Here is a 114,910-nt window from a genome sequence, read left to right as displayed (position 1 = left end):
CCCGTCGTTCTGACCTGGAGCGGACCGACCTAAACAAGGACAAGACCGGGGTATTTACCGGTTCCTACGTCATTAACCCGGTCAACGGTGAAAAGCTGCCAATTTGGATTAGTGACTACGTTTTGGCATCATACGGCACCGGAGCAGTGATGGCCGTTCCTTCTGGTGACCAACGGGACTACGACTTTGCCAAGAAGTTTGACCTGCCAATCAAGCCCATTATCGAAGGTGCCGACCTCTCTGAGGGGGCCTTCGATGGTGACGGCAAGCACATTAACTCTGGCTTCCTGGACGGTCTGAACATCAAGAATGCCAAGGCCAAGATGATTGACTGGCTGGAAGAACACGACGCTGGTCACAAGAAGGTCAACTACCGGTTGCGTGACTGGATTTTCAGTCGGCAGCGCTACTGGGGTGAACCAATCCCGGTTATCCACTGGGACGACGGGCGGACAACCTTGGTACCAGAAGACGAATTGCCGTTGAAGCTGCCCGACACGGATAACATTGAACCATCAGGGACCGGTGAGAGCCCACTGGCCAACGTTAAGGACTGGGTCAACGTTTACGATGACCAGGGACGTCACGGCTTGCGGGAAACAAACACCATGCCACAATGGGCTGGTTCATCATGGTACTGGCTCCGTTACACCGATCCCCACAATAGCAAGGAATTTGCTTCTAAAGAAGCCCTTGACTACTGGTCACCAGTCGACCTCTACGTCGGTGGGGCTGAGCACGCGGTCCTGCACCTTCTCTACGCCCGTTTCTGGCACAAGGTTCTTTACGACCTTGGCTTAGTACCAACCAAGGAACCATTTATGAAGTTGGTTAACCAGGGGATGATCCTTGGTTCCAACCACGAAAAGATGTCCAAGTCCAAGGGGAACGTTGTTAACCCTGATGACATCGTTGACAAGTATGGTGCGGACACCCTCCGTCTATATGAAATGTTCATGGGCCCACTGACCGAATCTGTTCCGTGGGACGAAGAAGGATTGCACGGTTCCTACAAATGGATTCAACGGGTATGGCGCCTGCTGATGGATGATAATAATCACCTTCGTGACCGGGTCTCCAACTTTAACGATGGCAAGCTGACTAAGGTTTACAACCAAACCGTTAAGAAGGTTACGGAAGACTATGAGCGGATGCACTTTAACACCGCCATTTCGCAGCTGATGGTCTTCGTTAACGAAGCCTACAAGGCGGATGACCTGCCAGCAGAATACATGCAGGGCTTCGTCAAGATGATTTCCCCAATCATTCCGCATGTGGCTGAAGAATTATGGAGTCACTTTGGAATCAGTGATACGATTGCTTACCAACCATGGCCAAAGTATGATCCAAAAGCCTTAGTTGAAAATGAAGTTGAAATGATTTTGCAAGTCAATGGGAAAGTTCGGGCCAAGGTTAAGATGACTAAGGGTACCTCAAAGGAAGAGGCTGAAAAGGTTGCCCTAGCCAATGAGCATGTCAAAAAGTTTACTGATGGTAAGGACATCAAGAAGGTTATTGTCGTACCAAACAAGATTGTGAACATCGTTGCCAAGTAATAGGCACATGAAAGAAGGGACCAATATTCAGCGTCACGCTGAGTAGGTGGTTCCTTTTATCGTAGAAAGGAATAACAATGGAATTAGTTTCTTATCCGGCCCTTTTTACCGTAAAGAACGGGGAAATCCTGGTGGACTTTCCAGACCTCCCGGAGGCCTTTACCCAGGGGAAAACAATGGAAGAGGCGATGGACTTCGCCAAGCTGGGCCTGGCAATCACCATTAATGATAAACTGGGCCACTTTGAAAAGGCCCCCCAAGCAAGTGACCTAGCGGCAGTGAAGCGGGAACATCCGGAAAGCACCGTCAAGCTGGTAACGGTCGACTTGGACCAGTACTAGCCCTTAAGTAAAATTTAAAAAAGAGAAAAGAAATTGCGCCCCGCAAAGTTTCACGCTAAAATGGTGTGGATTGTTTATTTTTAAGAAGGCAGGAATTTAACGAATCATGACTAAAACACATAACGGTGGTTCGCAAGTGGTGAATCCGAATAAGGACGCCCAATCAAAGATGCTGAGCGGTTCTGCTTGGATGACGGTAGGAAGTATCACTTCGCGAATCTTAGGTGCCGTTTACGTTATCCCTTGGGTAACGTGGCTTGGTGCTTACAGTAACGAAGCTAACGCCCTCTTTGCACAGGGGTATAACATTTACAACATCTTCTTAATTATTGCCACGGCGGGATTGCCTTCCGCAATCTCTAAGATGGTTGCCCATTATAACGGGCTGAATGAATACGGGGTCAGTCGACGCCTTTATATTTCGAGCATGTACGTCGCTCTAGCGATGGGGGTCGTCTGTGCGACAGTGATGATGTTTGCCGCCCCGATGATGGATAATGGCGATCAAAACGTCATTCCGGTGGTGCGTTCACTGGCTTGGGCTGTGCTGATTATCCCTGCCCTAGCGATGAGTCGGGGATTCTTACAGGGGTATAACTGGATGGCACCATCCGCCATGTCTCAGTTTGTAGAACAGGTCTTTCGGGTTGTCTACATGCTAGCGGCCACCTACCTGATTATGAAGATTCAGAAGGGAAGCTGGGTAGCGGCCGTTACCCAGTCGACCTTTGCGGCTTTTATCGGGGCAATTGGGGCCATTGTGGTCCTGACCTGGGCCTGGATGAGCCACCGGCGAGAGATGAACAACCTGATTAGTCAAGGAGAGTCTAACCTCCAGGTATCAACGATGGGGCTGATTGCCCGGATGGTTTACCAGTCAATCCCGTTTGTTATCATTGAGTCGGGGGTGGCGGTTTACCAGCTAATTGACCAGTTTACCTTCCCCCACATGCTGTTCCAGGTTGGTCACTTTACCCATTACCAGGAAACGATTCTTTACGCCCTGTTTGCCTTCAATGCCAACAAGCTGTACACGATTATTATTTCCCTAGCGGCAGCCATGGCCGCGACGGTTATTCCGCTATTGGCGACGGCCCGGGCCCAAAACGACCTGCAAGGGATTAGAAAGCAGATTGAAAACGTCCTGCTGCTCTTCTACTTTGTAATGATTCCGGCTTCACTCGGTCTGGCAGCGGTTGCCCAACAGATTTACACGGTTTTCTACCGTTATGACCAGGCGGGGATCGTGGTCCTCCAATTTGCGGCCTTTGTGTCAATTCCGATGGGCCTTTATACCGTTGCCGCTGCTATGATGCAGGGAATTTCCGAAAACCGGCGAATGATGAAGCTTTTGGGAATCGGCATTATCATTAAGCTTCTTTTACAGTACCCGTGTATCATGCTTCTGCAAGGCCTGGGACCACTATTGGCAACCTGCCTGTCAATGTTTGTGATTGACTACCTGATTCTGCATTCTTTCAATATGGAATTTGGCCTTCACTTTTACAAGATGTCCAAGCCCACTAACCAGATTCTCTGTTACTCAATCATTATGTTCGTCGTTACCAAAGCATTCATGCTCTTGATTGGTCACTTCGTCAGTCCTTATGGTCGGTTTACGGCCTTTTTTGCCTTGATTTTAGGGGTGATGCTGGGTGTTGGTGTCTTTGCCTTTCTCGCCCTCAAGTTCCGTTTGACAGACCAGATCATTGGTCCCCGATCTGCAGCCATTCGGCAAAAACTGCATATTCGTTAGATTAAAAAGCCGCGGTTGGTGAGGAAATTTTTCATCAACCGCGGCTTTTGCATATACCGGAAATTGCTTCATATATAAAATTATTTCACGGATAAGACATATTCGCGAATGCCTTTCTGAATTCAACTTCCTCTGGCAATTAGTTTCCCGGGAAATTAATTCAAGAAGCCAATGTGGTGTTCACTTGGTGCTTGTTCCATCTTCTTCATAAAGGTCGGTAAAGCCCGACTGATCTGGTGGGGCAGAACAATGTATTGGTTTTCCGCAATCTTCTCGGCAATTGCACTGTGAGCATAAACGGCAGCCAGCACGGCCTTGGTAACGTCCTGGTGAAATTCAGCGGTGAAACCACCGACCATTCCGGCCAGGGTATCACCCATTCCGCCGACAGCCTGGGCGGGGGTCCCAATTGTTAACTGGTAAACCTCATTAGCGGTATAGATTTCTGTGTGGTGCTTCTTGAGAACAACAATTGCGTTGAGCTGATCACGGACGGCGCGGTTCTTCTCCTCAGTCTGTTCACCAATTTTAATGCCAGAGAGCCGCTGCCATTCCATTTCGTGGGGCGTGTAGATTACGTTGGCTACTGGCTGGGAAATATTTTCCCGAGCCATCAGAGTAATGGCGGAACCATCAATGACTAGGTTTTGCTCAGGTTTGACACTGGAAAAAACATTCTTGAGAATGTGCTCACTGGCTTTATCATCCCCAAGACCAGGACCGATAACCACCGTCGTTGCGGCGCTAACAAGGTCAGCAACTTGCTTGTCATTAGTGAAATCAGCAAACATTGCTTCCGGCAGTTGGGAGTGGAGGGCGCCGGAATTACTGGCGTCAGTCGCCGTTGTCACAAGGCCTGCCCCCGCACATACAGCAGCTGTCGAGGCCATAATAATGGCCCCACCAAAGTTACGATTGCCCCCTACCAGGGTGACCTTACCAAAGGTTCCCTTAAAACTGTTGGCAGGACGAGGTTTGATTACTTGGTGAAGAATTTGATCGGAAAGTTTTTTCATTTTAAAAGTCTCCTTTAGATTTTGTAACGCTTGCTTTAATGGTATCATTATTTTAGCGGTAATGATTACTTTGATGGAGGGATAAATTATGACAGATTGGCTCAAGGCAGCAGAAAGCCAAAAGAAGGACTACTTGATGGATCTGATTTCATTAATGAAGATTCCAAGTGTTAGAGATGATGATGCGGCAACGGATGAATACCCGCTTGGGCCCCACCCCGCCCAAGCACTGAATGCCTTTTTAGAAATGGCTGACCAAGATGGCTTTAAAACCAAGAATATCGATAACGTGGTCGGCTACGCTGAATGTGGTGAAGGTAACGACACCCTGGCTATCTTGGCCCATGTTGATGTCATGCCTGCTGGGGAGGGGTGGGATACAGACCCCTTTGATCCGGTAATTAAGGATGGTAACCTCTATGGTCGGGGGGCCTCCGATGATAAGGGTCCCGGGATGGCGGCATACTATGCCCTCAAATATTTGAAAGACCAGGGGACCAAGTTTAATAAGCGGGTCCGCTTTATTGTGGGAACAGATGAAGAAAGTAACTGGACGGGAATGCACCGCTACTTTGAAGTGGAACCGGCACCAACGTTGGGCTTTTCACCAGATGCTGAATTCCCGGTTATCAACGGTGAAAAAGGACAAGTTTCCTTGCTCTTGTCTGTGCCAGCTAGTAACGATGGGGCCTACCAACTGAAGAGTTTTAAATCGGGACTGCGTTTCAACATGGTCCCTCGTGAGGCGGTGGCGGTAATTACGGCTGCCGATAACCAGCAAATCCGGGATGACTTTGCCCGCTTTGTTGGTGAGAACCCAATTTCCGGTAATATTGCAGAAAATGGGGATGAACTGACCATCACAGTTATCGGTAAGGCTGCTCACGGGATGGAACCAGAAAAGGGGATTAACGCCGGAACATATCTGGCCAACTTCCTCGACCAGTACGAATTTGCAAAGGGTGCTAAGAACTTCATCCACTTCCTGGGTAAATATCTGCATCTTGACACCCGGATGGATGGCTTTAACGGGGCCTTTACCGATCTCGTAATGGGTGAGTTAACAATGAATGCCGGAATTTTGAAATTTGACCTTGAAAATGGTGGGACCATTAACATGAACTTCCGCTTTCCTAAGGGTATTTCACCGGACCAGTTACAAGCAACAGTTGAAAAGGTTGCCACGCCACTCGGGATTACCGTTAAGCAGGGCCCGGCTCAAGCTCCACACTACGTTGACCCTGATGATCCAATTGTTAAGACGCTGATGCGGGCATATATTAACCAAAGTGGCGATAAGAACGCCCAGCCAGAGGTTGTCGGCGGTGGAACCTATGGCCGGCTGATGAAGCGGGGCGTTGCCTTTGGGGCCCTGATGCCAAACACGCCAAATACGATGCACCAGGCAAACGAATATCAGCCAGTCGATGACCTAATTAAGTCGATGGCAATCTACATGGAAGCCATTAAGAATTTGGTAAGTGACTAAGTGAACTTGTGACTTTGTGATAAAATAAATGTATCAATTAAGTGGGGGTGTCAATATGACTTATCAAAAGATCTTAGTGGGAATTGACGGTTCCAAGCAGGCCGATATGGCTTTTGACAAGGCGGTCGAGACGGCAAAATTAAACAAGGCTCAATTGTTCTTGCTTAGTGTAATTAATGGTGAAAAGGTTCCATCTGGCGGCCCGAACGGTTACAGTCTCGTTGACCGAAGCATTTACCAACCAGCAATCGATACGATGGAAAAGCGATTGGATGAATATAAGAAGACGGCGGAATCAGCCGGTATCACCGACGTCGTTACTGAGGTTAAGGTTGGTAACGCTAAGTTAGAGTTGGCCGAAGACTACCCAAGAAAGAATGACATTGACCTAATCGTGATTGGGGCAACTGGCTTGAACATGATTGGTCGGCTAATTGTTGGTTCAACGGCCGCATATACTATTCGGGAAGCCCCTTGTGATGTCACCGTTGTTAAGACGGATAAGAACAATAAAAAGGTTGATGTGAAGAAGAATAGTTATTTAGAAATTTAATCGCCAATAAAGGAAAAAATAAAGCAGGGGATGGTACAAGGATGCCAAACCCTGTTTTTGCCTAATAATGTTAAGAAAAGGGCAATTAGTTTACGTAAATAAGACATTTGTTACAGAAAGATTGCAGAAATAAGAAATGAAGTGTGCTAAATGTCATAAATACTGGTACAATATGATCGTTATCTTTAGTTCGACTAAAGAAAATAAATTTTAGGGAGTTTGAAAATGCAATTGAAAGCAAGACGTTTAGTTATTGCAATTATTGCTGTTGTAATTGTTCTATTAGGTGTAATAATGACGTGGCACCAACACACGCATTTTAACCGTAACACAACGGTTAACGGGGTTGCAGTTGGTGGAATGATCACGGATGAGGCCTACCAAAAGGTTAAGGCCACCGACCGGACCAATGATGTTTACCTTGATGGTAAGTTGATTTACAACGGTCAAGCAAGTGGCTCTGGCATTACTAGTAGCGACAAGGATAAGTTTGTGGCGGCGCAAAAGAAGCAGCGGACGTTCTTCCCAAGTGGCAAGAAACAAAATGTCCTGGTTACACCAGAACATTCCAGCAGCCAAACTGCCGCAATGCGTGATGCCGTCGAAACGGCAGTTCAAGAGATGAACAAGGGACGTAAGGCACCGGTTGACGCTTATGCCAAGCTGGAAAACGGCAAGATTAGCACTATTGCTGCGAAGAAGGGGAACCAGTATGATACTAAGAACTTGCTGAAGCAGTTTGATAATAAGAAGAATAACGGGACAGTTCGTTTAACCGCCCACTATACCCAGCCGTTAACTGCTGACAGCAAGGCGGTTCAAAACGAAAAGACGAAGTTGAAGGACTTAGTTAACAAGAAGATTAGCTACAAGGTTGAAAACGAAATCTACAAGTTGAACTCTAACGACATTATCACAAGCGCAACCTACCAGAACGGCAAGTACAGCTTTAATACTCACGCTGTTAACGGCCAGATTGCCAAGATTAACGATAAGCAGGCAACACTGGGCAAGTCGTTCAAGTTTAGAACCCACTCTGGCAAGGAAATTACCACTTCTGATAAGGGCTCTTATGGTTGGAAGATCAGTGACCAACGTGCCGGTCAATCCTTGGCCCAAGCGCTTGCGGATGGCAAGAATATGGTTAATGCTAAGGCTGATATTTACGGTACCGGTTATAACCGGCGGGGGACTGGTTATGGTGTTACCGCTAATAACGGTATTGGCAATACCTATGTTGAACTGTCGCTGGCTGACCAGCACGTATGGTTCTACAAGAATGGCAAGTGTGTCTTTGATGCTGACGTGGTAACGGGGAGTAACACACCAGGTAACCGGACGCCAAAGGGTGTTTGGTACATCATGTACCAGCAATCACCAGCTACTCTGCGTGGCTCCAACGATGATGGATCACTGTACAGCAGTCCAGTTCAATACTGGTCACCATTTACCGATACCGGCTGTGGCTTCCACGATGCCAGCTGGCGGAACAACTGGTCCAAGACGGAATACCTGACGACGACTGGTGGCTCACACGGTTGTGCAAACATGCACCCGGCAGATGCCGGAACGGCATACCACGACATGGAAATCAACGAACCAGTGGTTATTTACTAAAATTTAAAGTGCAAAGAGGATTTCGGCGAAGCACCGAAATCCTCTTTTTTTAGTAAAAAAGTGCCTCCTCATCAATTGTCCGTATTTAATAAATAAGGATAACGATGAGGAGAGGATATTATGAAACGACAATTTATTATTGGACTAATGGCGGGACTAACCGTCTTCGGAAATGCTTCTGGCGTCTTGGCCGCAAGCGTCTCTGAGGATGCTTACCTGGATGCTAGACAAGCCGTTTTGAACCGCCAGTTGGTCGACGAAAACCAGGTTAAGCAACGCGACGATGAGTATGCCAGTGCCTTTTTGTCAGCCCTTGCGCAAGTGGGGCAGGTGTATGAGCAAGCCTTTCGCCAGGGGGTGAGTGATGGCCTCCAGGGGCATCCTGCACAACCAGGTGGGGACGATGTGGCTGCGGTTGCCTACCAGCGGGGCTTTGCACGGGGCCAAGACTTTCGCAGCGGGAACCAGCCGGCACCCAGCGATGGCGAAGTCACGACTAATGGGGGGATGGCTGATAACCAGCTGCCGGAAAGTGGTCCGGATTCTAGTGAATACCCCTTAAAGCACCCTTCACCGGACCAGGCCGCCTTTATTGCCCGAATTGCCAAGGATGCCCAGCGGATTGGGGCAGAGTTTGACCTCTATCCGTCAATCGTAATTGCCCAGGCCGCTTTGGAAAGCAACTGGGGAACGAGTGACCTGGCTCGGGAGCCCTACCATAACTTATTTGGGGTCAAGGGCGCGTTTCAAACACGGTCTGTTTTGCAACCAACCGTTGAATTTGATAAAGAAGGACACCGGCATGAGATTAAGGATTACTTCCGTTGGTATGATAATGATTACCAGTCCCTCCATGATTATGCTCAGACATTGGAAGACCCCTTGTACGATGGTGTTCACCGACGGGCTGCGAAAAGCTACCGGCTAGCGACCCATGCCCTCTTAGGAAGGTATGCAACCGATCCCCATTATGACCGGAAACTCAACGAAATTATCAGTAACTTCCAACTTACCAAGTATGACCATCAACCGCAGCGGACCGCTATGCATCGACCGGCGGTTTTTAAGGAACCGCCAATGGCCCCGGCTAGCAGTCATGAGGTAAAGGCGAGTCGGGCTCATCATCCCCACCGAATCACCTGGCTTTCAATTTTGGGTGGGGCCGGTTCTGCCGGCGCCATTACCCTCCTTCGTCGCTTTGCTTTGGTAAAATAAAAATGAAGCTGAAAAAAGCAGGAGAGCGCTCTGCTGCTTTTTCCAGCTCCTTTTATTTATTAACGGATTGTCTTAAGCCGGTCATCAATCATTTCTAAGACGGTTTTAACGTTGGCCGGATCTTCCAGATCGTACTTCTCCAGGTCAATCTTCATCTTGGGACTAGCATCGTAGTCCTTGTACCACTGCTTGTAGGCACTCCACATCTTGTAGTAGTAATCCTTTAGCTCGGGGTTATTGTCGATTTGTTCGTAGTCACGCCCCCGCTTCTTGATCCGGTAAAGAATCGTTTCAAAGTCGGTCTCGGAATATACCATTAGGTCCGGGGCTTTCTTTGGCAACTGTTGGAGGTCCTTCATCATGTTGTCCAGTAAGGTCAGGTAGACTTCAAGCTCGGTATCTGTAATGTTACCCTCCGCGTTGTTTTCGCGAGTGAATAGGGCATCTTCGTAGATTGACCGGTCTAAGACGTTGTTGTCGTCCGCCAAGGCCTGTTTAATCATTGAAAACCGCTTATTAAGGAAATAAATTTGTAGTAAGAAACCATATTGCTTTTGATCCTTATAATATAACGGTAAAACCGGGTTATTACCGACCGGTTCAAAAAATGCTTTAGTGTGAAGGTGTTCAGCAATTTTACCCGTTAAGGTTGTTTTTCCGACACCAATCATTCCTGCTGTAATTATCACCATAATGGCCCCTCTTTACTTTTTTTAGCACAAGAACCATCTTACTACAAAATATGGGGGATTCCCACCGTAAATTCACAATATTTGGTTGTGAAATTATCACTAACAAAAATATTTGAAAATTATGGGTAAAACCCGGAAAATAGAAAGGGATAACGACTATAAGGAAGATAATAATGGCAAAAATGAAACTAAATGAAATTCGTGCTCAGCTGGTTATCGCCCGTCAGCAGGGAACGCTGATTGAGGTCCATAATATTCCAAATGATGACTACTTTAACGTTGGCTTTGTTCTTGCAATTGATTCTTTGTTTTGCCTTTTGATCAGTATTGACTGGGATGGCAAGATCAACGGCCTGATTGCAATTCGTCTCAGCAGTATTGAGTACGTGGCTAAGGGGACGGACTACCTGATGACCATTTCGGAGAAGACCAAGGTTGCTCACCAGTACCATTACTTTGATATTTGGCAGGTGCAAAAGTTCATTGACAATCACCCGGACTATACCAAGGGTGACCTTTTGAACAACGTCTTGAACGATTCATTTACTAACCAGCTACCAGTAGTGATTGGCACCGCAAAGTATAAGGGGGCTGATGACTTTGAAGGAGTGATTGCTAGCCGGGACCGGGTCAAACTGACTCTCCACTACTTTAATGAGCACGACCTTTCTTCAATGTGGACATACGATATTTTACTTGCCCAACTTGACTATGTGCGGGTCCGGGGAACACAGGCGGCAACGACTCGCCAAGTTCTGTATGACATTTTTGATCAACAATAATTTGCATGACTTACAATTTTAGCTTAATATTTTTAATTAAAAAGAACGATGGAAGAGGAAAATAATGAGAAAGAAAGTTACAATTCGTGATATTGCACGAATGGCCGGTGTCTCAGTGACGACTGTCTCACAGGTATTAAACGGTAAGGGGAAGCGGTTTAGTAAAACTACCCGTGAAAAAATTATTAAGCTTCGTGACCAGTACCAATACGTGCCGGACTTTCACGCCCGGAGCTTAATTATGAAAGGAAATATTAACACAATTGGCGTCCTGGTGCCTAACGTCAGTGAGTCCTTTTTCGGGACTTTTGTTGAAGGGGTCCAGCGGGTTGCCCGTCAGGAAAAGCTAATTCCGCTGATCTTCAGTGCTAACCGGGAACCAAAGTTAGAGCAAGAGTACCTGGAGCAGATGGTTGAGCGCTCCATCGACGGCCTCATCATTGCTAGCGCCCGGATGACGACTGAAATGATTAACCAGGCCCTCAGCAACCGAGACATTCCGTATATCTTGTTTGACCGTAATTATGACCAGCAGGGGGCCCGGGTGCTGACGGATGACTACCACGGTGGCCAGTTAGCAGCCCAGCACCTCCTATCCCTTGGACACACTAAGATGTTGTTTTTGGGGGTTAAAAATATCACCGAAAACTTTAAACAACGGATGGCGGGATTCCAGGAGACTATCAATGCCCAGGGAATTGAATTTGATGAGGACCATAACTTGTTGAAGGCCGACCTGAGCAAGGACGGTGGCTACCAAATGGCCCGGCCAGTAATTGAGAGTGGCGCAACCGCTGTTTTTACGGCCAATGACGAAGTTGCCATTGGTCTGATGCGGGGATTGCGGGAACAAGGGGTCCGTGTTCCGGAAGATATTTCTGTCATCGGCTATGATGATATTATTCTGGACGAATATGTTTACCCGCAGTTAACGACGATTCACCAGCCGATTTTTAAGCTGGGAGTCGGGGCCACCAAGATTTTATTAAGCAAGATTAACCATCCGGACGCTGAACCAGAGCGGGTCGAACGTTTTCCAGTTCAACTGGTTATTCGTCAGAGTACCGGTAAGTGCCCGCGGTGATCGTTTAAGTACGAAGGGAGAAATGTTATGAAAGCTGAATACTTAATAAAGGTTATTTTGCCGCCGCTTATTATTTTTACCATCTTAGTTACTTTAACCATTGCCAAGTTAATCTCGGGCTGGCTAATGTATGGACTATGGATTGTTGGCTTCATTGTGGCGAACCTGATTGTTACGCGATTTACTGCTAAGCAAACTTACCAACGGCGCAAGGCAATTCGCTTAAAGGAGGAAAAAAAGCAAGAAGATGAAAATCAAGGAGACTAAACTAGGGAACTTCCTTTACCGGGTGGGCCTTTTTCTTCTCTTTTATGTTCTTATTCAAATACCTCCCATGGCAGTGGCAATTGCTAACCGGCGGCCTGATAACCAGGGGGTCGCAATCGTGATGTCTAGCCTGTTTGTGTTGATCTTTTTGTTCATTATCAACCGGGCTAGCTACGTTTTTCACCGGTACAACCAGCTGCCCCAGAGGACCGGGATCAAGGTTGGTACGATAATCGGTGGCTACCTTGTTGTGGTGGTCGGGATGATGTTTTTCTCCTGGCTCAACGAAGTAATCTTTCACCAGAGCGGGACGGCGAATAACGAGCTAATTCGGCAAATGCTGGACCATAACAGGTTAGTAACCGGTGTATTTGTAATTTCTTCCTTTACCCTGACCCCGGTTGCCGAAGAGTTGATTTTCCGGGGGCTCTTAACCAATCTTTTCTTCAAGCCAGCGCGCTTTTGGCCTAAAGTTATTTTATCCGGGATTGCTTTCTCATCAGCCCACGCCAGCACAACAATCGTGAGTTTTTTTCTCTACTGTTTTATGGGGATGGTGCTGGCGTACGTTTACCGGAAGACGGGAAATATCAAGAATAGTATGTTGATTCACGCCCTGAATAATGCGGTAGCTATCGCTGCTTTGATGCATTCAATTTAGTTTAAAATATGGTTGCAACCGCTTACAAGTAGTGGTATATTAAAAGTGTGGAAGGAAAGAAGAAAAGAGATCATGATTCGTCATGAAGATCTCCCACGATGTAAGGAGCCGAAGGACATAAGGAGTAGGCAGAAGCAACGTAAGAGTGACCCATAGTATTGGTAAAGTTTATGAAGTGAGTCAGGTCACCGGGGTGCGCTTTACTCATGGTATACAAAATGCGACTTTGCGGAAGTTAGAATCAAAATGTTAGGTAATTAATCAGTTCCAGAGCAAAGTGGCGAGATTCCTTCCGTATAGCCAGGGGATATATTCCCTGTGCACAAAGTCCCCAGGATTTGGATTAACCAAGTTCTGGGGGCTATTTGTTTGGTCAATAAAGAGAAAAATCTTGTTATACTTAACGACAGGAAGGGGGGATAGGGTCGAGTGTTTTTATCAACAGAGAATTATCCGCAAGCGCACCGCATCTTAGGCGTTGTCAACGCAACGGGTCACTTGATGTTGACCAGTGACGCAATTGATGCTTTTGAATCTATGGACCAGCTCTTTGATGAGGTCAAGGAGAAGATGAAGGAACGGGCCGAAGCAAAGGGAGCTGACGGAATCGTTAATATTCGTTTTAATACGAATATTGCTAACGTACAAGTGGCACCGCGCTTTTTAGTGTTGACCGGTTACGGGACAATGATTCAACGGGTTAAAGCATAAAATAATAGGCCTTTAGGAGGGTGATCAATCCCCTAAAGGCCTATTATTTTATTTATTGCGTTCTTCTTCCAAAAGTTTCCGGACTTCAGCTTGGAGCTCCCGGTTTGATTTTTCGAGGTCGCTTAGTTTGTTTAAGACGGTTGCCATCCGGTCGTTGGTGTGGTCCTGGATGAAGAAATTAGTCAGGGAGCTAGTAAGAACCCCGACAAAGCCGATTCCAATCACCATTAACAGGATTGCAGCAAGCTTGCCGAGAAAGGTGTGGGGTGAAATATCCCCGTAACCAATCGTGGTAGCAGTTGCGATGGCCCACCATAGTGATTCGCCGTAAGGAACACGCTCACTGATTGAGTACATCGAAGCACTGACAATCAAAATAGCGATACTGGTGTAGATGATGTATATCAAGCCGTTAATCTTTAGCAACCGGTTTAGCTTACCGGTAAGCCCGATTAGGCGGACAAGGCGGAAGACAACGACGAGTCGTCCAATGCGGTCAAACCGGAAGAGGTTGAAGGAGGCACTGACCGGGATGATAGATAGGAGGTCAAAAATGTTTTCCTTAAAGAATTTTTTCTTATCTTTGGCAAGGAAGAGACGGGTAAAGTAATCAATGGTAAAGATGATTAAGATGGCGTTGTTCAACAGTTCAGGGTAGCCATGGTTGATATCAATGACCGACCCGTAACTAAGGACGATTAGGATAATCGAAATGATGGCGAGCACCGCCATAAATACTTCATAAATTTTCTGATTAGTTTTCATTATTTCCCCCACGTACGAAAAAAGCCCGGCAGAATAATATCTACCGGACTTATCTGATGCCCCAAACAGGATTCGAACCTGTACATGGAAACCCATACAACGACCTGAACGTTGCGCGTCTGCCAATTCCGCCACTGGGGCATTGCTATTTGTCTCTATCAAACAACAATAATTATTATACTGGTTTTTTATCAGAATGCAAGCTTTTATTTAAAATAAAGCAATAATAATTATCAAAGTGATGACTAACGCCATCGTAACAATGAAAGCTTGAAGGGGGTTACCAAATGTTTCCCGCTTAAGCCGGAAGGCATTTTCCATCAGGATGTGAACTGCCACTAGGTATAGTAGCCAGATAATGTGCCAGACAATGTTAGCAGGGAAAACGATAATAAATTGGATAACGGCTAGGGTTAAGAGAATGAAGAAGGTAATCCGGGCAATCCCTAACCAGTCCGAGACATGTTTTTCCTTTTTAGAATGGTTACCAAAAATGTTGGTAAACAAAAGAATCAGGACGATAAATTCCCAAAACAGCTTGAGCATTTCGCTGTCCCCCCTTTCTGCTATGATTTTATCATAATTATGTACAATGACCAATTTGCTTTTGACTTGAAAAAAAGCCGAAAAAAGAGTAAAGTGTTTCCTGTTATCCTATTGGAAATAGTAGCGAGGTGAAAACGAGTGGCTGATTTTGAAATTGGTGATGTGGTTGGCTGCAAGAAGTTTGGGTCAATGGATCACGACTTCCAAGGTGTAGTTGAAAAGGTCTACAACAATTCAATCATGGTTTCCATCAACGACTTTGATCCAGCTGACAGGAGTGGTGTCAACGAGCTTAATGGCCGGGCAGTTATTCGCCAAAGTGAAGCAAAAATGATCAAGGCTGTTCCACGAGAAGAAAAAGACGATGATGATGCGGACGAAAAGAAGACGGCCAAGAAAAAGCCAGCAAAAAGTCGGAAAAAAGTGACAAAAAAGGCTGACAAAAAGAAATAAAAGGTATATACTAACTTAGTGTTATCAATTAAGTTAGTTATGCGGGTATAGTTTAGTGGTAAAACTTAACCTTCCCAAGGTTGCGTCGCGAGTTCGATTCTCGTTACCCGCTTATAGGAAAGAGACTAATGAGAGAATAAAGTTTTCTCATTAGTCTCTTTTATTTCTCCAAATATTACACAGTAATCACGGGAAAGCCACCGGCTAGTGTCTAGTGCCGCGAAACAAGCCCTTTGACCTAACAATCGCCCTATACTAACCAAAAACGCACGCTGATGCTTTTTCCCAACTTATTTCATTCCACTTAACTTGTAATTAAGGAGGATTTTGCTATAATATGTGATTGTGAAACTGCGTTGAGTAGTAGCTAACAGTCAGGAAAAGCGATTCTAAGTTGGTGGAAGTTAGGAGCTGGTGGTTAGTGAAGGCGTGCAAAGCAGGATTGATTTAATATAAGTAATAATGAGTGGAAACCAATTTCAATTAGAGTGGTACCGCGGGAATTCTCGTCTCTAGTATTTTTAGTAATACTGGAGACTTTTTATTAAGGAGGACGTACAGATGGATGAAAAGCAACAAGTAGCAACAGCGGTTGCGGCAGCGCTGCCAGACCTGTCACTTGACGAGATTGCGGATAAAATTGAACGACCAAAGGATGCCAACAACGGGGACTATGCCTTTCCCACCTTCTTTTTAGCCAAGGCCTTGCATAAGGCACCGCAGATGATTGCGGCTAACCTGGTTAAAAAGATTGACCAAACGGGCTTTGAAAAGGTCGTCGTTGCCGGTCCGTACATTAACTTCTTCCTGGATAAGGCCCAGGTAGGGGCCGAGATCATTAAGGCTATCCTTGCTGACCCGGAAGGTTACGGTAAGAAGGACTTGGGTCACCAAGCCAACGTGGTAATTGATTACTCCTCACCAAACATTGCCAAGCCAATGGGGATGGGGCACCTGCGCTCCACAATGATTGGGGAAGCCGTTGCCCGGATTTTGGAAAAGGAAAATTACACCCTGATTCGGGTTGACTACCTTGGTGACTGGGGCACCCAGTTCGGTAAGCTGATGGCCGCATACGAGATGTGGGGAAGTGAAGAAGAGGTCAAAAAGGACCCAATTAACACCTTACTGAAGTACTATGTCCGAATCAACACTGAAGCGGACGAGCACCCTGAATACACTGAACTCGGCCGGGAATGGTTTGCCAAGCTGGAACATGGTGATAAGGAAGCCTGGCGCTTATGGCACTGGTTCCGTGAAATCTCAATCGAACGGTTCCAAAAGGTTTACGACATGCTGGATGTTCACTTTGACTCCTTCCACGGGGAAGCCTTCAGTGCCCAAAAGATGGACGCCCCAATCCAACTGTTGAAAAATAAGCACCTCCTGAAGCCCAGCCGGGGTGCCCAAATTGTTGACCTGGATGCTTACAAATTGACCCCACCGCTGATTATTAAGAGTAACGGAACGACCACTTACATTACTCGTGACCTGGCAACCGCATTGTTTAGAAAGCGGATGTACGGCCATGCCAAGTCCCTTTACGTGGTTGGTGCCGAACAGGAAAACTACTACAAGCAGTTAAAGGCCGTCCTAAAGGAAATGGGCTTCACTTGGTGGAACCAGCTGGAGCACATCTCCTTCGGTCTGATGAATTTGAATGGTAAGAAGATGTCAACGCGGAAGGGGAACGTGGTTGACCTCGAAGACGTGCTGAACGATTCAATCAAACTCGCTCGTCAACAGATTGCTGAAAAGAACCCAACCCTGAAGAACGCGGACGAAGTTGCCAAGCAGGTTGGTGTCGGTGCGGTTATTTTCCACGACTTGAAGAATGACCGGCGGAACGCGGTTAATTTTAAACTGGAAGACGTCGTTAAGTTTGAAGGGGAAACTGGTCCGTACGTTCAGTATGCCCGTGCCCGGGCCGAGAGCATTCTACGCAAGGGTGGCATTCGGGACTTCAGTAACGTTGACCTGACCAAGATTGGTGACTCTGCTTGGGATATTCTCAGCTTCCTTAGTCAATACAGTAACGCTGTTGAACGGGCTGCCGTTAACTACGACCCGTCGGTGGTGGCCAAGTACGCCTTGGAACTTTCCAAAAAGTTCAACCAGTACTACGCCCACAACCGGATTTTACATGATGACGATGAACAACCTGCCCGGCTCGCCCTGGTACAAGCAGTTAGCCATATCTTAAAGGACGCCTTGGCAATGCTCGACATTAAGGCTCCCGATGAAATGTAAATCATAATCAAACAAAATATTAAAGGTTGGAAAATTCTCCAGCCTTTTTATTTTGTCGTAAAAATTAAAGCCTTGCTAAAGGATTACTTTGGCCCGGCCTTCTGACAAAAAAGTATGCTAAAATAACAGGCAGTCTAAAAACGAACAAATGGAGATCGGAAATGAAACGCGAACCACAACCTAATTCAACTAAGGAGCGCATCACTGCGTGGTTAAAAGAAGTTGGTAGGAAGATGCGCAAGGAGTTAAACGTTTTCTGGCAGCTAGTGAAGAAAAATGTCAGTCGTTTTTGGCACCGGTACCAGATTACCCGTTGGCTGATTATCGTCTTTTTGAGTATTTTTCTGATTGCAAGCATTCACCTGACTTTCATTGCTAAGACGGCGAATGTCAAAAATTTGCAGAATCGGCTATCACGCCCCACGATGATCTACGATAATAAGAAACAGTCGGCTGGTAGCCTTTATTCGCAAAAAGGGACCTATGTCAAGCTGGATAAAATTTCAGCAAACGTTCCGGCCGCGGTTTTGTCGACAGAAGACCGGAATTTTTACCATGAGCACGGTTTTTCCATTAGGGGCCTTGGCAGGGCTGCCTTTTTGCTGGTAAAGAATAAGCTCCTCCACCGGGACTACATTTCTGGTGGGGGTAGTACCTTGACCCAGCAGTTGGTCAAGAATGCCTTTTTGACCCAGCAACAGACTTTCTCACGGAAGGCACGGGAAATCTTCATTGCAGTGGAAGTGGAGAACCAGTATTCGAAGAACCAGATCCTGACGATGTACCTAAACAACGCCTACTTTGGTCACGGGGTCTGGGGAATCCAGGATGCCGCCCGGCGCTACTTCGACGTGAACGCCAGTCAACTGACCGTTCCCCAAGCGGCTATGTTGGCGGGAATGCTGACGTCGCCAGGGATCTATGACCCGATTGAACACCCAAAGGCAACGCTTCAACGGCGGAACCTGGTTCTCCAATTAATGGTCGAAAATAATAAGTTAAGTCAATCAGCGGCCAACAGTTACAAGAAGACCCCGCTGGGAATCAACAGTGGTTACGTTGCCAACGACAGCTATAAGTACCCTTACTTTTTTGATGCGGTGATCTTCGAGGCAGAGAGCCACTATAACTTGTCGGAAAAGTCAATCATGAATGACGGCTATAAGATCTACACCACCCTCGACCAGGGACAGCAGGAATCAATGCAGGACACTTATCAAGATGACGATAACTTCCCTACCAATTCAAGTGACGGGACAATGGTCCAATCTGCTTCGGTTGCAATGAACCCGAAGACAGGGGGCATAACGGCGGTTGTTGGGGGCCGGGGTAAGCACGTTTTCCGTGGCTTTAACCGGGCAACCCAGATGCGGCGGCAGCCTGGGTCGACGATCAAGCCAATCGTGGTTTACACGCCTGCTTTGGAGCACGGTTACTTCTATGATTCAACCTTGCAGGACAAGAAGCAGTCGTACGGGACAAACAACTACACGCCAAAGAACTATGACGATACTTATAGCGGTAGTGTGCCAATGTACAAGGCCCTGTACGAAAGTTTGAACGCCCCTGCTGTTTGGCTCCTCAACAAGATTGGGGTCAACCAGGGTTACAAGATGGCGCAAAAGTTTGGCCTGCCGGTTGAAAAGGGCGACCGGAACCTGGCTTTGGCCCTCGGTGGAATGACGAAGGGGGTCTCTCCCCAACAAATGGCCCGGGCGTACGCTACCTTTGATAACGACGGGCAGATGCCGACCCCATACTACATCACCAAGATTGAGGATGCCTCGGGGAAGGTGATTGCCCAGAACAAGGGCTCTAAGGTCAAACACGTCATTTCCAGCAAGACCGCTAAGGAAATGACCAGTATGATGATTGGCGTCTACGAGCACGGGACCGGTGAAACGGCCAAGCCGAGTGGCTACACCCTGGCCGGGAAGACCGGGACGACCAATTCCGGTGTCAAGGGCGATGAGTCCAACGACCGTGATAAGTGGATCGTTGGTTACACTCCCGACGTTGTGGTCGCCACCTGGGAAGGGTATGACGACACGAATTCCAGCCATGTCCTCCAGGATATTTCTGAGCACAACATCAACAGCCTCTTCAAGACCGAAATGACGGGGATTCTGCCGAATACGCCGGGGACTAAGTTTACGGTTGAGGATGCCCAGACGCGGGCCAACAAACGCTTGAAGAAGCCGTCCGGTTGGAAGTCGCTTTTTGACAACGGCAGTGACCTCACCGACCGCTTTAACCAGACGGTCAACGACTTCAGTGACCGGGCCAATAAGATCTGGGACAGTGTTAAGTCCCTCTTCTAGTCCCCTTTTAATCGGGAAGGCAAACATGATACAATTTGTAGTAAATAATCAAAAAGGAGTTTTTTTACAATGGTTGTAAATATTTACGATTCAGCAAACGAAATGAGTCGTCAACTTGTTGATACCCAGGAATACCAAGGTTTAAAGAAGGCCCTGGACGAATTAAAGGCCGACACGGAAGCATTTAATTCCTTCAAGAAGTTCCAACAAATGCAGGCGGGCGCCCAACAAAAGCAAATGAAGGGTGAGAAGCCTTCCGATGACGAAATCAAGGCAATCCAAACCCTGGCTAAGGAAATCAGCGGTAAAAAGGCCGTTCAAAACCTGATGAACCAAGAACGTCAAGTCGACCAAATGCTGCAACAACTGAACAAGACGATTACCAGTCCTATCCAAGACCTCTACAGTGACTTAATGCCTGACCAAAACAAGCAGTAAGCACTATTTCTTGGTAAATGATAAGTGGCCTCCACTATTCGGTTTGATCCGGATGCTGGGGGCCATTCCTGTAAGAAGGGGAGTTTATGAAATTTATCCACACTGCAGATTTACACTTGGCGAGTCCGTTCCAGGGGCTAACAGACATTCCGCACCAACTCTGGCAACGGGTTCACGCGGCAACTTTCGCGGCTTTTAAGAAGATCGTGACCGCCGCAATTGATGAGGACGTTGACTTTATGCTAATTGTCGGCGACGTCTTTGACCGCGAGCAAAAGAGCATCGCGGCGATTGACTTCTTCGTGGCCCAGCTGCAACGCCTAGCGGCGGCGGGCATTCCCGTTTTCCTGTCCTATGGGAACCACGACTTTAATACTGGGACGGACCAACAGATTGATTTGCCCGCCAACGTCCGCGTCTTCGGCCCCACCGTTAGCACTAAGCACCTGACCCTGAGCGACGGGACCAGCGTTGCCATCACCGGCTTTAGCTATGCTCAGCGGTGGGTTGATGAGGATTTTGCCGCCAGCTTTCCCGTCAAGAAAAGTACGGACTGGCAAATTGGGATGCTGCATGGTGCCCAGTACCAGGCCGGTGGCAGTAACCACTACGCCCCCTTCACGCTTGACGAACTCCGTGCTAAGCATTATGACTACTGGGCGTTGGGCCATATCCACAAGCACCAGCTTTTAAACGCCCAGCCGCCAATTGTTTACAGTGGCATCCCCCAGGGGCGGCACAAGAACGAGGGTGGCCAGCATGGCTACTACCTGGTGGAAAGTCGTGGTCACCAACTGGTACCGGCCTTTAAGCCCCTCGACGGAATCGCCTGGGCTAAGGCGGGGGTTGACCTTTCGTCGGTTACCAACCCGCAGGCACTCGCAGAGGCGGTTACCCAGGCGGGCACCAAGCTAACAGAAAATAGCTTGACCCTTGTGGCCTTTCAGCTCGAAAACACGGACCAGCTATCGCCGGAATGCCGGACAATGCTCCGTGATGGGACCCTCCTTAACCACCTCCAGGATCAACTTACCCGCCAGAACCAGATAAAGTGGTGGCCCTATGAGTTATCCATAGCGCCAACCACTGCTCTTCCGAAGTTAACGGACCTGGACCAGCGTTTCTGGACGGACGCGCAAAAGGCGGTCTTTACACCAGAGAACATTGCCCGCGTCGCCCAGCCCCTACTCCGCCAGGATGTTTTATTTGACCAGTTAGGGGCGGAACTTACCCCGGAGAAACTTTATCAACTCGCCAAGCAGGTGTTAGGGGGGATCAACAGTGAAAATTAAGAGTGCCCACATTGACGGCTTTGGAAAGTGGCACGACCAGGACTTTGATTTTTCTGCCAGTCCCCAGGTAATCTTTGGCAGTAACGAGGCTGGAAAAACTACTCTGGCGACCTTTATCCGGAGCATCCTGTTTGGCTTTGCGAACGCGAAGGGGAAGAACCGCTACCAGCAGTACAAGCCACGGGCGACTAGCACTTATGGAGGAAGCATTCTCGTGGAGGATCACGGGACCCTGTACCGCATTCGGCGGACGGCCGGCAAGGGTGGTGGCCTGGTGACGGTGACCGACATGGACGGTCACCGCTTTGGCGAAGACAAGCTGGCTAAAATGCTTGCCAACGTCGACCAGGACTTGTATCAAGCAGTTTTTAGCTTTAATCAGGAGAAACTGGCAAATATTAAGGACCTTAATCCCGACGAGGTTCACCACCAGCTTAAACAGGTCGGGGCAGTCGGCAGCCGGCAGTGGGACCAACTAATTGCCAGCCTGGTTAAGCGTGGGGATGAACTTTACAAGCCTCGGGGCCGCAAGCCACAGTTAAACCGCCACCTGGATGAGTACCGGCGACTTACCCAACAGGTAGCACAGGCAAATCGTAAGTATGACCAGTACGTGGCCGCTAATCGGGACCAGCAGCGACAAAAAGCAGCGGTCCAAAAGTGGCAACAAGAAGAGACGGATTTAACCGCCCAGGTCAACCGGCTAGACCAGCTAAGCCGTCTGTGGCCAATCTATGATGCCTGGAAGAAGGGGCAGCCACAGGCAGCAATGAATAATGGAGTTGCTCCAGACGATGTTGAGCAGGTTAACCAACTACGGGGTCAGTTTAATGGCTTAACGGCCCAACTGGGAACCCTGAGGGATGAAAGTGCCCGCCTGCAAAAAGATGTCACGCAATTTGACCAAGACGAGCTAGCGGACTACCATCAGCACCGCTACGACTACCAGCGACTCCAGACGGCCCTGCTCCAGCTCCAGTCACGCGATGACCAGTACCACCAGCAGCAGGGACGGATTGAACAGCTGTTTGCGGAGCGCAACCGTCTCCAAAGACGTTACGGTCACCAGTTACCAAAGCCGCTGTCCGAACAAGAAACCGTGACGCTTCAGAGCCTTTTAGGCGACTACCCGGTGTCCGCAACAAGAAACCGGCGGATGTCTGCATGGCTTTTGGGCCTCGGTGCCGCCTTGTTTATCCTGGGAATGTTCGGTCACCATGGGGTGGTCATGCTGATGGGGCTGATTGTCCTGGCGGCTACCGGGGCATGGCTTTATAAGGCAAATAATGAAGCCAGCCGGTCCACCAATCACCAACAAGCATCCTTACAACGCTTTGGCCGCCTCCACGGACTGACCAATTTTCCGGTCAGTGAATGGTTGCCAATGCAAGCTGACTTATACCGGGTTGCGGAACTGGACCAGCAGATTGCCAATTCACAGGCAACGGCCGACGAGATTAAGACGCGGTTGGCGGAACTGCAGCGGCGGTTGACGGGTAAGGCAAGTGGCCAGACGCCGGCAGAATTAAGCCAGCATTTTAATGACTGGCTAAGCGGCCGGGCCAGTGACTATCAGGAATGGCAACGGGTCACCCGGCAATTGGAAAACAGCCAGCAGCGGGAAGCCGCGGTGCGGGCCCAGCAGGACAAAATTACTGACCAGCTCAAGCAAATTTACCGCCGGGCCCAAACAAGTAGTGCGGATGACTTCGACCGCCTGGTCAGCCAGCAGGCCGGTCAGCAGGCCCGCCGTATTACGACCAGCGCATACGGTCAGCAATTAACGGCTGCGGATAAGGCGGCGCTGGCCCGCTTCGACAGTGAAGAAAGCCTGCGTGGCCGGCAGCAGCGGTTGGCCCATCACTTAACCGAAGTTCGTGCCCACCTGCACGGGGCAAGGGAACAGATCCAGCGGGACCAGTTCACCATCAAAAACTTGGCGGCCGATGGAACTCCCGATGAATTGGCCCAACGCCAGGCTAGTTTAAAGGCCAAGATTATCCAGGAGGCCCAGCAATGGATGAGCTACCAGCTGGCAATTCAATGGATTGACCGGGCCCTGTCTTTGGCCTCTGTCGACCGCTACCCGGCGGTTATTAAGGCGGCGGAAAAGAACTTTGCCATCTTAACGGGCGGCCATTACCAAAAAATTGCCTTAACAACCAAGGAAGTCCGGGTACTGGATGACCAGCAAGAATGGTATGCGGTTGGTGAACTGTCGACCGGGACGGCGGAACAGTTATTCGTTGCCCTCCGCCTGGGTTTCATCAGTGTAATGAGTGACCGGCTGCGGTTACCAATTATCATTGATGATGGCTTTGTTAACTTTGACCACCAGCGTCGCCAGCGGGTGATCGAACTTCTCAATGCTCTGGCGGTAAGGAACCAGGTCTTGTACTTTACCGCCAACGACCAGGCGCGAAAGCTTCCCGGCGTCTTGGACCTCGATCGTGAATAATTTATGAAGATCGGTTAAACTTTTTATTGCATACCGTCCGTTTGCCATCAATTGTGGTATATTTGATGGGTGAACTTTTCGAAATAAATAAATTAAGGGATGTGTTTTTTTGAAATCGAAGAAGTTAATTGCGATTATTGCGGGGGCGGCATTGATGCTGCCATTAGCTGCATGTGGTAACAAGGCGGTCGCAACCACTAGTGGTGGGAAGATCACCGAGAGTCAGTACTACAGCAGCATGAAGCAGACCAGCAATGGGAAGCAGGTCCTTCAACAAATGATTCTGGACAAGGTCCTGCAAAAGGAATACGGCAAGCAAGTTTCCGACAAGCAGGTCAATGCCGAATACAACACGTACAAGAACCAGTACGGGCAAAACTTCAGTGCCTACCTCCAACAAAACGGGATGACGGAAAAGTCCTTCAAGCAGCAGATTCGTTCTAACCTGTTGCTCCAAGCCGCAGTTAAGGACTACTCCCACATTACCAACAAGCAGATTAACAAGCAGTGGAAGAAGTACCAGCCAAAGGTACAAACTGCGGAAATCCTGGTCGGCAGCAAGGAAGAGGCCCAAAGCATCATCAGCCGGCTTGACAGCTCCAGCAATAAGTACAAGACCTTCAAGAAGCTTGCCAAGTCGCAATCGACCGACACCTCAAACAAGGATGCCGGTGGACGGGTGCCAGCCTTTGATAACACTGACAACCAGCTCGATTCGGCTTACAAGAAGGCGGCCTTTAAGCTGAAGACGGGTGAATACACGTCCACGCCAGTCAAGACTGATGACGGTTACCAAGTAATCTACATGATTGAACACCCGGCCAAGGGTAAGAAGAGTCAACACATCGCTGACTTGCGGAACCAGATTGTCCAAGAAAACATGAACAACCGGACCTTCTTACACAAGGTTGTCTCCAACGTCCTGAAGAAGGGGAACGTTTCAATCAAGGATAACGACGAGAAGAACATCCTGGATGACTACTTGAACACGAATAGCACAAACAGTGGTTCATTAGGGAACAACTCTAACAACGGTTCTTCGAGTTCTAATAACTAATTTTTGAGGTGGGAAAATGACTTTAGTTTTCTCGCTTTAGATGGGTGAACTACTCGGCCATTAATGACCGCGCTTCTGGGAACATGAAGTAGTATTTAGGATATTATACCTGTATTCAAGCTACCTAACTTACAGAACTCCACTCTTTTACCATGGCTAGTCCCTAGCCAATAGCTTTTAATCCTTGATGTAAGATATTAACTGCCGCATTAATATCGCGATCGTGATGAGTACCGCAGTTTGGGCACGTCCATTGACGAACCTCGAGTGGTTTAGGACCACTATGATAGTTACAGTGGCTACAAATTTGGCTGGTATAGTTCGGTTTAACAGTTACTAATTTCTTACCATACCAGGCACATTTATATGCCAACATGGTCCGGAACTGATACCAACTAGCATTCGTAATGGTCTTAGCTAGGCAGTGATTTTCCTGAAGGTTTTTGGCTTTCAAATCTTCAATGACAATTATGTCGTACTGTTTAACCAAGGTCGTTGTTAGTTTATGCAAATAGTCTTTGCGCTGGTTCGCTACCTTAGCTTGGTAACGGGCCTTTTGTTGTTGTGCTCGTTGCCAGTTTTGGTAATCACCCAGTTCCTTCTTGATGGTTTTGTGGTTATGGTTCCATTGACAGACGGTAACCGTCGCCTGATGTTTCCGCTTGGCATACTTACTTTGCCACTTAGCTGCTTGCTTTTCTGCCCATTTAGCATTAAAAGTTCCGTACTTAATCCCATCAGAACTAATGGCTAAATCGGCAATGCCAACATCTATCCCGACTGCTTTTCCCGTCTTCCTTAAGTGTTCGGGAGCCTTAACCGCCACTTGTAATGACAGATAGTAACGGCCGGTGGGCTCAAGGCAAACCGTATAGCACTTAATCTTGCCATTAGCTAACAATGTTGTTTTACTGGTCCGAATGCTGCCCAGCTTAGGCAACTTAACCCGCCGTTTAGCAAGGACCCGACAAACTGACCGCCCAGTATAAGCTTGGCGAATAGCGCGACGTGATTTAAAACGTGGGTAACCGCCTTGGCGTTTAAATAACATCTTAAAGGCTTGGGCGAGATTATGATTGACGACGAGGAAGCTAGTTGAGTCACTCGCCCTAAAGAATGGGTATTCCTGCTTAAGCCTCTTCAGTAGATAATTCATCCCGTATTCATTGACGAAGTAACTGCTGGGATTATTCTGATACCGCTCCTTGGCCATCGCCAACATTTGGTTCCAAACGAAGCGATTGTTACCAAACATTTGCCACAATTGTTCCCTTTGCTGGACATTAGGATATAGGCGAAGTTTGATCCCCCTTATAATTTGCGCCATTTTCACCACAATCTTTCATCATCGGCCAGTCAACAAAGCTAATTAATGCCTGAAACTCTTTGTTAAGAAGAATTTATATCATATCTCGAAACATGTGTTCGATTAAAAGGTTAAAAAATGGGCAAGGAAACACGTCCTTAAAAGAACGTGTTTCCTTGCCCGTTTTCAAAAATCCGCATTGCGTTTTTAAAAGGCGCAGTGCGGATTTTTTGTGTACTTGACATGAATATGGCGCTGGATAATGACATGGATACACAAAAGCCGGGCAATGAATTAATTAATGGTCCATTGCCCAGCTTTTGTAAGTGCGGAAATTCCGTTACCGTTTTATTTAAACCGCTTATTCAACTTTTCGACAATCTCTTGAATCCGGTCAAGACGGTGTTGGTCTTTGAACTTCCATTTGTCGATCAATGTCGTTACTTCCTGCTGGTATTCGGTCACTGCCGGTAGGGCTTTTTGGAGCTTTGCCAGGTTAGCCTGGAGCTGCTTACCCTCCTGGCCCAGCTTTTTCACATCACTAATAACGTTTTTAATTGCTTGCATTATTGGGCGTCCTTAAATTGGTCAGCGATGGCCTTTTGAATTTCCTGGTACTTTTCTTCGTTGTACTTGCCGGAGTTATCCTTGAAGATCATCTTAAAGTCGTCCTGGTCGGTGTAGCGGGGAATAAGGTGGATATGGGAGTGGAATACGGACTGGTAAGCAACCTCACCATTATTGTTAATGATGTTCATGCCCTTGATAGCGGGGTTAGATTGCTTAATGGCCCGGGCAATCTTTGGGATCCGGGAGAAGACCGCTGCCGCAAGGTCTTCGTCGTAGGCAAAGATGTCCTTGACGTGCTTCTTTGGGACGACCAAAGTGTGGCCCGGTGTCCCCTGTGAGATATCTAAGAAGGCCTTCACAACGTCGTCTTCGTAAACTGTGTAGCTAGGAATTTCACCATTAATTATTTTGCAGAAAATACAATCAGTCATAAGTACCACTCCTTTAATGTTATGTTAATCTTAGTATACCTAAATTTACTCCAAACTGCATGAATTTACGGTATGGTATAATGAATTTTTGAAAACGAAAGTTGGTAAGGAAGGCATATTAATGGCACTAGAAGTGAAGAACCTGGTTGGGGGATATTCCCAAATACCAGTGTTAAAGAAAGTGAACTTGGATGTCCAGCCCGGTGAATTGGTCGGCCTGATTGGCCTCAACGGTGCTGGTAAGTCGACGACGTTAAACCACATTATTGGGATTCTGCGGCCATTTTCCGGGGAGATCACCCTCAATGGTCTGAACCTTCAGGACAACCCCAACGAGTACAAGAAGCAGATTGCCTACGTTCCCGAAACGCCCATCCTTTACGATGAGTTAACTTTACGAGAGCACCTGGAATTGACGATGAACGCCTACCAGTTGGACCATGACCAGGCCTGGCAGCGGGCGAACAAGCTGCTGAAGACTTTCCGGCTTGAGAACAAGCTGGACTGGTTCCCGGCAAACTTCTCTAAGGGGATGAAGCAGAAGGTGATGATCTGCTGCGCGTTCATGACGGATGCCAAGCTGCTGATCGTGGATGAACCATTTTACGGCCTGGATCCGCTGGCCGTTCATGACCTGTTAAATCTGATTGCCGAAAAGAGGGCGGCGGGGGTTGCGGTTTTGATGTCGACCCACGTTTTGGACACGGCACAGCGGTACTGTGACCGCTTCGTCCTGCTTGCTAACGGCCAGGTCAAGGCCCACGGAACCCTGGCCGAGCTGCGGGCACAGGCTGACCGGCCGGACGAGTCACTTGATGAGATCTATCTTGGCTTAGCAAGGGATGAGCAAAATGAATAACTTATTTGCAACGCGGCGCCAGCGCCACTTTATGATGCTGTTAAAGTATTGGCGGCTAGTATTTAATGACCACTTCGTAATCGCCCTCTTCTTCCTCTTCGGCGCGCTGGCCTACGGTTATGGGCAGTGGCTACCAACCCTGGGTCCCCACTTGTGGTGGAGTCGCTGGCTACTGGTGATCTGGTTTGTCGCAATTGCCCAGTTCGGTCGCTTGGCAACCCTTTTGAAGCGGCCCGACCCGGTATTCCTTTTACCCCAGGTAACGGCAATGGAGGCCTACCTCAAAAAGGCCTTTTTTTACAGTCTGCTTCTGGGTGAGCTGATTACCATTGCGGGGACCTTCGTGGCCCTACCGTTTGCCATGACGACCGAAAAGTTATCGACGGTTGACATTGTCTTCATCTTTTTGACCGCGATGGTCAGTAAGGATGACTGGCTATTTACCGCCCGTAAGTCAATTAGTATGCGGTGGGCGCGTTTTCAGTGGCGGACCCGGGCAGAGTACTGGGTTAACCCCGCCCTAGCGGCCTTAGCAACCTGGCTGGTGACCCCCACGGTGGGTCTTATCGTGGCAATCGTCGTAGACCTAGCAATGCGGTTGGTATACCGTGATTTGATGGTTGATTGGCGGGCGGCTATCAAGATGGAAGAGGACCGGATGTACAGCGTCTACCGCTTCTTTAACCTCTTTACCGACGTCCCAAGTGTCCAGGGGAATGTCAAACGACGGAAGTGGGCAACGGGCCTGATCAAGTGGCTGACGGTTGGCAAGCATCCCTGGTCGTACATCTACGCCCGGGGCTTTGTCCGTAACACCGAGATTAGTGGAATTGTCAGTCGGTTGACTGTCTTGGGGATGGTCCTCACCTTCTTGATTCCGGTTCACTGGTTGAATACGGTTATGGCCCTGTTATTCATCTACTTAATTGCCACCCAGTTAATGCCGCTCTTTGACCAGTACGACGGGAATGTTTTTACCCACCTGTACCCGGTTACCAAAAATGAGCGGGTGGCGGACTTCCAGTATCTGTTAGCCCGGGTGACCCTGATTGAATCGGGGCTGATCGTTATTGCCAGCATTGGCCTCCGGGTTGACTGGGGGCAGTTCTTGACCAACCTTGTCTTAGCGGGCATCGAGCTTGCCTTTTTAACCCACTTTTACTTTAAACTACGAATGAAAAAACTGAGCGAGGAATATTAATATGCGTGTAAAACATAAAAAATGGGCAGCACCGTTAATAGCGGCCCACCCAGAGAAAATGGTGACGAATGCTGAAGAAGTGAAGGGGAAGTGGCAAGAACGCTTTGAAAAGCTCCAGCCAATTCACCTGGAAGTGGGGATGGGAAAGGGCCAGTTCATCATCGGAATGGCCAAGGCCCACCCAGAGGTCAACTTCATCGGCCTGGAAATTCAGGAGACGGTCGCAGCGATTGCCCTGAAGAAGGCCCTTACAGAAGACCTGCCCAACCTTCAGCTGGTCTGCGGGGATGGTTCAGATATCACTAACTACTTTGAACCCCACGAAATTGACCGGATGTATTTAAACTTCTCCGACCCTTGGCCTAAGAAGCGTCACGCCAAGCGGCGGTTGACCTACCACACCTTCCTGGATGGTTACCAAACTATCTTGAAAGAGCAGGGGACCATCGAGCTGAAGACGGATAATATGGGCTTCTTTGAATTCTCCCTGGAGAGCATGAATAACTATGGGATGAAGTTTGATGGGGTCTGGCTCGACCTCCACAACAGTGATGAAAATGAGCACAACGTTGAAACCGAATACGAGCAAAGATTTGCGGCCAAGGGACAACCAATTTACAAACTGACTGCCCACTTTGCTTAAAAAAATTCCCCAGTAGGTATTTTGACCTTGCTGGGGAATTTTAATTTAATCGTCTGCCAACCGCTTGAGTTCCAGCAGGCTGCCGGTGTAGGCATCCACCCGGAACTCGTAGTTGACGGGTTCATTGTCTTCTAGCCGCGTCAATCCGCCCCGGTAGGCGCTAGTCTTAACGGCGTAGCGTTGGAAGGGGACGCGGCGGTGGTCAATCCAGCTACCGGTGATGGTCCCTTCGCGGGCAAAATCATGGCGAATTAGCTTGAGTGCCCGGTTGGCCGAAATAGGTCGTTTGCCAAATAACTTACCAGCCACGAAGCCAGCCACCCCAGAGGCACCAAGCGTCACCGGAATTAACCATGGATTAAGCGTGTTGTTTGAATCGTTCATTGGATTGCTTCCTTTATAATTTTATTCACTAGCGATTAATATTAACTTATTGTAACATTTTCTTCAAATAAGTCCAAAAGTGCAACTTATTTTTAATAAGCTGAGAATGTGATATAGTAAAAAGCAAATATCAGGAAAGGGATGGTCGAATGGAAAATTTACCCGTTATGAAAGAAGACCAATTACAACAGAAGCTGGCGAAAGGGAAGTATGTTCTATTCTTTACGGCTGGCTGGTGCCCGGACTGCCGTTTTATCAAACCGGCAATGCCCGAGATTGAAAAGGATTTTTCGGAATTCACCTTCCTACAAGTTGATCGGGACGAAAACATTGACCTGGCGGCGGAACTAAATATTTTTGGTATCCCCAGCTTTGTTGCCTACGCGGATGGTAAAGAAATTGGCCGTTTTGTCAATAAAGATCGAAAAACCAAGCAACAAGTGGAAGATTTTTTGCGTAAATTGAAGTAAAATATAAAGCGCAAGTCAATCCGACCCGCTTGAACAAATTAATAAAAGTGGGCGCTGTAGTTGCGCTCTTTTTATTTTAGGCGGGAATCAGTTATTTAAGAAAGGAACATTCGATGCTAATTGCGAGTTATAATCCCAGCGAAATGGGCGATATTTTAGTAACGATCACGGCGCCAGATAATGGTGCACAGGTAAGCAAGGTCAACAAAGGCGTTGCCCAAATTACCACGGCTAAGGACCAGCAGTTGCTTGGCTACAACTTTATGAACGCAAGCCAGGTTTTACCAGAACTAAAGGGACAAAATGGCCAGGTCTTCTTAAGCGATGAAGCGGTTGCCAAGTTGAACGAGCAGATTCATGCTGCTGGCTTTGATGCAGAGATTGCCGCGGACCACGACCCAAAGTTTGTGGTGGGATATGTTGAAGAATTAAAGGACCACCCGAAGTCCGACCACTTGAAAGTTACTAAGACCCGGATCGGTGCTGACCAAACCGTCCAGATTGTTTGCGGGTCACCAAATGTTAAGACAGGTATTAAGGTAGTTGTTGCGCGGCCCGGTGCAATGATGCCTGATGGTAAGATTATTTGGCCAGGGGCCCTCATGGGGGTAGAAAGTGACGGGATGCTTTGCGGCTTCCGTGAATTACGGATGAAGAATGCTCCCGACAAGAAGGGCCTGTGGATTATTCCTGATGACTGGCAAGAAGTTGGTGAAGCTGTCGACTTTGCTAAGGCTGACACCTTCTTCCCCGCTAAATAATTATCAAAATTGTTAAATCACTATTGCTTAAAAGCAGGAATGTTATATGATTTAGGGGACAAAAGGTAGTTTGCTTAGCAGGCGGGGTGCTTTTTAGGCCCCTTTTTCCCTGCTAGTCAGAAAGGAAATTAATGATGGAAACGAAGACTTATTATTTTATTGGTATTAAGGGGACCGGGATGGCTTCTTTGGCCCGGATTCTTCACGACAAGGGCAACACGGTATTAGGATCGGACATTGAAAAAGAAACGTTCACCCAGGGCCCGTTGCTAAAGGCAGGAATCAAGATCTTGCCTTTTGACCCGGCCAACTTGGAGGCGGGAATGACGGTGATCAAGGGGAATGCCTTTTCTGATGACCATCCAGAAGTCCGGCAGGCGAAGAAGATGAGTCTACCAATCTTGACCTATCCGGAAGCAGTTGAAAACGAGGTTGTCAACCACACCAGCATCGGGATTGCTGGGGCCCACGGGAAGACCAGTACCACGGCACTGTTATCCCACGTTTTAGCGGCGGTTGAGCCAACTAGCTACCTCATTGGTGATGGGGTTGGCAAGGGGAGTGCTGGCGACCGTTTCTTCGTCTTTGAAGCGGACGAGTACCGTGACCATTTCTTGGCATACCACCCAGACTACGCCATCATGACAAACATTGACTTCGACCACCCGGACTACTTTAAGGATATTGACGATGTGCGGGCATCATTTGAAACTTACGGTCGGCAGGTTAAGAAGGCTATCTTTGCTTGGGGTGACGACGCTAACCTGCGGAAGCTGGACGTTGACGTTCCCGTCTACTATTACGGGACAGGTGAAAAGGATGACTTCCGGGCAGAAAATATCAAGCGGACGCCGGCTGGATCTACCTACGATGCCTACTTTAAAGACCAAAAGCTAGGAACCTTCACCATCCACCTTTATGGTGAACATAGTATCTTAAATAGCTTGGCTGTCCTGGCCGTTGCCTACATGGAACATGTCGACATGGACCAAATCAAGAAGGAACTGGCTAACTTCCGTGGAGTTAAGCGGCGCTTTAGTGAAACAGACGTGGCCGGGGATAAGCTGATTGATGACTATGCCCACCACCCGAACGAGATCAAGGCAACAATCGATGCGGCCCGGCAAAAGTTCCCTGACAAGCAGGTTGTGGCGGTTTTCCAACCCCACACTTACTCGCGGCTGGCGGCTTACATCGATGACTTTGCTAAGACCCTCTCGCGTGCTGATAAGGTCTACGTGACCCCAATCTTTGCTTCCATTCGGGAAAAGAGCGGTAGCGTTTCGAGTGAAGACTTGGAAGCCAAGATTCCGAATAGCGAAGGAATTGATATGGACTCAATCGACAAGTTGTGCCAGTACCACGATGCCGTGGTGATTTTTATGGGTGCTGGGGATATTGAGAAGTACGAGGATAAATTCAAAGAATTGCTTAACAATTAAGCATCCTTGCTCCTTTCACCGCTGCGGTATGTTATTCTTAACAGTACCGATAAATAACTTGAGGAGGAATAAGAATGAATAACTTTCCTGGCGATTCTGGCCGGCGTGTTGTTGCAGACCAGGCTGGTTTAAATACATTCCTGACCCGAATGTACGGATATATGACATTAGCCGTTCTTGTTTCTGCGCTTAGTGCGTGGCAGACAATGACGACTTTCCGGAATGCGGTAATGGGCTACTTTGGGGTCCACCCAGGGATGGTCTGGTTAATCCTGTTATTGCCATTCGCCTTAACAATGGGTATCAGCTTTAGTGCCACCCGGAACCCGGTGGGGAGCTTCATCATGCTAATGGTGGTGGCCATCATCTACGGGGTTGAGTTTGCACTGATTGCCGGAGCCTATACCGGGACGAACATTGCGGCGGCCTTTGTGTCGTCTGCAGCAGTCTTTGCGACGATGACAATCTACGGGACGGTTACCAAGCGAGACCTCAGTAAGTTTGGCTCCCAAGCCCTAGCAGCCCTGGTAGCACTCTTCATTGCCTACCTAATCAACATGTTCCTGAAGAGCCCGGCAATTACTTATATTTTCTCGTTCATTGCGGTAATTATCTTTGTGGTCCTGACCGCATGGGATGCCCAAAAGATGAAGCAGATTTACCTTAATTACAGTACCGCTAATTCAGTCGCGGGACTGGCAATTATCGGTGCTTTACAGTTATATTTAGACTTTATTAACCTCTTCATTTCGTTCCTACAAATTTTTGGAATGAGTGACCGAGATTAAAGAAAAAGAGGCTGGGAATTAACTATTAATTCTTGGTTCTCTAACAGTAAAATCCGGACTATAATTTTTGATCGATTCAAAAATCATAGTCCGGATTTTAAATTATTTATAAAATTAGTCGCCAATCGACTAATTGATTGACCAAATTTCGTTAGATTTAATGCCATCAAGGCTAGCCCAATGTCATTTTCCACAGCCCGTTGTCCGCGTAGATGAGTTCGGCGTATGCCAAAATCCCTCTTCATGTGACCAAAGACTGGCTCAACGTCGAACTTTCGTCGACGATAAATTGCCTTGCCTTCGTCACTTGAGAGGGTTGCTTTTACTTTAGCCTTGTAATAATTCCACGTTGGGTTAACCTGCATATAGCGTTGCCGACCACTTGGTGTTTTTGCCAACTCATCCAATTGTTCTGACAGTTGGTGCTTATCCGCTCGGTAGAGTTTGAAATCACGTTCGAAACCATATTTATCGGTTCGCCTACTATACCGATAAAAGCTAAAGCGAACTCCTAAATGATCGATGTAGTAATCATCTTCGGCATTATACTGCCAATTTTGTGATTTAGTTGGATCGTTTTTAAATTTATGTTTCTGTTCCTTTTGATAAGTTGTGTATGGAATAACAGGCTGCTTTTCAAACTGATCAAGAATCATTGTGTAATTGTACTCACTACCATAACCGGCATCGGCAACGATATGCTTAAAGAAATCTAAAGCATGAAACTGGGTAAGGAATGGCACTAAGGTCCTGGTGTCAGTTGGATTTGAAAAGAGCCCGTAATCAAGGACAAATTGCTTATGTGTAGCGATTTGCAGGTTATAGCCGGGCTTTAACTCCCGATTCATCATCGGATCTTCCTTCATACACATAAAAGTCGCATCATGATCAGTCTTGGAATAGCTATTACGACCTTGGAAGATATCTTCGGCACGTTCATACTTTTTGGCACGCGGAATTAGGTCGTTGCTTAATTGATGGCGAAGTTTTTTTAGAAAACGACGGCGCCGTTTTCTAACTGAACCACCTTTGATGATTTTTGGTTCTTGCTTAATCTCTTCATCTAACTTAGTGATTTTCTCCGCAAGTTCTTGTTCCATTACTTCCATGCCTTCGGCAGAAGTAACCAGCTCGGGTGCCATTTCTTGCACCACTTGTTTTTCTACTAGTTCCTCATAAAGCTTACTCGTCTTTTCTCTTAACTTAGCGTGATACTTTTCAACTGCCCGTCGCCAAGTAAATGAATATTTATTGGCATCGGCTTCTACCTTGGTCCCATCGATAAAAACTGCATCATTTTGAATTAGTCCGTGATCTTTCAAAGCCATGGTAAAGTAAACAAAGGCATGTTTAATTAGCTTACTAGCGTGCTGACTGCGTCGAAAGTTATTAATGGTATGGTAGCTATAAGCATAATCATGAGCTAACCAACGCATTGGCAGGTTCTCATCCAACATCATTTCAATCTTTCTTCCAGAATAAGTTTGACGTGCGTAGGCAAACAAGAGAATCTTAAGCATAATTGCTGGATGCGATGAAGGGCGGCCGGTAGCCGCTCCTGAATCTTCTAATAGCACATTTTGTGGAATCGAGTCGACAAAATCACTAATTAGCCGCGCAATATGATTTTGTGGTAAATCATAGTTATAGCTTAGTACGAATTCGGTTTGTCCTATGGTATAATTTTGATACATGAAAATCGCTCCTTTGGGTTGTTTTGTGGTAATTACATCATATCAGGAACGATTTCCTGTGTACATAAAAACCGGATGATGAATTGTTCAAAAAATTCATCATCCGGTTTTTGCTTTGGACTAGGAGTTTTTTCCCAGCCTCTTTTCTTTAATCAGCGGATGAACACCAGCATGACGTTAACGATAACCCCTAATCTTTGGTACAATTAGTTAGTAGAAAAAAAGGAACGGAGCGAATAACTACATGGCCAAACAATTATTACTGATTGATGGAAATAGTATTGTTTTTCGGGCATTCTTTGCAATGCACAACCAAATCGATAAGTTTACTAATAAGGACGGTCTGCACACCGCAGCAATCTACGGCTTTAAATTAATGTTGGACCACGTCCTTGATAACTTCCACCCGGACGCTGCCCTGGTGGCTTTTGATGCCGGCAAGAAGACCTTCCGGGCCAAAATGTATGCCGATTACAAGGGGGGACGGAACAAGACACCAGAAGAGCTGATGGAACAGTTACCCTATGTCCACCAGTTGGTAAAGGTCAGTGGGCTCCATAGCTATGAATTAAAGAACTACGAAGCTGACGATATCATCGGGACCCTTGCTAAGGAAGCTGACGACGCTGGTTACAAGACGCTAGTGGTCACTGGGGACCGTGACCTTACCCAATTGGCAAGTGACCATACCACGGTTGCCGTCACTCATAAGGGGGTTACGGATACTGAACACTACACACCGACTCACGTGGAGGAAAAACTTGGCATCACTCCTAAGCAGATTATCGATATGAAGGCCCTGATGGGGGATACTTCGGATAATTACCCCGGCGTCACTAAGGTTGGTGAAAAGACTGCCATCAAGCTGGTAAAGCAGTTCGGCTCGGTTGAAAACCTCTATGACCACATTGACGACCTGAAGAAGAGCAAGATGAAGGAACACCTGATTGAGGATGAAGATGTTGCCCGTCAATGCAAGACCTTAGCAACGATTCTCCGGGACGCGCCTTTAGAGATCAGTCTGAAGGACCTGAAATACGAGGGTGAGCAGACGGAAGAATTAATTGACTTTTACCAGCAGATGGGCTTTAAGTCCTTCCTGGCTAAGATGAACGTTGCCCCCGAAGAGGGGGAAGACCAGGTTAAGCCAGTTACCTATACCGAATTAACGGCCGATAACCTTAGCGAGCTTAACCAACTGAGTGGTGAGGTCAGCTTCTACCTCGAAATGCCAGAAGCTAACTACCACCTGTCACCATTTGCTGGCTTTGCCCTGGGGGATGGCAGTCACTGGTTTGTCAGTCGGGACGCCGAGTTGCTTAAACAGGGCCCATTGAAGAAGCTCCTGGAGTCAACAACGATTCACAAGAACGTCTTTAATGCCAAGGCACATATTGTTGGTTTGCATAGGCTCGGCATCGAACTGGCGGCGGTCGACTTTGACCTCCTGCTTGCTTCCTACCTACTTAATACTAATGATAACAGTAACGATCTTGGTCAGGTGGCCTTGGAACATGATTACCATGATGTTCGTACCGATGAAGAGGTATACGGCAAGGGTGCTAAGCGGGCCATCCCCGATGACGATGAGACCTTTTTTACCCACCTTGTCCAGAAAGTCCGGGCAATTAATGATCTGAAAGCGCCTCTCTTTACAAAACTTAATCAAAATAAGCAGACCCCGCTCTATACCGACATTGAGTTACCACTGACCAGGGTTCTGGCAAAAATGGAGATTACCGGTGTCCACGTTGATGCCCAAACCCTTAAAAACATGGGCAGTAAGCTTAAGGAACGGTTAGCTGACATTGAAAGCGGCATTTACGAAGAGGCCGGCGAGGAGTTTAATATCAATTCCACTAAGCAGCTGGGCCATATTCTCTTTGAAAAACTGAAGTTACCAGTTATCAAGAAGACCAAGACGGGGTACTCAACGGCCGTGGACGTTTTGGAGAAACTGGCTGACCGGGCCCCAATTGTTGAACAAATCCTGGAATACCGGCAGATTGCTAAGTTACAGTCAACTTACATTACCGGCCTTTTGAAAGTTATTCACTCCAGCGACCAGAAAATCCATACTCGTTACCTTCAGACCCTGACGCAGACAGGGCGGCTCTCGTCCGTTGACCCGAACCTGCAAAATATCCCTGTTCGTCTGCCGGAAGGGCGGTTGATTCGGCAGGCCTTCGTGCCTAGCCATACCGGCTGGCAAATCTTCTCGTCTGACTACTCCCAGGTTGAATTACGGGTCCTAGCCCACATTACTGGGGATAAGAATCTCCAGGAAGACTTTAGAAACGGTGAGGATATTCACGCAAGTACGGCCCGGCGAATCTTCCACCTAGGGTCGGGTGCTGAAATTGACCGCAACATGCGGCGGCGGGCCAAGGCCGTTAACTTCGGCATTGTCTATGGTATCAGTGACTATGGTCTTGCCCAGCGGATTCACGTTAGTCGGGCGCAGGCCCACGAGTTCATCCAGAATTACTTCAAGGAGTTCCCTGGTGTTAAGGACTACATTGATAATACAATCGCCTTTGCCCGGGAGCACGGTTATGTGGAGACCATTACGCACCGACGTCGTTACCTACCGGACATCCACGCGAAGAGTTTTAACCGGCGGTCATTTGCGGAACGGACGGCAATGAACACGCCAATTCAGGGTAGTGCGGCTGACATCATTAAAATTGCGATGATTCGGATGCAAAGAGAGCTTGATCAGCGTCAGCTTAAGGCTAAGATGCTTCTCCAGATCCATGATGAATTGGTCTTTGAAGCGCCGCAAGAAGAGATTCCGGTTTTGAAGAAGCTGGTACCGCAGGTAATGGACTCAGCTGTGGACTTGGATGTGCCGTTAAAGGTTGATAGTAAGGTCGGCGACACTTGGTACGACCTTAAGTAAGGGGGGGCAATAAAATGCCGGAATTACCAGAAGTTGAAACCGTCCGCCGCGGCTTATTAAAGATCGCAAAGGGACGGAAAATCCAAGCAATTGATGTTTACTACGGCAAGACAATTACAAATGATGTCGAAAAGTTTCGCCAGGCGTTGGTTGGCCAAACGATTACCGACGTTGACCGGCGGGGGAAGTACCTCCTGTTCCGCTTTACGAATAGCCTAACGATGATTTCCCATTTGCGGATGGAGGGTAAGTACTTCAACCAACCGATTGGGGGGCCAATTGATAAACACACCCACGTTGTCTTTCAATTTACTGACGGGAGCGAACTTTGCTACCATGATACCCGGAAGTTTGGCCGGATGACCCTAGTTAAAACTGGCGAAGAGAACCAGGTCGGGGGGTTAAAGACGATTGGGCCGGAACCAACGGCCGCGGCCTTTCACCTCGACTTTTTCCAAAACGAGCTGGCGCGTAGCCGGGGAAAGATCAAACCTTTCCTGCTGAGCCAACGCCACGTCGCTGGACTAGGTAATATTTATGCCGATGAGGTCCTGTGGATGAGTAAAATCAATCCGGAACAAGCGGCTAATACAATTCCACCGGCTAAGGTGAAGGCCCTTCATGACAACATCATCAAGGAACTGGCGACGGCGACAAAGTACAAGGGTACGACCGTCCATAGCTTTACCAACGCCCTTGGAGATGCCGGGGCCTTTCAGAAACAATTGAACGCCTATGGACATGCTGGTGATCGCTGCCCCCGGTGTGGAACAAAGATGATCAAAATCAAGGTTGCCCAACGGGGTACGACCTTCTGTCCGCACTGTCAACCGTTCGTGGAGGTAAAGAAATGACCAAAGTAGTGGGATTGACCGGTGGAATTGCGAGTGGCAAATCGACCGTCAGTCAAATGCTCAGTCAGGTGGGCCTGCCGATTGTCGATGCGGACCAAGTTGCCCACTGCCTTCAACGACCTGGTCAGTTAGGCTTAACCGAGCTGGTGGATCAGTTTGGACGGGGGATTTTAACGCCGGATTGCCATTTAAACCGGAAGGTCCTTGGCAAAATGGCCTTTAGTGATGCCGGCGTTCGTCACCAACTAAACACGATTATGCAACCCTTGATTCGGGAGACAATCATGGACCAGCTAGCCGCTTTTAAAAAGCAAGACATCCCATTCGTGATCCTGGATGCCCCCCTCCTGTTTGAACAGGGCTACGACCAGGAATGTGACCTGATTGTTGTTGTTTCGGTCAGTCATGACCGCCAAGTTCACCGCCTAATATCGCGCAACGGCTACTCAAAGCCGGTGGCTGAACAACGGATTGCCGCCCAGTGGCCACTGGCAAAAAAGGTTCGCCAGGCAGATGTGGTGATCAATAATGATGGCTCCCTGGATGAGCTGCGACGACAGGTCGCTAAGGTAGTGGACTACCTTAGGGCAGAGTGATTATGGTAAAATAAAGTATTAAAGCAATTAAGGAGGAAAGCGCATGAAGTGTCCACATTGTCACCGTAACGGATCACGAGTTGTTGATAGCCGGCCCAGTGAGGATGGTACCTTTATACGCCGGCGTCGGGAATGTATCCACTGTGGCTTTCGCTTTACCACTTTTGAACGCTACGAGCAGACCCCCCTCTTGGTTATTAAGAAGGACGGTACACGCCAGGAGTTCAGTCGACAAAAGATTCTCAACGGAATCGTGCGGTCAGCAGAGAAGCGGCCAATCAGTATGGAGCGGCTGACCAAGATGACCGATAAGGTGGAAAATAAGGTCCGGAGCCTGGGTGAGAACGAAATTTCTAGCCAGCTGATTGGTAAGTACGTCATGAACGAATTGAAGGGTGTTGACGAGGTCGCCTACATCCGCTTTGCCAGTGTTTACCGGCAGTTCAAAGACGTTGATGCCTTTATGAGCGAACTAGAGACGATGGTAAAGGACGAGCACAAGGGTGAAAAGAAGTAGGAGGAGTGGCAATGACTGCGCAGGAAGAGGAATTTAACCCGCAAGCGGGATTCTTGGTCACTGCTGCCACCGATTTTGTCAACTTTAACGACCGGGTCTTTACCAGCTTTTATCAACCGGTATTGGGGCCAACGGCTTTTGGCCTTTTTTATGCTCTCCGTGCTCAATTAATTTCCCAGCCCACCTTAGCAGATCGTCGCTTACAGGCAAACATTATCCGCCAATTAAATGCGGGAATTTCCCAGCTTGCAACAGCCCTGCACCGTTTAGAAGCGGTGGGGATGGTCCAAACCTATCGGGGGAAGGATAGCCAAGGGCCTTTTTTTGTCTATCAACTACAGGCGACCCTTACACCGGCAGCATTTATTGAGGATGACCTCCTTAGTGTTCTCCTTCTTGAAGCAGTTGGGGATGGTCACTTTAAGCAGTTGGTCAAAGAAGCCCAGCGCTACCAGCTGGCCTCTTCGCCGTCGTTGGAAAACGTTAGTCACCACTTCCTCGATGAGTTCCACGTGGCCAACAATTCGCTAGTCAAAACTCCCACAACGATTAAGAATGTTCGTAAGCAGACTACCGTTGAACAGCGACCACAGCTCCAGGTTGGACAAAGTGACTTTGACTGGCCAACGCTTTTCCGGCTGATCAAAAAACAGCCGGTGATGAAGAAAGACTTAAGCCAAGCCCGCCAGTTAATTGAAGTTGAGCACCAATTGTATGGGATTGATGAACCAACGATGGCCAAGCTGGTCCTTCAGGCAGTTGACTTAGCGGATAACCATTTTAACCCGGCAAAATTTAAACGGGTTGTTGCTAGTCACTACCGGCAGGCTGGCTATCAGGCGCCCCCAACGGCTAGCAGCCAGTCCGCTAATCCAGCGGTTAAGCTCACGGCCAAAGATCGCCAGCTTTTACAAAGTGCGGCCGATTATGCACCGGTTGAATTTCTCCAGGGCTTGAAGGAACAGACCGGTGGCTTTGTAAGTGCAAATGAACGCCATATCCTAACCCACCTGGTTAATGATGTTAAGCTTGATTCAACAGTCATTAACATTCTTTCCTGGTACATCATTGCCGACCTTGACAATGCTAACCTGAAGGCCAGCTTTGTTGACGCAATTGCCAATAGTTGGATTAAGGCGGGGGTTAAGGATGCCCCAGGGGCCCTTCAGGAGTTAAAAAACTTCCAAGAGCAGCGGGGAAAGCAACGCGCGACGTCCAAGGGCCGTTTTGCTTACCGCCGGCCGAAGGTTGAAGAACAGATGCCGGAATGGAGCAAGACGGATACACAGCAGTTAAATAAGAAGGCGTCCCCTGAGGCGCTAAAAGAAGTGCAGGCCATGCTCGCCAAACGGAAAGGAAAAAAGGGTGGTGACCAATAATGAAGTCCTTAAATGAATCACTCCAGGGAATCATGCGGGGAAAGAACATTAACACCAACATTGCTGAGCTGATGAAAAAGGTGATGGCGGATCACGACGTTCAATCCTTCCTTAGCGCCAACCATGACCAAATTACCAAAGAAATGATACGAAGTGGCCAGTCGAAACTGTACGAGTTCTACCACGAAAAGCAACTCCGCCAACGGGGTGAAGCCACCGTGGCCCCGGGCTATTCTCCCCAACTAATTTTGAACTCCGGTCAGATTGACGTGACCTATGTTCCTACTAAGCAACTGATGAAACAGGAACGCCAGCGCCATATTAAACGGCTGGTTCAGTCAATCAATATGCCGAAGTTTATTCAGCGGGCTTCCCTGGACGATTTTTACATTGACGAACAACACGCCACGGCAACTCGGACCGCGGCCTTGAAGGCGGCGGTTGACTTTACAGAGAGCTACCAGCCGGGACACTTTCAGCCCGCCCTGTATCTTTACGGTAATTTTGGGGTTGGTAAGACCTACCTGTTAGGGGCAATTGCAAACGAACTTGCTAAGACGAAGGGTGTGGCCACGACTATGATGCATTTCCCGAGCTTTGCGGTTGAGATGCGGAACTCAATTAAAAGTAATAACACCAGCGAAAAGCTGGCGGCAGTCAAGAAGGCACCGATCCTGATGCTTGATGATATCGGGGCCGATGCGATGAGCAAGTGGGTCAGAGATGATGTTTTGGGCATCATCCTTGAGTATCGGATGCAAGAAGAACTACCCACCTTTTTTAGCTCTAACTTTTCAATGGATGAGTTAGCAACCAACCACCTGGCGATTGATACCCAGGGTGACCGTGAGCCCCTAAAGGCCCAGAGAATTATGGAACGGATTAAGTTTCTTTCCCGCGAACTACCGATGACCGGTCAGAATCTGCGGAATAAAGGATAATTACCTTGACATTTAAGAAGAGATTCGTTATTCTAATAAACGTTGAAAGAAAAAGCAGAAGCACCCGCTTCTCGCCTAGGTGATAAGGATCGCCGGGCTGACGAGATGAAATTGAACGGCCAGGTAAGGTCTGTTTAGATGAAGCGGGATGCAGTTTGCACCCCCGCTTTTTTTGCTTGATCTTTCGCTAATAAAATTGGAGGTGCGTTGCCATAGCACAAGATATGATTGTCAACAACGGTATCCGGGCACGTGAAGTGCGACTAATTGGTCAAGATGGTGAACAATTAGGGATCAAGTCCAAGCGTGAAGCGCTCCAGTTGGCAGAAGATGCCAATCTTGATTTGGTGCTGGTTGCACCAAAGGCTCGTCCAGCGGTTGCCCGCATTATGGATTACGGTAAGTACCGTTTCGAGATGCAAAAGAAAGAGCGTGAAGCTCGGAAGAAACAAAAGACAGTAACGGTCAAGGAAATTCGGCTGAGTCCTTCAATTGACACGAACGACTTCAATGTCAAGTTGAAGCGGGTTCGTAAGTTCATTGCAAAGGGTGACAAGGTTCGGGTTTCACTCCGTTTCCGTGGTCGTGCCATTACGCATAAGGATATCGGTCGTGACATGATTGAACGGATGGCTGATGAAACATCAGACATTGCTACTGTTGTTCAACGTCCAAAGATGGAAGGGCGGAGCATTTTCTTAACACTCGCCCCAGCTGCTGATAAAGCAAAGAAATAATTTTAAGAAAGTAGGGAATTTTCTTATGCCAAAGATGAAGACTAACCGCGCTGCTGCAAAGCGTTTTAAGCGTACTGCTAAAGGTGGATTCAAGAGTGGTAACTCATTTACGAGCCACCGTTTCCACGGTAAGACCAAGAAGCAACGTCGTCAATTACGTGGCTTGAGCATGATGGACAAGTCCAACGTAAAGCGTTACAAGAAGTTACTGCCATTCAAGTAAACTTCACACACTAAATATTCAAAAATACGTAGGAGGATTTCAACATGCGAGTTAAAGGTGGAACTGTTACGCGTGCACGTCGTAAGCGCGTTATGAAGTTAGCAAAGGGTTACCGTGGTGCAAAGTCTCGTTTATTCAAGACTGCCAAGGACCAAGTGATGAAGAGTTACGTTTACGCTTTCCGTGATCGGAAGGTTAACAAGCGTAAGTTCCGTGAACTCTGGATTGCCCGGATCAATGCTGGTGCCCGGATCAACGGAATCAGCTACAGCAAGCTGATGCATGGGTTGAAGCTGGCTAACATCGACATCAACCGGAAGATGTTGGCTGACCTGGCTGTTAATGACCCGAAGGCTTTTGCTGCGGTTGTTGACGAAGCTAAGAAGGCTCTCAACTAATTCAAACTTGAATGAAGTCATCCATCTGTTTACGGGTGGGTGACTTTTTTTGATGGCGGCGTGTTTAATTGAAACTAGAATTTACAATCGCTATAATTAATCTAATAAAGAATTAACGAGGTGCAACATTGCTAGAAATATTTAAACCGACTTGGATGGCAAAAAGTATTTATACTGTTTCACCAGACCAATTGAAGAATCATGGCATCCGGGCAGTTTTCAGTGACCTGGATAACACCTTGATTGCCTGGAATAATCCCGATGGAACACCGGAACTAAGACAATGGATGACATCGTTAAAAGCGGCGGGGATTCCATTGATTGTGATTTCCAACAACAGTAAGGACCGGGTAGCAAAGGCAACGGCTAACCTCGACTTACCATTTATGTCTCGCTCGTTAAAGCCCCTTAGCTTTGGGATTAATCGGGCGCGGGTAAAGTTGGGCCTGGCCAAGAATGAAGTGGTAATGGTTGGCGATCAGTTGATTACCGACATGGTTGCGGCTCACGAGGCCGGCGTTCGCAGTATTCTGGTCAAGCCGCTTCTTAATACGGATAAGTGGGATACCCGGATAAACCGTTTCTTTGAACGGCGTATTTGGAAGCTGTTAAAGAATAAGTACCCACGGTTAAAATGGCAGGAGGATTTGAATGACTGAACAAGATGAGGAATTACGTTGTATCGGTTGTGGAGCAGTGATCCAATCAACTGACCCGGCGAAAGTAGGTTATACACCCGCTTCCGCAGTCAAGAAGGATTTGGATAGTGACGAACTGTACTGTCAGCGATGCTTCCGCCTACGACACTACAACGAGATTGCTCCGGTATCGCTAACCGATGATGATTTTTTGCGCCTGTTAGGCCAAATTCGGGAAGCTAATGCGTTGATTGTCTACGTTATCGATATTTTTGACTTTAACGGCAGTCTAATTCCGGGTCTGCACCGTTTTGTTGGTGATAATCCCGTCCTGCTGGTCGGCAATAAAGAGGACTTATTACCCCGGTCACTACGCCGGCCTAAGCTCCGTGATTGGATGCGCCAGCAGGCTAATCAGGCAGGACTAAGACCAATTGATACAGTCCTAGTTTCTGCGAAGAAGAACCACCAAATTGATGACTTGCTAGACACAATTGAGAAGTACCGGCATGGTCAAGACGTTTACGTTGTTGGGGTCACTAATGTTGGTAAATCAACCCTGATTAACCAGATTATTAAACAGCGGACGGGTGTCAAGGACTTAATCACGACCTCCCGTTTCCCGGGGACGACCCTCGATGAAATTGAAATCCCCCTCGATGATGGTCACCGTTTGGTTGACACCCCGGGGATCATCCACCCTCACCAGATGGCGCATGTCTTACCGGCGAAGGACCTCAAGATTGTGGCGCCCCAAAAGGAAATCAAGCCGCGGACTTACCAGCTTGATTTCGGGCAGACAATCTTTATCGGTGGGGTGGCCCGTTTTGACTATGAAAAGGGTCCCCACGCAGGCTTCGTTACTTACTTTGACAATAACTTGACCCTCCACCGGACCAAGCTGGCCAACGCGGACACCTTCTATAAAAAACACCTGGGTGACTTGCTGACCCCCCCAACAGCAGATGAAAAGAGCCAGTTTCCACCGCTGGAACGAGAAGAGTTCCGGGTAAATAAGAAGAGTGATATTGTTTTTGAAGGCCTGGGCTGGATTACTGTTCCGGCGGGGACAACGGTGGCGGCCTGGGTTCCAAAAGGGGTAGCTGCCCTAATCCGCAAAGCAATGATTTAGTGAGGTAGAAATATGCATTTAAGAGGAAAACAAAAACGATTCTTACGGGCGCAGGCTAATCACCTGCAGTCGATTTTTGCCGTTGGTAAAGAAGGACTCACGGATAGCTGGTTGGCCCAGTTGGATGGGGCCCTTAACCGGCGCGAACTAATTAAGGTAAATATTTTACAAAATGCTGACGTTACGACAGCTGAGGTTAAGGCGTTTATTGAAGAGCACACCGTTATCCAGGTAGTCCAGGTGATTGGCCGGGTTCTGGTACTGTTTAAGGTTGCGGACAACAAGGATTTGCGGGACCTCTCGAACCGTGTTGCTAAAATTTAGTAAGGAAGATTAACTATGCAGGGTTGTCAAGTGTATTCGAAAGTTAAGCCGGCGGTTAAGGTCCAGCCACTTGCTGACCAGCACCGGCGAATTGGTATTTACGGGGGGACGTTTAACCCCGTTCACAACGCGCACCTCTTGGTTGCTGACCAGGTGGGGCATGCACTGTGCCTAAATAAGGTGAAGTTAATGCCAGACGTAATTCCACCGCACGTCGACCGCAAGGATGCTGTTAGCGCTGACCTTCGTCTACAAATGCTGGAGCTCGCAATTCAGGGGAATCCGCTGCTTGGTATTGAACGGACCGAACTAGACCGGGGCGGGGTTAGCTATACCTATGACACGATGGAACAACTGACCCGCCAGCATCCGGATACGGATTACTACTTTATCATTGGCGGTGATATGGTTGATTACCTGGATAAGTGGTACCGGATTGACGACTTAATTAAGCTTCCCCGCTTTCATTTTGTTGGTGTACAACGACCGCATGCTAAGAACGCGACTAAGTACCCGGTAATTTGGGTCGACATTCCAGAAGTTGATATCAGCTCAAGTGATATTCGAGAACGAATTCGGCGGGGGCAGTCCGTCAATTACCTACTTCCTGCTAAGGTGGCCGAGTTTATTAAGGAGCATCATTTATACCATGACTGAGATAATTACTTATACACACCACTACATTCCACTTGACCGCACTGAGCTAGTTGCTCATCTTCACGATGCGTTACGTGATAAGCGTTTCCACCACGTGTTACGGGTTGAGCAAACTGCCATCAGGCTGGCAAGACAAAATAACGTTGACGTTGAAAAGGCCAGTATCGCTGGGTTGTGCCACGACTACGCCAAGCAACGTCCGGATGAGGACTTTATCAATGAAATCCACCAAAAGGGACTTGACCCCAAACTGCTGAAGTACGGGAACGCAATTTGGCACGGGGTCGTCGGCGCTGAGCTCATTAAGGATGAACTAGGAATCTGGGATGAAGACATTCTCAATGCGGTTCGCCACCACACCACGGGGGCGGCCGTGATGACTCCCCTTGAACAGGTTGTCTACATGGCGGATTATATCGAGCCCGGCCGGGACTTCCCCGGCGTTGAAAAGGCCCGGAGGATCACCAATGCTAACCTGGGCGCTGGGGTAGCCTACCAGACTAAGCAGACTCTCGAATACTTGATTGAACACAATAGCCCAGTGTACCCAAAGACAATTGAAACCTATAATGCTTGGGTACCAGTATACAGAAAGGAAATTGAGTAAATGGAAAGCAAACAATTATTAGAAATGGTTGTTAAAGCCGCTGATGGGCGGCGGGCAGAAGACATTACTGCCTTACAGGTTGACCAAATCAGCCCAATGGCCGACTACTTCGTGATCATGACCGGAGGATCTGACCGGCAGGTGCAGGCGATTGCCAATGCCATCATTGAAAAGGCCCACGAAAACCAGGTAGAGATTGGGAGTGTGGAAGGGAAAAACCATGCTAAGTGGGTCCTAATTGACTTGGGTGACGTCGTGGTTCACATTTTCCGGGAAGAAACCCGGCACTTCTATAACCTGGAAAAGCTATGGTCCGAAGCACCGCTGGTTAACCTGGATAAGTGGGTTAAGGACTAATGATTTACCAGAGCTTCGCCCAGCTATATGACCAGTTGTTTGACGAAACCCTTTATAAGAATTGGCGAGATTACACCCTCGATTGTTGCCCGGCAGGGGCTCAAGACGTTTTGGACCTGGCGGGTGGTGCTGGTCGGCTGGGCGTTTTATTAGCTCAGGCTGGCTTGACCGTGACGGTTGCTGACTTTTCGCCGGAAATGCTAACCATTGCGAGTCAGCATGCCGAAGAAGCTGGTGTGGCCCTGAACCTGGTGGAAGCTGATATGCGCGACCTTCAGTCTTTTCCTCGGTATGACCTGGTGACGTGTTACGCCGATTCATTATGCTACTTACCAAATTTGGCAGACATAAAGACGACTTTGGGAGAAGTCAAAAAGCACCTGAAATCTGGTGGCCGCTTCCTTTTCGACGTGATTACGCCCTACCAGACAGACCAGGTTTATCCAGGATACATGTATAACTACGAAGACGATGACCACGAGCGGGCCTTTCTGTGGCAAAGTTTCGCGGATGACGACGTTGAACACGGCGTGATTCACGATCTGACCTTCTTTAACCGCCTACCGGATGGCAACTACCAACGGGTTGGGGAGACCCACTTTGAGCGCAGTTATCCCCAGTCACTGTTAATAGGCGCGGTGAAGCAGGCCGGTTTTAACCGGGTAACGGTGACGGCGAACTTTGGCCGGCAAACGCCAAATGAGACAACGACCCGGTGGTTTTTTGAGTGTCAAAAGTAGGTGAGAAGATGGATGCTGTTGGGCTTATAGTTGAATTTAATCCCTTTCATAATGGCCACCGTTACTACGTCCAAAAAGCTAAGCAGGTAACGGGAGCAGATGTAGCGGTGGCAATCATGAGTGGGGACTTTACCCAGCGTGGGGAACCGACCATTGTTGACAAGTGGCAGCGGGCCCATGCCGCGCTCTTGAACGGGGTTGACCTGGTTGTAGAATTACCCATCTGTTATGCTTGTCAGCCGGCCCACCGGTTTGCGGCAGGTGCCCTGGATCTATTGAACCAGTTGCGGGTCCAGAACGTGGTCTTTGGAGCTGAACATCCAGAGTGGGACTTTAGGAAGCTAGTCCTCGTCGCCCGTGATTTCAACCAGCAAGCGTTAAAACAATATAACGAGACGTACGCTACCCAGTTTAATGACCAACTTGCCCAACGGACCGGCGTAAGTCTAAAAGACCCCAATGATATTCTGGCATTTGCCTACACGAAAGCGGTCAGTACCCACCACTACCCGATTGATCTGGTCCCAATTGCCAGGAAAGGGAGCAGCTACCATGACGAGGAGATTCACGGTCGTATTGCCAGCGCCAGTGCCATTCGGGAGGCCATCACAAACCGCGCTGCGTTTGCCTCTGCCGTACCATCGGCAATGCTACCGGCGCTTCAAGCAGTAGCGACGGTGCCTTCCTGGACGGCCCTGTACCCCCTTTTGCGCAACCAATTGATTCAGGCGCCTGTTGCCACCCTGGCCCAGACTTACCAGATGGCGGAGGGACTGGAACACCGGATGAAGGAGTTTGCAGAACGGGAATTGACCTTTCGAGGCTTCATTCATGGCATCAAGACCAAGCGTTATACTTATGCCCACCTGTTGCGTCTTTGCTTGTACACGACCCTCCAGCTGACCGAGGATGAAGTGGCGACCCATATCGACGAGCCCTTTATCCATATCCTCGGTTTTAACAGGCGGGGACAGGAATACCTCCACCAGGTGAAAAAAAGGGTGGCGGTGCCGATGTTTACTAAAGTCTCTCAGGAGATGAAAGAGGACTTGTATAACCTGGATTACCGGGCAGGAAAGCTCTACCAGAACTTCACTTCTGTGGACCAGGACCTTAAGCACTCGCCACTAATAATTCGCTGAGTTATGATAAAATGAGAACGGCAGTCCAGCCCGGCAAACCTGTCAAGGAAAAAGCATTGACAACCCTTGGGTGAGACTAGTATAATTGCACATGTTGCATTAGGAGGTTAGTACGATGAAATGGTCGTTAGAAGAACTACACCGTTACCAAAATGAGCCACTTCATATCCAAAGTACTTTTGATCTGAACGCATCATTGACTAAATTATTTCCGGATATTATCTTGGGGGTTGCCCCCGTCAAGGTTGACGGATACGTTACTTATGACGGCGGGGATGCGACGGTTAGCGCCAACGTTAAGACGACACTGACGGTCCCATCCAGCCGTTCACTAACCCCGGTTGAGCTCCAGCTTGACTTTAACTTCACCGAGACTTATATTGATGATTGCAGCCACTTTTCCCGGTATGAAGATGACGAAGTTGTCTTCTTACTGAAGGATCGTGAGCTGATTGACTTCGATACCGCCTTGGCGGAGAATATTGTTGAGGAGGTCCCGCTCCGGGTCCTTTCTGCGGATGAAAAGGCCGGGAAGCCAATGCCGAGTGGCAAGGGCTGGTCCGTCATCGCTGAAGATGACTACGCGGCAAACAAGCAGAAAAATAAAAAAGTTGATCCACGTCTCGCGAAGTTACAAAAGTTATTGCCTGATCAGGATGATAAAAAGTAGCGGACGGTTAAAAACCATTTGTGGATAATTAATTATTAGGAGGTGTCAAACATGGCTGTACCAGCACGGAAGACTTCAAAAGCTAAGAAGCGTATGCGTCGGGGTCACATCAAGTTGAACGTCCCTGGCTTAACTCCTTGCCCAAACTGTGGTGAACTTCGTAAGTCCCACATGGTATGCCCTAACTGCGGCTACTACGATGGCAAGCAAGTTATTAACACTAACAAGTAATTATTTTAAGAAAAGACCATTTTTTTAGGCGCCGGACCTGGAATGGTCTTTTTTTGTTGCTACGGTGCGGAAAATCACCGTAAATTCGGACCTTACCCTGGGGTTTATTAGAAAACTGTGATAAAATTGTTCTGTTAATTTAATGAGAATACTAGGTAAGAATTTATAGTAGGTGAAATTAATGAGTCGAATTTTAATCATTGAAGACGAAGAGAATTTAGCAAATTTCGTTAATCTGGAACTAAAACACGAAGGTTATGAGACCGACGTTGAACTCGATGGACGGGCCGGGCTGGAAGCGGCACTAAGCCAAGATTTTGATGTGATTTTGCTTGATTTGATGTTGCCAGAATTGAATGGAATTGAAGTTGCTCGTCGTGTTCGGGAACTAAAGGATACCCCAATTATTATCATGACCGCCCGGGATTCCGTTATTGACCGGGTCTCCGGCCTTGACCACGGGGCTGATGATTACATCGTCAAGCCGTTTGCCATTGAAGAACTACTGGCCAGGGTCCGGGCCCTTCTTCGACGAATCAGCATTGAAGATGGTAATAACAAGGAACACCAGACGACGGTAAACTATAAGGACCTGACCATTGAAAAGGAAAACCGGGTCGTTCGTCGTGGCGACGAAGTTATCAATTTAACAAAGCGGGAGTATGAATTACTGTTGATCCTGATGGAAAACATTAACGTTGTAATGTCACGAAAGGAACTGCTCAGTAAGGTCTGGGGTTACGATTCCAAAGTTGAGACTAACGTGGTCGACGTTTATATCCGTTACCTGCGGAACAAGATTGACCGTCCCGGTGAAAAGAGTTATATCCAAACCGTCCGGGGCACCGGTTATGTAATCCGTTCCTAGAGCCTGTGAATTACTATGAAAACTCAGAAAAACGGTAAACGATTTGTTTCGCTAAGGTTGAAGTGGGCCATCGGGACTGCCGTGGGTTCGTTGATTATTTTCTTTGTTGTAGCCATTGCGATGTTTACCTCTTTTACACAAAACCTTTTTCAGCAGGAGAGAAGCCTGTTAAACCAGGGAATGGATAACATTAGCCGGCCGCTAGCTAAAAATAACCAATCATTGACCAAACGCTCAATTGAGCGGGTCCTTGACCCCAACAATGACCATTCCTTTGTTCGCGGAGCAGATTATCGGCGACCAGTGGTTAAAGAACTAAGTGACGGTCACCTACTTGTCAATATTTATAACCCCCAGGGTAAGATGCTCCTGTCAACTGGCCAGTTGGAGGGGAAACCGTCCTTAGTTAATGAACGCCAGGTGCGGATTGCCCAGGGGAAACACCACAAAATTTTACTTGGCCATATGCCAATCTATTCTCATGATACCCAGCGGGTAATTGGCTACCTGCAAATCGAAAACAACCTAAATTCCTACGCGAAGAGCTACCGCCAGCTCCGCCTGGTCAGCATCATGACCTTATGCCTCGTCATTCTAGCAAGTGGCCTTTTAGGTTATGCCTTGTCCTACTTCCTGTTGCGGCCCCTTGGCGATATTCACGACACGGTTAAGGTAATTAGTAAGGACCCGACTAAGAATGTCCGGGTACCGACTAGCAACCGGAACGATGAATTAGCGGAACTGATTGACATGTTCAACGATATGCTGGACCGGATGCAGCGATATATTGAACAGCAGAGTCAATTTGTGAGTGACGTTAGCCATGAACTCCGGACCCCGATTGCCATTATCCAGGGACATCTCGACATGTTGGAACGGTGGGGGAAAGATGATCCCCAGGTCCTCAATGATTCTTTAAAGGCCTCTTTGATTGAGACTAAGCGGATGAAAAACCTGGTTCAAGAAATGTTGGACCTTAGCCGGGCTGGACAGGTTGAAATTGACTACCGCAACGAAAAGACGGTTGTCAATGATGTTGTCCACCAGGTTTTCAATAACTTTAAGATGCTCTATCCGGAATTTACCTTTAACCTTGATGATGACCTTGATGAGAAGATCACGGTTAACATTTACCGTGACCACCTTGAACAGGTCCTGGTGATCCTGTGCGATAACGCTGTCAAGTACTCCCAGGACCGTAAGGAGATTCACGTTACTCTCTCACGGGGGATGAATACCATTGAGATTGGTGTTCAAGACTTTGGTGAGGGAATTGCCCCTGAGGATGCTAAACGCGTCTTTGACCGCTTCTACCGGGTTGATAAGGCGCGGAGTCGGAAGAAGGGGGGCAACGGCTTAGGCCTTTCAATTGCCAAGCGTCTGATTGAGGGTTACCACGGGTCAATCAGTCTGGAAAGTTCACCCGGTGCAGGATCACTTTTCAAGATTGTCCTGCCGATTGTTGAGGACCCAGAGTCACTTAAGTAATAGGACTCATAAGTCCCTTATATAGTTGAAAATACACAAAGCGGGCTCTAGTGCTCGGAAAAATCCGAACGCTAGAGCCCGTTTTGTATTTCCACAAGCTAGCCTCTGTCTCCCTTCGTATTACCATTTTTTAGTCCGGTCCTTAGTGATAACAGTTGCGATGATGAAGACCAGTAGCTCGGTTACCGGAACAGCTGCCCAAACACCATTAATTCCTGCCGTATGTGCTAGTAATAAGATCATTGGTAAGAGGATGATGTAACCCCGTAAGAGTGACAGGGTAAAAGAAGCTCGCGGCATGTCAATCGCCGTCAGGAACAGGATTAACATCAAGTTCAAGGCGATAAAGAAGATTCCCGTAAAGTAAATCGGCAGCCCCGTGCTGGCGTAAGCTGCCAGCTGGCTGGAATTTGTCGTGTTAAAAAGGCTGATAATCTGCTGCTTGAAAACAATCAGGATGATAAAGTTAATTGCTGCCAAGCTTAGGGTGATTTGAATGCCCCGCTTAAGGGCCTGCTTGACATTGGCAAAGTGGCCCGCACCAAATTCCCGGCTGGCAATTGGTTGTACCCCGAGAGCCACCCCGTTAGAAATGGCCAGGACCACGATGGCAATGTTGGAGACTACTCCATAGGCCGCCACCGCGTAATTGTTGGCGAGGGCCAAAAAGACCCGGTTGAAGAAGTAGATACTGACCCCGTTACTCATCTCGTTTAATGCGGCCGCAATACCCAGACTCGCTGCCTTGGCAAGGTTGCGGACTTTCGGCAGCTGCCAGTGAAGGGTGAGCTGGCGACCTTTGAAGTGGCGGTGCCTGGTGAGTACCAGGAGGCTAATCATGGGTGAAACCAACGCGGCCAGCGCGGCCCCTTCAATCTTTAGCCCGCAGCCAAAGATCAGCAGCCAATCGATGATGATTACGGAGAGGGTTTCCGTCAGAGTTGCCTTCATCGTCAGCGTCGGGTTATTATCGTTGCGGACAAAGTTGACCGAGATGTAGCTGCACATGTAAAGGGGCCCACTCCAGGCAATGATTCGCAGGTAGGTGATTGACATCGCCCGGGTCTGTTCATCAGCCCCTAAGAAGTCAACGACGGGATGGGCAAAGATGGTTAACAAGATGGCCAGCACCACCCCGAAGATCCCGGCAAAGGTAATCAGCTGGCTGAAGAGGCCTTTGACCTGTTCGGGGTGCTGGACCTTGTTGAGTGAGAACATGGTGGCCCCACCGACACCCAGTAAGAGTCCGGTCGCGTTAAAAATACTAAAGACCGGCAACACGATGTTTAGGGTGGCCAGACCAAAAGCCCCCGCGGCAATCGAAATAAAAAGGGTGTCGATAATTACGTATAGCGACAACCCTAGAGTAGCGATGACGTTCCGCGTGACGTAGTGGCGGACCTCACCGTTAATTGAACTATTCATTTAGATCGTCCTCCTCACGCTCTCGTCTCCCAACACGTGGTTGGGCGCCTGTCGGAGAACCGTAAAGTAATTTACGCAAAACCCGGCGATTTTGCAACCCTTATTTACAAGTAACTATCTTACTAAATTTTCCGCGTAACTTGCAAGCATTAAATCAGGATCCCGTGGCAGTGGTCAACCTCGTGCTGAACAATTTCAGCCGCAAAACCGTCTAACGATAGCTCCTGCTTTTGCCAGTTTTCGTTACGGAAACGCACCTGAATCTTTTGGTAGCGGGTGACCGGAAAGAAAGACACCCTTCTTTTGTTTGGTAGGGCCCTTGCTTTTTAATAATGGTGGGGTTGAACATGACAACCGGGAAGGGACCCAGTTGGGCAATAATCACCTGCTTGGTGACACCAATCATATTGGCACCCATCCCCACACAGCGGTCGGCATTCGCCTGGAGGGTGTCGCGCAGGTCGCTGGCGAGTCCTAAGTCAGCCTTGGTTGCTGGTTGACAGGGGCGGGAGAGAATCATTGTGTCCTTATTAATTGGTTTGATCAAATTTAAAACCTCCTAAAAAAGGCCCTCGCACCATGAAATCTAGATGCGGGGGTCGACTAATTATTTGTGGTGGTGTTGCTTACCAGCATTCCGCTGCCGGTTCCGCTTTTCACGTTCCACCGTCTTTAGTGATGTGGCGCTCGGCTTCTTGAGCTGGTCAATTGCCGCCGACGTTGCATTTGCTTTCGGCGCGGTCTTTGGTGCTTCCGGCATCTTGATGGGGTTCTTCTTAGCCTCTTCTTCGATCCGCTTCCGGATACGTGGCCGGTAGGCATTGACCATCAGGGTTTGTAGAATGGCGAATAGCCCACCAATGAAGAAGTAGAGCCCTAAACCGGCGGATGACGTCAGTGAGATAAAGAAGGTCATAAACGGACTCATCCAAATTGCCATCTTCATTTGCTTCTTTTGTTCTTCCGGCACACCGACAAGACCCAGGTAACTCTGAACCGCGTAGGCGATAAAGGAAAGGACAGCGAAGATAAAGCTCGGCTTCCCCAGGGCAATTCCGAAGAAGGTTGCGTGGTAGAGGTCTGGCGAATAGCGGATTGCAGCATAAAGGGCGGCAAAGACCGGCAGCTGAATCAACAGTGGCAGGCAACCGATTCCCCCGGTTAGGCTGATGTTGTTATCCCGGTAGAGGGCCATCATCTGTTGACTAACCGCGGCCTGTTCTTCCGGTGTCTTAGCAGCCTTCTGCTTGGCCGTTAGCTCCTTAATCAGCGGTTGAACCCGGGCCATCTTTTCCTGGGTGATCGTTGACTTCTTCATCTGCGAGAACATGACCGGCAAGAGGATCATCCGGACAACCACGACAATCACGATAATTGCCCAGCCGTAGTTGTTGCCAAAGTGAGCGGCCAGCCATTCCATCAGGTGCTGCATGGGCTTGGCCATGTAGTCGTATACGAAACCGTACGGCTTACCGCTCTTCGTAGTACGGACACAGCCACTCAGTACGATGAGCATCGTGGTTAAGAGCCCCGCAACGGTAATTCTTTTATGCTTCATTTATTATTTTCTCCTTGGTATATAGTTACAAACATGACATATCTTAACCTAAAACGCGCTTAAATTCTAGGTATGACACCTAATTAACGCCGAATTGTGAAAACCTGGTCATAGTCTTGGCACCGGCCTGTGGCGACCTGGCAGTCAACGACCCGGGCGTATGGAGTGGGCCCCGCCTTTACCTGCTCGATAAATTGTTGGACTTGGTCTTTTGATCCTTGAACCTCGATGTAAACCCGGCCGCTGGGGAGGTTCCTCACAAAACCAGTGACCTTGAGCTGGCGGGCGATGCTCATGCACCCCCAACGAAAGCCAACGCCCTGGACGATTCCATTAATTGTAAGCTGATAGTTAACCATTTCAATTCTCCTTAACTAAAACTTATGAAATGATGAATGAGTTGCTAGTATTGTACAACATTTTTCATGGTATAATTATGTGATAAGAAAGGTTGTTTAACTAATGGAAGAATTAACTTCGGTTCATAACCAACACGTTAAGAATTGGAAAAAGTTGCAGACAAAGAAGTACCGCAAGCAGAGTGGGGAATACCTGCTTGATGGTTGGCACTTGGTCAATGAGGCCCTGAAGGCAGGAAACCAAATCAACCAGTTGATTGGTACGGAAGATCAGCTGGCGGCCCATCCCGACTTACAGGAACAGGCAGGGGCAACCTACGTTGTCACTGAGGAAATTATGAAGCACATTACCGATACGGTAACCCCCCAGGGAATTGCCGCGGTTGTAGACTTGCCGGATGCCCACCGGGTACCGGAAAAGATTACCGGCGCCTGGCTTTTCTTGGATCGTGTTCAAGATCCCGGAAACGTCGGTACGATGGTCCGGACCGCTGATGCGGCGGGCTTCACTGGGGTTGTTGTCAGCAACCGGTCGGCCGATATCTTTGGCCCCAAGGTTGTCCGGTCAATGCAGGGGAGCCAGTTCCACCTGCAGCTTTTGGAAGGTGACCTGAAAAAGTGGATTGCCGACTTTAAGAAGGTCGGTGCCCCGGTTTACGGGACCCAACTGAACCCGGCGGCGAAAAACTTCCGCACGGTTAAACCCGGATCGACCTTTGCCCTGATTATGGGAAACGAGGGCCAGGGGATGGACCAGCGGTTGCTTGCCCAGACCACTGCCAACCTCTACATTCCGATGCGGGGCGAAGCCGAATCGTTGAATGTTGCTGTGTCGGCGGGAATCTTAATGTTCCAGTTGAACCAGCAGTTAGGTTAAGTCGTTATTGTTTAAAATAGTTGCCTGATTAGGTATGATAAGCACCAACCGGATGAAAAGGGGTATTACATGAAAACAGAGAATGAATGGCGTAACGACAAGGAGTATGTAGCGATTATTAGTGACCTGTTAGCCCAACCGGCAGTTCAAAAGCTGGCCAACTACACTCAGCACCATCATTCTAACCGCCTTCAGCACTCAATTGCGGTTTCTTACGATAGTTACAAGATCGCTAAAAGAATGCATTTGGACTACCGGAGCACGGCCCGGGCTGGTTTGTTGCACGACCTGTTCTATTATGACTGGCGGACAACGAAGTTTGACTTAGGTACCCACGCCTTTATCCATCCACGGGTAGCACTGCGGAATGCAGAGAAGATTACCCCATTGAATAAGAAGGAAAGGGATATTATCCTAAAGCACATGTTTGGCGCCACGATGGCGGTTCCCCGCTATCCAGAGAGTTTGATTGTCTCCTTAGTCGATGATTTTGAGGCGGAACACGAATTCTTTGGTCCCCTGCGTGCAAAGCTGCGGCGGAAGATCAAGAAACGCCGGATGCGGACAACTTGGTAGAAAGGAGTGTTATGATGCCAAAGTTAGCTGAAAAAAAGGTAGCTGATGGTGACTGTAAACTATGCCCAAAGTTTACGCAGACATTTATGATGCTTGGCAAGAAATGGAATGGGTTGATTATTGAGGTTCTCCTGGAGAATCCCCAATTACGGTTCAAAGACATTGCAAATGCAATTACTAAGTGTAGTGACCGGGTCCTATGTGAACGGCTCAAGGAGTTGGAGGACGAACAGATCGTCATCCGTAAGACCTATCCGGGAACGAGCCGGGTCGAGTACGCATTGACGGCCCGGGGTCAGGAATTAGCCCCCGTGATGAAGGCCGTCCACCGGTGGAGCGACAAGTGGTGCTAATTTCCGCTTGACCTTCGCCGGATGAGTGGTTACAATATTGGGTATGAAAAAGGCGTTGACGAAAACTAGTAGCCGGTCGGGCCCGTCAGAGAGCCACCACGGATTCTGAGAGTGGTGGTCAGTGTGCAAAGGTGAATTTCATTTTCCGAGCTGATACGTAATGGTATTCCGGTTGATCACCGTTATTTTGATTGACTAAGTGTACTAGTTATCCGTAGCTAGTAAACTAGGGTGGTACCGCGAAGCTTCGTCCCTATTGGGATGGAGCTTTTTTGTTTGTTCAAAGGAGTTGAAAAAATGGGATTAAGAGATAAGTTAACGGAACTTCGTGAGCAGGGGCTTGAAGAAATCAAGAACTCCAAAGACCTCAAGAAGATTAACGAAGTTCGGGTCAAGATGCTTGGTAAGAAGGGCCCCATCACGAGTGTCCTGCGGGGAATGCGTGATTTAAGTGCCGAGGAACGGCCGGTCGTCGGTCAGTTTGCCAACAAGGTTCGTGACGACCTGACGGAAGCAATCGAAGCACGCCGGACTGAATTGGAACAGGCGGCTTTGAATGCCGAACTGGCCGCTGAAAAGGTGGACGTTACCTTGCCCGGGACCCCGGTTGCCCAGGGGCAATCACACGTGATCCAGCAGATTATCGACCAAGTCGTGGACCTCTTCGTTTCCATGGGTTACGAAGTGGCCGTGGGGGATGAAGTTGAGCAGGAAGTTTACAACTTTGAAAAGCTGAACCTGCCTAAGGACCACCCCGCTCGTGACATGCAGGATACCTTCTACGTTACCCCTAAGGTACTGATGCGAACCCAGACCTCACCAATGCAGGCGCGGATGCTGGAAAAGCATGACTTTAGCCAGGGACCATTAAAGATGATCTCACCAGGGAAGGTTTACCGGCGTGATACCGACGATGCAACCCACAGTCACCAGTTTAACCAGATTGAAGGGATGGTTGTTGGTAAGCACATCACCATGGCGGACCTGAAGGGGACCCTGGAAGTTGTTGCCCAGTCCCTATTTGGTGATAAGCTCCAGGTCCGTCTGCGGCCAAGTTACTTCCCATTTACGGAACCATCCGTTGAAGCCGACATTACCTGCTTTAACTGCATGGGGAAGGGCTGCGCAATTTGTAAGCACACCGGCTGGATTGAAGTTCTTGGTGCCGGAATGGTCCACCCGAACGTCTTGAAGATGTCCGGAGTTGATCCCGAAGAGTTTGGCGGCTTTGCCTTTGGCCTGGGTCCAGACCGTTTTGCCATGCTGAAGTATGGGGTTGACGATATCCGGAACTTCTACCAAAATGACGTCCGTTTCCTGAACCAGTTCGATGAGAAAGGATAATCTAAATGAAAGTATCATACCAATGGCTTAAAGAATATTTAGACATTGACGTTGCTCCCCGCGACCTGGCAGAAAAGATCGCCCGGACTTCCGTTGACATCAATGATGTTTACTCCCTGAGTGATGGCCTTAAGAAGATCGTGGTTGGTGAAGTGGAAACCTGCGAACCCCACCCGGACTCTGACCACCTTCATGTTTGTCAAGTTAACGTGGGAGAAGACGAACCAATTCAAATTGTCTGTGGTGCACCCAATGTTGCCGCCGGTGAGAAGGTAATTGTTGCCCTCCACGGTGCCCGGATTGGCGACAACGTCAAAATTAAGCGGGGCAAGATTCGTGGTGTCCAATCTAACGGTATGCTGTGTGCCCTCCAGGAACTGGGCTTCAGCGATAAAATTGCACCGAAGGATTATGACGAGGGAATTTACCTCTTGCCGGATGATGCCAAGCCTGGTGATAGTGTCTTCCCTTACCTTGGAATGGATGACACCATCATCGACACTGACGTTACGCCTAACCGTGGGGACATGCTGAGCATCTACGGAAACGTTAATGATATTGCTGCTTTTTATGGCCTCAAGCCCCACTTTAAGGAGCTGGCCATTAAAAAAGAGGGGGACGAAAAAACTGCGGACCTCGTCAAGACCACCGTTAATGACGAAAAAATTGCCCCAACCTATAAGCTGCGGATCATCAAGGGGGTCAAGATTGCTGATAGTCCCCTCTGGATGCAAATTAAGCTGTGGAATTCTGGAATTCGCCCGGTTAACAACGTGGTTGACGTCACCAATTACATCCTGTTGAAGTATGGCCAACCATTGCACAGTTACGACTATGATAAGCTGCCCGGCCACCAGTTTGGTGTGCGGCACGCTAATAAGGATGAGAAGTTCACGACCCTGGATGGGGACGAACAGACCCTGATTGAAAATGACATCGTGGTTACGGCTGACGACCAGCCAATTGCACTGGCCGGAACCATGGGTGGTGAGGGGACTGCCGTTGCCGATGACACCACAACGGTCGCCCTGGAAGCCGCTATTTTCGACCCAATCATGGTTAGAAAACAGGCCCGTCGCCTTGATCTCCATAGCGAATCCTCCATGCGTTTCGAACGGGGAATTAACCCGGCAACGGTTGAGACGGCCCTGAACGAAGCGGCCGAGCTAATTAGTGAACTGGCCGGTGGTGAAATTACCCAAGGGATCGTTACCGCCAGCGAAAAGCCGGCCCAAGACAAGCAGATTACCCTTTCCTTGAGCAAGGTTAACCATGTCTTAGGGACCAACCTGAAGATGGCTGAAGTTACGGACATCTTCAAGCGGCTGGCCTTTCCAGCAACGGTATCTGAAGATGACCAAATTGTTGTGACCGTACCGGCTCGCCGGTGGGATATCTTTGTTGCGGCTGACCTTTACGAAGAAATTGCCCGGATCTATGGCTATGATAACCTGCCAGCTACCCTGCCGGTTATGACACGGAACCATGGTGGCTTAACCGCCCGGCAGAAGTTTATCCGGGCCAGCCGTCACGACATGGAAGGCATGGGATTAGACCAGGCAATTAGTTACTCACTCACCACGGTTGAAAAGGCTAAGCAGTTCCAAATTGACCCCGTCGATGAACCAATGAAACTTGACTTCCCAATGAGCTCTGACCACGTTGCTACCCGGATGAGTATCATCAGTGGTCTTCTGATTGACGTTGCCTACAATGTTGCCCGGAACGTTAATGATGTGGCCCTTTATGAAGAGGGGCGGGTCTTCTTGCCAAAGGGTGGCGAACGCCCGGAGGAACAAGAACACCTGGCGGCCGCAATTACGGGACACCTGCTGGCCAACTCTTGGCACCTTGACGACCAGCCGGTTGACTTCTTCCAAGTAAAGGGAATTGTGGAACGTTACCTCCACAACCTGGGAATTGCTGGTGAAATTGCCTACGTTGCTGATGACCAGCGTCCTGAAATGCACCCCGGGCGGACGGCAGACATCTTAATTGATGGCCAGCTGGTTGGCTTTGTGGGTCAGGTTCACCCAACGGTTGCTAAGGACTACAAAATTCCTGAAACCTACGTCTTTGAGCTTAACTTGGAAGACCTGATTGCTGCTGACAAGGTGGCAAACGAATACCACCCAATCAGTAAGTACCCGGCAATCACCAGGGATATTGCCCTCTTGGTTGACAAGAATGTTACCAACGCGGACGTCTTGGCGGTTATTAAGAAGCGGGGAGGCGCCTTCTTGAAGAATATCCACCTCTTCGACGTATACAGTGGCCTCCACCTGCCGAAGGGCAAGAAGTCACTGGCCTACACCTTGACTTACCAAGATGTTCACAATACATTGACGGAAGACCAGGTTAACAAGGCCTTTGATAAGGTTACTAACGCCTTAGTTGATGACCTTGGTGCTGAAATCCGTTAATAAAAGTTGGAAAAAGCATTGGAGCGCACCTTTGGCTAGGATAGGATGATTGTTGGCACGAAACGGGCCAATAGTCCTCCATAACTAGACACGAGGAGCGCGCTTTTTTCCGTGATTGTAGTATTTGACAAACAAGGACTGGTGGGGACCAAATGCAAGAAGATAAACTAAAACGACAAAACCGCCTTGTCCTGGTCCTATTGGCCTTACTAGTGGTGGTTGGCCTGGGGATCCACCAGTATTTTAACTATGCGCTGACCCCGGTTAACCGTTCCAGTACGGCTCGCGTGACGGTGACGATTCCGCAAGGTGCTACTGATGACCAGGTTGCCGCAATCCTGAAGAAACACGGCTTAATCCGGAGTCGGTATGTCTTCAGCTACTACCTGCAAACGCACAAGACGAGTGGTGTTAAGGCTGGTCACTTCACCCTACGGCAGTCGTCTTTCGTACCCCAGATTGCTAACCGCCTCCAGGAAAACCAGGCGGCAAAGCGCCACTAGCCAGTTGATGGGGACCCAATTGTGCTGTATACTATTTCAGATTAAATTTTTAAGAGGGGTAAAAGAGTTAAATGAATTCTCAAGTTAAAACGCGCCCAATCATTATTGGGGTAACTGGTGGTTCGGGTAGTGGTAAGACTACCGTTAGCCGGGCAATCTACAATGAACTGAAGGGGAAGGACATCCAAATCATTACCCAGGATACCTACTACAATGACCAGGCAAACATGACGATGGCGGAGCGGAAAAAGGTCAACTACGACCACCCGCTGGCCTTTGACACCGACCTGCTAATTGAACAATTAGCGGCCCTGCGTAACAACCAGGCCATCGAGATGCCGGTCTACGATTATAAGAAGTATACCCGGACGAACAAGACCGTTCACGTTGAGCCTACTGAGATTATCATCTTGGAGGGAATCTTAATCCTCGATGATGAGCGCCTTCGTGACCTGATGGATATTAAGGTTTACGTTGATACTGATGACGATATTCGCCTGATTCGCCGGATCAAGCGGGACATGAACGAACGGGGCCGGTCGCTGGATTCAGTCATTAACCAGTACCTGGCAACCGTCAAGCCGATGTTCCACCAGTTCATTGAACCGACGAAGCGGTACGCTGACTTGATTGTGCCCGAAGGTGGGGAAAATCACGTGGCTATTGACCTGTTGACCACCAAGGTCCGGGATATTCTGGTTAAGCGTGGACACACCCTATAAACCTGTTTACGAGCTTGGCAATAAATGGTAATGTTACCACGGAATTATTTTAGAGGAGTGTATTGTTATGGCTGAAGAAAAAACGTTTCCAATGACCCTGGAAGGGAAAAAGAAACTGGAAGATGAACTTGAAGAATATAAAATGAAGCGTCGTCCTGAAGTTATCAAGCGCATTAAGATTGCCCGTAGCTACGGTGACCTGTCCGAAAACTCGGAATACGAGTCAGCAAAGGACGAACAGGCAATGGTCGAAAGCCGGATTGCCCAAATCGAAAACATGCTGCAGTATGCAGAAATCATCGACAACGAAGATGTTGACAAGGATGAAGTTTCCATGGGCCGGGAAGTAACCTTTAAGGAGCTGCCGGACGAAGAACCCGAAACTTACACCATCGTTGGTGAATCAGAATCTGACCCCCTGAATGGTAAGATCTCTAACGAATCACCAATGGCTAAGGGCCTCTTGGGGCACAAGGTTGGCGAAGAAGTCGAAATTGAAATTCCAAGTGGCACGATGAAGGTTAAGATCTTGGAAGTTAAGTAATTAAAAGGAAGCTGGAAAAAAGCATCAGAGTGCTCCGTATGGCTAGTATAGGACGATTGTTGGCACGGAACGGGCCAATGATCGTCCGTAATCAATGGACTTGCTTCGCGGCGCTAGACAATAGGAGCACTCTTTTTTCCGCGATTACTGTGTAATATTCGGAGAACGGAAAGAGGCTCCCGTTTTTCAAGTTTTCTCCCAGCCCCTTATTGTTGTTGTTTTGTTGCTGCTCTTCCAATCCAATACCTTGATTTTCCCTTACATTTACGCAAAAGGATTGGGATTTTGCCTTAAACATGGTAAGGTTAATGGTATGAAAGTGCTACCATTAGCGATGGCATAATAAGGGGATGTTTACATGAAATTAATTATTACGGATGAAGCGAGCAAGTGGTTTAAAAACGAACTAGGATTGCAGGATGGCAACGGGATCAAGTTCTACGGGAAGGTCTATGGCTTTACGGAAGTTCACCACGGCTTTTCACCGGCCTTCAACCGGGAGGATAAGCCAATTGAGCCCATCTTAGAAGAAGTTAAGGACGGCATCAACTACCACATTGATGGCCTGGACGAATGGTTCTTTAAGGGTCTGGTCACCACGGTTGACTATAACGCAAAGACTGACGGTCCGGTCTTCCACTTTAAGCACGAAAATGATGAGGACCAGCCGGACGTTGCGGGGATCAGCAAGGAAGAGGAGGAACACCCAGACGCTTCCACCGGTGCATCGCAACATTAGGAATCCAAAATTACCTAAGACTAATTAGAAGTGAATCAAGGCTTTAAAAAGTACAAAAGGGACTCTAGTGATCGGAAAATCCGAACGCTAGAGTCCCTTTGTGTACGGCATTGTAGCATTTTTAGAAGCTATGTCACAGCCCTCTTCAAATTATTACCGTTGGCGCTTAATAATGACGATAGTCCCGGCGAGGCAGACGAGGCTGATGAGCGTCCCGGCAAGCAGGTATGGTGGCCGGTAGAACATCGTTACCTGGTGGTGGCCTGGTGACATTGGCACAGCCATGAAGGTGCCGAGAACGGTTTTACTGGTCGCCGGTTGACCATCAACGCGGACATGCCAACCCTTGGCTGCCGGAATCGTGGTCATCAAGACGCTTTGACTGCGATGGATGTTGACGGTCCCACTAATCCTAGCATTTGAGAAGTGGCTGATCTTCAACGGTGACTGCTTAAGCGTCTTCAGACTGGCGTTAAACGACCGCTGGTTTAGCCGGTAAACACTGACGTTTTGCAGCCAGGCAGCTTGGTGCTTGAGACGCATGGTGATCGTCACCGGCTTGCCCTTCTGGTGGTGGGCCAGGTTAATAACGATGGTATCCCGGTAATTCTTTGTCTGGGCAAAGGCCTTCCGGTTAACACTCAGCCGGATGTCGTCAGCTGCCTCGGGCCCCACGGTCAGGTAGTAAGAATCGTTGGTTGGTGGGGTAAAGGTCAGCTTGATGGCCGCCGGTTTCAAGAAGTCCTTGCGGCGGAATGTTGTGCCCGTAATCTGCCTTGCTGACTGAACGTTTTCAAAGCGGACCGCGGTGAAATTCTGGACAGCAAAGAGGGAGTGGTTGATTGGCCGCCCCGCCAGTGCCTGCATGATTTGGGACTGGTAATTGACCGGGTCCAGGGTCGTGTGGGCGAGACTAAGGATCTCGTTGCTGGCCCCAAAGGCAATTGGCAGACTATTCGGGTTACGTTGGATCCTAACCTTACTGGTAGAAGCACTTGTTGCCAGTCCGTTCCAGTCTGGCCGGTAGCCGGACCGGGGCATTAGCGGGGTTGACGGGTTCTTCTTGGTCATCGTGTATTTAAAGCCCAGCAATGCATCGGTGACTTGGGTCCCGTTGGAGTACGTGATGAAGCCATCGCCGGCGGGTTGGCCAATTGCCCCCATAAAGTCCGGGAGGGTCGGTTCTAGGGTTGAACCAAAATGGTCACCCGAGTTGAAGTCGGCCTGGAAGGGGTCGTCCTTGGTCCGGGTGAAAGTTTTAGCTACCCGGAAAAGGCCCTGGTCGTGCTGCCTAATTTTCCGACTGGCCTGGTCAAGCTGGCTAGTGTAGGTTGCAAACTCGTTTTGGGAGACGTAGGCGATGCTGTTCAGACTGGTAAAGGCGGCGTTAGCAACGTCGCAACAGGCGAGGCAGATTAAAAGAAGGTCATACAATCCCGGGGCGTTTCGCCGGTTAATAAGGAGGTAAACCAGGCTGATTCCAGCAAAGCTAATCCCGATGATCCGTTGGTCGGTACTGATGTATGACAGCTTAAGGGTCCCAGTGTAGGCGAATATGACAACGGTCAGCACCAAGAGACACAGAACCTGCCACGGGGCCGGCCGGTAGTTGACCTGAAGGGTGCGGGCGGCCAGTAAAATACACCAGCAGCAGAAGACAAAGGAGAAGCGGTAGGGGTACCAAACCGGGAACTGCCCAGCATGCCAGAGAAGGTCTAACGGTTCGTAACAAAATGACAGGATAAAGAAGATGGTCACACCCGCGGCAGCAATCCGCTGGGTCCACTTGACGCGTGAGTTAAAGAAGTAGAGGGCAAAGCCGAGGATCATGATCATGCCGACGTAAATGTTGGGCTGCCCCTTTGGCATCTGGTCGAAGTTGAAGGAACCCGGAACGAGTTTTGCCAGCATCTTCAACGGGAAGTACTCAAACCGGCTCCTGATTACGTTCTCTGTATAGGTGCCCTTACTTTGGCTGAGGGCAAAGATTGTCGGTAGCAATACAATTGCAGCAATTCCGGCCGCAAGCAGTGAGGACCAGGCATAGCGGAGAAAGGCCATTCCACGGGCCTGCCAATTTTTCAGGACCGGGAGCTGCCAGATGATAATCAAGAGGGTGAACAGGCAGACCATCCAGGCCATGTAATAGTTGTCGACCATCATTACCGCCAACCAGGCAATGTAGGTGCCGACCTGCCGTTGGTGGATTAGTTTGAATAACCCCCAAATAATCAGGGGAAGGATCACCAAAACATCCAGCCAGATCATGTTTAACTGGTTGGCAATCATCCAACCGTTTAAAGCGTAAGTAGTGCTAAATGCCCAAATCCGTGGGCCACGTTGCCACCCGGTCCGGTCAATCAACCAGGCGAAGGAAAGCCCCGCCAGGCCGTAACGGAGAAGGAGGATGACCATTATCCCACTGGTCAGCAATTTCCCGGGAAATGCCAGTAGAATCAGGTTGAGGGGACTGAAAAGGTAGTAGGCGTTGGTCCCCCACATTTCACCGCCCAGGCCCTTGCTAAACGAATAGATTAAAGAGGATGGGTGGTGGAGAAGACTATTACGAAAGTAGGAAAAGAAGTCGATATACTGTTGCCCCAGGTCGACAGTTAAGAGGCTGCTACCACCAAAGGGCGCCATTTGGCGGTAAGCAAAGTAACTACCCATGATCAAAACAGGCAGTAGGAAGCTTCCCCACAAAACGATGGATCTTTTACTTATCTTTGACGTTTGTAACACAACAAATTCCCCTTTTAGTCATTTCTTACACGTAGGTCACATTATATAACGAAAAATGTGTTTAAATATTGACGGAAGTTAAATTTAGGTAAATCTGAAGGGAAGTAGTTCAAATTTTACCGAATAAAGAGTATTATTCTTGTGTTAGTAGTGGCGTTTGCCTGCGCAAAATAACAAAATTTGTTAAAATAGTATTCACTACAATGAAGGAGAATTTGATCCGGTGAAAATTTTTGATCGAATGAAGAGCCTATTTGGTTCACGAAGTAATAATAAAAAGCGGAATGCTCAGTCGATTATCCCGTTTCGGTTAAACTTCTTGTTGTGGGTTGTCGGAATTCTGTTACTGGCCCTTGCTGCCCGCCTGTTTTACCTCCAGGTGCTCAACGGGACAGCTTACAAAGCTGAGGTCAAACGGTCTGATACTTCTATCCAGACTAACAACGTCCAGCGGGGGATGATTTATGACTCCCGGGGGGAGGTGTTAGTTGGTAACCAGACCCACCAAGCGATAACCTATACTAAGGGGCCGGATGTGACTTCAGCAGACCTCTATAAGATTGCTAACCGCCTGGGTAAATACGTGTCGGTCTCCAATAAGAATTCACGGTTAACGGACCGGAATGAAGAGGACTACTTCCTTGCTGATAAGGGCCGGTTAAAGCAGGTCTTAAAGCACGTCAAGACTTCAGACAGTGACTCTGATGATGACAAGTACAACAAGGCCTTGAAGTACCTGAGTGCCCACCCATCTACTTGGCACCTGACGAAGCAGCAAAAGAACAACGCGCGGATTTATGCGGCAATGAGTGGGGCCTACTCCCTTTCCACAACCTATATTAAGGAAACGGGTGTTACTGGTAAGGAACTTGCTCAGGTTGGTGAACACCTTGGCGAGATGCCGGGGGTCAAGATTGGGACCGCCTGGACGCGAAATTATCCGCAGGGGAAGAACTTCCAGTCCTTTACCGGGAGCGTTTCGACAACCGGGTTGCCGAGTGATGAGGTTAACTCCTTACTGTCACAGGGATACTCTAGAAATGATAGTGTGGGACAGAGTTACCTCGAAAAGGAATACCAGGCCACCTTGGCAGGGTCCAAGTCCCAAACCCAGGTCACCACGAACGGCGGCAACAACGTCACCAAGGAAGTTGTTAAGTACCGTGGGAAGAAGGGTGACAACCTGGTTCTGACGATCAATGCTCAGCTACAAAAGCGGGTTCAACAGATCTTACAACAAAACTACTCTGCGGCGGGGAATAGCTACTCACCTGGGGTTTACGCAGTGGTTATGAATCCGAATACCGGGGCTGTCTTAGCGATGGCGGGAATTGACCGTAACACTAAGACTGGTAAACAGACGGTTGACGAAATTGGGGCTATTAACCACCCAATTACCATGGGGTCGGTTGTTAAGCCGGCCACGGTCATGGGGGGCCTGATGTCGGGAGTAATCACTCCGTCGAATAACACCCTGACTGATAAGCCAATCAAGGTTGAAGGAATTGCGCAAAAGAGTTCCTGGTTCAACCACGGTGGGGGTGCCGACATGGCGGTTGACGCACCGACTGCCTTGGAAGTTTCATCTAACTCCTACATGATGCAGGTGATTATGAAGGAAGGAAAGATGAACTACACGGATGATGGTCCGATGACGCTGAAGCCAAGTATTTTCCAGACCGAACGAAAGTACTTTAACATGTTTGGCCTAGGGCAAAAGACGGGGATTGACCTTCCTGGTGAGACAGCTGGTTACGAAGGACCATCTGATGAAAAGCACATCGGTTCGGCGCTTGACTTGGCTTACGGGAACTATGATGGTTACACAACGATTCAGTTAGCCCAATACATGTCGACAATTGCCAACGGTGGGAACCGGATGCGGCCGTACGTGGTTAAGGAAATTAGGGGGACCAAAAGCAATGGGGAGCTGGGACCAATTCAATCCGTTACCCAACCCCAAGTTCAGCAGGTCATCCCGGCGCCCAAGTCATACTTTGACCTTGTCCACCAGGGACTTTACCTGGTTACGCACGGGACCAACGCCTACGTTACTGCTAAGAACATGTCAAGCCTAAAGCCATCCGTATCTGGGAAGACCGGGACTGCCCAGACCGTTTCTGATGGTCACGATACAACGACCTTGAGTTTTGCCGGCTTCTCACCATCCAAGAACCCGCAAGTGGTGGTTGCTCTGGCCATTCCTGGTTGTACGAATGATGATGGTGAAGCCAACATCACGATGGCCAAGCAGATCTTCCAGGCATACTGGAAGACTGTCCGCAGCTCTAGCACTGCTAACGATCAGACAGATTAAGGGGCTGTCAAGGAATTTTCCTTAACGAACTTGAACAAAACCCTAGCCAAATCCACTAATAAATGATATAGTTGTACGAGTTAGGGTTACGATAAATAACCAATTAAAGATTAAAAATATGTTTGGAGGTTTCAACTCATGCGTGTCAACATTACACTTGAATGTACTTCATGCCATGAACGGACTTACTTAACCAGTAAGAACCGTCGTCACAATCCCGACCGTCTTGAATTAAACAAGTACTGCCCACGGGAACGTAAGGTGACATTACACCGTGAAACTAAGTAATTTAGTTTCTCTTATCCTGCCGATAGCATTGCGCTGTTAGCAGGATTTTTTATTGTTAAGTTGGTTTTAAGAGGAGAGAGAATGACAGAAGAAAACAACGCAGCTCTGCAGCAGGCAATGCAGTTAATGCTAAACGCCGGGGATGCTAAGGAAGCAGCCCATGAGGCCATTGAAGCAGCTCATGATGGGGACCTGGCGAGTGCCAAACAAAAATTAGCTCAGGCTAAGGAAACGTTGAACACGGCCCACAACACGCAGACTAAGATGCTGACTAGTGAGGCCCAGGGGAAAAAAGTGGAATTAACCCTTTTAATTGTTCACGCCCAGGACCACTTGATGACTGCCATTACTTACGTCGATCTCGCAGGTGAAATTATTCGTCTCTACCAACGCCTCGCTGAAGACAAGTAAACGGACTTACCCTTACCGACCGTTATAAAATAACGCTTGCAAAAAGCGTAGTGAGCGGTGATAATAAGTTGTTGAAACCGTTTATCTTATTTAGCGTAAAGGGGAGATTGTAGAATAATGACGTATTCAAAAGCCGAACTGCGTCAAGCTTATATTGCCCGGTTGCAGCAGCTGGATGTTAACACCCGCCTTAATGAAGAAAAGGCGTTGGCATCCATCCTGTATGACCAGCCGGAATGGATGGGAGCAAAGGTTATTGCGCTGACCCTCAGTCAGTCCTTCGAGATTGATACGGCCCCGTTGATCCTTCATGCCCGGCATGAGGGACGGACGGTAGTTGTTCCCCGGACCTTGCCTCACCGACAGATGGAGTTTGTCGAGTTAAAAGAAAATACGACCTTTGAAGAGACGACATTTGGTATTTTGGAACCAAGCGACGGACGTGTTTACGGCCCGGACGAGATTGACCTCATGATCGTTCCCGGGGTGGCATTCACAAAGGATGGCTACCGCTTGGGATTTGGTGGAGGTTACTATGACCGCTACCTTGAAAATTACCAGGGTAAGTCGCTGTCACTGGCGTTGCCAACCCAGGAAGCTGAGAATGGCGAATGGGCGCCAGAAGATCATGACCAGCAGGTTGACCGAGTAATCACACTCGCGGAGAAATAGCGAATGCAGGCGAACTACTGGAAGAACAACCCCGTGACGGTAAGTCTGATTGCCATTCAAGTCGTCGTCTTCTTAATGATGACGATGATGGGGGGCTCAACCAACACTGTCGTTTTGCTAAAGTTTGGGGCGTTGAACGCTTCTCTCGTGCAGGCTGGACAATGGTGGCGGCTAATTACCCCCGTCTTTGTTCACATTGGTTTTGCCCACATCTTAATTAACAGTATTACCCTTTACTTTATAGGTCTCTACATTGAGCAGCTCTTTGGTCACTGGCGGATGTTAGTTATTTACTTTGTCAGTGCCATTGCCGGTAACCTATTGAGTGCCTTTTGGATTTCCAATGGCTTATCGGCGGGAGCAAGTACGGCGATTTTTGGCCTCTTTGGTGCCTTTATTATGCTGGGCGTCACTTTTAGGGAAAACCAAGCGATTCGGATGCTGGGTCGCCAGTTCTTAATCCTGGTTGTCCTGAACATTGTGACGGATCTTTTCGTTCCCGGCATCGACCTTGCGGGACACCTTGGCGGCCTAGTAGGGGGCTTTTTAGCCGGTTATGCTGTTGGTGCACCCCGCCTTGGCCACGTTAATTCTGTGGAACGGGTGCTTGCCACGGTGGTTTTAGTTCTCGGGTTACTAGTTTTATTTGTTAAAGTGAGCTGATAGGATGGCTTTACCACGTGAATATCGGACGTTATATGATGTTCAGCAGCTGCTGAAGGAGTTTAACGTCTTTGTGTATGTGGGCAAACGATTGTACGATATCGAGCTAATGGCAATTGAGTTAGACCACCTGTACGAAGCAGGGGTCGTCGACAAGACAACGTATATGAAAGCAAAGATTGTTCTTAGAAAAGAACATCGTGAAGAAGAGCGCCGGGAAAAGTCTGGGCGCCTATACTAATTTAATAAACCAGGAGGAAATTAATAATGGCAAAGAAGTTATTTGGTGTTGACCTTGGTGGGACAACAATTAAGTTTGCAATCTTGACTCAGGAGGGTGAGATCCAACAGAAGTGGTCAATTCGGACCAACATCTTGGATGATGGTTCCCACATTGTTCCTGATATTGTGGATTCCATTAACCACCACCTGGACCTTTACAAAATGACACCCGACCAGTTTGTTGGTATTGGGATGGGAACTCCCGGAACCATCGACCGTGACAAGGGGACAGTTGTTGGGGCCTTTAACCTTAACTGGAAGACCACCCAAAGGGTTAAGGAGCAAATCGAAGAGGGAACAGGCATGAAGTTTGCCCTTGATAACGACGCCAACGTAGCCGCTCTCGGTGAACGCTGGAAGGGTGCTGGTAACGAAGGTGACGATGTTGCCTTCATCACCCTTGGTACCGGTGTTGGGGGTGGACTGATCTCCAACGGTAAGCTGGTTCACGGAATTGTCGGTGCCGGTGGTGAAGTCGGCCACATGATTGTTAAGCCTAACGGTTACCTTTGTACTTGTGGTAACCGCGGCTGTCTAGAACAATATGCTTCAGCAACTGGTGTTGTTCATGTGGCCCAAGACAAGGCAGAAGAATACGAAGGTAACAGCCGCCTTAAGGCCATGATTGATAACGGTGACGAGATCACTTCAAAGATTGTCTTTGACCTGGCCAAGGATAACGACTACCTGGCAAACACCGTTGTGGACGAAGTTACCTACTACCTTGGTCTGGCATGTGCTAACCTTTCTAACGTCCTTAATCCTGAATACCTGGTTATTGGTGGTGGGGTCTCCGCTGCCGGTGACTTCCTGTTGAAGCGGGTTCAAAAGAACTTTGAAAAGTTTGCCTTCCCAACAGTTCGGACTTCTACCCAGTTGAAGCTGGCAGAATTGGGGAACGATGCCGGTGTTATCGGTGCTGCATCCTTAGCTCGGCAGTTTGAATCAGTTAACTAGTTTCACAAGGGAGCGTTAAACTTTGATTTTAGCTATTAGTAACGGACTGTTGACGTTTAACCTGGTCCTGATTGTCATCATCCTGGCCTTCTTGATTGGGTGGGGCTACCAGGCCTGGCGGCGGAAGCGCTACTCAACGGTTCTTGACCAAGAAGATTTTCAAAAGGGCATCCGGAAGGCCCAAGTGATTGACCTGCGAAGCGAGAGCGACTTTAAAGCGGGCCACATCCTGGGGGCCCGGAGCTTACCGTATGTTTACCTGCGGCAGCAATACGGTGAATTACGCCCTGATTTACCAATCTACCTCTACGATGCTGGAATGTCAGTCAGCACCCAGGCGGCAGCCTTTTTGTACAAGCACGGCTATAAGAAACTCTACATCCTCCGGGACGGTTACCGTGCTTGGGACGGTAAGACGAAGAAGTCGAAGTACTAGGATTGGCTTTTGATAAGTGATATCTGAATAAAAAGGGGCTGGAGATTTTTTCTCCAGCCTCACTTTTTTATTAAAATGTTGAGGAATTAGAATTGGTGTGCAGAACGGTTCTTCCGGGTGGCAGCCCGCCGGTTTTCGTCGAACTTAACCTCTTCTTCTTCAACCGGCTTAATAACCGTCTTATGGAAAGCAACGGCGCCACTGACAATCGCTGCTAAAGTTGATGCAGTTCCGATTAAAAATCCCTTTGTTAATTGTTTCATCAGGCAATTCCTCCTTTTTATCAGTAACTTAACTCTATTATGAGCGACTTGAGCGTTATTTACCAGTCATAATCAGCAAAATTATTATTTTAATAAGGAAGTTAAAGAATGAATAAAGTAATTGCAATTGTGGGGCCGACAGCGGTTGGAAAGACCGCCCTCTCAATTAAACTGGCCCAGGCCGAGCAAGGAGAGGTCATTTCTGGAGACTCGATGCAGATTTACCGCCACCTCGATATTGGAACAGCCAAGGTGACCAAAGAGGAAATGGCGGGTGTGCCCCACCACCTGATTGATATAGCTGACGTCGACCAGCGGTACTCGGCGGCCCAATTTAAAGATGAGGCCAGCAAGCTTATCGAGCAGATTACCAACCGTCACCACCTTCCCATTATTGCTGGGGGGACTGGCTTTTACCTTCAAACCCTGACGGCTAATTTGACCCTTGGTGGGGACCATTTTGATGCCCGCTCCCAGCAAATTCGGGACCACTGGAACGCTGTCGCCGACCAAAAAGGGAACCAGTTCATTTGGAACCATCTCGCAAAAGTGGATCCGAAAGCCAGTCAAAACATCCCGGTGGGTAACCGGCGAAGAATCATTCGGGCTATTGAAGTGGTGGAGCGGACTGGTAAACTTTTTTCTGCTCAACCGCAGCTGGATAGTACGACGGACTTTCTCCTGGTTGGTCTGACCACCGAACGGGCCGCCTTGTACCAGCGGATTAACGACCGGGTCGACCAAATGGTGAAAAACGGTCTCGTTGAAGAGGCCCGCTGGCTATACGACCAGGGCGGCCTTAGTTTACCCGCCGGAAAGGGGATCGGTTACCATGAATTGTTCCCTTACTTTACTGGCGAATGCTCATTGACAGCTGCAATTGAAAAGGTAAAAAAGGATTCACGTCACTATGCCAAACGCCAGTTAACCTGGTTCAGAAACAAGATGGACGTTCACTGGTTTGACCTAGTTAGCGGCAGTGACACAATTCAAGATGTTAAGTCCCTTGTGGAGGCCTGGTTAAAAAAGTAAAGTTAACGAACAAATTTGGTTACAAATAGCTAAAAGTTTCGGAATTAAATTGACTTGTTACAGGGGGATTGGTATTCTAAGAACCGTATTAAGGAAGGTAAGCTTGATACACGTTTGAACTGTTAGGCCGGTGATTGGTCTATCCCAACCGTCCTGGCAGTTGATGGCATTGGTTAGTTAGAGTTATTGAAAGGGAATGAATTTTATGGCAAAGCAAAAATTGACCAAAGACGAAGTTCGCACAATGGTAAAAGACGAAAACATCCGTTTCCTGCGGGTAATGTTTACGGACTTACTGGGAACAATCAAGAGCGTTGACTTACCAGTCAGTCAACTTGATAAGTTGATGGATAATAAGATCATGTTTGACGGTTCTTCAATTGACGGTTTTGTCCGCATTGAGGAAAGTGACATGTACCTTTACCCGGATATGTCTACTTGGCTGGTATTCCCGTGGGGAGCAGAGCACGGCAAGGTTGCCCGCGTAATCTGCAGTGTTCACATGACGGACGGGACCCCATTTGAAGGTGACCCACGAAACAACCTGAAACGGGTTCTTCAAGATATGCAAAAGATGGGCTTTAAGGACTTCAATATTGGCCCAGAGCCTGAATTCTTCCTCTTTAAGACGGATGCCGATGGTAACACAACCACAAACGTTAACGATAAAGAAAACTACTTTGATATGGAGCCAGCTGATGTTGGTGAAGACTGCCGGCGTGATATCGTCCTGGCCCTGGAAAAGATGGGCTTCGATGTTGAAGCGGCCCACCACGAAGTTGCTCCTGGCCAACACGAGGTTGACTTTAAGTATGCCGATGCACTGGAAGCGGCTGATAACATTCAAACCTTTAAACTGATTGTAAAGACCATTGCAAAAAAGTATGGTCTCCATGCCACCTTCATGCCAAAGCCACTGTCAGGGATCAACGGCTCCGGCATGCATCTGAACATGTCCTTATTCGATAAAGACGGTCACAATGCCTTTTATGACGAAAATGACGAAAAGCAGCTTTCCCAAACGGCTTACCACTTCCTCGGCGGCCTAATGAAGCATGCCCGGAGTTACACGGCAATCTGCAACCCGATTGTTAACTCTTACAAACGCTTAGTTCCCGGCTATGAAGCACCGGTTTATGTTGCATGGTCAACGTCCAATCGGTCACCACTGATTCGAATCCCGAGCGACCGGGGGATGGGGACCCGGCTGGAATTACGTTCAGCTGACCCCTCTGCAAACCCATACCTGGCAATTGCGGCTGTTCTGGAAGCTGGTTTGGACGGCTTACGGAATCAATTACCACCGATCCATGAGGTCGACGAAAACATTTACAAGATGACCAGTGCCGAGCGGGATAAAAAGGACATCCGGAACCTGCCGGACACATTGCACAACGCCCTGAAGTCCCTTGCTGAGGATGACGTCATCAATGGTTCGATGGGTGCCCACATCTACCACAGCTTTATGGAAGCTAAGACCCGTGAATACGATGCTTACCGTCAACACGTTTCTGACTGGGAACGGCAGCGCTACATGGACCAGTATTAAAATTCAGCTTATCTATGAAAATGATTTAATATAAAGATGCCGGTTGAACCGGCTCTTTTTTGTGCACTACATTGACAAATCGCCACATTCAGATAAAATTGTATTTGTTGCACTAGCGCCTTTTTTGAGGGGTGCTAACTAGTTACTAAAGGAGAATCGTAATAATGGATCAAAAGGTCAGAGTTCGGTATGCACCTAGTCCAACGGGTTTTTTGCATATTGGAAATGCTCAATCAGCATTGTTTAACTACTTATTCGCACGCCATTTTAACGGAACAATGGTTCTGCGGATTGAAGACACGGACACGAAGCGCAACGTTGCTTCCGGTGAAAAGAGCCAGCGAGAAAACTTAGACTGGTTAGGGATTGACTGGGACGAAGGCCCTGACAAGCCGAACCCGAAGTATGCTCCTTACCGGCAAAGTGAACGGAACAAAAAGGGCATTTACCACAAGTACATTCAGGAACTCCTCGACAAGGGAATTGCCTACAAGGACTACACGACTGAAGAAGAACTCCAGGAAATGCGTGAACGTCAGCGCGCCAATAATGAAGCTCCCCACTACGATGGTCGTTGGTACGGCAAGAGTGAAGAGGAACAGAAGGCCGCTGAAGCTAAAGGCTTGAAGCCGACCATTCGTTTCCACTTCCCAAAGAATCACGAATATGAATGGGACGATATTGCCCGGGGCCACGTTTCCTTTAACTCTGACAACCTGGGTGGTGACTTCATCATTGAAAAGAGTGATGGGATGCCGACCTACAACTTTGCCGTTGTTGTTGATGACCACTCAATGGAAATCACCCATGTTTTGCGGGGGGCTGACCACATTTCCAATACTCCTAAGCAGATGGCAATTTACGAAGCCCTCGGCTGGGAGCACCCCGTATTCTGCCACATTCCATTGATCTTCAACCCGAAGACCCGGAAGAAGCTCAGTAAGCGGGACAAGGATACCCTGCAGTTTATCAACGAGTACAAGAAGCATGGTTACCTGCCAGAAGCAATTTTTAACTTTATTGCCTTCTTAGGCTGGTCCCCAGTTGGTGAACGAGAAATTTATTCCAAGGATGAATTGATCAAGGTTTACGACCCAAAGCGGATGTCCAAGGCCCCGGCTTACTTTGACCAAAAGAAGCTGGACTGGATGAATGCTCAGTACATCAAGAAGATAGACGTCGATGAACTGGCTAAGCGGACAATGGAGCTGGTTAAAGAAGGGGAAACTGAAGAGGCTAAGCATCTGCAAAGCATCCCCGAAGACCAGTGCCTTGATATCCTGAAGAAGACCATTCATGTCCACCAACGGGATGTTGACAAGCTCTTGGAAGTCATGGCCTACGCCTGGGATTACTACACCGTCTTGGACCAGCACTTCAACTACGATCCAATTGTTGCCAATGATGATTTCGCTAACGATGACGTTTTGGCAGTTTTGAAGGGATTAAAGGACAAGTTAGTTAACGGTGGCGATGACCTTGATTACAGTCAGGCAATTAAGGAAGTCGGTAAGGAGACCGGTGTTAAGGGCCGGAATCTGTACTTCCCATTGAACCTGGCCTTTACAGGGGCAACCTCTGCACCACAAATCTATGAAATCATGGCAATCTACCCGAAGGAAACTGATATCAAGTTGCTAGACCGGATGATTGACGCTTTCTAAATTAAAATTGAAAATTATTTTCTGAATAAAACCGCCGGGCGCATTTTCAGTGTACCCGGCGTTTTTATCGGTTTAAAAATGAAAAGCGGCTGATGAATCAGTCGCTTTATTAATTCGGATTGCTTCAAAAAGCTTATTCACTCAGTTTCTTGGCTTCTTCATCAAGCTTTGCGAAACCAGAGCCATCAGGCTTCTTGTTTCCACGCTTTTCCATGGCCTTACGAGCCATTTCCTTACGTTCTTGCTTACTTAGTGCCATAAGTCAACTTCGCCTCTTTTCGAAACGCTCCATAAACGACAGGTACTAAAGATACCTGTAATTATTATTATAGTGCAGTAAAAAATAAAAGCAACTTTGCTTTTTAGGTTAGCAAGAGGAAGTTTTTACCCCTTCCCAAAAAATAATAATTTTTTCTTGTTTTGTTATTGCTTTCTCATTACGGCGTGCTACAATAAGAATCGTAAAAAGAAACACGAAAGCATTTCAAGTAGGCCATCCAGAGAGATGACGGGTGATGTAAGTCATTGGCCGAAACTCCGGTGCTTATATATGTGGGCGGGCAATGCCGCACGGTGGGTAGCCGTTATCTATCAAGAGTGTAACAATTTACTTTGTTAAACTTGGGTGGTACCGCGGAACAAGAGCCATTTCGTCCCAAAATTTATTGAGGATGAAAATGGCTCTTGTTGTTAGGAGGATTTTGTTATGCTAGATATCAAGAAGATTCGTAAAGACCCGGACTTTTTCAAGCAAAAGTTAGCAACCCGTGGTGTTAAGGCCGAAGAAATTGATGAAGTTCTGGAATTAGATGCTACCCGTCGTGAATTATTGAAGCAAAGTGAAAGCCTGCGGGCTGAACGTAACACCGCCTCTGACAAGATCGGTGAAGCCAAGAAGAATGGTGAAGATGCCGATGAAGCCGTTAAGAAGGTTCGGGTAATCAACGCTGACATTAAGGAACTGGACGAAAAGGTTAACGCCAATGAAGAAGAGTTTCACGACAAGATGTCACGCCTGCCAAACATTCCAAAGGATGAGGTTCCAGTAAGCCTGACTGAAGAAGGTTCTGTTGAATTACGGAAGGTTGGTAAGATTCGTAAGTTTGACTTTGAACCTAAGCACCACTGGGACATCGGTGAAAACCTTGGTATCTTAGACTTCGACCGGGCTCATAAGGTATCTGGTGCACGGTTTGTTTACTATCTTGGTTTAGGTGCCCAACTGGAACGGGCCGTTTACAACTTCATGCTTGATGAACACATGAAGGATGGGTACACAGAAGTATTACCACCATACATTGTTAAGGCTTCTGCTATGTACGGGACTGGTCAATATCCAAAATTCCGGAACTCTGTTTACCGGGTCAACGGTGAAGATATGACGCTGATTCCAACTGCCGAAGTTCCGTTGACTAACTACTTCTCCGGTGAAGTTATTCCAGCCGAGCTGTTACCGGTATACGTTACGGCCTTAACTCCATGCTACCGTTCTGAAGCTGGTGCCGCTGGTCGTGATACCCGTGGCTTGATTCGGATGCACCAATTTAACAAGGTTGAAATGGTTAAGTACACTCGTCCAGAAGATTCTTGGGATGAACTGGAAAAGATGACTGCCAATGGTGAAAACATTCTGAAGAAGTTGAACATCCCTTATCACGTTATCACCCTGACTACTAGTGACATGAGTTTCACCGCATCGATGACCCACGATATCGAAATGTGGATGCCTGCCCAAAACAAGTACCGTGAAGTATCCAGTTGTTCGAACTGCCTGGACTTCCAAGCACGGCGGATGCACACCCAATACCGTGATGAAGATGGGAACCTTCGTTATGTTCACACCTTGAATGGTTCCGGCCTGGCTGTTGGTCGGACAGTTGCTGCCATCCTAGAAAACTACCAAAACGAAGATGGCTCTGTTACTATTCCAGATGTCTTAGTACCATACATGCACGGGGTAACAAAGATTACGAAAGAAAACGCGGTTCCATTCCGCAACAAGTAATTTGTTTAAGTAGGGTCAATTGACTTTACACCGCTGCAAATACCTCAAATGGCACTTAGCATTCATTATTAAATGCTAAGTGCCGTTTTACGATTTTAAATAAATAAAGAGGATGGGGAAACGTTTTTTCCATCCTCTTTATTTAAAGGTGTTTTGTTGCTGATTCATGTTTTTTACTTTATTCAGGTAGCGGTAAATAGTCGGGGAAGAGCACTTCAACGCGGAAGCAATTACCCGGATTGAATCTTTAAGTAGGAAGTAACCGTCCTCATATAATTCCTTAATTACTGCGATCTTTTGGTCTTGCTGGAAGAAGTCAACAGAAACGTTTAATTCTCGTTCCTTCTTTTCAACGGCACTCTTTGCAATTGAACTTACCGAATTATTGAAGTTTTCGGTAATCACCTTAATATTTTTATTTGGTCGGGTCACCGTTTTATTTTCCTTATTAGTCGTACTGATTTCGCTAATCGGTGTGGTCTGAACCTCAAATAGTTTTTTAAAAGTATCCATTTGCTTAACCAGAGCTTCCAGCGGTGCCTGATTAGTATTGATACAGAGCATCCCGACAATTTTATTCCGGTAGCGAATAAAATAGGTCGAGGAACGCAGATTTGGCGTACTCTTTGATTTTCCAGAATAGTTAGCAATGAAATTGGTATCAGCGTCGATCCCGTCTTTCATAATCTTGAGAACGAAGTTAGATGCTGGATCACCGACTTTTCGGTTAGTAATGGTTGGATTCTTTATGTATACTACCGAATGGTCCAAATCAGTTACATCATTTAACACAACTTCACTATTGGGTCCAAGGACCTCAGCAAAGAAGTCAACCAATGGAATAAACCGTTTAATATGCTTTCGGACAGCTTCACTTGACATTTGGAATAACCTCCTTCGAAATGATTATTCTTACCGAACTATGTAAACAGCTTTCGATCTCTATAATGTCGGCAAATGATAAAGATATTTCATGATAATAATTTATTAGTAGTTAATTAATAATATTATTAACCAGTCAATAACTGCTAAAAAAACCGTTTTAACAGCATTTTACGGCTTTGGTGAAAGAAATTTATATAGAACTGAACATGATAAAATCTACCATTTATAGTGTATATTAGCATTTTTTAATAATAATAGCAACGCTAGAAACCAAGCAGTTATCACGAAAATAAATATTAAGATTAAAATTTAATGACAAACCATATTTTAAACCGTTTTATAGTAACGATAATTTGATAATAAGCGATAAATTTTTCTCAGATAATGCTAATTTTGAGACATTTTGTTAAATATTAGCATTTACATTTTTGAGAAGATAGGTTACACTATTATTGCAATAATAATTTATTATCATTCCTAGGCTAAGACGTCACCGATAATTGATTATTAATTAATTATATTATATAAAGAAGGTTAAGCATATGTTATCTATTCTTATAGGTGTCGTAATGCTCTTCCTGGTTATTGCCGCAATGAGTTTGTTCACATTCAAAGCACCTCACGGTAAACAATCAGTTAGTGCATTGTCCGGTGCCGCATGTGCCACGTTCCTGCCACAAGCGTTCTTAAGTTACGCAATTGGTGAGGTTTTCCATGTTCAATTTGCCGCTCAAATTGGTAACGTCATGGGATCCATGGGGGGACTGGCTGCTGGTTCATTAGTTCCACTGGCATTCGGTATTAGTCCTATATTCTCAATGATCATCGGAATTTCTCTGATGAAATTTAAGTTACTTCCTGCATTTATTGCTGCATACTTGCTATCATTCGTGGTTAAGGAAATTGAAAAGCGTGTTACTGGTGGGCTTGACTTAATCGTTGTTATTTTGGTTGCCCCAATGCTTGCCAACGCAATTGCATTACTTATCCAACCTGGTGTACTTGCAATTCTGCACGTTATCGGTGGCTCGATTGTTACTGCCGAAAAGACTAACCCATGGGTAATGGGTGCTATCCTTGGTGGTATTATTCCATTGGTTGGTATGACGCCACTTTCCTCAATGGTCCTAACGAGTTTGATCAACCTGCTTGGTGTTCCAATGGCTATTGGTGCCCTCGGTTGTTTCGGGAACTCAATCTTTAACTTCTCATTCTTCCGTCTGATGAAGTTCGGTGATAAGGCAACTACCATCGCCGTTACTATCGAACCATTGACCCAGTTGGACATTATTTCTGCTAACCCTGTTCCAATCTTTGTAACGAACCTGTTTGCCGGGGCTATCAACGGTATTATCGTTACGGCCTTCAGTTTGGTTGTTCGGGTTACTGGTATGGCTACTCCATGGGCCGGTCTTATCGTTGTCTTTGGTATGAACCCATGGTTGAAGACTCTTGAAGCTGTTATCCTTATTATCATTAACAGTACTATCTGGGCCTACATTGGTCGTGCTATCTTTAAGAACTACAAGATCCACACCGTTGCTGAAATTCGTGAAGGGGACACTGTTACTGAAAAATAGTGTTGTCTGAAATGTTGACAGTTTAAGGCATTTATACAAAGGAGAACCTAAAATGAGTGGAAATTACAGAAGTATTTTTGATATTATTGGACCTATTATGATTGGACCATCCAGTTCGCACACTGCTGGACCAGTTGCTATTGGCCAAGCCGCTAATAAACTGTTTGGTGGCGTTCCGAAGAAGGTTACTGTACACTACTACGGTTCATTTGCTCAGACCCACCGTGGTCACGGTACTGACTATGCTTTGGCCGCCGGTTTACAAGGATTTGCTGCAGATGACCCGCGGGTACCACGGGCACCAATGATTGCCAAGGATAATGGTGTTGATATTCGCTTCGTTGAAGAAGAGGGTGAAAGTCCAATTGGCCACCCGAATACTGCCATTCTTGATATGTCCAACGGCGACAAGAAAGTTCAAGTTTCTGGTTGTTCTATCGGTGGTGGGGCAATTGAGATTCGTGACATTGTTCTGGATGGTTCTGAAATCAAGCCTTCTGGTCCACTTCCGATTGTTATTTACTTAGACAAAGAAGAGAAGCATGAAAACGGTATTCCAGTTACTACTGAAATGGAAAAGGTTGCTCCATTTAGTCGGAAGCAAGTTATCCGTGCCAAGGATGAAGACATTTACGTATATGACGTTAAGAATTACATGCGTGATGAAACTGTCAAGGCACTTAAGGATAAGTTTGGATCTATTATCTGCTTGTAATCAGTGAGGGGAGAGTCAAGTTATGTACGATAGCATTAAAGAAATTGTTGAAGACTCAAAGAAGCAAAACAAGCCTATTTCAGAACTTATCATTGAACAAGAATGTAAGTCATCTGGTTTGTCCCGTGATGAAGTCTGGGCTAAAATGAAGAAGAACCTTGACACAATGCGGGCTGCCGTTGAAAAGGGTCAAAAAGGTAAGGGAGTCTTTTCAAAGACCGGCTTAACCGGTGGTGAAGCCGTTAAGATTAAGGAATACCGTGAAAACAAGAAGACCCTTTGTGGTGACACAATGATGGAAGCTATTCAAGATGCCATCTCCACTAACGAAGTTAACGCTTCAATGGGTGTTATTTGTGCGACCCCAACTGCTGGTTCTGCCGGGACCCTTCCTGGAATTGTTTTCATGCTTGAAAAGCGTCTTGATCTAAGTGAAGAACAAATGGTTCGCTTCCTGTTCACTGCTGGTGGACTGGGAATGGTTATGGCTAACCACGCCGGAATTGCCGGTGCTACTGGTGGTTGTCAAGCTGAAGTTGGTAGTGCTTCCGCTATGGGTGCAGCTGCTGCTGTCGAAGTTGCTGGTGGTACGGCTGAACAAAGTGCTCAAGCATTGGCAATGGCTATTGCTAACCTGTTAGGGTTAGTTTGTGACCCAGTTGCTGGTTTGGTTGAGGTTCCTTGTGTAAAGCGGAACGCAATTGGTTCCGGGAATGCCTTGATTTCTGCTGATATGGCCTTAGCTGGCTGCATTAGCCAGATTCCTGCTGATGAATGTATCGAAGCCTTAGCTAAGGTCGGCCACGGCCTTCCAGAATCCCTTCGTGAAACTGGTCTTGGTGGCCTAGCAGGTACTCCTACTGGTAAGCGGATTCGTGCAAAGATTTTCGGTGACGCGGAATAAATAATTGGTTTTTAACTAACGAACTTTCTAATGGCTGGAGTAATTTATATGAGAGACAGTAAAGAGATTAAAGATGATATTGTTAAGCAATTAGCAACAGTTGTTGATCCGGAATTAGGGGTTGATATTGTTAACCTAGGTTTGGTTTACACGATTGACCTTGATGATGAGGGAATATGCCTGATTGAGATGACATTAACAACGATGGGGTGTCCCTTAACAAATGTCTTAGCTGATATGGTTACTAAAGCGGTTAAAAAGGTACCGGAAGTTAAAAACGTTGATGTAGAGTTTGTTTTTGAACCCGCCTGGTCGATTGACCGGATGAGTAGATTTGCAAAATTAACTCTTGGTGTCCATTAATAAAAAGTAAGGATACACCCTTTACGAAAGTAGGTGGCAATTTTTGCCCCCTGCTTTTTTGTTTGCTTAAGCATTGGCTATTTTATTGAAAAAAGGTCATTTATCTCCCAATTAAGGGTATAATCTTTAAATGTAAGCTTTTAGTAAAAGCAGCAAGTAATATTAACCATTCAAGAGCAATTCAGTTATGATAGTACTAGTAACAAAACAAGGAGTTAGTGTTTATGATTGATGAAAAACACGAGAACAAGGCAGTTGATATTAGCAGCCTAATCGAACGCCAAATTGCTGCTAAGATTAAGTACCTTCAGGAACTTAACGAAGCAGTTGACGCTCATCATGATCGAGAAGTATACCAGCTTCTTGACAACCAGCGATACGCGAAGGAAATTGAGCATCGTGAACAGCAGCCGAATAATCAGGGAGTGATGTCTTTGGTTGATGACCTGGCTGACCAATTGAGTAATTACTTAAGTGTTAAGCTGATTAAGTACTTGGGGAAGACCTACCCCTTTTTCTACTACGAAGAGTATCAGACGGGTCACTACCGAATCTACTTTGGTAATTGGTGGGATCGGCGCCAATTCGGTGAACTCGACGTTCTCAATGTTCGCTTCTCATTCAATCAAACTGAATATGCTAAATTACAAAAATCATTTGAACTGGCTAAGGATAATAAGCGCTACAATAGCGACCGGATTGAAAAAATTTCAAGTGAAAATGATCGCTTGCAAGGGTTGATTGACCACCAGCGGGAGCGAGAAGAAGAACGGCAGAGCGTCGAGTCACAATTGGAAGAAATTAACGCACGCTCGGGCCTTTTTGAGTCAAGTAAAAATAAAGAAACGCGGCAAGAACTGGTAGACCAGTTACAGAAACTTGAGGATGAGGAACAAGAAGCCCGGACAGCAAGCAAAACAATTCACGAAAATGAACAGGTTGTCCTTTCCCTCTCCAAAGAAAATACGATTTTGAGTTATGAACAGAAGAGTATTATTGATACCTTTGGCAGCTTTGAGGACTTTGAATTAGCTAATCGTAACTTATATGCCGACTACCTTGCCAGTCTTGAAGGCGGCAACAGCGAGGAAGGGAAGGTGAGCGCAGATGAACAATAGTAAAACACTTAGTAGCTCACCACGCGAACGGTTAACCGCGCTTGCCGATTCTTTTAAAGACGTCTTGAAGATGGGGCAAAAGTATGTTGACCTGGTTGACCAGCTCGCCCAGACAGAAGACCCTCAGGAAATGCTTTCCGCCACGAGTCAACTGGTGAAGTTAGACTTGCAAAATGCCTTTGTTGATTTTCCCCAACATTACCAAGCAGCTGACTACTACCTGATTTTCATGGGACGCTTGTTAGAGAAACATGGTATTGATGCGGTGCAGGTAAGTGAAAATGTTCGTCACGAGTTCATTGCCCGAATTGAGCCAATTGCCGATAGTGATTCCTTTAAATTTATGTTAAATGGGGATGAAGCGGCGTTTACTGAGCAGGGTGAACAGGAACCACTCTTTTACCTCGACCTGAAGAATCGTCTTATGCAATTTGATAACCGGGCGTTAGTTAATTACTTTATCGTTCGGGCACTGACCAGTCATTCTGATTTAGACTTGCGTAATGCCGTCAAACCGTTGATTGCCTTTGCAAATGAATTGCAGACTGACCTGGACTTCACGATCAACCTCGGAATTTTGAATACTGAAAATGGTAGGCGCTTCAACCTTGTTCAACCTGATCTGGATCTGACAGTGATTGACCAGCTGTTTGTTGCAACTGCGGAAAATGATTATATGCTGATGAACCTACCTAAGAATAATGGGGCCCAATTGGTCCTGGATCAGGGAATTAAGTTGGATATTGCTTTTGATCCTGATGACTATAGTCAACAGTGGTTCTTTGCTGTTAATGACCCAACAGCTCAGGTATCATTCTTTGATACCCTTCTGCACTACCACTTAATTCGAAAATGGTACCTGGATAATCGTTCTGCCCTCGCAGTGCGTTCCGATAAAATGGTCCTTGCACCGGATGAAGAAGAGTCGGATGAATATGCCGAACCAACCGAAGTGTTTACTCCTCAAGTGGGTACTCCTGAGGAGGACGGTGACCAGCACGATGAGTAAGCAGTTGGATATCACTAAGATGCTCCACCAAGTGATTGATCTTGAATTAACAGCCGATGATGCGCTAGAGTTAATGATTGGTCCAGAGGCCCGGCTACAGACAGTCTATGTGCAACTTGATATGAAACTGAGTGCCTTTGCCAAAGCAGCAGGATGGGCCAATGTTCTTCATTCACACCGTGATATTGATCATGAGCAGTTAAGAAAACTATATGTTCAAGGACTGGCTTTATTCTTACTGGCGAGTGCGAAGCGTCAGTGGACACACCTGGTCGTTCTCTCGGATGAACAATGGCAGCGAATCACGACTGCCGACAAGAAGGATAAGCTAGCGGATTTGAATAAGGAATACTTGGCAATCAAGAACTTTCTGAATGGTGCATACTTTGACCGTCGTCATGAAGACTTTCGCCACGCTTGGCACCTCTGGCTGAAGATGGGGATTATTGATTTTGATATTAGTCCAGAAGAGATTACAACATCCTACCAGGTAATGGTCGATCAATTTAATGCCCAATTTGAATAAGCATTAAAAAAAAGGAGTTGTGACGTAAGTCTTCTATATAGTTGAAAATGCTACAGCGCAGTACACAAAGGGGACTCTAGCGTTCGGATTTTCTGAACGCTAGAGTCCCCTTTGTGCTTGCGGGGGTTTCCTACAGGCTAGCTTCGCGTCGAAAAACGAACTAGCAAGCTAGTTCTGTCTCACTCCCTTTGCGTTTAGGAAAGCTATGATTAAAAAAGCCTTCCCAAATTAATCATTAAAAGATTAAGCTTTGCGCCTTGCGCTGTGCTTGCCAGCTGACTGGTGGGCCTGGTTACCAAATAGCATTTGACCGACTAAGGAGCCAGCTAAAATTAAAACAATGATAAAGAATGATAACATAATAGATCACCTCAAAGCTAATCTCTAATTAAAGTTTAATATGCGGCAAACTAATTTTCACGATTTTCGTATGATATTGATAAATTCTTTAGATTTTGTTAAACAATTTAGTTACAGTGAGTTAACTTCTTGAGTGTTCCCACCATTATGAATGATTTATCATCATTTTTACTGTCCTTGATAGGTGGGGAAAACCCGCGAATAATATAAGGAAGGCTTTTTATGGCACAACCCAACTTAGAAAAGCATTGGGAAAAGGCCGGCTTAACTGACGATTTTATCTTTAATAAGGTTTTCTTGGACCCGATAATTACCAAAGAAATGATTCACCGGGTACTACCAGAGTTATCGCTGGGCAAGGTGTCAGCAGGAACTAACGAGCATGTACGATGCAAAGGGTGTCGCTTCGGTATTTATGCCGAGGACGAGCATAGGAACCACTATGAGGTCGAAAGCAGGTCGTCAACCAAAGCCTGCTGTAACGAACGCGCACCAGTCAAATTGAGCAAATGATGCTTTCAGCTGAGGGGTGAAACTACAGCCAGGCCGATAATGCCTACGTATGTTTTCCCGTTGCTTTGACCCCTTTGGACTGGGGGAACAGCGCTACGAGATTAGGCGGCAGATTAACAAATATCCGTACCATGATGGCGAGGTAACTCTCTTCTTCGATATCACCAATTATCGCTAAACAGTTGGCCCTAAACTGCAAAACTTCCTGGACCTCCTTGCTGGTCGTAAAGTTGATGAAACTGATAATTTTACTGTACAATTACTACCTACGTTAAGTAGGACCGGAAATGGTGGAAAGAATACATGCAATGCACCTTATACGAAATGGACATTGAAAATGATCGTCGCCGCGCTGTTCTTGAGAGCCGTCGAAAAGTTCAACAAAAGGAACTGCTGGAGGGCCGGCGTAAGGGAGGAATAGATGAAGAACGGCTGGCACTTGTTCGGAACCTAATTAATAGTGGCCAGAGTGAGCAACAGGTTGAGGATTTTTTAGTGAATATTCGTAAGATGACGCCAGCAAAGACTAAAGCATACTATCAAAAGGTATTCGCTGGCCTTGGTAATAAGTAAAAATATAAGTATACAATGGCAGAAAAAATCGTGGCTGGGAGAAAACTATTTTTTCTCCCAGCCACTCTTGCATCTTCTAATATTATAATGTGATTATGAGAAACTAAATAGGCCAGCTCCGTGTCGTAAGCGCATCCCTAGCGTCTAGTACCGCGAAGCTTAGCCAATTTCCCAGCCCCATTTTAAATTATAAATTGTAAGTGGGGTACATTTGGGGGACCAAACTGCTTAAAACGTTGATATATCAACACATAAAATGGAGCGAGAGGGACTTGAACCCTCAACCCTCGGTTTAGAAGACCGATGCTCTATCCAGTTGCGCTACCGCTCCAGACAAATTTCAGTATATAATTTTCGCCGTTTCCTTGTCAACTTATATAAAGTTAGTATAACTTTTTTATGCCGGATTTACAATCTAAGTGCAACATCATAAATTAAACAAAAAGGCCATGAAGACCTAAACTTAAATTGACCAAAAAAGATCTTCATGACTCAGATTGATTCTAACATTCCTCGTCACTACCATCAACTAACTGGTGAGCAGCGTGGACAGATTGAGGCACTACATGATCTGAACTGGTCTAATGCCGCGATCGCCAGAAAGCTTCACTGTCATCGGTCAACGATTGGTCGTGAGCTTAAACGTGGTCGTGTCTTACAGCGTAACTCAGATTACTTTCTTTACCATCACTACTATGGTGAAACGGCGCCAGCCAAGCATGAACAGCGGCGGCTGAAATGTCATTGTCATTTCTTGCTTAAACGGGGCCATTTCTTCTTTAAGCTCCTAACCAAACAGCTGGGCAGCCAATTTAACGCGATGAGTGTGGACGAGTTTATTGGCTAGTTCAAGTTAAAGTTTCCTGACCAGTTTTGTCCGTCAACGCCAACTGTTTACCGCTATATTGACCAGGGACGGTTAGCCATTAAGAATCTTGATTTACCACAGAAGCTAAGTCGGCATCTAAAAAAGCACCATCGTTCCCACTCTCGGCAAGCAGTGAAGCGGCCGGGAGTTTCAATTGAAAAACGCCCGCAAAAGATTAATCAGCGCCAACGTCCTTTTGATTGGGAGGGGGATTTAGTCAAGGGGGTTCGGCGGAAGAATCAACCAGCCCTGATGACTCTAACAGAACGCTTAACGCGCTTTGAGATTGTCATTAAGATTCCCAATTACCGAGCAGAAACCTGTCGTCAAGAGCTTCAGAAGGTGATTAATTACCATCCAAACTGGTTTAACTCGATCACTTTTGATAATGGTGCCGAATTCTCTACATTGGCTAAAATTAGACATGCCAAGATTTACTTCGCTCACCCGTACTCACCTTGGGAACGCGGAAGCAATGAAAACAATAATGGACTGCTTCGTCAATTCTATCCCAAGGGCCAACCCATTAAGCAATCCCTTCTCTACCTCCACCAAGCAGTCCAAGCTATCAATACCAAGCCCCGCAAGCTTCTTCACTACCACACCGCTCAACAATGTTTTCATCAATATTTAGCTTCATAGCCATGTTGCACTTGAGTTGACAATTCGGGATAATTTTTTTATTATAATAAACCCTGTTAAATGTTTGACAAATCGTTTTCATACAAACTATACTTTAATTAAGTAGAAACGCGTGGTGCTAGTGAAACTTTTCTAGACAATACTCCATATTAGATGCTAAAATTGCCACTTCTAACCGTTCTTGAAAGCCTGCTAAACTTCGCGCACGATTATTTTCGGCATTATAGTATTTTAATAACGAAAAGTCGGTCTCAATCGTTCGGCGAATTGCTTTTAGGATTCGTGAATTATGCTTCTTAGCGCCAGCCATGTTTTGACGAAATGGAGTCCAAAGCTCATAGCCATCACTAACTAGGTCGGTATGAAGCTGACGGCTAACATAGCCAACATCTGCTAATAAAAAGTGCTCAAGTGGCATAGTGTTTAAGATTAATTCTTCGGCGACCTTACTATCATGGACAGAAGCTTTAGTAACGATGTAGTTGAGCAAGTAACCATCACTACTAACAATCATGTGGACTTTAAACCCATAGTAATACTGTTTTTTCGTAGCGTTATAGCCAATATCAGTACTTCCCCGAAAAATCTTGGCTCGATAATTGCGAACTGGATGACAAACTGGTACTGGAAAGCTATCAATAATTAGGAATTGTCCATGTAAATCAACATCTTGGTTTAGCTTTCGCCTAATTAAACTGAGTAACGGTAGTAATTGGCGAGTGCGACGGTTGAAACGTGACCGAGAAATGGAGCTCACCAAGATCATACAAAAGCGTCGTTGCGATTCGATTCCTAACTGAGTTTGGCAAATCAGAAGGGCTATTAGGGTACTATCATCAACTTTAACTTGGTTGATGTTCGGTCGTTGAACGAGCTTTTTAGGTGCATAAAGCTTATACCAGCGATGGCAGGTACGGTTTAATTGAGCAAAATTAACTTGTAAATGATGGCAATAGTGGTTAGACTTAAGAAGGTTCAACATGATTAAGGCTCTTTTCTATTTAAGTTTTGTATCACTTAATAGTCTAACCATGTTGGGCTTTTTTTGTAAAATCAAACATACTAATGAGTACTAGCACCACGCGTATAAGTAGAAGTATATAAGGGAGAAGAACTTAAGCTGATGTTGAAAGGATGATGATTTATGGCCGTTAATAAGACGGATCCGCGCGTTATTAAGACTCGCAACAGTCTGCGCAAGGCTCTCGTCTATCTGATGCGACGTGAAAAGATTGAAGACATTAGCGTCCAAAAGATTACCGAAACTGCCAGCATCACCCGCGGAACTTTCTATCTCCACTACAAGGATAAGCATGACTTTATTCGGTCAGCAATCCGGGAAATTCTTGATGATTTTTTTGATGAGGTAATGGTAGATAGTGATGAATTTAGTTTGTCAACGAAGCGAACGGTGCAGGTGTTTTCCGTAAGCAAGGCTTTTCACTACATCGAAAGCAACGCCGATGTTTTTGATGTTCTTTTAAATAATGAAAAGACAGATTTCTTTTACGAGCAAATGTATGATCGCTTGGCGAACTGTATGAAGAATTACTACAATAGTGTTAATGATGATCAAAAACAGCTGACGGTTCCTCTTGAATTGCAAATTTCCTTCATTAATTCAGCCCTTCTTGGACTAATCCGTCACTGGTTAAAAGACGGGATGATTTATACCGCTCGTTACATGACGAGCAGTGTGGAGAAGATGCTCAATCAATTTAGTGGGCAACATATGACCATTGCGGACTTCTTTATCGGCGAAAAGGCTTCTGCTTTGGAAAATATTTAACCACTATATAGACGAATTACCGTTCGTCAACAGATCAACCCCGGTGTTCGATTTGAGTGAATGCCGGGGGTGATTTTTGGCCTTTTATATTGACGAACAAGGTTAAATTTGCTATGATACTTACGTTGTATTTGTGAACCAACAACTACAACCGCACGCTATCAAGTTCAAAGCACTGCTGCTTGATTCGGCGAGTCTTAGATATTAAGGAGGTGCACAAAATGTACGCAATTATCGTTACTGGCGGCAAGCAATACAAGGTTGAAGAAGGTAAGACCATCTTCGTTGAAAAGCTTGACGCAAAGCAAGGTGACAAGGTTACCTTTGATAAGGTAGTCTTAGTCGGCGGCGAAGATACCAAGATTGGGACACCATTTGTTGATGGTGCCGCTGTTAAAGGTACTGTTGAAAAGCAAGGCAAGGAGAAGAAGGTTGTTACCTTCAAGTACAAGCCTAAGAAGCACACCCACACTAAGCAAGGTCACCGTCAACCATACACTAAGGTTACGATCGATAAGATCAACGCTTAATGCGGGGGTGAAGCAATGATTCGGGCGCACTTTACGTTAGATTCGAATCGGCGGATCACCACATTTCTGATTACCGGCCACGCTGATGCGGGACCGTACGGACAAGACATTGTCTGTGCGGCGGTGTCGGCACTGGCAATTTCAACTGTGAACGGCCTTGAAAAACTCGTGAAGGTTGCACCACAGGTTGAAAGTGATAATCAAAACGGGGGCCTCTTAAGAGTCTCACAATTGGGGGCTGACCACGATAGTCAGCTTCTCCTGAATACCCTTTTGAATGGCTTGTTAGACATCCAAGAGAGTTACCCAGATAACATTAAAGTTAAAATGTTAAATTAAAGTTCATTGCTGGAGGTGAACAACTATGATTATGAATTTGCAATTCTTCTCCCACCACAAAGGGGGCGGTTCCACTGCCAACGGTCGGAACTCAGCTGGTCGTCGTCTTGGTACCAAGGCTGCTGATGGTTCCATGGTAACTGCTGGTGCAATCATCTACCGTCAACGTGGTACCCACATCAACCCAGGTGAAAACGTGGGCCGTGGTGGTGACGATACCCTATACGCAAAGGTAGCCGGTGTTGTTAAGTTTGAACGCATGGGCCGCAGCAAGCGGAAGGTATCTGTTTACCCGGTCGCTGAATAAATATATTACGAAAAGGACTACCACATTGATGTGGATGGTCCTTTTTTCTATCTATTTTATAGGGGGAATACATAATGGGCAGTCGAATCAACCGTATTCAGCAACGCCTGGCGAAGCTGTATATCGATGCCTTCCTGGTAACTAACCAACAAAACATTTACTACTTAACCGGCTTCAACCTCCTTCAGGACGACGGCTTTTTGCTAATCACTCCCGACCGGGCAATCATTGTGTCGGATGAGCGTTACCACCTGGCCTTAGAGGAATTTGCCAGTGAAGAGGTTGTAGCGACCATTAGTCAGGACTACTATGCCGATCTTAACCGCATCTGTCAGGCCCTCCAGGTCGAAGTGCTGGGCTATGAAGACACGGTCTCCTACCAGCTTTATGACCTGCTGGACGATACGATGATTGCTGACCTGGTGCCGTTCTCTAACCTAGTCGAAAAGATGCGGCAGATAAAGGACAGTCAAGAGCTCGCCCTGTTGAAGAAGGCGGCGGACTTGCACGCTGCCGGTTACCGCTACCTCCTGTCCCAAGTTCATCCGGGCGTCAGCGAACGGCACCTTGCTAACTTGTTGGACTTCTGGATGAAGGAACACGGGGCTAGTGGTCCGTCCTTTTCCACCATTGTGGCCAGTGGTGCCAACGCTGCCCAACCGCATGCGACTGCAAGTGATAAATTGATTGAGGACGGCGATGCGGTAACCCTCGACTTCGGCTACTTTGTCGGGGGCTACACCGCTGACATGACACGAACCTTTGCGGTGGGTTCGATTGATCCGGAACTTAAAGACATCTACCAGATCGTTAATACGGCCCGCCGAAACGTCATTGACCACGTCAAAGTTGGCATGCGGGGGGACAAACTCGACCATTTTGGGCGTCAGCTGATTGCCGAAGCGGGCTACGATGATGAATTTAATCATGGAATGGGACACGGGATTGGCCTGAATGTCCACGAGTTACCGGTTAGTTACGGCCCGGGAACTCCCCACGTAAAATTTGCTAACAATGAGGTAATTACGGTCGAACCAGGAATCTATGTTCCGGAAATCGGTGGGGTTCGAATTGAAGACGATGTTATTGTTACCCATGGTGGGCCGGTCGTCCTAACCACGGCACCGACAGAACTAATCATTGTGGGGGACTAATGATGGATTCTAAACTTGCGGACCTGTATCAACAAATCAGTGCCCGTGGCCAAGCGGCAATTGAAAACAATGCCTTAGAATTTGACCAGTACCTGGGGACAAACCGTGCTGACGACCGGTGGGGACTGACCCTCTTAGGACACCTTCCGGCCAATATCAACCGCAACATTTCATTTGTCCTCCAGCAGGCCAAGACCCTTGAACCGGACCAGTACTACAACCCGGCGGTTGACCGTCACGTGACAATTATGGATATCGTGGGTGCACAGGCAGGACAGGTTTTTACCCGCAGTCAATTTAGTGACTACGAACATCTTTTGCAGTCGATACTCGTGGATTGTGCCCCGGTTCACTGGCACTTTAGTGGTCTGATGGTAAGTCCCGGAGCCTTAATGGTAAAGGGGGATTATTCGCCTGCGCTTACCCAGTTACGTCTTAAATTACGCCAAGCAATTCCAGCAGCAAACCTCCCCCTAGCAGAGCGGTATCCGACTATTTCCGGTCACGTGACGATTGCTCGTTTTACCCACCGGCTCAGTCATCCCCACGCGTTTTTGCGGTTGATCCAGGAGAACCAGACACTTGCTTTTGGCAGCTTCGCCATGTCCGCCATGGACCTTGTCGTTCACGACTGGTATAATCGCCGGATAAAAATGTCGCAGCAGATTTCGCTGATGGGGTGATGGACCGTTGATTTTTACCACTATTTAGTGCAAAATAGATAGAGTATATTATTGTGGCAAACTACCAGCAATGTCGAGTTATTAGATGTTGATTCACAACCTTGACATTCATATAGATGAAAGCGGGAAGCTTTTCCCAGCCTTAATGGAGGGTTAACAATGCCAGAAGATTCAAAAATTATTCTAAATAAGGATGACCAAAAGTTGGGAACAATCCAAATTGCTCCCCGGGTTTTGGAAATCATCGCCGGCTACGCAGCAAGTGAAGTTAAGGGTGTCTCTAAGATGTACGGTTCATTTGCTAACAGCGTTGGTGAACTGCTTGGACGCTCCGACCACCGGCGCGGTGTTAAGCTGGTCAATGATGCAGACGACTTGATCATCGATGTTGATGTTTACGTTGAGTATGGTATGTCTGTTCCCAAGGTTGCCGGTCAGATTCAGGAACGGATTAAGCAACAGATTACCCTGATGACTAACCTGGTCGTCACAGAAGTAAACGTTCACGTAAAGGGGATCATTGCCCCACAAGAAGACCAGCAGGTTGACCCAGATAACCTGTTTGGTGAAGATAAAGATGATGGGGGTAGTGAAGAAGAATGAGTTTAACGCGGCACGCAGTTCGTGAGGAAGCCTTTCAAGTTTTGTTTGCCTTACAGACTAATCCAGACGCGGAATTGGCAACTGTTTACCAGTCGATTCCCCACCACGACAAGCAGGAGATTCCGGCCTACCTAACAGTGTTGGTAAAGGGTGTTAGTGATCATCAGGATGAATTAGACCAGCAGATTAGCTCCTTATTGGCGCGTGACTGGACCATCGACCGGCTGGCCAAACCGGACCTGATTATTCTGCGCATCGCTCTGTACGAGATTCAGTACGTCGATGGGGTACCAACAGCGGTTGCTATTAACGAAGCGCTGGAACTTGCTAAGGCATTCAGTAATGATAAGTCACGCAAGTTTATTAACGGGGCCTTAGGTAAATTTGAACAAGAACACCGAAACTAGTGTGAGTGCGGGGTTGTGACAGAGGATGCTTTGCCACAGCCCTCTTTTTGAGAGTGGTTAATAAAGAGTAACAGGAGGAACTAGCTGATGGCAACGATTATTGATGGAAAGCAGTTGGCCAAAGAGCTTAACAAGCAGACCCAAAAGCGGGCCCAAGAGCTCATTGCAAAGGGGGTTAAACCGGGGATTGCGGTGGTCCTAGTTGGCGATGACCCAGCCAGTCAAATTTACACCCGGAACAAGCACCGCCTGGCCGAAAGGATGGGCCTGAAGTCGGACCTCTATCGTTTTCCAACCGACGTCAAGCAGGCAACGGTCCTAGCGGCAATTAAGGAACTCAATAACGACGACGATATCGACGCCATCATCGTCCAGGAGCCCCTACCGAATCATCTTGACGCAGTTGCCATCACTAATACTATCCGGCCCGATAAGGACGTTGATGGCCTCCATCCTCAAAACCTGGGGAAGCTCTTCGCTGACCAGCCGGGTAACTACCCAGTAGCCTGCACACCCCGGGGGATCATGACCGCCCTACGTCACTACAATGTTGACCTAACGGGAGCCAATGTTGTGATTGTCGGGCGCAGCATCCTGGTGGGGAAACCGCTGCTGGCCCTGTTGAATAATGCCAACGCCACGGTCACGATGGCGGGGCGCCATACTAAGGACCTCCACCGGCTAACCCGCCAGGCTGACGTCTTGATTGTCGCCACTGGGATTGCTCACTTTATTGGCCAGGACGCCGTCAAGGATGGGGCCGTGGTCATTGATGTCGGGATGGACCGCCTTCCTTCCGGTAAACTCACCGGGGACGTTGATTTTGATGCGGTCGAACCGGTTGCTAGTAAGATTACCCCGGTTCCCGGCGGCGTCGGTCCGATGACGATTGCTAGCTTAATGGCCCAAACAGTTGATCTTGCGGAGTGGCGAAGAAATGGATAGAAGTAAATACCTCACGGTTAGCCAGTTAACCAAATACCTAAAACTTAAGTTTGACCGTGACCCGTACCTGCAAAAGGTTTACCTGACCGGTGAACTATCTAACTTTCGCTTGCGCAGTGGTCACCAGTACTTTAGCCTGAAGGACGACAATGCCGTGATTGACGCGGTAATGTTTCGTTCCCAGTTTGCTAAGGTGAAGTTTACCCCGGAAGAGGGGATGAAGCTCTGTGTGACCGGCCACGTTAGCCTCTACGAACGCAGCGGCCGCTACCAAATTTACATCGATACGATGGAGCCGGACGGGGTCGGTTCCCTTTACCTAGCCTTTGAACAATTAAAGAAGAAGCTGAATGCGGAGGGCCTCTTTTCTTTGCCGAAGAAGCCACTTCCCTTGTTCCCTAAACGGATTGCGGTGGTTACCAGCCTTAACGGAGCGGTTATCCGGGACATTAACACGACGGTTCGCCGCCGCTACCCGATTGCCCAGGTGGTCCTCTTTCCGACGGTTGTTCAGGGGGAAAAAGCGGCGGCCGATATTACCCGCCAGATTAACCGTGCCAACCAAATGGGCAATTTTGACACTCTGATTATCGGCCGGGGTGGGGGGTCAATCGAAGACCTCTGGCCTTTCAATGAGGAGAGTGTGGCCCGGGCAATTGCCGCCAGTAAGATTCCGGTAATTTCATCAGTGGGGCACGAAACAGACACTACAATTGCCGACCTGGTCGCTGACCGGCGGGCGGCAACGCCAACGGCAGCGGCCGAATTGGCCACTCCCCAACGGTTAGACGATACGTTGCTCCTCTTAAAGGACTTCCAACGCCGCCTCTTTAACACCATGCGGGCCCAGATTGACTTTGACAAGAAGCAGCTGGCCAAGGTTAATCAGAGTTACATCTTCCAGCAGCCAACCCGTCTGTACGAAAACTACGCTCAGAAGGTTGATCAACTGACCCAGGAACTCCAGCACCAGGAGGAGAGCCGCCTGCAAACGGCTCACAACGCGGTTGACCAGCTGAGCAACAAGCTCCTGGCCTATGCGCCAACCCGCCAGGTTAAGCAGGGCCAGGAAGTAGTGAAACAACTCCAAGCCCGCCTGCAAACCGCCGCCCAGAGCTATGACCAACGGGTTAATCAGCAGGTGACGGCCTTGACGAAGCAGTTGCATTCCCTTGACCCATTGAAGATTATGGAACGTGGCTACACTTACGTAACCAAGGAAGGGCGGGTCATTAACCAGGCCCGACAATTGGCAGCAGGCGATACAATGTTGCTGCACTTTGCAGATGGCAACGTCACCGTAACAGTCACAAATATTAAGGAGAAAAATAATGGCAACAAGTAAAGAACCAACTTTTGAAGAACAACTTACTAAGCTGCAAGGAATTGTTAACCAGTTAGAGCAGGGCAACGTCCCTCTTGAGAAAGCCATCCAGCAGTTTAAAGACGGTATTCAGCTCTCCAAGGAACTCCAAAAGAAGCTGACCAGTGCTGAGAAGACCCTGGGACACCTGATTGACGACAACGGGGAAGAAAAGGAATATGAAAAGGTCACGGATGACCCTAGCAATAATGGCGGGGGCAACCGGGGCTTCGGCAGTGAAGAATAGTTAGGGGGACCATTTAAATGGTAGATTCATTAACGAGTTTAAAAAAACAAGTTAACGACTATTTAGCTGCTAACCTTCCCAAGAATATTGACCAAAAAACGCTGAGTCAGTCGATGAACTATTCCGTCATGGCCGGCGGTAAGCGTCTGCGGCCGACTCTGACTTTGGCAACCGTTGAGATGCTTGGTGGCCAGGTTACCCCCGCAGTAATGCGGGCCGCCACTGCTCTTGAACTTCTGCACACCTACTCGCTGATTCATGATGACTTACCGGCGATGGATAACGACAACCTCCGCCGGGGCAAGCCAACGAACCACTGCAAGTTTGGTGCCGGGATAGCTACCTTGGCAGGTGATGGCCTTTTAACCCTGGCCTTCCAGTGGATTACTGAAAACGACCTGCCAGCAAAAACGCGCGCTCACTTGGCCCTGGCCTTGGCCAAAGCCGCGGGTCCAGCTGGAATGGTTGCTGGCCAGGCCCGGGATATTGAGGGCGAACATGAGCACCTTAACCTTGACCAGTTGCGTTATCTTCACCGGGAAAAGACGGGGGCCCTCCTCCATTACGCGGTAGTGGCCGGAGGAATCATTACCGACCAGGATGAGGAGATTCTTCGGGCACTAGCCGACTTCGGAAACCATTACGGCTTGGCCTTCCAAATTTATGATGATTTGATGGACGTTCTTGGGACCGTTGCCCAGATGGGGAAAGCGGTTGGCAAGGATGCTGGCGAGCATAAGAATACCTATCCGGGATTACTCGGCATTGATGGGGCCAAGGATCAACTCCACCTGGCGTTGGCCCACGCCCGTCAGGCCCAGAAGAACTTAGCCCAGCTAACGAGAAAATCGTTTGCGGGGTATGACCAATTTCTTGCGTATTTTAAATTATAAGGACTATGACTATGGAAAAAGAACGTGTTGATGTTTTACTAGTTAAACAGGGCCTGTTCGATTCGCGTGAACAGGCCAAGCGGTCAGTGATGGCTGGTGAGATCTTAGGAAAGAACAACGAACGCCTGGACAAACCCGGCCAGAAGATTCCCGTGACGACGACCCTCCACATGAAGGGGCACAAAATGCCGTACGTCAGCCGGGGTGGATTAAAGTTGGCCAAGGCCCTCAAGGCTTTTGACATCAGTGTCCAGGATAAGATGGTCTTAGATATCGGTTCCTCGACCGGGGGCTTTACCGACGTGATGCTCCAGAACGGGGCTAAGCTGAGCTACGCCCTAGACGTGGGCACGAACCAGCTGGTTTGGCAGCTGCGGGAGGACCCACGGGTGGTGGTGATGGAACAGACCAACTTCCGCTACAGTAAGCTAGCTGACTTTACCCACGGGCAGCCGGCCTTTGCTTCCATTGACGTCTCCTTCATTTCCCTCCACTTGATCCTTCCACCATTAGCTGGAATCCTCCAGTCCGGTGGGGAAGTCGTTGCCTTGATCAAGCCCCAGTTTGAAGCGGGCAAAGAACACGTGGGCAAGCACGGAATCATTCGCGACCACAAGGTCCATAAGGCAGTTCTGGAAAAGGTGTTGAACTTTGCCTGTGCCGACCACTTTGATGTCCTGGGCCTGGATTTCTCACCAATCAAGGGTGGCCAGGGAAACATGGAGTTCTTGGCCCACCTGCGGCTGAGTGACCAGGAAGGTAAAATTGCATCCCAGGTTGACATTGATCAAGTAATTGCCAACGCTGACCAGGAGTTGAACCAGAAGGAAAAGTAGGGGGGATTTCAATGAAGAAAGCAGATCGGCAGAAGAAAATTCGTGAGATCATCACGGACAACAGCATTGAACGCCAGGAAGACCTCGTTGAGAAACTCAACGACCTCGGCCTCCAGGTGACCCAGGCAACCATCTCCCGGGACATCAAGGAGATGCAGCTGGTGAAGATTCCCGCTGAGGGGGGCGGGTACCGTTATGGCCTGCCCGCCCGTCAGCATAATGATGATGCTGGCCAGTTGGGGGCAACCCTGCATGACAGTCTTTTGGAATTAAAGCAGGACGACCGCTTCCTTGCCCTGGCTGTGCGGCCGGGAAATGGGCCGGTGGTTGCCACCCTCATCCGGCGTCTGAAGGACGAAGCCGTCTTCACCACCATTGGAGACGACAGTAACGTTTTGGTTGTTTGTATGTCGGCGGGTGCCGCAAAGCACCTGGCGGACCGCTTTAATGAGTTGGCACAGAGGGAGTAGCATATGCTGCAGGAATTAACGATTGATAATTTAGCAATTATTAAGCACCTGAGTCTTGAATTTGCTGACCAGATGACAGTCCTGACCGGGGAAACCGGTGCCGGAAAGTCAATCATCATCGACGCCGTTGGCCTGCTAGCGGGCGGCCGTGGTTCTCAGGAATTTATCCGTCGGGGTGAGGAAAAGCTCCGTCTCCAGGGGCAGTTTGCCCTGACTAAGGACCCTGAATTAACGGCCTTGCTTGACTCCATGGGAATTGACCACCAGGATGGTAGCCTGATCATCATGCGGGAAATCCACCGCAACGGGCGGAACACCATCCGGGTCAATGGTCAGCTGATCAACACGACGATGCTCCGGCAGATCGGGGCCTACCTAGTCGATATCCAGGGGCAAAACGAACACCAGCTCCTCTTGCAACCGGAAAAGCACCTGGGGATGTTGGACCAGTTCGCCTATAAAAAGGTCCACCCCCTCCTTCAAAAGTACCAGGAACTCTACCACCGTTACACTAAGCTCAAGGCGGCCGTGGACAAGAAACAGGCCAACGAGCAGCAGTGGGCGCAGCGCTTGGACATGCTTCGTTACCAGGTGAACGAGATTGAGGAGGCCCAGCTCAAGGAAAACGAGGAGGAAGAACTCACCAGTGAGCGGGACCGTCTGGAACACTTTCAACAGATTAATAATGCCCTCCAGCAGGTGGTAACCACCTTTAATGAGGGGGAAGCACCCGTTCTTGACCAAGTAGCGACCGTGATGGAGGCCGTTAACGGAATTGCAGAGTTTGATGACGACTACGATTCGCTAAGTAAAGCGCTGAATGATGCCTACTACGCCCTTCAAGATGTTGCCAATTCGGCTGGCCAACAGTTGGACATGCTCGAATTTGACGATGGCCGCCTGGCCCAGATTGACCAGCGGCTCACGGTTATCGGTGACCTGGAACACAAGTATGGTGACTCGGTTGCTAAGGTATTGGCCTACTACCAGAAAATCAAGAAGGAACTTGACACGATGGAGGAAGCGGCCGATTCTAATAGCGACCTTGAGGAACGTTTAAAGAAAGCGGCGGTGGACCTTCAAGAAATTGGTAGCCAGCTCAGTCAGGTGCGTCAGCAGGCGGCTCACGCGCTCTCCAAACGGGTGCACCAGCAGCTGAAGGAGCTATACATGGCCAAGGCGGAGTTTATGGTCCACTTTACTAATCAGGCGGGAGCCACCTTTACGCCGACGGGGATTGATGATGTCGAATTTTACATCCGGACCAATCCTGGCGAGTCAATGGGACCATTGGCCAAGATTGCTTCTGGTGGGGAACTGTCCCGGGTCATGCTGGCCCTCAAGACTATCTTTGCTCAGAACGAGGGCGTGACCAGCATCATCTTTGACGAAGTCGACACCGGGGTCAGCGGTCGGGTTGCCCAAGCAATTGCCGATAAGATCCGCTTGATCGCGGCTAAATCCCAGGTTCTCTGCATTACCCACCTCCCGCAGGTGGCCGCCGTGGCCCAGCACCACTTTCTGATTAAAAAGTCTGTCCATAACGAACGGACAACTACGAAGGTGACGGCGCTAAATGCTGACCAGCGGGTCAACGAACTGGCTCGGATGCTGTCTGGTGAAAAGGTCACCAAGTTGACGAAGGAGCACGCATCTGAGCTCCTCCGCATGGCCCACGAGGACGAGAAATAGGTACATGTCGGTTTAACTTAGCACGATAATATTGCAAAAAAGGACTTCAGGCGTTCAAATGAATACCTGAAGTCCTTTTTATTCGGCTTTAACCTTATTCTGGCCGAGCAATGTAATTGATGTGGTTGAAGTCAACGATGTAGTTTACCCGGCTGGCAGAGATGAGGTACTTTTCCCTGGCCAAATGGCGAATTGTCCCGGTGACGTTGACGACGTGACCAGCCGCGTTGATTGGTGTCAACTGGAAGAAAGTAGTCAGTTTTTGGTTGATTACCCGCTTTAGGAACAACCGCCGCTGAAAGGCCGGCTGGCGGTTCAAGAGGGTAACATCATGGTGGTGGCTAATGAGTGGCTCGTCATCAAAGAGCTGGGCAACCACCTTGTTTACTAGCTGTGGTGTGCGTTTAAAAAATGAGTATGATTTTACTTGCTGCATGATATCCCCTCCGAACATTCGTTTGTAATAATAAGTATACGAACGTTTGTTCAAAAATGCAAGCCTAAATTTAAGTGATTTTCCTTCTCCTGGTCAGTGGTTGATTTTGGCAGTAATTTATTGCATTATAGTATTAATACGTTAAATTTCTGATAGGAGTAACAAAATGGCAAATCGAGGAATGTTGATTGTCCTTTCTGGTCCTTCCGGTGTTGGTAAGGGAACGGTGCGGAAAGCAATTTTTGATTCAAATGATAATGATTTTCAATACTCGGTCTCGATGACAACCCGGAAACCACGGCCCGGTGAAGTCAACGGGGTCGACTACTACTTTGTCTCCAAAGAGGAGTTTGAACACCACATTCAAACTGGTGGAATGCTTGAATACGCGAAGTATGTTGACAACTATTATGGTACCCCATTAAAATATGTTAATGAGACTTTGGATTCAGGGAAGGATGTCTTCCTAGAAATCGAAGTTAACGGTGCGATGCAAGTTCGTTCAAAGGTTCCTGACGGTGTTTTCATTTTCTTAACTCCCCCTGACCTGGACGAACTAAAGCACCGGTTGATTCACCGGGGAACCGACAGTATGGATGTTATTAATAAGCGGATTCATAAGGCCTTTGGTGAAATCCAAATGATGCAAAACTACGATTACGCCGTGGTTAACGATGAAGTACCGCGTGCCGTTGAAAAAATTAAGGATATCATCCGGACGGAACGTCTGCGGGTTCCCCGGGTAATGCCGCGTTATCTTGAAATGTTAGGAGATTCAGAAAAATGATTCTTTACCCATCTGTTGACGAACTGTTGAAGCGGATTGATTCCCGTTATTCCCTCGTGATGCTGGCTAGCAAGCGGGCCCACGAATTAGATAATGGGGCCGCACCGCTGCTGGAACACTACGAATCCAGCAAGTCAGTTGGTAAGGCCCTAGAGGAGATCTTAGCTGATAAGGTAACGATTGACCCTAACCATACCGAAGACTTACAAGACTAGGATAAACAACGACCAGCGATGGTTGGAGCAGTAAACGAGGCTGGGAGAAAACTTTGTTTTCTCACCAGCCTCGTTTAGTTCTTCGAATATTACACAGTAATCGCGGAAAAACCAAATAGGCTTGCTCCGCGTCGAAGCGTGCTCCTAGTGTCTAGCGCCGCGCAGCAAGTCCATTGATTACGGACGATCATTGGCCCGTACCGTGCCAACGATCGTCATATACTAGCCATACGGAGCCCTCTGATGATTTTTTCCCAGCTTCTTTTTTATTAGGGAAATGCTATAATCATAACGGATTATGACTTTTAATGAGGTGAAGAAATGGCAAGGATAACAGTGTATTTGACGGGAAGCGTGGCCGCCTATAAAGGAATTGAAGTTGTCCGGGGCTTGCAAAAAGCCGGGCACAAAATCAAAACGGTGATGACCCCGGCTGCCTGCCGGCTGGTTAACCCCACGACCTTGGCGGCACTAACCAAACAGCCGGTGCTCACCTCCCTGTGGGATAACGACAATACACCAATTCCCCACATTGAGATGGCGGACTGGACACAAATGGCGGTGGTTGTGCCGGCATCTGCGGACATCATTGCCAAAATGGCGACGGGAATTGCTGACGATGCTGCCTCGACGACCCTACTGGCCACCGCGGCGCCCAAGGTGGTGGTTCCGGCCATGAATTCCCATATGCTTACCGCCCCAGCAACCCAGCGGAACCTGAAACAATTGCGCCGTGACGGGGTCCACATCATCAGTCCGGTGGATGGGCTTTTGGCGGAGGGCTACTCTGGTAAGGGTCGCCTGCCAGAACCAGCCGCAATTGTGAAACAGGTTCAATCACTCTTGGCGCCGGCCCCGCAAGAACTTGCTGGTAAGCGAGTCCTAATTACCGCGGGGGGGACCCGGGAAAATATTGACCCGGTCCGCTTCATCGGTAACCGGTCATCCGGTAAGATGGGGGTGTCCTTGGCTACGGCAGCTGCTGCCATGGGTGCCCAGGTGACTCTGATTGTCGGCCAGGTCAGCGTTGGCCTACCTGATTCGCCACAGGTTGAAGTTGTCCACGTGGAAAGCACTGAGGAACTTCTGGCTGCTGTTCAAGACCACTTCACTAAAACGGATGCCCTGGTTATGGCAGCGGCCGTGGCGGACTACCGGCCGGTCAAGGCTGCCGCAGAAAAGGTTAAGAAGACATCGGAGCACGACGAATGGGCCATCAAACTGGTTGAGACCCCCGATATCTTGCAAACCGTTGCCAAGACCAAGCGGCCGGACCAGGTCGTGGTCGGCTTTGCGGCCGAGACCCAGCACCTCTTAGCCAATGCTCAACGGAAGTTAGCCAGCAAGGGGGCGGATATCATCGTGGCTAACCAGGTGGGGGGACCCAGCAGTGCCTTTGCCAGTGAGGACGACCAGGTGACGATTCTGACCCCGGATGCGACCCCGGATAGGTGGCCTAAGATGAGCAAGAATGCGGTTGCCCAAAGAATAATGAAACTTTTAGGACAAAAGTTGAAATTAGGTGATTAGATGGTTGAATTGGCACAGGTTGTGGTTGATGTTCCAACAATGCAGACCAACCAGCCATATACATATCAAGTGCCGGTTATTTTAGAGAAAAAACTTCAGGTTGGCATGCGGGTCGTTGTTCCCTTTGGCAATGGTCACCGCCAGGTCCAGGGCTTCGTGGTCGGCTTCACAGACTCGACCGATTATGCGGGCAAGCTCAAGCCCATCCAGGCCGTGATGGACCTCCAGCCGGTTGTCAATCAGGAACTATTAGCCCTTAGCAAGTGGCTGGCAGATACAACCTATTCCTTTTGGATTGCCTGCCTGTACACGATGCTTCCCAACCTCTTGAAGGGGAAGAGTAAGCGGATTGTTCGTGTCATTGACGACCTCGATGAGCAGACTTGCTTTGATCTCTTTAATGGCAAGGATGAGCGCAACTACACTGATTTCGCCAATAATCCGGACGCCATCAACCAGCTCCTCAAGCTAAAGCGGGCAGGCAAGGTCCGGATTGACTACGAAGTTACTGACCGGGCCCGGGCAAAGACAGTGATGGGGCTGACCCCCTTACTCAGTTTTGAGGAATTAGAGGATGCGCGGACATCTCTTCATGCCAACGCCCATGCCCAAAACCGCCTCCTGTCCTACCTACAGAGCATTATTGGCAAGACAGTTGTTCAAAAGGAGGCCGAACGGCGGGCCCAGCTGTCTTCTTCGACCTTCAACCAGGGGGCAAAGAAGGGCTGGCTCAAAAAGGTTCCAGTTGAAGTGTACCGGCGCCCAGAATCCCAGGTGGCCCTTCCTGATGACCACCAACTTGAAAAACCGTTAAAACTAAATCCTGACCAGCAGGAAGCCGTTGACCAGATTGGCGCCGCCGTTAAGGACCAGACGGCCACCACCTTTCTTTTACAGGGGGTAACCGGAAGCGGCAAGACTGAGGTCTATTTACAGAGCATTTCTCAGGTCCTGGCCCGGGGACGGACAGCCCTAATGCTCGTGCCCGAGATTTCTTTGACTCCCCAGATTGTCAACCGGGTTCGCCGGCGGTTTGGTAGCCAGGTGGCGGTTCTTCACAGTAGTCTCTCCAGTGGTGAACGCTATGATGAGTGGCGGCGGATCGAACGGGGGGAAGCCAAGGTGGTCGTGGGTGCCCGTTCCGCCATCTTTGCCCCCCTGACTAACCTCGGCTTGATCATCCTGGATGAGGAGCACGAATCCAGCTACAAGCAGGACGAGTCCCCGCGTTACCATGCCCGGGAAGTGGCCAAGTGGCGTGGTAAGTATAATAACGCGCCGGTAGTCCTTGGTTCGGCAACCCCTAGCCTAGAAAGCCGGGCGCGGGCACTGAAGGGGGTCTACCGCTTCCTCAGGTTACCGCACCGGGTCAACAAGCAGCCCCTCCCACCGATCCAGGTCGTTGACATGCGGCCCGAGATCAAGAAGCGCGGGGAGAGCAACTTTTCGGCCCCCCTCCTGTACGAATTGAACCAACGCTTGGCCCGGGGGGAGCAGAGTATCTTGATGCTCAACCGGCGGGGCTTTTCCTCGTTTATGATGTGCCGGGACTGTGGGGAGGTTCTGAAGTGCCCAAACTGTGATATCTCGTTGACCCTCCACATGGATACCCGGACGATGAAATGCCATTATTGCGGCCATGAGGAGCCGATTCCCCAGATCTGTCCCCACTGTCATAGTCGCCATATTCGTTACTACGGCACCGGGACGGAGAAGGTCGAGACCGAGCTACGCCAGCTGATTCCGACTGCCCGGATCATCCGGATGGATGTCGATACAACCCGGCGGAAGGGGATGCACGAGAAGCTCCTCCGCAAATTTGGTAACCACGAAGCGGATATCCTTTTAGGGACCCAGATGATTGCCAAGGGACTCGACTTTCCTAACGTTACCCTGGTGGGGGTCTTAAATGCCGATACCGGTCTTGGCCTTCCTGATTTTCGGGCCAGTGAACGGACCTTTGACCTCCTCAGCCAGGTGAGTGGTCGTGCTGGCCGGGCCAACAAGCAGGGGCAAGTAATCATTCAGACTTTTAACCCTGGTCACTACGCAATTAAAGACGCCCAGGCTCATGACTACGAACGCTTCTTCTACCAGGAGATGAGCCTGCGTCACCAGGCCAGTTACCCGCCTTACTACTACACGGTGCGGCTGATGGCCAGCCATCCCGAGGAACGGACCGCGGCCCAAGCGATGGCTGAAATCCATGATCAACTACAAAAAGCGCTGGCCCCATCGACGATTATCCTGGGGCCAACCCCACGAGCAATTGCCCGGATGAAGCGGCGTTACTACTACCAGATTGTAATTAAATATAAGAGAGACCCGGCTTTACACCGGGTACTATTTGAAATTCTGCAAAACACTCAGAGTAAGAGCTTTAAGGATGTTCAGGTCAGCATTGACCCGGACCCACAGTACTTTATGTGATGAAAGGAAGATAAATAATGGCAACTTCAATCGTGTTTATGGGGACACCCGAATTTGCAGTCCCAATTCTTCAAAGCTTAATTGACGCGCCGGAATACGACGTTCAGGCTGTTCTAACGCAGCCGGACCACCGGGTGGGACGTAAACACGTTCTGACCCCATCTCCCGTCAAGAAGCTGGCTCAAGAAAATAATATCAAAGTTCTCCAACCCGCCAAGCTTAACAAGAGTCCTGAGATGGACGAGATCATCGCCATGCAACCTGACCTCATGATCACGGCTGCCTATGGTCAGTTCCTACCGACCAAGATGCTGGACGCGGCCAAGATTGCGGCTATCAACGTCCACGGTTCTCTCCTGCCGAAGTACCGTGGTGGGGCCCCCGTTCAGTACTCAATCATTAACGGGGATGCCGAGACCGGAATATCAATCATGTACATGGTCAAGAAGATGGATGCGGGGGACGTCATTGCCCAACGTGCCATCCCGATTGAAAAGGACGACGATAACGGGACGATGTTTAAAAAACTCAGTCTCCTCGGTCGGGACCTCCTACTAGAAACCCTGCCGAAGTTGGTCCAGGGCGACGTAGAAGCGACCCCGCAGGACGAATCCAAAGTTGTCTTTTCGCCAAACATCACGACGGCCCAGGAACGGATTGACTACCGGATGACTGCCCAGCAGATTGACGATAAGGTCCGCGGACTGCGGCCGGCCCCCCTGGGGAACATGATCATTGACGGCCTGCGGACCAAGATCTATGACGTGACCCCCCTGGATAAAAAGACGACGCTGGCTCCCGGTAAGGTCGTTCACCTGACCAAGCACCAGCTAGTTTTGGCAGCCGGTCAGGGGACAACTTACCAAATTAACCGCCTGAAGCCGGCTGGTAAGCAGGCGATGGACATCACCGCCTACCTGAACGGCCACCAGGACCTGCACGAAGGAGGGCAAGCAGTCACCGATGACTAAGGAAAAAGCAACGGCCCGGACGGTTGCCCTAACCGCTATTGACCGGGTCCGGCAAAACGGCGCCTACTCAAATCTTCAGCTGAACCAGCTCCTTAATCGGGCCCAGCTGAATGACCAGGACCGGCGGCTGGCTACCAACATCGTCTACGGGGTCTTGCAGCACCAATTAACACTGGAATACTGGTTAACTCCCTTCATCAAGGACAAGAAGGTCGATTCCTGGGTAGAAAGCCTCCTGTTGACGGCCCTCTACCAGTACCATTACCTGGAACGGGTCCCCAACTGGGCGGTGACCGATGAGACGATTGAAATTGCCAAGCACCGGGGGAACCCAGGCATCCGTCGCTTCACCACCGGGGTCTTGCACGCCATCCTCAAAAAGGGAGTTACCGACCTCAACCAGATTAAGGACCCCATCAAGCGCCTAGCCATCTCCGCCAGCGTGCCCGAATGGATCGTCAAGGAGCTGGTTAACCAATATGGCCAAGCAACGGCAGCAAAGGTCCTATCGGCCATTAATGAACCGGCACGCCTGGTCATCCGTGTCAACACGGCAAAGACTAACCTGGCTACGGTAAAAGCGCAGTTGACCAAGGAAGGGGTAACCTACCAGGGAAGTCAAGTTGCCCCCAATGCCCTGGTAATTAGCGGTGGGGATGTCCTTAATTCCACCCTCTTTAGTGACGGGGCGGTGACCATCCAGGATGAAAGTGCCATGTTGCCGGTCGATAGTATGAATGTTCAGCCCGGCGACCGGGTCCTGGATGCCTGTGCCGCACCCGGTGGTAAGACGGTCCAGATTGCCGAATACCTGGATCCTACGGTGGGCGGTCAAGTCGATGCCCTGGATATCCACCAGCATAAGACCCGGCTGATTGAGAAAAACGCCCGGCGCCTTCATGTCGCTGACCGGGTCCGGACCCATACATTGGACGCCCGGAAGGTTGACGATGTGTTTGCTGATGGGACCTTTGATAAAATCCTGGTGGACGCACCCTGCAGCGGGATGGGCTTACTACGCCGCAAACCGGAGATCCGCTATACTAAGAAATTGACAGATAGTCAGAATTTGCACAAAATTCAGTTGAGTATTTTAAATGCGGTTGCCCCAAAACTGAAAAAAGGCGGTATAATCACATATAGTACGTGCACAATCATGAAACAAGAAAATGATCAGACAGTTAAGGACTTCTTAGCTGCCCACCCAGACTTTACTCTGGTTAAAACACAGACTGCACGGAAGTTGAAGGATGATCGCTTCACGGCAACGTTAACAATTTTGCCATCCGACTACGGGTCTGACGGCTTTTTTATCAGTAGTCTCCAGCGAAATCTGTAGAAGGGAATTAGCACCAAGATGAAGGTTGCTTATCAAACCGATGTGGGGCACCGCCGGTCACAAAACCAGGACCGAGTGGCCCAATTTACCGATAAACGCGGGAATCAACTAGTGGTGATTGCCGATGGTATAGGTGGAAATCGCAGTGGGGATGTTGCCGCTGAAATGACGGTTAAACGTCTCGGTCACCGCTTCATTGAGAACGGACCGGAGAAACCAATCGAAGCAATTCGGTGGTTTGCCCGGGAAGTCCAGCTTATTAATGATGAATTATTAAAGAAATCAAAACAACAAACAATCTACCGAGGGATGGGCACGACCATGGTCGCCGCCGTGGCGTTTAAAAAGAGCCTCGTCGTGGCCAACATTGGGGATAGTCGTGGCTACCTTTTGCATAATGACATGATGACCCAGGTCACAATTGACCATTCCTTGGTAAACGAACTCGTCAAGAGTGGCGATATCACAGAAGAAGAGGCCTTAAAACTTCCCCAAAGCAACATTATTACCCGGGCAATTGGAATTTCACCTGATGCACAAATTGAAGTAAACCGTTTTAAATTTACTCACGGCGATAAACTTCTGATGTGCTCCGATGGGCTTTTTAAGACTGTCGAAAAGGATGAATTAAAGGCAGTCTTAAGTGACGACCAGGTTCCAATTGACCAGAAGTGTGCACGCCTTGTTAAGAAGGCCAACGAAGCGGGGGGCCCCGATAATATCACCGTCTTAATTGGAATTAATGATTATAGCCAGGAGGGTTGAGTATGAATCCTGGAGAAACGATCGGTCACCGATACAGGATTATCCGCTCTTTAGGTGAGGGCGGAATGGCAACCGTTTACTTAGCTCATGACATGGTTTTAGATCGCGACGTTTCAATCAAACTGCTCCGTTTGGACTTGCGGGACGACCCCAAGACCAAGCGTCGCTTCCACCGAGAAGCCCTGGCGGCAACCCAACTAAACGACCCCCACATTGTCGGTGTTTACGACGTCGGTGAGGATAACGGGTTGCAGTACATGGTGATGCAGTACGTCCAGGGAACGGATTTAAAAGCTTTTATCAAGGAACACTACCCAATTCCGCTCCCCCAAGTAGTCGACATTATGAAACAGATCCTGTTGGCTGTGGAGACCGCGCACGCGCACGGTATTATTCACCGTGACCTAAAACCGCAGAATATTTTAATTGATGCTAACAAGAACATAAAAATTACTGATTTTGGGATTGCGGTTGCGACCTCCCAAAATTCACTGACCCAAACCAACACCTTAATGGGGTCGGTACACTACCTTTCCCCCGAACAAGCGCGGGGAAGCATTGCAACCAAACAATCAGATATCTATTCCTTAGGGATCATCCTTTATGAAATGTTGGCGGGTTCCGTACCCTTCGAAGGGGAGACGGCCGTATCAATTGCCTTAAAGCACTTCCGGGAGGATATCCCGTCCGTACGGTCGACTAACCCTAAGATCCCGCAACCGTTGGAAAACGTTGTCCTCAAGGCTACGGCCAAGGACCCCCATGAGCGTTACGCAAATGTCAAGGAGATGGAAAAAGATCTTGCCACCAGCCTTGATCCCAAGCGGGCCAACGAAGCCCGTTGGGAGGTCAAGTGCGACGATGGAAAGACCAAGGTTCTTTCTGCCGCCGAGATCTCCAAGCAGATCAGGCAGGCCGACGCGGAACACGCGGCCAAGCAGGACGAAAAAGACGACCAGGAAACTGATCAGCAACCCAAGAAGGGGCACCGTCACCTCTGGTACTGGCTTAGCGGCCTTGCCGCAATCCTGGCAATTGGCGCCGGTATTTGCACCTGGTGGTTTATGTTCCGCCAGGTCATTGTGCCTGACGTTGAAGGGAAGACTCCGATTCAGGCCGAGCGTCTTTTGAATGCCCAGGGACTGCGGGTCGGTAATATTACCCGGGTTAACAGTGAACAGGTAGCCAAGAACCACGTCATCGATAGCACTCCCGGCGTCAGCGCGAAGAAGCGGGTCAACGGCAGTGTTGACCTCGAAGTCAGCACCGGGGTAAAGAACATGAAGATGGCGGACTACGTGGGTGACGACTACTCGTCCGTTGCCAACTCCTTGCGCAACAAGGGCTTTTTGGTTCGCCAGCAGAAGGTCTATTCAGACACCGCTGACCCGGGGACCATCATGAAGCAGAACTTCTCCAAGGGGAAGACGGTCAACACGAATGGTGACACGATTACCTTCCGGGTTAGTGCCGGCAAGCAGAATATCAAGATTCCGAACTTCCGCAATCAGGACGTCAGCGTTGTCCAGAAGTTTGCTAACGAGCATAAGTTACAGTTGACGACCCAGGAGAAAAAGTCCAAGACGGTGGCCACTAATCACGTTATCAGTCAGACACCCAAAGCGGGCGGTACCCTTAACCACGGTGATACCCTGACGGTGACTTTAGCAAACTCTGGCAACCAGACAAAAACCACTAATATCCAGATCAACATCCCATTTGACGGGAATGGTGGTCAGCGGGAGAACCGGGTCCAGATTTACATCCGGGACGCTAACCATAATCTGACGATGGAGTACCAGGATATTACAATCAACCAGGAGACCACCATTAACGTACCATTTACCCTTAAAAACGGTCAGATGGGGGCCTACCGGGTTGTTAGAAACGGTCGGACGATTATGAGCGCAACAAATATCACAGGATAAAGTAGAGGTGTAAAGTGAAAGGAATTATTCAACAGTCTTTAAGTGGCTTTTACGACGTCATTGCGGACGGAAAGATTTACCGCACCCGGGGGCGGGGCAACTTCCGCAAGAAGAAGATCAAGCCGGTAGTTGGTGACCAGGTTGAATTCAGTGATGGTTATCTCCTGAAGGTCCTCCCGCGGCAAAACGAGATGGTCCGACCGCCTGTCGCCAACATCACAATGGCGGTGGTGGTAACGGCCACCATTCAGCCGACCTTCTCACCCAACCTACTGGATCGCCAGTTGGTTGGCTTAGAGGAGCAGGGAATTACGCCACTGATTTTCTTCTCAAAGACCGACCTCCTCACCGATGGCCAGTATGACCACATTCAGGAAGTGGCGGCGGGTTATTCTAAAATTGGCTACTGGGTCTTCGTGAATCGGCAGCCGTTTGCAAAAGACCAGTTAAGCCGCCTACAAAAACCTTTGATTGGTCAAGTTGTGACGATGATGGGTCAGACGGGGGCGGGAAAGTCAACTCTCCTCAACCACCTGGCACCTGAACTTGACTTGGCAACCGGGGAGATTTCCCAGGCTTTAAAGCGTGGCCGGCATACAACCAGAAAGGTGAGCCTCTTGAATGTCAATGGGGCCCTGATTGCGGATACGCCAGGCTTTTCTTCTTATGAAGCCTTTGATATGACTGTTGAAGAGCTGCCGAACCTCTTTCCAGAGATGCGGCGGCTGGCGCCGGAATGTAAATTCCGTGGCTGCCTACACTTGAAAGAACCCCGTTGCGCTGTGAAGAATGCTCTAGACCATGGTATAATCATGAAGAGTCGGTATGACGACTATGTCCAGTTCCACGACATCATCGTCAACCAGAAGCCAAATTATAAGAAATGAGGGAATTAGAATGATTAAAGTTGCACCATCAATTTTGAGTGCTGATTACGTAAATTTACAAAAGGATATTGAAAAGGTCGACAAGGCGGGCGCTGAATACCTCCACATCGACGTGATGGATGGGACTTTTGTGCCAAGCATCTCTTACGGTCCTGGCTTTGTTAAGGCTATTCGTCCAATTACCAAGATGACCCTGGATGTTCACTTAATGGTCGAACATCCAGAACATATCCTGCCAATGTTTATTGACGCCGGCGCCGACATCATTGGTGTGCAAGTAGAAGCCACCCAGCATATCCACCGGGCCCTGCAAATTATCAAGAAAGGCGGCGTTAAGGCTGAAGTTGTTATCAACCCTGGTACGCCAGTAGCCATGATTGAACCCGTCCTGCACATGGTTGACCAAGTCCTGGTCATGACTGTTAACCCTGGCTTCGGTGGTCAAAAGTTCCTGCCAGAAACGGTGGAAAAGATTGCCCAATTGAACGAAATTAAGAAGCAAAAGGGCTACGACTTTGACATCGAAGTTGATGGTGGGGTTAACGATAAGACCGTTACCGACTGCTACAAGGCTGGTGCCACCGTTGCAGTTGCTGGTTCCTTTGTCTTCAATGCTGATGACCCAGCAAAGCAGGTTGAAGCACTGCGGAACGCTACTAAGTAATTAATGGAAGCTGGGAAAAAAGCATCAGAGTGCGCCTTTGGCTAGTATAGAACAGTCGTTGGCACGAAACGGTCCAATGATTGTTCGTAATCAATTGATTGCTTCGCTTCACTAGACACAAGGAGCACGCTTCGATGTGAAGTTCGCCTATAGTTTTCCGCGATTGTTGTGTAATATTCGGAGTACTAAAAGAGGCTGGTGAGAAAACAAAGTTTTCTCACCAGCCTCACTCATTATTTATTTTGGGGGATATTTATGCGCGTAAACTTACTTGTTGGGGGCCCGTTAACCCTGGTTCCTAAAGAAACAATCTTGGAACGACAAGCAGAGGCCTGGATTGCCGTCGACCACGGGGCGACCGTTCTCTTAAAATGGGGGATTACTCCCGCGGTGGCAATTGGTGATTTTGACTCAACTAACCAGGCTGAATTTGCCCGCCTCAAGGACCACCTAACCGACATCGAGACCTTTCCACCAGCTAAGGACTTCACTGATACCCAGTTGGGCGTCAAGCTAGCGATTGATAATTATCAGCCAGATTGCATTGATATTTTTGGAGGCACGGGTGGCCGGCTTGACCACCTGTTAGCTAACCTTTTTCTGCCTTTGCAGGCAGCCTACCACGACTATGTGGAGAAGATTCACTTTATTGATCGGGGCAATTTGGTCG

The 114,910-nt window shown here is 48.2% G+C and carries 121 protein-coding genes, 3 tRNA genes, 2 pseudogenes and 3 other annotated features (2 of these 129 only partly in view); of the genes and pseudogenes, 104 read left to right on the top strand and 22 right to left on the bottom strand.

The window, feature by feature from the left end; genetic code table 11:
• From leuS to KZE55_RS06985, 3 genes are all read left to right on the top strand, one after another.
• Positions 1-1,556 carry the 3' portion of a leucine--tRNA ligase gene (gene leuS, locus KZE55_RS06995; RefSeq protein WP_222257934.1) on the top strand. Its footprint begins 865 nt before the window's first position, so only the last 1,556 of its 2,421 coding nucleotides appear in the window; the start codon falls outside the window, past its left edge; it ends in the stop codon at positions 1,554-1,556.
• A gap of 77 nt (positions 1,557-1,633) precedes the next feature.
• Positions 1,634-1,897 (top strand): type II toxin-antitoxin system HicB family antitoxin, encoded by a 264-nt coding sequence (locus KZE55_RS06990; protein ID WP_222257933.1) that lies wholly within the window; start codon positions 1,634-1,636, stop codon positions 1,895-1,897.
• Between the two features lie 106 nt (positions 1,898-2,003).
• Positions 2,004-3,653 carry a putative polysaccharide biosynthesis protein gene (locus tag KZE55_RS06985; protein WP_261313216.1) on the top strand — a complete coding sequence of 550 codons (1,650 nt, stop codon included), beginning with the start codon at positions 2,004-2,006 and terminating at the stop codon, positions 3,651-3,653.
• Positions 3,654-3,808: 155 nt separating this feature from the next.
• Here the strand turns inward: KZE55_RS06985 and KZE55_RS06980 are convergent, their stop codons facing one another.
• A complete protein-coding gene (locus tag KZE55_RS06980; RefSeq protein ID WP_222257932.1) occupies positions 3,809-4,669 on the bottom strand; it encodes an NAD(P)H-hydrate dehydratase in 861 nt (286 codons plus the stop codon).
• An 88-nt stretch (positions 4,670-4,757) separates the two neighbouring features.
• Between KZE55_RS06980 and pepV the strand changes: the two genes are divergently transcribed.
• The 4 genes from pepV to KZE55_RS06960 all read left to right on the top strand — a co-directional run bounded on the left by pepV (position 4,758) and on the right by KZE55_RS06960 (position 9,543).
• Positions 4,758-6,158 (top strand): dipeptidase PepV, encoded by a 1,401-nt coding sequence (pepV, locus tag KZE55_RS06975; RefSeq protein WP_222257931.1) that lies wholly within the window; start codon positions 4,758-4,760, stop codon positions 6,156-6,158.
• A 55-nt stretch (positions 6,159-6,213) separates the two neighbouring features.
• Positions 6,214-6,711: a universal stress protein gene (locus KZE55_RS06970; RefSeq protein WP_222257930.1), complete on the top strand. Its 498-nt coding sequence runs from the start codon at positions 6,214-6,216 to the stop codon at positions 6,709-6,711.
• Positions 6,712-6,936: 225 nt separating this feature from the next.
• Entirely contained in the window at positions 6,937-8,328 is a 1,392-nt protein-coding gene (locus KZE55_RS06965) for a L,D-transpeptidase (protein ID WP_222257929.1), read from the top strand.
• A 120-nt stretch (positions 8,329-8,448) separates the two neighbouring features.
• Positions 8,449-9,543: a glycoside hydrolase family 73 protein gene (locus KZE55_RS06960; protein WP_222257928.1), complete on the top strand. Its 1,095-nt coding sequence runs from the start codon at positions 8,449-8,451 to the stop codon at positions 9,541-9,543.
• Positions 9,544-9,602: 59 nt separating this feature from the next.
• On the opposite strand, the gene KZE55_RS06955 is transcribed toward KZE55_RS06960, so the two are convergent.
• Entirely contained in the window at positions 9,603-10,235 is a 633-nt protein-coding gene (locus tag KZE55_RS06955; RefSeq protein WP_222257927.1) for a deoxynucleoside kinase, read from the bottom strand.
• Between the two features lie 173 nt (positions 10,236-10,408).
• Here KZE55_RS06955 and KZE55_RS06950 point away from each other — a divergent pair, with 173 nt between their 5' ends.
• The 5 genes from KZE55_RS06950 (at position 10,409) to KZE55_RS06930 (ending at position 13,740) form a co-directional block, all read left to right on the top strand.
• On the top strand, positions 10,409-11,017 hold the full coding sequence (locus KZE55_RS06950) for a hypothetical protein (RefSeq protein ID WP_222257926.1): 609 nt from the start codon (positions 10,409-10,411) through the stop codon (positions 11,015-11,017).
• 64 nt (positions 11,018-11,081) lie between these two features.
• Positions 11,082-12,101: a ribose utilization transcriptional repressor RbsR gene (gene rbsR / locus KZE55_RS06945; RefSeq protein WP_222257925.1), complete on the top strand. Its 1,020-nt coding sequence runs from the start codon at positions 11,082-11,084 to the stop codon at positions 12,099-12,101.
• Between the two features lie 27 nt (positions 12,102-12,128).
• A complete protein-coding gene (locus KZE55_RS06940; RefSeq protein ID WP_222257924.1) occupies positions 12,129-12,368 on the top strand; it encodes a hypothetical protein in 240 nt (79 codons plus the stop codon).
• Positions 12,349-13,029, top strand: a complete 681-nt coding sequence (locus KZE55_RS06935; RefSeq protein ID WP_222257923.1) for a CPBP family intramembrane glutamic endopeptidase — start codon at positions 12,349-12,351, stop codon at positions 13,027-13,029. Before KZE55_RS06940 ends, KZE55_RS06935 begins: the two co-directional genes overlap by 20 nt.
• Before the next feature lie 429 nt (positions 13,030-13,458).
• A complete protein-coding gene (locus KZE55_RS06930) occupies positions 13,459-13,740 on the top strand; it encodes a heavy metal-binding domain-containing protein (RefSeq protein ID WP_222257922.1) in 282 nt (93 codons plus the stop codon).
• Between the two features lie 48 nt (positions 13,741-13,788).
• On the opposite strand, the gene KZE55_RS06925 is transcribed toward KZE55_RS06930, so the two are convergent.
• From KZE55_RS06925 to KZE55_RS06915, 3 genes are all read right to left on the bottom strand, one after another.
• A complete protein-coding gene (locus KZE55_RS06925) occupies positions 13,789-14,505 on the bottom strand; it encodes a potassium channel family protein (RefSeq protein ID WP_222257921.1) in 717 nt (238 codons plus the stop codon).
• Between the two features lie 57 nt (positions 14,506-14,562).
• A tRNA-Leu gene (locus tag KZE55_RS06920) sits at positions 14,563-14,646 on the bottom strand.
• Positions 14,647-14,715: 69 nt separating this feature from the next.
• Complete coding sequence (locus tag KZE55_RS06915) at positions 14,716-15,051, bottom strand: hypothetical protein (protein WP_222257920.1); 336 nt, start codon at positions 15,049-15,051, stop codon at positions 14,716-14,718.
• Positions 15,052-15,189: 138 nt separating this feature from the next.
• On the opposite strand from KZE55_RS06915, the gene KZE55_RS06910 reads away from it, so the two are divergent.
• The 8 genes from KZE55_RS06910 (at position 15,190) to KZE55_RS06875 (ending at position 25,320) form a co-directional block, all read left to right on the top strand.
• Positions 15,190-15,504: a hypothetical protein gene (locus KZE55_RS06910; RefSeq protein ID WP_222257919.1), complete on the top strand. Its 315-nt coding sequence runs from the start codon at positions 15,190-15,192 to the stop codon at positions 15,502-15,504.
• A 41-nt stretch (positions 15,505-15,545) separates the two neighbouring features.
• Positions 15,546-15,616: transfer RNA gene (locus KZE55_RS06905), tRNA-Gly, on the top strand.
• 449 nt (positions 15,617-16,065) lie between these two features.
• Complete coding sequence (gene argS / locus KZE55_RS06900; RefSeq protein WP_222257918.1) at positions 16,066-17,754, top strand: arginine--tRNA ligase; 1,689 nt, start codon at positions 16,066-16,068, stop codon at positions 17,752-17,754.
• A gap of 161 nt (positions 17,755-17,915) precedes the next feature.
• Positions 17,916-20,075 (top strand): PBP1A family penicillin-binding protein, encoded by a 2,160-nt coding sequence (locus tag KZE55_RS06895; RefSeq protein ID WP_222257917.1) that lies wholly within the window; start codon positions 17,916-17,918, stop codon positions 20,073-20,075.
• Between the two features lie 69 nt (positions 20,076-20,144).
• Positions 20,145-20,513 (top strand): YlbF family regulator, encoded by a 369-nt coding sequence (locus tag KZE55_RS06890; RefSeq protein WP_047768601.1) that lies wholly within the window; start codon positions 20,145-20,147, stop codon positions 20,511-20,513.
• 86 nt (positions 20,514-20,599) lie between these two features.
• Positions 20,600-21,805 (top strand): metallophosphoesterase family protein, encoded by a 1,206-nt coding sequence (locus KZE55_RS06885; protein ID WP_222257916.1) that lies wholly within the window; start codon positions 20,600-20,602, stop codon positions 21,803-21,805.
• Positions 21,795-24,263, top strand: a complete 2,469-nt coding sequence (locus KZE55_RS06880) for an ATP-binding protein (RefSeq protein ID WP_222257915.1) — start codon at positions 21,795-21,797, stop codon at positions 24,261-24,263. The genes KZE55_RS06885 and KZE55_RS06880 overlap by 11 nt, the downstream gene beginning before the upstream one ends.
• 109 nt (positions 24,264-24,372) lie before the next feature.
• Positions 24,373-25,320, top strand: a complete 948-nt coding sequence (locus tag KZE55_RS06875; RefSeq protein ID WP_222257914.1) for a peptidylprolyl isomerase — start codon at positions 24,373-24,375, stop codon at positions 25,318-25,320.
• 163 nt (positions 25,321-25,483) lie between these two features.
• Here the strand turns inward: KZE55_RS06875 and KZE55_RS06870 are convergent, their stop codons facing one another.
• From KZE55_RS06870 to KZE55_RS06860, 3 genes are all read right to left on the bottom strand, one after another.
• Positions 25,484-26,647 (bottom strand): RNA-guided endonuclease TnpB family protein, encoded by a 1,164-nt coding sequence (locus tag KZE55_RS06870; RefSeq protein WP_222257913.1) that lies wholly within the window; start codon positions 26,645-26,647, stop codon positions 25,484-25,486.
• 327 nt (positions 26,648-26,974) lie between these two features.
• Positions 26,975-27,193, bottom strand: coding sequence for a hypothetical protein (locus KZE55_RS06865; protein ID WP_222257912.1), 219 nt, complete (start codon positions 27,191-27,193; stop codon positions 26,975-26,977).
• Positions 27,193-27,627, bottom strand: coding sequence for an HIT family protein (locus KZE55_RS06860; protein ID WP_047770510.1), 435 nt, complete (start codon positions 27,625-27,627; stop codon positions 27,193-27,195). Before KZE55_RS06860 ends, KZE55_RS06865 begins: the two co-directional genes overlap by 1 nt.
• A gap of 121 nt (positions 27,628-27,748) precedes the next feature.
• Between KZE55_RS06860 and KZE55_RS06855 the strand changes: the two genes are divergently transcribed.
• Genes KZE55_RS06855 through trmB form a run of 3 tightly spaced genes read left to right on the top strand, consistent with a single transcriptional unit; the run spans position 27,749 to position 30,330 of the window.
• Entirely contained in the window at positions 27,749-28,486 is a 738-nt protein-coding gene (locus KZE55_RS06855; protein WP_222257911.1) for an ABC transporter ATP-binding protein, read from the top strand.
• Positions 28,479-29,687, top strand: a complete 1,209-nt coding sequence (locus KZE55_RS06850; protein ID WP_222257910.1) for an ABC transporter permease — start codon at positions 28,479-28,481, stop codon at positions 29,685-29,687. The genes KZE55_RS06855 and KZE55_RS06850 overlap by 8 nt, the downstream gene beginning before the upstream one ends.
• Position 29,688: 1 nt before the next feature.
• Complete coding sequence (gene trmB, locus KZE55_RS06845) at positions 29,689-30,330, top strand: tRNA (guanosine(46)-N7)-methyltransferase TrmB (protein WP_222257909.1); 642 nt, start codon at positions 29,689-29,691, stop codon at positions 30,328-30,330.
• Between the two features lie 45 nt (positions 30,331-30,375).
• On the opposite strand, the gene KZE55_RS06840 is transcribed toward trmB, so the two are convergent.
• A complete protein-coding gene (locus KZE55_RS06840; RefSeq protein WP_222257908.1) occupies positions 30,376-30,714 on the bottom strand; it encodes a PepSY domain-containing protein in 339 nt (112 codons plus the stop codon).
• 149 nt (positions 30,715-30,863) lie between these two features.
• On the opposite strand from KZE55_RS06840, the gene KZE55_RS06835 reads away from it, so the two are divergent.
• From KZE55_RS06835 to KZE55_RS06820, 4 genes are all read left to right on the top strand, one after another.
• Positions 30,864-31,184 carry a thioredoxin family protein gene (locus tag KZE55_RS06835; RefSeq protein ID WP_222257907.1) on the top strand — a complete coding sequence of 107 codons (321 nt, stop codon included), beginning with the start codon at positions 30,864-30,866 and terminating at the stop codon, positions 31,182-31,184.
• A 113-nt stretch (positions 31,185-31,297) separates the two neighbouring features.
• Positions 31,298-31,945 (top strand): YtpR family tRNA-binding protein, encoded by a 648-nt coding sequence (ytpR, locus tag KZE55_RS06830; RefSeq protein ID WP_222257906.1) that lies wholly within the window; start codon positions 31,298-31,300, stop codon positions 31,943-31,945.
• 134 nt (positions 31,946-32,079) lie between these two features.
• Positions 32,080-33,387 (top strand): UDP-N-acetylmuramate--L-alanine ligase, encoded by a 1,308-nt coding sequence (gene murC, locus KZE55_RS06825; RefSeq protein ID WP_222259958.1) that lies wholly within the window; start codon positions 32,080-32,082, stop codon positions 33,385-33,387.
• Between the two features lie 74 nt (positions 33,388-33,461).
• Positions 33,462-34,175 carry a Bax inhibitor-1/YccA family protein gene (locus tag KZE55_RS06820; RefSeq protein ID WP_222257905.1) on the top strand — a complete coding sequence of 238 codons (714 nt, stop codon included), beginning with the start codon at positions 33,462-33,464 and terminating at the stop codon, positions 34,173-34,175.
• An 83-nt stretch (positions 34,176-34,258) separates the two neighbouring features.
• On the opposite strand, the gene KZE55_RS06815 is transcribed toward KZE55_RS06820, so the two are convergent.
• On the bottom strand, positions 34,259-35,869 hold the full coding sequence (locus KZE55_RS06815; RefSeq protein WP_222257689.1) for an IS1182 family transposase: 1,611 nt from the start codon (positions 35,867-35,869) through the stop codon (positions 34,259-34,261).
• Between the two features lie 244 nt (positions 35,870-36,113).
• Here KZE55_RS06815 and polA point away from each other — a divergent pair, with 244 nt between their 5' ends.
• From polA to KZE55_RS06710, 21 genes are all read left to right on the top strand, one after another.
• A complete protein-coding gene (gene polA / locus KZE55_RS06810) occupies positions 36,114-38,771 on the top strand; it encodes a DNA polymerase I (protein WP_222257904.1) in 2,658 nt (885 codons plus the stop codon).
• A gap of 14 nt (positions 38,772-38,785) precedes the next feature.
• Positions 38,786-39,625 (top strand): bifunctional DNA-formamidopyrimidine glycosylase/DNA-(apurinic or apyrimidinic site) lyase, encoded by an 840-nt coding sequence (gene mutM / locus KZE55_RS06805; RefSeq protein WP_222257903.1) that lies wholly within the window; start codon positions 38,786-38,788, stop codon positions 39,623-39,625.
• Complete coding sequence (coaE, locus tag KZE55_RS06800; protein WP_222257902.1) at positions 39,622-40,221, top strand: dephospho-CoA kinase; 600 nt, start codon at positions 39,622-39,624, stop codon at positions 40,219-40,221. Before mutM ends, coaE begins: the two co-directional genes overlap by 4 nt.
• A 43-nt stretch (positions 40,222-40,264) precedes the next feature.
• Positions 40,265-40,738 (top strand): transcriptional regulator NrdR, encoded by a 474-nt coding sequence (gene nrdR / locus KZE55_RS06795; protein WP_222257901.1) that lies wholly within the window; start codon positions 40,265-40,267, stop codon positions 40,736-40,738.
• Between the two features lie 11 nt (positions 40,739-40,749).
• On the top strand, positions 40,750-42,117 hold the full coding sequence (locus KZE55_RS06790; protein ID WP_222257900.1) for a DnaD domain protein: 1,368 nt from the start codon (positions 40,750-40,752) through the stop codon (positions 42,115-42,117).
• Entirely contained in the window at positions 42,117-43,058 is a 942-nt protein-coding gene (gene dnaI / locus KZE55_RS06785) for a primosomal protein DnaI (protein ID WP_222257899.1), read from the top strand. Before KZE55_RS06790 ends, dnaI begins: the two co-directional genes overlap by 1 nt.
• Before the next feature lie 46 nt (positions 43,059-43,104).
• Positions 43,105-43,239 (top strand) — a sequence feature (ribosomal protein L20 leader region).
• A 43-nt stretch (positions 43,240-43,282) separates the two neighbouring features.
• Entirely contained in the window at positions 43,283-43,795 is a 513-nt protein-coding gene (infC, locus tag KZE55_RS06780; RefSeq protein ID WP_222257898.1) for a translation initiation factor IF-3, read from the top strand.
• A 25-nt stretch (positions 43,796-43,820) separates the two neighbouring features.
• Positions 43,821-44,018 (top strand): 50S ribosomal protein L35, encoded by a 198-nt coding sequence (gene rpmI / locus KZE55_RS06775; RefSeq protein WP_047770538.1) that lies wholly within the window; start codon positions 43,821-43,823, stop codon positions 44,016-44,018.
• A 44-nt stretch (positions 44,019-44,062) separates the two neighbouring features.
• Entirely contained in the window at positions 44,063-44,416 is a 354-nt protein-coding gene (gene rplT, locus KZE55_RS06770; protein WP_047770540.1) for a 50S ribosomal protein L20, read from the top strand.
• Between the two features lie 128 nt (positions 44,417-44,544).
• On the top strand, positions 44,545-45,075 hold the full coding sequence (locus KZE55_RS06765) for a YqeG family HAD IIIA-type phosphatase (RefSeq protein ID WP_222257897.1): 531 nt from the start codon (positions 44,545-44,547) through the stop codon (positions 45,073-45,075).
• Positions 45,068-46,186, top strand: a complete 1,119-nt coding sequence (gene yqeH, locus KZE55_RS06760; protein ID WP_222257896.1) for a ribosome biogenesis GTPase YqeH — start codon at positions 45,068-45,070, stop codon at positions 46,184-46,186. The genes KZE55_RS06765 and yqeH overlap by 8 nt, the downstream gene beginning before the upstream one ends.
• Before the next feature lie 12 nt (positions 46,187-46,198).
• Positions 46,199-46,510, top strand: a complete 312-nt coding sequence (gene yhbY / locus KZE55_RS06755) for a ribosome assembly RNA-binding protein YhbY (RefSeq protein WP_222257895.1) — start codon at positions 46,199-46,201, stop codon at positions 46,508-46,510.
• A 15-nt stretch (positions 46,511-46,525) separates the two neighbouring features.
• A complete protein-coding gene (locus tag KZE55_RS06750; RefSeq protein WP_222257894.1) occupies positions 46,526-47,167 on the top strand; it encodes a nicotinate-nucleotide adenylyltransferase in 642 nt (213 codons plus the stop codon).
• Positions 47,160-47,774 (top strand): bis(5'-nucleosyl)-tetraphosphatase (symmetrical) YqeK, encoded by a 615-nt coding sequence (gene yqeK, locus KZE55_RS06745; protein ID WP_222257893.1) that lies wholly within the window; start codon positions 47,160-47,162, stop codon positions 47,772-47,774. Before KZE55_RS06750 ends, yqeK begins: the two co-directional genes overlap by 8 nt.
• Positions 47,775-48,131: a ribosome silencing factor gene (gene rsfS, locus KZE55_RS06740; RefSeq protein WP_222257892.1), complete on the top strand. Its 357-nt coding sequence runs from the start codon at positions 47,775-47,777 to the stop codon at positions 48,129-48,131.
• Positions 48,131-48,871: a class I SAM-dependent DNA methyltransferase gene (locus tag KZE55_RS06735; RefSeq protein ID WP_222257891.1), complete on the top strand. Its 741-nt coding sequence runs from the start codon at positions 48,131-48,133 to the stop codon at positions 48,869-48,871. Before rsfS ends, KZE55_RS06735 begins: the two co-directional genes overlap by 1 nt.
• Before the next feature lie 8 nt (positions 48,872-48,879).
• Positions 48,880-50,013 carry a nucleotidyltransferase gene (locus KZE55_RS06730; RefSeq protein WP_222259956.1) on the top strand — a complete coding sequence of 378 codons (1,134 nt, stop codon included), beginning with the start codon at positions 48,880-48,882 and terminating at the stop codon, positions 50,011-50,013.
• A gap of 115 nt (positions 50,014-50,128) precedes the next feature.
• On the top strand, positions 50,129-50,683 hold the full coding sequence (locus tag KZE55_RS06725) for a YceD family protein (protein WP_222257890.1): 555 nt from the start codon (positions 50,129-50,131) through the stop codon (positions 50,681-50,683).
• A gap of 51 nt (positions 50,684-50,734) precedes the next feature.
• Complete coding sequence (rpmF, locus tag KZE55_RS06720) at positions 50,735-50,914, top strand: 50S ribosomal protein L32 (RefSeq protein WP_222257889.1); 180 nt, start codon at positions 50,735-50,737, stop codon at positions 50,912-50,914.
• A 181-nt stretch (positions 50,915-51,095) separates the two neighbouring features.
• Entirely contained in the window at positions 51,096-51,782 is a 687-nt protein-coding gene (locus KZE55_RS06715; RefSeq protein WP_222257888.1) for a response regulator transcription factor, read from the top strand.
• 15 nt (positions 51,783-51,797) lie between these two features.
• Positions 51,798-53,270: a HAMP domain-containing sensor histidine kinase gene (locus KZE55_RS06710; protein WP_222257887.1), complete on the top strand. Its 1,473-nt coding sequence runs from the start codon at positions 51,798-51,800 to the stop codon at positions 53,268-53,270.
• A gap of 120 nt (positions 53,271-53,390) precedes the next feature.
• On the opposite strand, the gene KZE55_RS06705 is transcribed toward KZE55_RS06710, so the two are convergent.
• The 4 genes and pseudogenes from KZE55_RS06705 to KZE55_RS06690 form a co-directional block, all read right to left on the bottom strand.
• The gene (locus KZE55_RS06705) at positions 53,391-54,695 is read right to left on the bottom strand and encodes an MATE family efflux transporter (protein ID WP_222257886.1); all 1,305 of its coding nucleotides are present in this window, start codon (positions 54,693-54,695) and stop codon (positions 53,391-53,393) included.
• 149 nt (positions 54,696-54,844) lie between these two features.
• Positions 54,845-55,242 (bottom strand): annotated as a pseudogene (locus KZE55_RS06700) (peptide deformylase).
• Between the two features lie 60 nt (positions 55,243-55,302).
• Entirely contained in the window at positions 55,303-56,253 is a 951-nt protein-coding gene (gene yidC / locus KZE55_RS06695; RefSeq protein ID WP_222257885.1) for a membrane protein insertase YidC, read from the bottom strand.
• 83 nt (positions 56,254-56,336) lie between these two features.
• A complete protein-coding gene (locus KZE55_RS06690; RefSeq protein WP_222257884.1) occupies positions 56,337-56,612 on the bottom strand; it encodes an acylphosphatase in 276 nt (91 codons plus the stop codon).
• 103 nt (positions 56,613-56,715) lie between these two features.
• Here KZE55_RS06690 and KZE55_RS06685 point away from each other — a divergent pair, with 103 nt between their 5' ends.
• From KZE55_RS06685 to KZE55_RS06645, 9 genes are all read left to right on the top strand, one after another.
• A complete protein-coding gene (locus KZE55_RS06685; protein ID WP_222257883.1) occupies positions 56,716-57,489 on the top strand; it encodes a TrmH family RNA methyltransferase in 774 nt (257 codons plus the stop codon).
• 69 nt (positions 57,490-57,558) lie between these two features.
• Positions 57,559-58,065: an HD domain-containing protein gene (locus KZE55_RS06680; RefSeq protein ID WP_047768807.1), complete on the top strand. Its 507-nt coding sequence runs from the start codon at positions 57,559-57,561 to the stop codon at positions 58,063-58,065.
• 14 nt (positions 58,066-58,079) lie between these two features.
• Entirely contained in the window at positions 58,080-58,418 is a 339-nt protein-coding gene (locus KZE55_RS06675; RefSeq protein ID WP_222257882.1) for a winged helix-turn-helix transcriptional regulator, read from the top strand.
• A 46-nt stretch (positions 58,419-58,464) separates the two neighbouring features.
• Positions 58,465-58,676: a binding site (T-box leader), on the top strand.
• Positions 58,677-58,715: 39 nt separating this feature from the next.
• Positions 58,716-59,762: a phenylalanine--tRNA ligase subunit alpha gene (locus tag KZE55_RS06670; protein ID WP_047768811.1), complete on the top strand. Its 1,047-nt coding sequence runs from the start codon at positions 58,716-58,718 to the stop codon at positions 59,760-59,762.
• Positions 59,763-59,767: 5 nt separating this feature from the next.
• Entirely contained in the window at positions 59,768-62,185 is a 2,418-nt protein-coding gene (gene pheT / locus KZE55_RS06665) for a phenylalanine--tRNA ligase subunit beta (RefSeq protein ID WP_222257881.1), read from the top strand.
• A 152-nt stretch (positions 62,186-62,337) separates the two neighbouring features.
• Positions 62,338-62,688, top strand: a complete 351-nt coding sequence (locus tag KZE55_RS06660; protein WP_047768815.1) for an endolytic transglycosylase MltG — start codon at positions 62,338-62,340, stop codon at positions 62,686-62,688.
• 71 nt (positions 62,689-62,759) lie between these two features.
• On the top strand, positions 62,760-63,410 hold the full coding sequence (udk, locus tag KZE55_RS06655; RefSeq protein ID WP_047768816.1) for a uridine kinase: 651 nt from the start codon (positions 62,760-62,762) through the stop codon (positions 63,408-63,410).
• Positions 63,411-63,477: 67 nt separating this feature from the next.
• A complete protein-coding gene (gene greA, locus KZE55_RS06650) occupies positions 63,478-63,954 on the top strand; it encodes a transcription elongation factor GreA (protein ID WP_222257880.1) in 477 nt (158 codons plus the stop codon).
• 358 nt (positions 63,955-64,312) lie between these two features.
• Positions 64,313-64,693, top strand: a complete 381-nt coding sequence (locus tag KZE55_RS06645) for a HesB/YadR/YfhF family protein (RefSeq protein ID WP_047768822.1) — start codon at positions 64,313-64,315, stop codon at positions 64,691-64,693.
• A 153-nt stretch (positions 64,694-64,846) separates the two neighbouring features.
• Here the strand turns inward: KZE55_RS06645 and KZE55_RS06640 are convergent, their stop codons facing one another.
• Complete coding sequence (locus KZE55_RS06640) at positions 64,847-67,435, bottom strand: YfhO family protein (RefSeq protein ID WP_222257879.1); 2,589 nt, start codon at positions 67,433-67,435, stop codon at positions 64,847-64,849.
• Between the two features lie 241 nt (positions 67,436-67,676).
• Here KZE55_RS06640 and KZE55_RS06635 point away from each other — a divergent pair, with 241 nt between their 5' ends.
• The 8 genes from KZE55_RS06635 (at position 67,677) to KZE55_RS06600 (ending at position 73,461) form a co-directional block, all read left to right on the top strand.
• A complete protein-coding gene (locus tag KZE55_RS06635) occupies positions 67,677-69,752 on the top strand; it encodes a peptidoglycan D,D-transpeptidase FtsI family protein (protein ID WP_396442473.1) in 2,076 nt (691 codons plus the stop codon).
• A gap of 138 nt (positions 69,753-69,890) precedes the next feature.
• On the top strand, positions 69,891-70,040 hold the full coding sequence (rpmG, locus tag KZE55_RS06630) for a 50S ribosomal protein L33 (RefSeq protein WP_047768829.1): 150 nt from the start codon (positions 69,891-69,893) through the stop codon (positions 70,038-70,040).
• 81 nt (positions 70,041-70,121) lie between these two features.
• Entirely contained in the window at positions 70,122-70,451 is a 330-nt protein-coding gene (locus KZE55_RS06625; protein ID WP_047768831.1) for a PTS lactose/cellobiose transporter subunit IIA, read from the top strand.
• Between the two features lie 117 nt (positions 70,452-70,568).
• On the top strand, positions 70,569-71,123 hold the full coding sequence (locus KZE55_RS06620) for a 5-formyltetrahydrofolate cyclo-ligase (protein ID WP_047768833.1): 555 nt from the start codon (positions 70,569-70,571) through the stop codon (positions 71,121-71,123).
• Between the two features lie 3 nt (positions 71,124-71,126).
• Positions 71,127-71,786, top strand: a complete 660-nt coding sequence (locus KZE55_RS06615) for a rhomboid family intramembrane serine protease (protein ID WP_222257877.1) — start codon at positions 71,127-71,129, stop codon at positions 71,784-71,786.
• Positions 71,787-71,790: 4 nt separating this feature from the next.
• A complete protein-coding gene (locus KZE55_RS06610) occupies positions 71,791-72,027 on the top strand; it encodes a YqgQ family protein (protein ID WP_047768836.1) in 237 nt (78 codons plus the stop codon).
• A 26-nt stretch (positions 72,028-72,053) separates the two neighbouring features.
• The gene (locus KZE55_RS06605) at positions 72,054-73,025 is read left to right on the top strand and encodes an ROK family glucokinase (protein WP_047768838.1); all 972 of its coding nucleotides are present in this window, start codon (positions 72,054-72,056) and stop codon (positions 73,023-73,025) included.
• A gap of 22 nt (positions 73,026-73,047) precedes the next feature.
• Positions 73,048-73,461, top strand: coding sequence for a rhodanese-like domain-containing protein (locus KZE55_RS06600; RefSeq protein ID WP_047768840.1), 414 nt, complete (start codon positions 73,048-73,050; stop codon positions 73,459-73,461).
• Positions 73,462-73,547: 86 nt separating this feature from the next.
• Here KZE55_RS06600 and KZE55_RS06595 read toward each other — a convergent pair whose 3' ends face one another.
• The gene (locus tag KZE55_RS06595; protein ID WP_047768842.1) at positions 73,548-73,724 is read right to left on the bottom strand and encodes a DUF3042 family protein; all 177 of its coding nucleotides are present in this window, start codon (positions 73,722-73,724) and stop codon (positions 73,548-73,550) included.
• Positions 73,725-73,832: 108 nt separating this feature from the next.
• On the opposite strand from KZE55_RS06595, the gene miaA reads away from it, so the two are divergent.
• The 3 genes from miaA (at position 73,833) to gltX (ending at position 77,969) form a co-directional block, all read left to right on the top strand.
• Positions 73,833-74,756, top strand: coding sequence for a tRNA (adenosine(37)-N6)-dimethylallyltransferase MiaA (gene miaA, locus KZE55_RS06590; RefSeq protein ID WP_047768844.1), 924 nt, complete (start codon positions 73,833-73,835; stop codon positions 74,754-74,756).
• 205 nt (positions 74,757-74,961) lie between these two features.
• Positions 74,962-76,305, top strand: coding sequence for a type I glutamate--ammonia ligase (glnA, locus tag KZE55_RS06585; protein WP_047768846.1), 1,344 nt, complete (start codon positions 74,962-74,964; stop codon positions 76,303-76,305).
• Between the two features lie 164 nt (positions 76,306-76,469).
• Positions 76,470-77,969 (top strand): glutamate--tRNA ligase, encoded by a 1,500-nt coding sequence (gltX, locus tag KZE55_RS06580; protein ID WP_047768848.1) that lies wholly within the window; start codon positions 76,470-76,472, stop codon positions 77,967-77,969.
• Between the two features lie 133 nt (positions 77,970-78,102).
• Here the strand turns inward: gltX and KZE55_RS10290 are convergent, their stop codons facing one another.
• Complete coding sequence (locus KZE55_RS10290) at positions 78,103-78,228, bottom strand: hypothetical protein (RefSeq protein ID WP_261313201.1); 126 nt, start codon at positions 78,226-78,228, stop codon at positions 78,103-78,105.
• A 447-nt stretch (positions 78,229-78,675) separates the two neighbouring features.
• On the opposite strand from KZE55_RS10290, the gene serS reads away from it, so the two are divergent.
• The gene (gene serS, locus KZE55_RS06575) at positions 78,676-79,974 is read left to right on the top strand and encodes a serine--tRNA ligase (protein ID WP_056962180.1); all 1,299 of its coding nucleotides are present in this window, start codon (positions 78,676-78,678) and stop codon (positions 79,972-79,974) included.
• Between the two features lie 138 nt (positions 79,975-80,112).
• Here the strand turns inward: serS and KZE55_RS06570 are convergent, their stop codons facing one another.
• Positions 80,113-80,856: a helix-turn-helix transcriptional regulator gene (locus KZE55_RS06570; RefSeq protein WP_222257876.1), complete on the bottom strand. Its 744-nt coding sequence runs from the start codon at positions 80,854-80,856 to the stop codon at positions 80,113-80,115.
• Between the two features lie 545 nt (positions 80,857-81,401).
• On the opposite strand from KZE55_RS06570, the gene KZE55_RS06565 reads away from it, so the two are divergent.
• The 7 genes from KZE55_RS06565 (at position 81,402) to KZE55_RS06535 (ending at position 87,074) form a co-directional block, all read left to right on the top strand.
• Positions 81,402-82,439, top strand: coding sequence for a PTS sugar transporter subunit IIC (locus KZE55_RS06565; protein WP_261313200.1), 1,038 nt, complete (start codon positions 81,402-81,404; stop codon positions 82,437-82,439).
• A 52-nt stretch (positions 82,440-82,491) separates the two neighbouring features.
• Entirely contained in the window at positions 82,492-83,154 is a 663-nt protein-coding gene (locus KZE55_RS06560) for a serine dehydratase beta chain (RefSeq protein WP_222257875.1), read from the top strand.
• Positions 83,155-83,176: 22 nt separating this feature from the next.
• Positions 83,177-84,058, top strand: a complete 882-nt coding sequence (sdaAA, locus tag KZE55_RS06555) for an L-serine ammonia-lyase, iron-sulfur-dependent, subunit alpha (RefSeq protein WP_222257874.1) — start codon at positions 83,177-83,179, stop codon at positions 84,056-84,058.
• Between the two features lie 48 nt (positions 84,059-84,106).
• A complete protein-coding gene (locus KZE55_RS06550; RefSeq protein ID WP_222257873.1) occupies positions 84,107-84,421 on the top strand; it encodes a metal-sulfur cluster assembly factor in 315 nt (104 codons plus the stop codon).
• Between the two features lie 224 nt (positions 84,422-84,645).
• A complete protein-coding gene (locus tag KZE55_RS06545) occupies positions 84,646-85,539 on the top strand; it encodes an exonuclease SbcC (protein ID WP_222257872.1) in 894 nt (297 codons plus the stop codon).
• On the top strand, positions 85,529-86,548 hold the full coding sequence (locus KZE55_RS06540; RefSeq protein ID WP_222257871.1) for a hypothetical protein: 1,020 nt from the start codon (positions 85,529-85,531) through the stop codon (positions 86,546-86,548). Before KZE55_RS06545 ends, KZE55_RS06540 begins: the two co-directional genes overlap by 11 nt.
• Positions 86,541-87,074 carry a hypothetical protein gene (locus KZE55_RS06535; protein WP_222257870.1) on the top strand — a complete coding sequence of 178 codons (534 nt, stop codon included), beginning with the start codon at positions 86,541-86,543 and terminating at the stop codon, positions 87,072-87,074. Before KZE55_RS06540 ends, KZE55_RS06535 begins: the two co-directional genes overlap by 8 nt.
• Before the next feature lie 916 nt (positions 87,075-87,990).
• On the opposite strand, the gene KZE55_RS06530 is transcribed toward KZE55_RS06535, so the two are convergent.
• Positions 87,991-88,206 carry a hypothetical protein gene (locus tag KZE55_RS06530; protein ID WP_222257869.1) on the bottom strand — a complete coding sequence of 72 codons (216 nt, stop codon included), beginning with the start codon at positions 88,204-88,206 and terminating at the stop codon, positions 87,991-87,993.
• A 44-nt stretch (positions 88,207-88,250) separates the two neighbouring features.
• Between KZE55_RS06530 and KZE55_RS06525 the strand changes: the two genes are divergently transcribed.
• On the top strand, positions 88,251-88,520 hold the full coding sequence (locus KZE55_RS06525; RefSeq protein WP_047768872.1) for a hypothetical protein: 270 nt from the start codon (positions 88,251-88,253) through the stop codon (positions 88,518-88,520).
• A gap of 257 nt (positions 88,521-88,777) precedes the next feature.
• Here KZE55_RS06525 and KZE55_RS06520 read toward each other — a convergent pair.
• A tRNA-Arg gene (locus KZE55_RS06520) sits at positions 88,778-88,851 on the bottom strand.
• Positions 88,852-89,007: 156 nt separating this feature from the next.
• Here KZE55_RS06520 and KZE55_RS06515 point away from each other — a divergent pair.
• Positions 89,008-90,030: pseudogene (locus KZE55_RS06515) on the top strand (IS30 family transposase).
• Positions 90,031-90,148: 118 nt separating this feature from the next.
• Here KZE55_RS06515 and KZE55_RS06510 read toward each other — a convergent pair.
• Positions 90,149-91,009 carry an IS982 family transposase gene (locus KZE55_RS06510; protein WP_222259876.1) on the bottom strand — a complete coding sequence of 287 codons (861 nt, stop codon included), beginning with the start codon at positions 91,007-91,009 and terminating at the stop codon, positions 90,149-90,151.
• A gap of 165 nt (positions 91,010-91,174) precedes the next feature.
• On the opposite strand from KZE55_RS06510, the gene KZE55_RS06505 reads away from it, so the two are divergent.
• The 15 genes from KZE55_RS06505 (at position 91,175) to recN (ending at position 102,288) form a co-directional block, all read left to right on the top strand.
• Positions 91,175-91,819 (top strand): TetR/AcrR family transcriptional regulator, encoded by a 645-nt coding sequence (locus tag KZE55_RS06505; protein WP_222257868.1) that lies wholly within the window; start codon positions 91,175-91,177, stop codon positions 91,817-91,819.
• A 139-nt stretch (positions 91,820-91,958) separates the two neighbouring features.
• Positions 91,959-92,027, top strand: a sequence feature (ribosomal protein L21 leader region).
• A gap of 13 nt (positions 92,028-92,040) precedes the next feature.
• Positions 92,041-92,349 (top strand): 50S ribosomal protein L21, encoded by a 309-nt coding sequence (gene rplU, locus KZE55_RS06500; RefSeq protein WP_222257867.1) that lies wholly within the window; start codon positions 92,041-92,043, stop codon positions 92,347-92,349.
• Between the two features lie 15 nt (positions 92,350-92,364).
• Entirely contained in the window at positions 92,365-92,688 is a 324-nt protein-coding gene (locus tag KZE55_RS06495) for a ribosomal-processing cysteine protease Prp (RefSeq protein ID WP_047768877.1), read from the top strand.
• A 25-nt stretch (positions 92,689-92,713) separates the two neighbouring features.
• Positions 92,714-92,995, top strand: a complete 282-nt coding sequence (gene rpmA, locus KZE55_RS06490) for a 50S ribosomal protein L27 (protein WP_222257866.1) — start codon at positions 92,714-92,716, stop codon at positions 92,993-92,995.
• Positions 92,996-93,069: 74 nt separating this feature from the next.
• Positions 93,070-94,149 carry a M24 family metallopeptidase gene (locus tag KZE55_RS06485; RefSeq protein WP_222257865.1) on the top strand — a complete coding sequence of 360 codons (1,080 nt, stop codon included), beginning with the start codon at positions 93,070-93,072 and terminating at the stop codon, positions 94,147-94,149.
• 2 nt (positions 94,150-94,151) lie between these two features.
• On the top strand, positions 94,152-94,832 hold the full coding sequence (locus KZE55_RS06480; protein ID WP_222257864.1) for a 2'-5' RNA ligase family protein: 681 nt from the start codon (positions 94,152-94,154) through the stop codon (positions 94,830-94,832).
• A 159-nt stretch (positions 94,833-94,991) separates the two neighbouring features.
• On the top strand, positions 94,992-95,435 hold the full coding sequence (locus KZE55_RS06475; protein ID WP_047768885.1) for an Asp23/Gls24 family envelope stress response protein: 444 nt from the start codon (positions 94,992-94,994) through the stop codon (positions 95,433-95,435).
• Positions 95,432-95,842: a transcription antitermination factor NusB gene (gene nusB, locus KZE55_RS06470; RefSeq protein WP_222257863.1), complete on the top strand. Its 411-nt coding sequence runs from the start codon at positions 95,432-95,434 to the stop codon at positions 95,840-95,842. Before KZE55_RS06475 ends, nusB begins: the two co-directional genes overlap by 4 nt.
• 87 nt (positions 95,843-95,929) lie before the next feature.
• Positions 95,930-96,787 carry a bifunctional 5,10-methylenetetrahydrofolate dehydrogenase/5,10-methenyltetrahydrofolate cyclohydrolase gene (locus KZE55_RS06465; RefSeq protein WP_222257862.1) on the top strand — a complete coding sequence of 286 codons (858 nt, stop codon included), beginning with the start codon at positions 95,930-95,932 and terminating at the stop codon, positions 96,785-96,787.
• Positions 96,780-98,132, top strand: coding sequence for an exodeoxyribonuclease VII large subunit (gene xseA, locus KZE55_RS06460; protein ID WP_056962087.1), 1,353 nt, complete (start codon positions 96,780-96,782; stop codon positions 98,130-98,132). Before KZE55_RS06465 ends, xseA begins: the two co-directional genes overlap by 8 nt.
• Positions 98,119-98,397, top strand: coding sequence for an exodeoxyribonuclease VII small subunit (locus KZE55_RS06455; protein WP_047768893.1), 279 nt, complete (start codon positions 98,119-98,121; stop codon positions 98,395-98,397). Before xseA ends, KZE55_RS06455 begins: the two co-directional genes overlap by 14 nt.
• Before the next feature lie 17 nt (positions 98,398-98,414).
• Positions 98,415-99,290, top strand: a complete 876-nt coding sequence (locus tag KZE55_RS06450; RefSeq protein ID WP_222257861.1) for a polyprenyl synthetase family protein — start codon at positions 98,415-98,417, stop codon at positions 99,288-99,290.
• Between the two features lie 11 nt (positions 99,291-99,301).
• Positions 99,302-100,126 (top strand): TlyA family RNA methyltransferase, encoded by an 825-nt coding sequence (locus tag KZE55_RS06445; protein ID WP_222257860.1) that lies wholly within the window; start codon positions 99,302-99,304, stop codon positions 100,124-100,126.
• 11 nt (positions 100,127-100,137) lie between these two features.
• The gene (locus KZE55_RS06440; RefSeq protein ID WP_047768899.1) at positions 100,138-100,596 is read left to right on the top strand and encodes an arginine repressor; all 459 of its coding nucleotides are present in this window, start codon (positions 100,138-100,140) and stop codon (positions 100,594-100,596) included.
• 3 nt (positions 100,597-100,599) lie between these two features.
• Positions 100,600-102,288 carry a DNA repair protein RecN gene (gene recN, locus KZE55_RS06435; RefSeq protein ID WP_222257859.1) on the top strand — a complete coding sequence of 563 codons (1,689 nt, stop codon included), beginning with the start codon at positions 100,600-100,602 and terminating at the stop codon, positions 102,286-102,288.
• A gap of 94 nt (positions 102,289-102,382) precedes the next feature.
• Here recN and KZE55_RS06430 read toward each other — a convergent pair whose 3' ends face one another.
• Entirely contained in the window at positions 102,383-102,724 is a 342-nt protein-coding gene (locus tag KZE55_RS06430) for a hypothetical protein (protein WP_222257858.1), read from the bottom strand.
• Positions 102,725-102,890: 166 nt separating this feature from the next.
• On the opposite strand from KZE55_RS06430, the gene gmk reads away from it, so the two are divergent.
• The 11 genes from gmk to KZE55_RS06375 all read left to right on the top strand — a co-directional run.
• A complete protein-coding gene (gmk, locus tag KZE55_RS06425) occupies positions 102,891-103,511 on the top strand; it encodes a guanylate kinase (protein WP_047768905.1) in 621 nt (206 codons plus the stop codon).
• Positions 103,508-103,726, top strand: a complete 219-nt coding sequence (gene rpoZ, locus KZE55_RS06420) for a DNA-directed RNA polymerase subunit omega (protein WP_047768907.1) — start codon at positions 103,508-103,510, stop codon at positions 103,724-103,726. Before gmk ends, rpoZ begins: the two co-directional genes overlap by 4 nt.
• A 321-nt stretch (positions 103,727-104,047) precedes the next feature.
• Complete coding sequence (coaBC, locus tag KZE55_RS06415; RefSeq protein WP_222257857.1) at positions 104,048-105,256, top strand: bifunctional phosphopantothenoylcysteine decarboxylase/phosphopantothenate--cysteine ligase CoaBC; 1,209 nt, start codon at positions 104,048-104,050, stop codon at positions 105,254-105,256.
• Positions 105,257-107,686 (top strand): primosomal protein N', encoded by a 2,430-nt coding sequence (priA, locus tag KZE55_RS06410; RefSeq protein WP_222257856.1) that lies wholly within the window; start codon positions 105,257-105,259, stop codon positions 107,684-107,686.
• A 17-nt stretch (positions 107,687-107,703) separates the two neighbouring features.
• Positions 107,704-108,657 (top strand): methionyl-tRNA formyltransferase, encoded by a 954-nt coding sequence (gene fmt, locus KZE55_RS06405; RefSeq protein ID WP_056962086.1) that lies wholly within the window; start codon positions 107,704-107,706, stop codon positions 108,655-108,657.
• The gene (rsmB, locus tag KZE55_RS06400) at positions 108,650-109,996 is read left to right on the top strand and encodes a 16S rRNA (cytosine(967)-C(5))-methyltransferase RsmB (protein ID WP_222257855.1); all 1,347 of its coding nucleotides are present in this window, start codon (positions 108,650-108,652) and stop codon (positions 109,994-109,996) included. Before fmt ends, rsmB begins: the two co-directional genes overlap by 8 nt.
• Positions 109,997-110,014: 18 nt before the next feature.
• The gene (locus tag KZE55_RS06395; protein ID WP_222257854.1) at positions 110,015-110,761 is read left to right on the top strand and encodes a Stp1/IreP family PP2C-type Ser/Thr phosphatase; all 747 of its coding nucleotides are present in this window, start codon (positions 110,015-110,017) and stop codon (positions 110,759-110,761) included.
• A gap of 2 nt (positions 110,762-110,763) precedes the next feature.
• Positions 110,764-112,689 carry a Stk1 family PASTA domain-containing Ser/Thr kinase gene (gene pknB, locus KZE55_RS06390; RefSeq protein WP_222257853.1) on the top strand — a complete coding sequence of 642 codons (1,926 nt, stop codon included), beginning with the start codon at positions 110,764-110,766 and terminating at the stop codon, positions 112,687-112,689.
• A gap of 14 nt (positions 112,690-112,703) precedes the next feature.
• The gene (gene rsgA / locus KZE55_RS06385) at positions 112,704-113,576 is read left to right on the top strand and encodes a ribosome small subunit-dependent GTPase A (protein WP_222257852.1); all 873 of its coding nucleotides are present in this window, start codon (positions 112,704-112,706) and stop codon (positions 113,574-113,576) included.
• A gap of 10 nt (positions 113,577-113,586) precedes the next feature.
• On the top strand, positions 113,587-114,240 hold the full coding sequence (rpe, locus tag KZE55_RS06380) for a ribulose-phosphate 3-epimerase (protein ID WP_047768927.1): 654 nt from the start codon (positions 113,587-113,589) through the stop codon (positions 114,238-114,240).
• A 255-nt stretch (positions 114,241-114,495) separates the two neighbouring features.
• A protein-coding gene (locus KZE55_RS06375; protein ID WP_222257851.1) for a thiamine diphosphokinase crosses the window boundary here: on the top strand, positions 114,496-114,910 show its 5' portion. 242 nt of this gene lie beyond the right edge of the window; 415 of the gene's 657 nt are visible here — the first part of the coding sequence; the start codon lies at positions 114,496-114,498; the stop codon falls past the right edge of the window.

This window comes from Limosilactobacillus panis, assembly GCF_019797825.1.
Taxonomy (GTDB): Bacteria; Bacillota; Bacilli; order Lactobacillales; family Lactobacillaceae; genus Limosilactobacillus; species Limosilactobacillus panis_A.
This window is presented reverse-complemented; position numbering and strand designations above follow the sequence as displayed.

Coding starts and splice junctions, on each gene's coding strand:
- rsfS (WP_222257892.1), top strand. CDS start 47,775: ATGGAAAGCAAACAATTATTAGAAATGGTTGTTAAAGCCGCTGATGGG.
- ytpR (WP_222257906.1), top strand. CDS start 31,298: ATGCTAATTGCGAGTTATAATCCCAGCGAAATGGGCGATATTTTAGTA.
- nrdR (WP_222257901.1), top strand. CDS start 40,265: ATGAAGTGTCCACATTGTCACCGTAACGGATCACGAGTTGTTGATAGC.
- KZE55_RS06645 (WP_047768822.1), top strand. CDS start 64,313: ATGAAATTAATTATTACGGATGAAGCGAGCAAGTGGTTTAAAAACGAA.
- KZE55_RS06855 (WP_222257911.1), top strand. CDS start 27,749: ATGGCACTAGAAGTGAAGAACCTGGTTGGGGGATATTCCCAAATACCA.
- KZE55_RS06840 (WP_222257908.1), bottom strand. CDS start 30,714: ATGAACGATTCAAACAACACGCTTAATCCATGGTTAATTCCGGTGACG.
- KZE55_RS06950 (WP_222257926.1), top strand. CDS start 10,409: ATGGCAAAAATGAAACTAAATGAAATTCGTGCTCAGCTGGTTATCGCC.
- pheT (WP_222257881.1), top strand. CDS start 59,768: ATGAAAGTATCATACCAATGGCTTAAAGAATATTTAGACATTGACGTT.
- KZE55_RS06790 (WP_222257900.1), top strand. CDS start 40,750: ATGACTGCGCAGGAAGAGGAATTTAACCCGCAAGCGGGATTCTTGGTC.
- yqeK (WP_222257893.1), top strand. CDS start 47,160: ATGACTGAGATAATTACTTATACACACCACTACATTCCACTTGACCGC.
- KZE55_RS06970 (WP_222257930.1), top strand. CDS start 6,214: ATGACTTATCAAAAGATCTTAGTGGGAATTGACGGTTCCAAGCAGGCC.
- KZE55_RS06985 (WP_261313216.1), top strand. CDS start 2,004: ATGACTAAAACACATAACGGTGGTTCGCAAGTGGTGAATCCGAATAAG.
- KZE55_RS06605 (WP_047768838.1), top strand. CDS start 72,054: ATGGCAAAGAAGTTATTTGGTGTTGACCTTGGTGGGACAACAATTAAG.
- miaA (WP_047768844.1), top strand. CDS start 73,833: ATGAATAAAGTAATTGCAATTGTGGGGCCGACAGCGGTTGGAAAGACC.
- KZE55_RS06535 (WP_222257870.1), top strand. CDS start 86,541: ATGAGTAAGCAGTTGGATATCACTAAGATGCTCCACCAAGTGATTGAT.
- KZE55_RS06735 (WP_222257891.1), top strand. CDS start 48,131: ATGATTTACCAGAGCTTCGCCCAGCTATATGACCAGTTGTTTGACGAA.
- murC (WP_222259958.1), top strand. CDS start 32,080: ATGGAAACGAAGACTTATTATTTTATTGGTATTAAGGGGACCGGGATG.
- KZE55_RS06465 (WP_222257862.1), top strand. CDS start 95,930: ATGGCAACGATTATTGATGGAAAGCAGTTGGCCAAAGAGCTTAACAAG.
- KZE55_RS06440 (WP_047768899.1), top strand. CDS start 100,138: ATGAAGAAAGCAGATCGGCAGAAGAAAATTCGTGAGATCATCACGGAC.
- KZE55_RS06850 (WP_222257910.1), top strand. CDS start 28,479: ATGAATAACTTATTTGCAACGCGGCGCCAGCGCCACTTTATGATGCTG.
- KZE55_RS06705 (WP_222257886.1), bottom strand. CDS start 54,695: ATGAATAGTTCAATTAACGGTGAGGTCCGCCACTACGTCACGCGGAAC.
- KZE55_RS06610 (WP_047768836.1), top strand. CDS start 71,791: ATGGCTTTACCACGTGAATATCGGACGTTATATGATGTTCAGCAGCTG.
- KZE55_RS06750 (WP_222257894.1), top strand. CDS start 46,526: ATGCAGGGTTGTCAAGTGTATTCGAAAGTTAAGCCGGCGGTTAAGGTC.
- KZE55_RS06545 (WP_222257872.1), top strand. CDS start 84,646: ATGATTGATGAAAAACACGAGAACAAGGCAGTTGATATTAGCAGCCTA.
- KZE55_RS06925 (WP_222257921.1), bottom strand. CDS start 14,505: ATGAAAACTAATCAGAAAATTTATGAAGTATTTATGGCGGTGCTCGCC.
- KZE55_RS06615 (WP_222257877.1), top strand. CDS start 71,127: ATGCAGGCGAACTACTGGAAGAACAACCCCGTGACGGTAAGTCTGATT.
- KZE55_RS06890 (WP_047768601.1), top strand. CDS start 20,145: ATGGTTGTAAATATTTACGATTCAGCAAACGAAATGAGTCGTCAACTT.
- rpmF (WP_222257889.1), top strand. CDS start 50,735: ATGGCTGTACCAGCACGGAAGACTTCAAAAGCTAAGAAGCGTATGCGT.
- KZE55_RS06450 (WP_222257861.1), top strand. CDS start 98,415: ATGGTAGATTCATTAACGAGTTTAAAAAAACAAGTTAACGACTATTTA.
- KZE55_RS06475 (WP_047768885.1), top strand. CDS start 94,992: ATGCCAGAAGATTCAAAAATTATTCTAAATAAGGATGACCAAAAGTTG.
- KZE55_RS06565 (WP_261313200.1), top strand. CDS start 81,402: ATGTTATCTATTCTTATAGGTGTCGTAATGCTCTTCCTGGTTATTGCC.
- rpe (WP_047768927.1), top strand. CDS start 113,587: ATGATTAAAGTTGCACCATCAATTTTGAGTGCTGATTACGTAAATTTA.
- rpmG (WP_047768829.1), top strand. CDS start 69,891: ATGCGTGTCAACATTACACTTGAATGTACTTCATGCCATGAACGGACT.
- glnA (WP_047768846.1), top strand. CDS start 74,962: ATGGCAAAGCAAAAATTGACCAAAGACGAAGTTCGCACAATGGTAAAA.
- rpmA (WP_222257866.1), top strand. CDS start 92,714: ATGATTATGAATTTGCAATTCTTCTCCCACCACAAAGGGGGCGGTTCC.
- recN (WP_222257859.1), top strand. CDS start 100,600: ATGCTGCAGGAATTAACGATTGATAATTTAGCAATTATTAAGCACCTG.
- fmt (WP_056962086.1), top strand. CDS start 107,704: ATGGCAACTTCAATCGTGTTTATGGGGACACCCGAATTTGCAGTCCCA.
- gmk (WP_047768905.1), top strand. CDS start 102,891: ATGGCAAATCGAGGAATGTTGATTGTCCTTTCTGGTCCTTCCGGTGTT.
- KZE55_RS06430 (WP_222257858.1), bottom strand. CDS start 102,724: ATGCAGCAAGTAAAATCATACTCATTTTTTAAACGCACACCACAGCTA.
- KZE55_RS06685 (WP_222257883.1), top strand. CDS start 56,716: ATGGAAGAATTAACTTCGGTTCATAACCAACACGTTAAGAATTGGAAA.
- infC (WP_222257898.1), top strand. CDS start 43,283: ATGATTGTCAACAACGGTATCCGGGCACGTGAAGTGCGACTAATTGGT.
- KZE55_RS06505 (WP_222257868.1), top strand. CDS start 91,175: ATGGCCGTTAATAAGACGGATCCGCGCGTTATTAAGACTCGCAACAGT.
- greA (WP_222257880.1), top strand. CDS start 63,478: ATGGCTGAAGAAAAAACGTTTCCAATGACCCTGGAAGGGAAAAAGAAA.
- KZE55_RS06670 (WP_047768811.1), top strand. CDS start 58,716: ATGGGATTAAGAGATAAGTTAACGGAACTTCGTGAGCAGGGGCTTGAA.
- rsmB (WP_222257855.1), top strand. CDS start 108,650: ATGACTAAGGAAAAAGCAACGGCCCGGACGGTTGCCCTAACCGCTATT.
- KZE55_RS06865 (WP_222257912.1), bottom strand. CDS start 27,193: ATGCAAGCAATTAAAAACGTTATTAGTGATGTGAAAAAGCTGGGCCAG.
- coaBC (WP_222257857.1), top strand. CDS start 104,048: ATGGCAAGGATAACAGTGTATTTGACGGGAAGCGTGGCCGCCTATAAA.
- priA (WP_222257856.1), top strand. CDS start 105,257: ATGGTTGAATTGGCACAGGTTGTGGTTGATGTTCCAACAATGCAGACC.
- KZE55_RS06860 (WP_047770510.1), bottom strand. CDS start 27,627: ATGACTGATTGTATTTTCTGCAAAATAATTAATGGTGAAATTCCTAGC.
- KZE55_RS06480 (WP_222257864.1), top strand. CDS start 94,152: ATGGATTCTAAACTTGCGGACCTGTATCAACAAATCAGTGCCCGTGGC.
- KZE55_RS06525 (WP_047768872.1), top strand. CDS start 88,251: ATGCAATGCACCTTATACGAAATGGACATTGAAAATGATCGTCGCCGC.
- KZE55_RS06815 (WP_222257689.1), bottom strand. CDS start 35,869: ATGTATCAAAATTATACCATAGGACAAACCGAATTCGTACTAAGCTAT.
- xseA (WP_056962087.1), top strand. CDS start 96,780: ATGGATAGAAGTAAATACCTCACGGTTAGCCAGTTAACCAAATACCTA.
- KZE55_RS06895 (WP_222257917.1), top strand. CDS start 17,916: ATGAAACGCGAACCACAACCTAATTCAACTAAGGAGCGCATCACTGCG.
- KZE55_RS06675 (WP_222257882.1), top strand. CDS start 58,080: ATGCCAAAGTTAGCTGAAAAAAAGGTAGCTGATGGTGACTGTAAACTA.
- KZE55_RS06725 (WP_222257890.1), top strand. CDS start 50,129: ATGAAATGGTCGTTAGAAGAACTACACCGTTACCAAAATGAGCCACTT.
- rpoZ (WP_047768907.1), top strand. CDS start 103,508: ATGATTCTTTACCCATCTGTTGACGAACTGTTGAAGCGGATTGATTCC.
- trmB (WP_222257909.1), top strand. CDS start 29,689: ATGCGTGTAAAACATAAAAAATGGGCAGCACCGTTAATAGCGGCCCAC.
- KZE55_RS06680 (WP_047768807.1), top strand. CDS start 57,559: ATGAAAACAGAGAATGAATGGCGTAACGACAAGGAGTATGTAGCGATT.
- KZE55_RS10290 (WP_261313201.1), bottom strand. CDS start 78,228: ATGGCACTAAGTAAGCAAGAACGTAAGGAAATGGCTCGTAAGGCCATG.
- KZE55_RS06965 (WP_222257929.1), top strand. CDS start 6,937: ATGCAATTGAAAGCAAGACGTTTAGTTATTGCAATTATTGCTGTTGTA.
- udk (WP_047768816.1), top strand. CDS start 62,760: ATGAATTCTCAAGTTAAAACGCGCCCAATCATTATTGGGGTAACTGGT.
- KZE55_RS06960 (WP_222257928.1), top strand. CDS start 8,449: ATGAAACGACAATTTATTATTGGACTAATGGCGGGACTAACCGTCTTC.
- KZE55_RS06550 (WP_222257873.1), top strand. CDS start 84,107: ATGAGAGACAGTAAAGAGATTAAAGATGATATTGTTAAGCAATTAGCA.
- rplU (WP_222257867.1), top strand. CDS start 92,041: ATGTACGCAATTATCGTTACTGGCGGCAAGCAATACAAGGTTGAAGAA.
- pknB (WP_222257853.1), top strand. CDS start 110,764: ATGAATCCTGGAGAAACGATCGGTCACCGATACAGGATTATCCGCTCT.
- rplT (WP_047770540.1), top strand. CDS start 44,063: ATGCGAGTTAAAGGTGGAACTGTTACGCGTGCACGTCGTAAGCGCGTT.
- mutM (WP_222257903.1), top strand. CDS start 38,786: ATGCCGGAATTACCAGAAGTTGAAACCGTCCGCCGCGGCTTATTAAAG.
- KZE55_RS06990 (WP_222257933.1), top strand. CDS start 1,634: ATGGAATTAGTTTCTTATCCGGCCCTTTTTACCGTAAAGAACGGGGAA.
- coaE (WP_222257902.1), top strand. CDS start 39,622: ATGACCAAAGTAGTGGGATTGACCGGTGGAATTGCGAGTGGCAAATCG.
- argS (WP_222257918.1), top strand. CDS start 16,066: ATGGATGAAAAGCAACAAGTAGCAACAGCGGTTGCGGCAGCGCTGCCA.
- pepV (WP_222257931.1), top strand. CDS start 4,758: ATGACAGATTGGCTCAAGGCAGCAGAAAGCCAAAAGAAGGACTACTTG.
- KZE55_RS06570 (WP_222257876.1), bottom strand. CDS start 80,856: ATGTCAAGTGAAGCTGTCCGAAAGCATATTAAACGGTTTATTCCATTG.
- KZE55_RS06835 (WP_222257907.1), top strand. CDS start 30,864: ATGGAAAATTTACCCGTTATGAAAGAAGACCAATTACAACAGAAGCTG.
- yqeH (WP_222257896.1), top strand. CDS start 45,068: ATGACTGAACAAGATGAGGAATTACGTTGTATCGGTTGTGGAGCAGTG.
- rpmI (WP_047770538.1), top strand. CDS start 43,821: ATGCCAAAGATGAAGACTAACCGCGCTGCTGCAAAGCGTTTTAAGCGT.
- KZE55_RS06940 (WP_222257924.1), top strand. CDS start 12,129: ATGAAAGCTGAATACTTAATAAAGGTTATTTTGCCGCCGCTTATTATT.
- nusB (WP_222257863.1), top strand. CDS start 95,432: ATGAGTTTAACGCGGCACGCAGTTCGTGAGGAAGCCTTTCAAGTTTTG.
- sdaAA (WP_222257874.1), top strand. CDS start 83,177: ATGTACGATAGCATTAAAGAAATTGTTGAAGACTCAAAGAAGCAAAAC.
- KZE55_RS06445 (WP_222257860.1), top strand. CDS start 99,302: ATGGAAAAAGAACGTGTTGATGTTTTACTAGTTAAACAGGGCCTGTTC.
- KZE55_RS06715 (WP_222257888.1), top strand. CDS start 51,096: ATGAGTCGAATTTTAATCATTGAAGACGAAGAGAATTTAGCAAATTTC.
- KZE55_RS06730 (WP_222259956.1), top strand. CDS start 48,880: ATGGATGCTGTTGGGCTTATAGTTGAATTTAATCCCTTTCATAATGGC.
- gltX (WP_047768848.1), top strand. CDS start 76,470: ATGGATCAAAAGGTCAGAGTTCGGTATGCACCTAGTCCAACGGGTTTT.
- serS (WP_056962180.1), top strand. CDS start 78,676: ATGCTAGATATCAAGAAGATTCGTAAAGACCCGGACTTTTTCAAGCAA.
- yhbY (WP_222257895.1), top strand. CDS start 46,199: ATGCATTTAAGAGGAAAACAAAAACGATTCTTACGGGCGCAGGCTAAT.
- KZE55_RS06540 (WP_222257871.1), top strand. CDS start 85,529: ATGAACAATAGTAAAACACTTAGTAGCTCACCACGCGAACGGTTAACC.
- KZE55_RS06495 (WP_047768877.1), top strand. CDS start 92,365: ATGATTCGGGCGCACTTTACGTTAGATTCGAATCGGCGGATCACCACA.
- KZE55_RS06820 (WP_222257905.1), top strand. CDS start 33,462: ATGAATAACTTTCCTGGCGATTCTGGCCGGCGTGTTGTTGCAGACCAG.
- KZE55_RS06935 (WP_222257923.1), top strand. CDS start 12,349: ATGAAAATCAAGGAGACTAAACTAGGGAACTTCCTTTACCGGGTGGGC.
- KZE55_RS06395 (WP_222257854.1), top strand. CDS start 110,015: ATGAAGGTTGCTTATCAAACCGATGTGGGGCACCGCCGGTCACAAAAC.
- KZE55_RS06915 (WP_222257920.1), bottom strand. CDS start 15,051: ATGCTCAAGCTGTTTTGGGAATTTATCGTCCTGATTCTTTTGTTTACC.
- KZE55_RS06885 (WP_222257916.1), top strand. CDS start 20,600: ATGAAATTTATCCACACTGCAGATTTACACTTGGCGAGTCCGTTCCAG.
- KZE55_RS06870 (WP_222257913.1), bottom strand. CDS start 26,647: ATGGCGCAAATTATAAGGGGGATCAAACTTCGCCTATATCCTAATGTC.
- KZE55_RS06660 (WP_047768815.1), top strand. CDS start 62,338: ATGCAAGAAGATAAACTAAAACGACAAAACCGCCTTGTCCTGGTCCTA.
- dnaI (WP_222257899.1), top strand. CDS start 42,117: ATGAAGTCCTTAAATGAATCACTCCAGGGAATCATGCGGGGAAAGAAC.
- KZE55_RS06485 (WP_222257865.1), top strand. CDS start 93,070: ATGGGCAGTCGAATCAACCGTATTCAGCAACGCCTGGCGAAGCTGTAT.
- KZE55_RS06955 (WP_222257927.1), bottom strand. CDS start 10,235: ATGGTGATAATTACAGCAGGAATGATTGGTGTCGGAAAAACAACCTTA.
- KZE55_RS06625 (WP_047768831.1), top strand. CDS start 70,122: ATGACAGAAGAAAACAACGCAGCTCTGCAGCAGGCAATGCAGTTAATG.
- KZE55_RS06455 (WP_047768893.1), top strand. CDS start 98,119: ATGGCAACAAGTAAAGAACCAACTTTTGAAGAACAACTTACTAAGCTG.
- yidC (WP_222257885.1), bottom strand. CDS start 56,253: ATGAAGCATAAAAGAATTACCGTTGCGGGGCTCTTAACCACGATGCTC.
- KZE55_RS06635 (WP_396442473.1), top strand. CDS start 67,677: ATGAAGAGCCTATTTGGTTCACGAAGTAATAATAAAAAGCGGAATGCT.
- rbsR (WP_222257925.1), top strand. CDS start 11,082: ATGAGAAAGAAAGTTACAATTCGTGATATTGCACGAATGGCCGGTGTC.
- KZE55_RS06620 (WP_047768833.1), top strand. CDS start 70,569: ATGACGTATTCAAAAGCCGAACTGCGTCAAGCTTATATTGCCCGGTTG.
- KZE55_RS06710 (WP_222257887.1), top strand. CDS start 51,798: ATGAAAACTCAGAAAAACGGTAAACGATTTGTTTCGCTAAGGTTGAAG.
- KZE55_RS06690 (WP_222257884.1), bottom strand. CDS start 56,612: ATGGTTAACTATCAGCTTACAATTAATGGAATCGTCCAGGGCGTTGGC.
- KZE55_RS06560 (WP_222257875.1), top strand. CDS start 82,492: ATGAGTGGAAATTACAGAAGTATTTTTGATATTATTGGACCTATTATG.
- KZE55_RS06595 (WP_047768842.1), bottom strand. CDS start 73,724: ATGAAACAATTAACAAAGGGATTTTTAATCGGAACTGCATCAACTTTA.
- KZE55_RS06980 (WP_222257932.1), bottom strand. CDS start 4,669: ATGAAAAAACTTTCCGATCAAATTCTTCACCAAGTAATCAAACCTCGT.
- polA (WP_222257904.1), top strand. CDS start 36,114: ATGGCCAAACAATTATTACTGATTGATGGAAATAGTATTGTTTTTCGG.